This window comes from Candidatus Binatus sp., from assembly GCF_036567905.1.
GTDB lineage: Bacteria > Desulfobacterota > Binatia > Binatales > Binataceae > Binatus.
Window position 1 is genome coordinate 1 of the sequence record NZ_DATCTO010000069.1, and the last position, 112,762, is coordinate 112,762.

115 protein-coding genes, 1 tRNA gene, 1 pseudogene and 1 riboswitch (1 of these 118 cut by a window edge) are annotated in these 112,762 nt (G+C 61.9%); of the genes and pseudogenes, 72 read left to right on the top strand and 45 right to left on the bottom strand.

Going from position 1 to position 112,762, the window contains the following annotated elements:
• Positions 1 to 460, top strand: a pseudogene (locus VIO10_RS10690) (transposase); the annotation flags it as partial.
• Between the two features lie 397 nt (positions 461 to 857).
• On the opposite strand, the gene VIO10_RS10695 reads toward VIO10_RS10690, so the two are convergent.
• Positions 858 to 1,055: a hypothetical protein gene (locus VIO10_RS10695; RefSeq protein ID WP_331963537.1), complete on the bottom strand. Its 198-nt coding sequence runs from the start codon at positions 1,053 to 1,055 to the stop codon at positions 858 to 860.
• A gap of 537 nt (positions 1,056 to 1,592) precedes the next feature.
• Between VIO10_RS10695 and VIO10_RS10700 the strand changes: the two genes are divergently transcribed.
• Positions 1,593 to 1,796, top strand: coding sequence for a CDGSH iron-sulfur domain-containing protein (locus tag VIO10_RS10700; RefSeq protein ID WP_331963540.1), 204 nt, complete (start codon positions 1,593 to 1,595; stop codon positions 1,794 to 1,796).
• Between the two features lie 161 nt (positions 1,797 to 1,957).
• Entirely contained in the window at positions 1,958 to 3,877 is a 1,920-nt protein-coding gene (locus VIO10_RS10705; RefSeq protein ID WP_331963543.1) for a glycosyltransferase family 39 protein, read from the top strand.
• On the opposite strand, the gene VIO10_RS10710 is transcribed toward VIO10_RS10705, so the two are convergent.
• The 4 genes from VIO10_RS10710 to VIO10_RS10725 all read right to left on the bottom strand — a co-directional run bounded on the left by VIO10_RS10710 (position 3,777) and on the right by VIO10_RS10725 (position 7,370).
• On the bottom strand, positions 3,777 to 4,574 hold the full coding sequence (locus VIO10_RS10710) for an SIR2 family NAD-dependent protein deacylase (protein ID WP_331963546.1): 798 nt from the start codon (positions 4,572 to 4,574) through the stop codon (positions 3,777 to 3,779). The two genes, VIO10_RS10705 and VIO10_RS10710, sit on opposite strands and share 101 nt — an antisense overlap.
• 45 nt (positions 4,575 to 4,619) lie before the next feature.
• Positions 4,620 to 5,600: a redoxin domain-containing protein gene (locus VIO10_RS10715; RefSeq protein WP_331963549.1), complete on the bottom strand. Its 981-nt coding sequence runs from the start codon at positions 5,598 to 5,600 to the stop codon at positions 4,620 to 4,622.
• A gap of 130 nt (positions 5,601 to 5,730) precedes the next feature.
• Entirely contained in the window at positions 5,731 to 6,558 is an 828-nt protein-coding gene (locus VIO10_RS10720; protein WP_331963552.1) for an alpha/beta hydrolase, read from the bottom strand.
• Positions 6,555 to 7,370, bottom strand: coding sequence for an alpha/beta hydrolase (locus VIO10_RS10725; RefSeq protein ID WP_331963555.1), 816 nt, complete (start codon positions 7,368 to 7,370; stop codon positions 6,555 to 6,557). The genes VIO10_RS10720 and VIO10_RS10725 overlap by 4 nt, the downstream gene beginning before the upstream one ends.
• A 116-nt stretch (positions 7,371 to 7,486) precedes the next feature.
• Here VIO10_RS10725 and VIO10_RS10730 point away from each other — a divergent pair, with 116 nt between their 5' ends.
• Positions 7,487 to 8,053, top strand: coding sequence for a tetratricopeptide repeat protein (locus VIO10_RS10730; protein ID WP_331963558.1), 567 nt, complete (start codon positions 7,487 to 7,489; stop codon positions 8,051 to 8,053).
• Between the two features lie 93 nt (positions 8,054 to 8,146).
• On the opposite strand, the gene VIO10_RS10735 is transcribed toward VIO10_RS10730, so the two are convergent.
• The 4 genes from VIO10_RS10735 to VIO10_RS10750 all read right to left on the bottom strand — a co-directional run bounded on the left by VIO10_RS10735 (position 8,147) and on the right by VIO10_RS10750 (position 10,749).
• Positions 8,147 to 9,052 carry a haloalkane dehalogenase gene (locus tag VIO10_RS10735; protein WP_331963561.1) on the bottom strand — a complete coding sequence of 302 codons (906 nt, stop codon included), beginning with the start codon at positions 9,050 to 9,052 and terminating at the stop codon, positions 8,147 to 8,149.
• A 200-nt stretch (positions 9,053 to 9,252) separates the two neighbouring features.
• The gene (locus VIO10_RS10740) at positions 9,253 to 9,693 is read right to left on the bottom strand and encodes a hypothetical protein (RefSeq protein WP_331963564.1); all 441 of its coding nucleotides are present in this window, start codon (positions 9,691 to 9,693) and stop codon (positions 9,253 to 9,255) included.
• Positions 9,683 to 10,150: a hypothetical protein gene (locus VIO10_RS10745; protein WP_331963567.1), complete on the bottom strand. Its 468-nt coding sequence runs from the start codon at positions 10,148 to 10,150 to the stop codon at positions 9,683 to 9,685. Before VIO10_RS10745 ends, VIO10_RS10740 begins: the two co-directional genes overlap by 11 nt.
• Positions 10,147 to 10,749 (bottom strand): RNA polymerase sigma factor, encoded by a 603-nt coding sequence (locus VIO10_RS10750; protein ID WP_331963570.1) that lies wholly within the window; start codon positions 10,747 to 10,749, stop codon positions 10,147 to 10,149. The genes VIO10_RS10745 and VIO10_RS10750 overlap by 4 nt, the downstream gene beginning before the upstream one ends.
• Positions 10,750 to 10,960: 211 nt before the next feature.
• On the opposite strand from VIO10_RS10750, the gene VIO10_RS10755 reads away from it, so the two are divergent.
• From VIO10_RS10755 to VIO10_RS10765, 3 genes are all read left to right on the top strand, one after another.
• The gene (locus VIO10_RS10755) at positions 10,961 to 12,118 is read left to right on the top strand and encodes a site-2 protease family protein (protein ID WP_331963573.1); all 1,158 of its coding nucleotides are present in this window, start codon (positions 10,961 to 10,963) and stop codon (positions 12,116 to 12,118) included.
• Positions 12,119 to 12,236: 118 nt separating this feature from the next.
• On the top strand, positions 12,237 to 12,602 hold the full coding sequence (locus VIO10_RS10760) for a type II toxin-antitoxin system RelE/ParE family toxin (protein WP_331963575.1): 366 nt from the start codon (positions 12,237 to 12,239) through the stop codon (positions 12,600 to 12,602).
• A gap of 6 nt (positions 12,603 to 12,608) precedes the next feature.
• Positions 12,609 to 12,944, top strand: a complete 336-nt coding sequence (locus VIO10_RS10765; protein ID WP_331963578.1) for a helix-turn-helix transcriptional regulator — start codon at positions 12,609 to 12,611, stop codon at positions 12,942 to 12,944.
• Between the two features lie 135 nt (positions 12,945 to 13,079).
• On the opposite strand, the gene VIO10_RS10770 is transcribed toward VIO10_RS10765, so the two are convergent.
• The 12 genes from VIO10_RS10770 to VIO10_RS10825 form a co-directional block, all read right to left on the bottom strand.
• Positions 13,080 to 13,685: a nucleotidyltransferase family protein gene (locus VIO10_RS10770; protein ID WP_331963581.1), complete on the bottom strand. Its 606-nt coding sequence runs from the start codon at positions 13,683 to 13,685 to the stop codon at positions 13,080 to 13,082.
• A 39-nt stretch (positions 13,686 to 13,724) separates the two neighbouring features.
• On the bottom strand, positions 13,725 to 14,885 hold the full coding sequence (locus VIO10_RS10775) for an XdhC family protein (RefSeq protein ID WP_331963584.1): 1,161 nt from the start codon (positions 14,883 to 14,885) through the stop codon (positions 13,725 to 13,727).
• Between the two features lie 61 nt (positions 14,886 to 14,946).
• The gene (locus tag VIO10_RS10780; RefSeq protein WP_331963587.1) at positions 14,947 to 15,213 is read right to left on the bottom strand and encodes a hypothetical protein; all 267 of its coding nucleotides are present in this window, start codon (positions 15,211 to 15,213) and stop codon (positions 14,947 to 14,949) included.
• 1,000 nt (positions 15,214 to 16,213) lie between these two features.
• Positions 16,214 to 17,299: a sigma-54 dependent transcriptional regulator gene (locus VIO10_RS10785; protein WP_331963589.1), complete on the bottom strand. Its 1,086-nt coding sequence runs from the start codon at positions 17,297 to 17,299 to the stop codon at positions 16,214 to 16,216.
• A 402-nt stretch (positions 17,300 to 17,701) separates the two neighbouring features.
• A complete protein-coding gene (locus VIO10_RS10790; protein WP_331963592.1) occupies positions 17,702 to 18,187 on the bottom strand; it encodes a tetratricopeptide repeat protein in 486 nt (161 codons plus the stop codon).
• Between the two features lie 93 nt (positions 18,188 to 18,280).
• Positions 18,281 to 19,219 (bottom strand): type II secretion system F family protein, encoded by a 939-nt coding sequence (locus VIO10_RS10795; protein WP_331963595.1) that lies wholly within the window; start codon positions 19,217 to 19,219, stop codon positions 18,281 to 18,283.
• A gap of 10 nt (positions 19,220 to 19,229) precedes the next feature.
• Positions 19,230 to 20,189, bottom strand: a complete 960-nt coding sequence (locus tag VIO10_RS10800; protein WP_331963598.1) for a type II secretion system F family protein — start codon at positions 20,187 to 20,189, stop codon at positions 19,230 to 19,232.
• Complete coding sequence (locus VIO10_RS10805) at positions 20,186 to 21,568, bottom strand: CpaF family protein (protein WP_331963601.1); 1,383 nt, start codon at positions 21,566 to 21,568, stop codon at positions 20,186 to 20,188. The genes VIO10_RS10800 and VIO10_RS10805 overlap by 4 nt, the downstream gene beginning before the upstream one ends.
• A gap of 19 nt (positions 21,569 to 21,587) precedes the next feature.
• Entirely contained in the window at positions 21,588 to 22,766 is a 1,179-nt protein-coding gene (locus tag VIO10_RS10810; RefSeq protein WP_331963604.1) for an AAA family ATPase, read from the bottom strand.
• Positions 22,767 to 22,878: 112 nt separating this feature from the next.
• Positions 22,879 to 23,892, bottom strand: a complete 1,014-nt coding sequence (gene cpaB / locus VIO10_RS10815) for a Flp pilus assembly protein CpaB (protein ID WP_331963607.1) — start codon at positions 23,890 to 23,892, stop codon at positions 22,879 to 22,881.
• A 247-nt stretch (positions 23,893 to 24,139) separates the two neighbouring features.
• Positions 24,140 to 24,262 carry a hypothetical protein gene (locus VIO10_RS10820; RefSeq protein ID WP_331963610.1) on the bottom strand — a complete coding sequence of 41 codons (123 nt, stop codon included), beginning with the start codon at positions 24,260 to 24,262 and terminating at the stop codon, positions 24,140 to 24,142.
• A gap of 121 nt (positions 24,263 to 24,383) precedes the next feature.
• Positions 24,384 to 24,563: a hypothetical protein gene (locus tag VIO10_RS10825; RefSeq protein WP_331963613.1), complete on the bottom strand. Its 180-nt coding sequence runs from the start codon at positions 24,561 to 24,563 to the stop codon at positions 24,384 to 24,386.
• Positions 24,564 to 24,831: 268 nt separating this feature from the next.
• On the opposite strand from VIO10_RS10825, the gene VIO10_RS10830 reads away from it, so the two are divergent.
• From VIO10_RS10830 to VIO10_RS10855, 6 genes are all read left to right on the top strand, one after another.
• Entirely contained in the window at positions 24,832 to 25,770 is a 939-nt protein-coding gene (locus VIO10_RS10830) for a hypothetical protein (RefSeq protein ID WP_331963616.1), read from the top strand.
• Positions 25,771 to 25,811: 41 nt separating this feature from the next.
• Complete coding sequence (pgi, locus tag VIO10_RS10835) at positions 25,812 to 27,446, top strand: glucose-6-phosphate isomerase (RefSeq protein ID WP_331963619.1); 1,635 nt, start codon at positions 25,812 to 25,814, stop codon at positions 27,444 to 27,446.
• A 76-nt stretch (positions 27,447 to 27,522) separates the two neighbouring features.
• Entirely contained in the window at positions 27,523 to 27,960 is a 438-nt protein-coding gene (locus VIO10_RS10840; protein ID WP_331963622.1) for a GNAT family N-acetyltransferase, read from the top strand.
• Between the two features lie 191 nt (positions 27,961 to 28,151).
• Positions 28,152 to 28,550, top strand: coding sequence for a CBS domain-containing protein (locus VIO10_RS10845; protein ID WP_331963625.1), 399 nt, complete (start codon positions 28,152 to 28,154; stop codon positions 28,548 to 28,550).
• Positions 28,551 to 28,724: 174 nt separating this feature from the next.
• A complete protein-coding gene (locus VIO10_RS10850; protein WP_331963628.1) occupies positions 28,725 to 30,797 on the top strand; it encodes a response regulator in 2,073 nt (690 codons plus the stop codon).
• Between the two features lie 76 nt (positions 30,798 to 30,873).
• Positions 30,874 to 31,752: a MaoC/PaaZ C-terminal domain-containing protein gene (locus VIO10_RS10855; RefSeq protein WP_331963631.1), complete on the top strand. Its 879-nt coding sequence runs from the start codon at positions 30,874 to 30,876 to the stop codon at positions 31,750 to 31,752.
• 16 nt (positions 31,753 to 31,768) lie between these two features.
• Here VIO10_RS10855 and VIO10_RS10860 read toward each other — a convergent pair whose 3' ends face one another.
• Positions 31,769 to 33,010 (bottom strand): MFS transporter, encoded by a 1,242-nt coding sequence (locus tag VIO10_RS10860; protein WP_414645327.1) that lies wholly within the window; start codon positions 33,008 to 33,010, stop codon positions 31,769 to 31,771.
• Positions 33,011 to 33,312: 302 nt separating this feature from the next.
• Between VIO10_RS10860 and VIO10_RS10865 the strand changes: the two genes are divergently transcribed.
• From VIO10_RS10865 to VIO10_RS10870, 3 genes are all read left to right on the top strand, one after another.
• Complete coding sequence (locus VIO10_RS10865) at positions 33,313 to 35,262, top strand: asparagine synthase-related protein (RefSeq protein ID WP_331963637.1); 1,950 nt, start codon at positions 33,313 to 33,315, stop codon at positions 35,260 to 35,262.
• A gap of 80 nt (positions 35,263 to 35,342) precedes the next feature.
• Positions 35,343 to 35,507 carry a lasso RiPP family leader peptide-containing protein gene (locus VIO10_RS16320; RefSeq protein WP_414645328.1) on the top strand — a complete coding sequence of 55 codons (165 nt, stop codon included), beginning with the start codon at positions 35,343 to 35,345 and terminating at the stop codon, positions 35,505 to 35,507.
• Between the two features lie 188 nt (positions 35,508 to 35,695).
• On the top strand, positions 35,696 to 36,682 hold the full coding sequence (locus VIO10_RS10870; protein WP_331963639.1) for a hypothetical protein: 987 nt from the start codon (positions 35,696 to 35,698) through the stop codon (positions 36,680 to 36,682).
• A gap of 247 nt (positions 36,683 to 36,929) precedes the next feature.
• Here VIO10_RS10870 and VIO10_RS10875 read toward each other — a convergent pair whose 3' ends face one another.
• The gene (locus tag VIO10_RS10875) at positions 36,930 to 37,928 is read right to left on the bottom strand and encodes a hypothetical protein (RefSeq protein ID WP_331963642.1); all 999 of its coding nucleotides are present in this window, start codon (positions 37,926 to 37,928) and stop codon (positions 36,930 to 36,932) included.
• A 350-nt stretch (positions 37,929 to 38,278) separates the two neighbouring features.
• Between VIO10_RS10875 and VIO10_RS10880 the strand changes: the two genes are divergently transcribed.
• Entirely contained in the window at positions 38,279 to 39,490 is a 1,212-nt protein-coding gene (locus VIO10_RS10880) for a nucleotidyltransferase family protein (protein WP_331963645.1), read from the top strand.
• A 34-nt stretch (positions 39,491 to 39,524) separates the two neighbouring features.
• Here the strand turns inward: VIO10_RS10880 and VIO10_RS10885 are convergent.
• A tRNA-Lys gene (locus VIO10_RS10885) sits at positions 39,525 to 39,600 on the bottom strand.
• Between the two features lie 462 nt (positions 39,601 to 40,062).
• On the opposite strand from VIO10_RS10885, the gene VIO10_RS10890 reads away from it, so the two are divergent.
• Positions 40,063 to 41,286 (top strand): sigma-54 dependent transcriptional regulator, encoded by a 1,224-nt coding sequence (locus VIO10_RS10890; RefSeq protein WP_331963648.1) that lies wholly within the window; start codon positions 40,063 to 40,065, stop codon positions 41,284 to 41,286.
• A gap of 133 nt (positions 41,287 to 41,419) precedes the next feature.
• On the opposite strand, the gene VIO10_RS10895 is transcribed toward VIO10_RS10890, so the two are convergent.
• The 6 genes from VIO10_RS10895 to VIO10_RS10920 form a co-directional block, all read right to left on the bottom strand.
• Complete coding sequence (locus VIO10_RS10895) at positions 41,420 to 42,340, bottom strand: glycosyltransferase (protein ID WP_331963651.1); 921 nt, start codon at positions 42,338 to 42,340, stop codon at positions 41,420 to 41,422.
• A gap of 21 nt (positions 42,341 to 42,361) precedes the next feature.
• On the bottom strand, positions 42,362 to 43,267 hold the full coding sequence (locus VIO10_RS10900) for a sulfotransferase (protein WP_331963654.1): 906 nt from the start codon (positions 43,265 to 43,267) through the stop codon (positions 42,362 to 42,364).
• 229 nt (positions 43,268 to 43,496) lie between these two features.
• Positions 43,497 to 44,627, bottom strand: a complete 1,131-nt coding sequence (locus VIO10_RS10905) for a glycosyltransferase family 4 protein (RefSeq protein WP_331963657.1) — start codon at positions 44,625 to 44,627, stop codon at positions 43,497 to 43,499.
• Positions 44,628 to 44,735: 108 nt separating this feature from the next.
• Positions 44,736 to 45,677, bottom strand: a complete 942-nt coding sequence (locus VIO10_RS10910; RefSeq protein WP_331963660.1) for a sulfotransferase — start codon at positions 45,675 to 45,677, stop codon at positions 44,736 to 44,738.
• The gene (locus VIO10_RS10915; protein ID WP_331963663.1) at positions 45,674 to 46,585 is read right to left on the bottom strand and encodes a sulfotransferase domain-containing protein; all 912 of its coding nucleotides are present in this window, start codon (positions 46,583 to 46,585) and stop codon (positions 45,674 to 45,676) included. The genes VIO10_RS10910 and VIO10_RS10915 overlap by 4 nt, the downstream gene beginning before the upstream one ends.
• Entirely contained in the window at positions 46,582 to 47,526 is a 945-nt protein-coding gene (locus tag VIO10_RS10920) for a sulfotransferase (protein ID WP_331963666.1), read from the bottom strand. Before VIO10_RS10920 ends, VIO10_RS10915 begins: the two co-directional genes overlap by 4 nt.
• A 351-nt stretch (positions 47,527 to 47,877) precedes the next feature.
• Here VIO10_RS10920 and VIO10_RS10925 point away from each other — a divergent pair, with 351 nt between their 5' ends.
• From VIO10_RS10925 to VIO10_RS10935, 3 genes are read left to right on the top strand one after another with little or no spacing between them, the layout of a single operon-like run.
• The gene (locus tag VIO10_RS10925) at positions 47,878 to 48,762 is read left to right on the top strand and encodes a hypothetical protein (protein ID WP_331963669.1); all 885 of its coding nucleotides are present in this window, start codon (positions 47,878 to 47,880) and stop codon (positions 48,760 to 48,762) included.
• On the top strand, positions 48,698 to 49,369 hold the full coding sequence (locus VIO10_RS10930) for a chromate transporter (RefSeq protein ID WP_331963672.1): 672 nt from the start codon (positions 48,698 to 48,700) through the stop codon (positions 49,367 to 49,369). The genes VIO10_RS10925 and VIO10_RS10930 overlap by 65 nt, the downstream gene beginning before the upstream one ends.
• Before the next feature lie 20 nt (positions 49,370 to 49,389).
• A complete protein-coding gene (locus VIO10_RS10935) occupies positions 49,390 to 49,908 on the top strand; it encodes a chromate transporter (RefSeq protein WP_331963675.1) in 519 nt (172 codons plus the stop codon).
• Positions 49,909 to 50,021: 113 nt separating this feature from the next.
• On the opposite strand, the gene VIO10_RS10940 is transcribed toward VIO10_RS10935, so the two are convergent.
• Positions 50,022 to 51,332: a DUF1329 domain-containing protein gene (locus VIO10_RS10940; RefSeq protein WP_331963678.1), complete on the bottom strand. Its 1,311-nt coding sequence runs from the start codon at positions 51,330 to 51,332 to the stop codon at positions 50,022 to 50,024.
• A gap of 435 nt (positions 51,333 to 51,767) precedes the next feature.
• On the opposite strand from VIO10_RS10940, the gene groES reads away from it, so the two are divergent.
• The 3 genes from groES (at position 51,768) to VIO10_RS10955 (ending at position 54,627) form a co-directional block, all read left to right on the top strand.
• Positions 51,768 to 52,055: a co-chaperone GroES gene (gene groES, locus VIO10_RS10945; protein WP_324096028.1), complete on the top strand. Its 288-nt coding sequence runs from the start codon at positions 51,768 to 51,770 to the stop codon at positions 52,053 to 52,055.
• 75 nt (positions 52,056 to 52,130) lie between these two features.
• The gene (gene groL, locus VIO10_RS10950) at positions 52,131 to 53,768 is read left to right on the top strand and encodes a chaperonin GroEL (RefSeq protein WP_331963688.1); all 1,638 of its coding nucleotides are present in this window, start codon (positions 52,131 to 52,133) and stop codon (positions 53,766 to 53,768) included.
• A 442-nt stretch (positions 53,769 to 54,210) separates the two neighbouring features.
• Complete coding sequence (locus tag VIO10_RS10955; protein ID WP_331963691.1) at positions 54,211 to 54,627, top strand: response regulator; 417 nt, start codon at positions 54,211 to 54,213, stop codon at positions 54,625 to 54,627.
• Positions 54,628 to 54,642: 15 nt separating this feature from the next.
• Here the strand turns inward: VIO10_RS10955 and VIO10_RS10960 are convergent, their stop codons facing one another.
• Entirely contained in the window at positions 54,643 to 55,410 is a 768-nt protein-coding gene (locus VIO10_RS10960) for a DNA repair exonuclease (RefSeq protein ID WP_331963694.1), read from the bottom strand.
• A 158-nt stretch (positions 55,411 to 55,568) separates the two neighbouring features.
• Between VIO10_RS10960 and aroF the strand changes: the two genes are divergently transcribed.
• Positions 55,569 to 56,588, top strand: a complete 1,020-nt coding sequence (aroF, locus tag VIO10_RS10965; RefSeq protein WP_349259246.1) for a 3-deoxy-7-phosphoheptulonate synthase — start codon at positions 55,569 to 55,571, stop codon at positions 56,586 to 56,588.
• 37 nt (positions 56,589 to 56,625) lie between these two features.
• Here aroF and VIO10_RS10970 read toward each other — a convergent pair whose 3' ends face one another.
• Positions 56,626 to 57,078 carry a toxin-antitoxin system YwqK family antitoxin gene (locus tag VIO10_RS10970; protein WP_331963700.1) on the bottom strand — a complete coding sequence of 151 codons (453 nt, stop codon included), beginning with the start codon at positions 57,076 to 57,078 and terminating at the stop codon, positions 56,626 to 56,628.
• Positions 57,079 to 58,434: 1,356 nt separating this feature from the next.
• Entirely contained in the window at positions 58,435 to 60,126 is a 1,692-nt protein-coding gene (locus VIO10_RS10975) for a thiamine pyrophosphate-binding protein (RefSeq protein WP_331963703.1), read from the bottom strand.
• A 282-nt stretch (positions 60,127 to 60,408) separates the two neighbouring features.
• Between VIO10_RS10975 and VIO10_RS10980 the strand changes: the two genes are divergently transcribed.
• The 20 genes from VIO10_RS10980 to VIO10_RS11075 all read left to right on the top strand — a co-directional run bounded on the left by VIO10_RS10980 (position 60,409) and on the right by VIO10_RS11075 (position 78,712).
• A complete protein-coding gene (locus VIO10_RS10980; RefSeq protein WP_331963706.1) occupies positions 60,409 to 61,689 on the top strand; it encodes a BamA/TamA family outer membrane protein in 1,281 nt (426 codons plus the stop codon).
• Positions 61,690 to 61,781: 92 nt separating this feature from the next.
• Complete coding sequence (gene queA / locus VIO10_RS10985) at positions 61,782 to 62,816, top strand: tRNA preQ1(34) S-adenosylmethionine ribosyltransferase-isomerase QueA (protein WP_331963709.1); 1,035 nt, start codon at positions 61,782 to 61,784, stop codon at positions 62,814 to 62,816.
• Positions 62,816 to 63,958: a tRNA guanosine(34) transglycosylase Tgt gene (gene tgt / locus VIO10_RS10990; protein ID WP_331963712.1), complete on the top strand. Its 1,143-nt coding sequence runs from the start codon at positions 62,816 to 62,818 to the stop codon at positions 63,956 to 63,958. Before queA ends, tgt begins: the two co-directional genes overlap by 1 nt.
• Positions 63,959 to 64,051: 93 nt before the next feature.
• Positions 64,052 to 64,408 carry a preprotein translocase subunit YajC gene (gene yajC / locus VIO10_RS10995; RefSeq protein ID WP_331963715.1) on the top strand — a complete coding sequence of 119 codons (357 nt, stop codon included), beginning with the start codon at positions 64,052 to 64,054 and terminating at the stop codon, positions 64,406 to 64,408.
• Positions 64,409 to 64,421: 13 nt separating this feature from the next.
• Complete coding sequence (secD, locus tag VIO10_RS11000) at positions 64,422 to 66,086, top strand: protein translocase subunit SecD (protein ID WP_331963718.1); 1,665 nt, start codon at positions 64,422 to 64,424, stop codon at positions 66,084 to 66,086.
• 174 nt (positions 66,087 to 66,260) lie between these two features.
• Positions 66,261 to 66,455 carry a helix-turn-helix domain-containing protein gene (locus VIO10_RS11005; protein ID WP_331963721.1) on the top strand — a complete coding sequence of 65 codons (195 nt, stop codon included), beginning with the start codon at positions 66,261 to 66,263 and terminating at the stop codon, positions 66,453 to 66,455.
• A 118-nt stretch (positions 66,456 to 66,573) separates the two neighbouring features.
• Positions 66,574 to 67,191 carry a class I SAM-dependent methyltransferase gene (locus VIO10_RS11010; protein WP_331963724.1) on the top strand — a complete coding sequence of 206 codons (618 nt, stop codon included), beginning with the start codon at positions 66,574 to 66,576 and terminating at the stop codon, positions 67,189 to 67,191.
• 423 nt (positions 67,192 to 67,614) lie between these two features.
• Positions 67,615 to 67,815 (top strand): DUF3309 family protein, encoded by a 201-nt coding sequence (locus tag VIO10_RS11015; RefSeq protein ID WP_331963726.1) that lies wholly within the window; start codon positions 67,615 to 67,617, stop codon positions 67,813 to 67,815.
• 172 nt (positions 67,816 to 67,987) lie between these two features.
• Positions 67,988 to 68,182 carry a YHS domain-containing protein gene (locus VIO10_RS11020; RefSeq protein WP_331963728.1) on the top strand — a complete coding sequence of 65 codons (195 nt, stop codon included), beginning with the start codon at positions 67,988 to 67,990 and terminating at the stop codon, positions 68,180 to 68,182.
• A gap of 75 nt (positions 68,183 to 68,257) precedes the next feature.
• The gene (locus VIO10_RS11025; protein ID WP_331963731.1) at positions 68,258 to 68,671 is read left to right on the top strand and encodes a DUF302 domain-containing protein; all 414 of its coding nucleotides are present in this window, start codon (positions 68,258 to 68,260) and stop codon (positions 68,669 to 68,671) included.
• A gap of 92 nt (positions 68,672 to 68,763) precedes the next feature.
• Complete coding sequence (locus VIO10_RS11030; protein ID WP_331963734.1) at positions 68,764 to 69,120, top strand: cytochrome c; 357 nt, start codon at positions 68,764 to 68,766, stop codon at positions 69,118 to 69,120.
• 84 nt (positions 69,121 to 69,204) lie between these two features.
• A complete protein-coding gene (locus VIO10_RS11035; protein ID WP_331963737.1) occupies positions 69,205 to 71,526 on the top strand; it encodes a heavy metal translocating P-type ATPase in 2,322 nt (773 codons plus the stop codon).
• A 109-nt stretch (positions 71,527 to 71,635) separates the two neighbouring features.
• Complete coding sequence (locus VIO10_RS11040) at positions 71,636 to 72,025, top strand: hypothetical protein (protein WP_331963740.1); 390 nt, start codon at positions 71,636 to 71,638, stop codon at positions 72,023 to 72,025.
• A 493-nt stretch (positions 72,026 to 72,518) separates the two neighbouring features.
• Positions 72,519 to 73,292, top strand: coding sequence for a cytochrome b N-terminal domain-containing protein (locus VIO10_RS11045; RefSeq protein ID WP_331963743.1), 774 nt, complete (start codon positions 72,519 to 72,521; stop codon positions 73,290 to 73,292).
• Positions 73,293 to 73,311: 19 nt separating this feature from the next.
• Positions 73,312 to 73,446, top strand: coding sequence for a hypothetical protein (locus VIO10_RS11050; protein ID WP_331963746.1), 135 nt, complete (start codon positions 73,312 to 73,314; stop codon positions 73,444 to 73,446).
• A 21-nt stretch (positions 73,447 to 73,467) separates the two neighbouring features.
• Positions 73,468 to 74,370 (top strand): hypothetical protein, encoded by a 903-nt coding sequence (locus tag VIO10_RS11055; RefSeq protein ID WP_331963749.1) that lies wholly within the window; start codon positions 73,468 to 73,470, stop codon positions 74,368 to 74,370.
• Between the two features lies 1 nt (position 74,371).
• Positions 74,372 to 74,566 carry a hypothetical protein gene (locus tag VIO10_RS11060; RefSeq protein WP_331963752.1) on the top strand — a complete coding sequence of 65 codons (195 nt, stop codon included), beginning with the start codon at positions 74,372 to 74,374 and terminating at the stop codon, positions 74,564 to 74,566.
• 73 nt (positions 74,567 to 74,639) lie between these two features.
• Positions 74,640 to 77,429: a c-type cytochrome gene (locus VIO10_RS11065; protein ID WP_331963755.1), complete on the top strand. Its 2,790-nt coding sequence runs from the start codon at positions 74,640 to 74,642 to the stop codon at positions 77,427 to 77,429.
• A gap of 107 nt (positions 77,430 to 77,536) precedes the next feature.
• A complete protein-coding gene (locus VIO10_RS11070) occupies positions 77,537 to 78,241 on the top strand; it encodes a carboxypeptidase regulatory-like domain-containing protein (RefSeq protein WP_331963758.1) in 705 nt (234 codons plus the stop codon).
• 114 nt (positions 78,242 to 78,355) lie between these two features.
• Complete coding sequence (locus VIO10_RS11075; RefSeq protein WP_331963761.1) at positions 78,356 to 78,712, top strand: VOC family protein; 357 nt, start codon at positions 78,356 to 78,358, stop codon at positions 78,710 to 78,712.
• A gap of 32 nt (positions 78,713 to 78,744) precedes the next feature.
• On the opposite strand, the gene VIO10_RS11080 is transcribed toward VIO10_RS11075, so the two are convergent.
• The gene (locus tag VIO10_RS11080) at positions 78,745 to 79,626 is read right to left on the bottom strand and encodes a right-handed parallel beta-helix repeat-containing protein (protein ID WP_331963764.1); all 882 of its coding nucleotides are present in this window, start codon (positions 79,624 to 79,626) and stop codon (positions 78,745 to 78,747) included.
• Positions 79,627 to 79,837: 211 nt separating this feature from the next.
• Entirely contained in the window at positions 79,838 to 80,596 is a 759-nt protein-coding gene (locus VIO10_RS11085) for a lysophospholipid acyltransferase family protein (RefSeq protein WP_331963767.1), read from the bottom strand.
• A gap of 156 nt (positions 80,597 to 80,752) precedes the next feature.
• Between VIO10_RS11085 and VIO10_RS11090 the strand changes: the two genes are divergently transcribed.
• Both VIO10_RS11090 and VIO10_RS11095 read left to right on the top strand, forming a co-directional pair.
• The gene (locus VIO10_RS11090) at positions 80,753 to 80,938 is read left to right on the top strand and encodes a hypothetical protein (RefSeq protein ID WP_331963770.1); all 186 of its coding nucleotides are present in this window, start codon (positions 80,753 to 80,755) and stop codon (positions 80,936 to 80,938) included.
• 26 nt (positions 80,939 to 80,964) lie between these two features.
• A complete protein-coding gene (locus VIO10_RS11095) occupies positions 80,965 to 81,528 on the top strand; it encodes a hypothetical protein (RefSeq protein ID WP_331963773.1) in 564 nt (187 codons plus the stop codon).
• On the opposite strand, the gene VIO10_RS11100 is transcribed toward VIO10_RS11095, so the two are convergent.
• The gene (locus VIO10_RS11100; protein WP_331963776.1) at positions 81,476 to 82,330 is read right to left on the bottom strand and encodes an FTR1 family iron permease; all 855 of its coding nucleotides are present in this window, start codon (positions 82,328 to 82,330) and stop codon (positions 81,476 to 81,478) included. The genes VIO10_RS11095 and VIO10_RS11100 overlap by 53 nt on opposite strands.
• 268 nt (positions 82,331 to 82,598) lie before the next feature.
• Between VIO10_RS11100 and VIO10_RS11105 the strand changes: the two genes are divergently transcribed.
• From VIO10_RS11105 to VIO10_RS11120, 4 genes are all read left to right on the top strand, one after another.
• Complete coding sequence (locus tag VIO10_RS11105) at positions 82,599 to 82,961, top strand: hypothetical protein (RefSeq protein ID WP_331963779.1); 363 nt, start codon at positions 82,599 to 82,601, stop codon at positions 82,959 to 82,961.
• A gap of 85 nt (positions 82,962 to 83,046) precedes the next feature.
• Positions 83,047 to 83,928 carry a 3-hydroxybutyryl-CoA dehydrogenase gene (locus VIO10_RS11110; protein ID WP_331963782.1) on the top strand — a complete coding sequence of 294 codons (882 nt, stop codon included), beginning with the start codon at positions 83,047 to 83,049 and terminating at the stop codon, positions 83,926 to 83,928.
• Between the two features lie 48 nt (positions 83,929 to 83,976).
• Positions 83,977 to 84,210 carry an Lrp/AsnC ligand binding domain-containing protein gene (locus VIO10_RS11115; RefSeq protein ID WP_331963785.1) on the top strand — a complete coding sequence of 78 codons (234 nt, stop codon included), beginning with the start codon at positions 83,977 to 83,979 and terminating at the stop codon, positions 84,208 to 84,210.
• An 88-nt stretch (positions 84,211 to 84,298) separates the two neighbouring features.
• Positions 84,299 to 84,793: a GreA/GreB family elongation factor gene (locus VIO10_RS11120; RefSeq protein WP_331963788.1), complete on the top strand. Its 495-nt coding sequence runs from the start codon at positions 84,299 to 84,301 to the stop codon at positions 84,791 to 84,793.
• Between the two features lie 17 nt (positions 84,794 to 84,810).
• Here VIO10_RS11120 and VIO10_RS11125 read toward each other — a convergent pair whose 3' ends face one another.
• Entirely contained in the window at positions 84,811 to 86,595 is a 1,785-nt protein-coding gene (locus VIO10_RS11125; protein ID WP_331963791.1) for a long-chain fatty acid--CoA ligase, read from the bottom strand.
• A 342-nt stretch (positions 86,596 to 86,937) separates the two neighbouring features.
• On the opposite strand from VIO10_RS11125, the gene coxB reads away from it, so the two are divergent.
• The 10 genes from coxB (at position 86,938) to VIO10_RS11175 (ending at position 94,021) form a co-directional block, all read left to right on the top strand.
• Positions 86,938 to 87,642 carry a cytochrome c oxidase subunit II gene (gene coxB, locus VIO10_RS11130; protein ID WP_331963794.1) on the top strand — a complete coding sequence of 235 codons (705 nt, stop codon included), beginning with the start codon at positions 86,938 to 86,940 and terminating at the stop codon, positions 87,640 to 87,642.
• The gene (locus VIO10_RS11135; protein ID WP_331963797.1) at positions 87,639 to 89,405 is read left to right on the top strand and encodes a cytochrome c oxidase subunit I; all 1,767 of its coding nucleotides are present in this window, start codon (positions 87,639 to 87,641) and stop codon (positions 89,403 to 89,405) included. Before coxB ends, VIO10_RS11135 begins: the two co-directional genes overlap by 4 nt.
• Positions 89,406 to 89,411: 6 nt before the next feature.
• Positions 89,412 to 90,407 carry a COX15/CtaA family protein gene (locus VIO10_RS11140; RefSeq protein WP_331963800.1) on the top strand — a complete coding sequence of 332 codons (996 nt, stop codon included), beginning with the start codon at positions 89,412 to 89,414 and terminating at the stop codon, positions 90,405 to 90,407.
• An 8-nt stretch (positions 90,408 to 90,415) separates the two neighbouring features.
• Positions 90,416 to 91,309, top strand: a complete 894-nt coding sequence (gene cyoE, locus VIO10_RS11145; RefSeq protein WP_331963803.1) for a heme o synthase — start codon at positions 90,416 to 90,418, stop codon at positions 91,307 to 91,309.
• A gap of 8 nt (positions 91,310 to 91,317) precedes the next feature.
• On the top strand, positions 91,318 to 91,440 hold the full coding sequence (locus VIO10_RS11150) for a hypothetical protein (protein WP_331963806.1): 123 nt from the start codon (positions 91,318 to 91,320) through the stop codon (positions 91,438 to 91,440).
• Between the two features lies 1 nt (position 91,441).
• A complete protein-coding gene (locus VIO10_RS11155) occupies positions 91,442 to 92,101 on the top strand; it encodes a cytochrome c oxidase subunit 3 (protein WP_331963809.1) in 660 nt (219 codons plus the stop codon).
• Positions 92,102 to 92,134: 33 nt separating this feature from the next.
• Positions 92,135 to 92,398 (top strand): hypothetical protein, encoded by a 264-nt coding sequence (locus tag VIO10_RS11160; RefSeq protein WP_331963812.1) that lies wholly within the window; start codon positions 92,135 to 92,137, stop codon positions 92,396 to 92,398.
• A 69-nt stretch (positions 92,399 to 92,467) separates the two neighbouring features.
• Positions 92,468 to 93,091, top strand: a complete 624-nt coding sequence (locus VIO10_RS11165) for a heme-copper oxidase subunit III (RefSeq protein ID WP_331963815.1) — start codon at positions 92,468 to 92,470, stop codon at positions 93,089 to 93,091.
• A 47-nt stretch (positions 93,092 to 93,138) separates the two neighbouring features.
• A complete protein-coding gene (locus VIO10_RS11170) occupies positions 93,139 to 93,543 on the top strand; it encodes a cytochrome C oxidase subunit IV family protein (protein WP_331963818.1) in 405 nt (134 codons plus the stop codon).
• 13 nt (positions 93,544 to 93,556) lie between these two features.
• Positions 93,557 to 94,021 (top strand): DUF420 domain-containing protein, encoded by a 465-nt coding sequence (locus VIO10_RS11175; protein ID WP_331963821.1) that lies wholly within the window; start codon positions 93,557 to 93,559, stop codon positions 94,019 to 94,021.
• Between the two features lie 73 nt (positions 94,022 to 94,094).
• Here the strand turns inward: VIO10_RS11175 and VIO10_RS11180 are convergent, their stop codons facing one another.
• The 4 genes from VIO10_RS11180 to VIO10_RS11195 form a co-directional block, all read right to left on the bottom strand.
• Positions 94,095 to 94,703, bottom strand: coding sequence for a glutathione S-transferase (locus VIO10_RS11180; protein ID WP_331963824.1), 609 nt, complete (start codon positions 94,701 to 94,703; stop codon positions 94,095 to 94,097).
• Between the two features lie 70 nt (positions 94,704 to 94,773).
• Positions 94,774 to 95,205, bottom strand: a complete 432-nt coding sequence (locus VIO10_RS11185; protein WP_331963827.1) for a hypothetical protein — start codon at positions 95,203 to 95,205, stop codon at positions 94,774 to 94,776.
• A gap of 6 nt (positions 95,206 to 95,211) precedes the next feature.
• Entirely contained in the window at positions 95,212 to 95,994 is a 783-nt protein-coding gene (locus VIO10_RS11190) for an alpha/beta fold hydrolase (RefSeq protein WP_331963830.1), read from the bottom strand.
• Positions 95,991 to 97,292 (bottom strand): LLM class flavin-dependent oxidoreductase, encoded by a 1,302-nt coding sequence (locus tag VIO10_RS11195; RefSeq protein WP_331963833.1) that lies wholly within the window; start codon positions 97,290 to 97,292, stop codon positions 95,991 to 95,993. The genes VIO10_RS11190 and VIO10_RS11195 overlap by 4 nt, the downstream gene beginning before the upstream one ends.
• A gap of 344 nt (positions 97,293 to 97,636) precedes the next feature.
• A riboswitch (cobalamin riboswitch) is annotated at positions 97,637 to 97,723 on the top strand.
• 156 nt (positions 97,724 to 97,879) lie between these two features.
• Here VIO10_RS11195 and VIO10_RS11200 point away from each other — a divergent pair.
• The 4 genes from VIO10_RS11200 to VIO10_RS11215 all read left to right on the top strand — a co-directional run bounded on the left by VIO10_RS11200 (position 97,880) and on the right by VIO10_RS11215 (position 101,290).
• On the top strand, positions 97,880 to 98,800 hold the full coding sequence (locus tag VIO10_RS11200; RefSeq protein ID WP_331963836.1) for an energy transducer TonB: 921 nt from the start codon (positions 97,880 to 97,882) through the stop codon (positions 98,798 to 98,800).
• Positions 98,801 to 98,908: 108 nt separating this feature from the next.
• A complete protein-coding gene (locus VIO10_RS11205; protein WP_331963839.1) occupies positions 98,909 to 99,430 on the top strand; it encodes a hypothetical protein in 522 nt (173 codons plus the stop codon).
• 201 nt (positions 99,431 to 99,631) lie between these two features.
• Positions 99,632 to 100,063: a GatB/YqeY domain-containing protein gene (locus VIO10_RS11210; RefSeq protein ID WP_331963842.1), complete on the top strand. Its 432-nt coding sequence runs from the start codon at positions 99,632 to 99,634 to the stop codon at positions 100,061 to 100,063.
• Positions 100,064 to 100,132: 69 nt separating this feature from the next.
• Positions 100,133 to 101,290 (top strand): epoxide hydrolase, encoded by a 1,158-nt coding sequence (locus VIO10_RS11215; RefSeq protein ID WP_331963845.1) that lies wholly within the window; start codon positions 100,133 to 100,135, stop codon positions 101,288 to 101,290.
• Positions 101,291 to 101,313: 23 nt separating this feature from the next.
• Here VIO10_RS11215 and abc-f read toward each other — a convergent pair whose 3' ends face one another.
• Positions 101,314 to 103,308: a ribosomal protection-like ABC-F family protein gene (abc-f, locus tag VIO10_RS11220; RefSeq protein WP_331963848.1), complete on the bottom strand. Its 1,995-nt coding sequence runs from the start codon at positions 103,306 to 103,308 to the stop codon at positions 101,314 to 101,316.
• A 112-nt stretch (positions 103,309 to 103,420) separates the two neighbouring features.
• On the opposite strand from abc-f, the gene VIO10_RS11225 reads away from it, so the two are divergent.
• Both VIO10_RS11225 and VIO10_RS11230 read left to right on the top strand, forming a co-directional pair.
• The gene (locus VIO10_RS11225) at positions 103,421 to 107,278 is read left to right on the top strand and encodes a tetratricopeptide repeat protein (protein ID WP_331963851.1); all 3,858 of its coding nucleotides are present in this window, start codon (positions 103,421 to 103,423) and stop codon (positions 107,276 to 107,278) included.
• A 157-nt stretch (positions 107,279 to 107,435) separates the two neighbouring features.
• Positions 107,436 to 107,777 carry a hypothetical protein gene (locus VIO10_RS11230; protein WP_331963854.1) on the top strand — a complete coding sequence of 114 codons (342 nt, stop codon included), beginning with the start codon at positions 107,436 to 107,438 and terminating at the stop codon, positions 107,775 to 107,777.
• A gap of 9 nt (positions 107,778 to 107,786) precedes the next feature.
• Here VIO10_RS11230 and VIO10_RS11235 read toward each other — a convergent pair whose 3' ends face one another.
• Positions 107,787 to 108,656, bottom strand: a complete 870-nt coding sequence (locus VIO10_RS11235; RefSeq protein WP_331963857.1) for an alpha/beta hydrolase — start codon at positions 108,654 to 108,656, stop codon at positions 107,787 to 107,789.
• 143 nt (positions 108,657 to 108,799) lie between these two features.
• Here VIO10_RS11235 and VIO10_RS11240 point away from each other — a divergent pair, with 143 nt between their 5' ends.
• Together VIO10_RS11240 and VIO10_RS11245 are read left to right on the top strand one after the other, a co-directional pair.
• On the top strand, positions 108,800 to 109,585 hold the full coding sequence (locus VIO10_RS11240; RefSeq protein ID WP_331963861.1) for an SDR family NAD(P)-dependent oxidoreductase: 786 nt from the start codon (positions 108,800 to 108,802) through the stop codon (positions 109,583 to 109,585).
• A gap of 30 nt (positions 109,586 to 109,615) precedes the next feature.
• On the top strand, positions 109,616 to 110,029 hold the full coding sequence (locus VIO10_RS11245; RefSeq protein ID WP_331963864.1) for a PKD domain-containing protein: 414 nt from the start codon (positions 109,616 to 109,618) through the stop codon (positions 110,027 to 110,029).
• 32 nt (positions 110,030 to 110,061) lie between these two features.
• Here VIO10_RS11245 and VIO10_RS11250 read toward each other — a convergent pair whose 3' ends face one another.
• On the bottom strand, positions 110,062 to 110,721 hold the full coding sequence (locus tag VIO10_RS11250; RefSeq protein ID WP_331963867.1) for a carbonic anhydrase: 660 nt from the start codon (positions 110,719 to 110,721) through the stop codon (positions 110,062 to 110,064).
• A gap of 108 nt (positions 110,722 to 110,829) precedes the next feature.
• On the opposite strand from VIO10_RS11250, the gene VIO10_RS11255 reads away from it, so the two are divergent.
• From VIO10_RS11255 to pfkA, 3 genes are all read left to right on the top strand, one after another.
• A complete protein-coding gene (locus VIO10_RS11255) occupies positions 110,830 to 111,369 on the top strand; it encodes a hypothetical protein (protein WP_331963870.1) in 540 nt (179 codons plus the stop codon).
• 67 nt (positions 111,370 to 111,436) lie between these two features.
• Positions 111,437 to 112,048, top strand: coding sequence for a cation diffusion facilitator family transporter (locus tag VIO10_RS11260; protein ID WP_331963873.1), 612 nt, complete (start codon positions 111,437 to 111,439; stop codon positions 112,046 to 112,048).
• Positions 112,049 to 112,129: 81 nt separating this feature from the next.
• Positions 112,130 to 112,762: the 5' portion of a 6-phosphofructokinase gene (gene pfkA / locus VIO10_RS11265; protein ID WP_331963876.1), read on the top strand. Its footprint extends 381 nt past the window's final position; the window shows 633 of its 1,014 coding nt (coding positions 1-633); it begins with the start codon at positions 112,130 to 112,132; its stop codon lies beyond the right edge, outside the window.

The window sequence follows — 112,762 nt, forward strand, 5'->3', positions numbered from 1 at the left end:
GAGTTGGAAGCAGGCGCGTCGGGTGGTTGCGAAGGTCGAGTTCCACTTCGGCGAGTTGTTCCCTCGCGTCGGCTTCATCGTGACCAAACTCACTGCGGAGAGCCGGGCGGTGGTGCGGTTCTACAACAAGCGCGGTACGGCAGAGCAGTGGATCAAGGAAGGTAAGCAGGCGGTGAAGATGACGCGGCTTAGCTGCCACCGCTTTCGCGCCAACGAGGTGCGGCTGTAGCTGAGTCTGATCGCCTATAACCTCGGGAACCTGTGGCGGCGGCTGGCGCTGCCCGCGCCGATCGGGAAGTGGTCGCTAACCAGCTTGCAGCAGCGACTGGTGAAACCCGGCGGCCGCTTAATCAAGCATGCACGTTACCACTGGCTGCTGCTGGCGGAGAGCCACCTCACGCGATGGCTGTTCGCCGGCATGCTGCGGAGGATCGCGACGCTGCCGTCGCCATCGGGATAAGTGGAGTGTAAGGCAGAGCCGAACGCCGGGACGTAGGGTATCAGGGGTAGGGAGAAGTGTCTGAGAATTCCGTTGGAAAAATGGCATTCTGGGCGTTGCGTGGCCGCGAGACGCCAAACCGGCCTCTCCCTGCGCCGTGGGAAGCCCTTTGGACTCAAAAACCGGGCTTGAACCTCGCGTTTGCAAACCGCCTGGTATCGGTGCGAGTGTAACTCGCATTCAAAATGGAAATTCCGGTTGAAACATCACGACGGGGTCAAGACCGAGGCGATAAACGGGCACCCGAAGGAGATCAGTTGCCAGCTTTCCCCCGGCTGGGGCCAGCTGGCAGCAGCCCGGGGGAACGACTGGTAGTTCTCGAGCGCATCAGCCTGTCACTGCGCGCTCAGTGCTGCGTTCAGTGAGCGGCTGTCTTGCTCTTGGCATGCGCACCTTTGGAGACCTCGTGCGCGCTCTCTGAAAGCTTCATGGCCTTCTCTGAGTGCTCAAGGCCGGCTTTATGGTCACCCTTTTGGTGACGTTCCGCCGCCGTCCGATGAATTTTGGCCGCCGATTCATGAGCTTCTGCCGCCTTCGTGTGGCTCATCGCTGGCATATTGTTACTCCCTCGTTCTTTGCTGCTTCGTTAAAGACAAGTGTCTCCGGATTGCACCTCTGAAACATACTACTTTGTCCCGCGAGCGAACAACGTCGCGCGGTTCCTTATGGAACGAAACCGGCGTCGTCGCTCTCTGAGGAGCCGGGCGAGCCGTCCTCGTCGACGGGCAACCCGCAGTAGACCCCTCGCATTAAGGAGCAATACTGATGAAATCGATTATATGGGATTAAGCGGGTGCAGGGGGCCGCGCCCGCTCTTCCATCGCGTAGTCGCGAAAAGATGCGCTGCGCAGATTTTCGCGTCTTCTTACTACCGGGTGCAGGGCTCACCCCTGGTCGTTGACACGACAGGCCGGTATTAAGAAACCGCGCGCCCGCGGCAGTGACCGCGCCCGCCAACGGCGGGCGGCCTTAATACCGGGTGCAGGGCTCAGCCCTGCGCATTTGACTCTACGACTCTCCTGGTCTTAAGTGACCTACAGATGCCGCCGCTCGAACGTGCGCGCGAACAGAAATTCAACGCGAGGAATTCTTCATGGCCCGAATTGTCAGACACGAAAAGAACGCGCCCTACGAGGTTGCGGAAGGCACTGAGTTGCCGGTCTATATCTGCGCGTGCGGACTCTCGAAGAACAAGCCTTTTTGCGACGGCTCGCACAAGAAAACACGCGACGAAAATCCCGCCGACGTTTACCTTTACGACGACATCGGCCGCGCTCGCCTCAAGACCGAATACTAGTTTTCAGTTGTTCAGTTGTTCCGGGCCCTTCGACTTCGCTCAGCGTAACTCGATACCGTCAGTCGTTGTGACGACGGCGGCTTTCGGAATGCTCGCGATGCTCTTAATACTGCCCACCGTGGCAACGGTTAATACTGCTCACCGTGGCAACGGTTGAAAAATTGAAACGCCCTGAAGAGATTACGCGCGCCGATTCCGAGTCTGCTTCCATCCCCGCGGGTGAAGCGCCCCGCGATCCCGCCGCCGCGGCGGATTGGCTCCAGCATATCGCCGAGCCCCGCTACGCATGGCCGATACTTTTGATCTTCGGAGTCGCGCTCTATCTGGTAAATCTCGGCGGCTATCCGCTCTACACCAAGGGCGAACCGCGCGAGGCCGTCACCGTCTTCGACATCGTCCACGGCGGCGGCGTGATTCTCCCACAGCGCGCAGGCGTCGAAATTCCCTCCAAGCCGCTGCTGATGCACTGGATGGCCGCGCTGGTCTCTCTCGTCGCCGGCGGCGTAAACGAATTCGCCGTGCGGCTGCCGTCAGCCGCGCTCGCCATCGCCGGCGTGATCGTTTGCTACTTCTATGTGCGCCGCCTGTTCGACAACCTGACCGCGCTCATCGCCGCGCTCATCCTCGCCACCACGTTTCAGTACCTGCAAGCGGGGACCGGCGCCCGCGTTGACATGACGCTGACCTTCTTCATGGAGGTCGCGTTCTTCGAATTCATTCTGATGGCCGAGGGACTGACGCGCCGGCGGATGCTGCTCTACGTCGCAATCGCGCTCGCCATTTTGACCAAGGGCCCCATCGGGTTGATTCTTCCGGGGCTGGTCGCCGTGATTTGGATCGCCGCCGAGAAACGATGGAACCTGTTGCGCGCAATGAGTCTCGTGCGCGGCGCGATCGTGGTGCTGGTGCTTGCCGGAGGATGGTACCTTGCGGCGCTGATCGAAGGCGGCCCGGATTTTTTCCGCAAGCAGATCCTCGCCGAAAATCTGCTCCGCTTCGCCGGCGGCGCCGATTTCCACGAGGGCCACATCCATCCCTTCTACTATATGGAACTCGCGCTGCTCGCCGGATTCCTGCCGTGGACGATTTTGCTGCCGATCGCCGGCGTCCAGGCCGCGCGCGCGCCGCGCGCATTCGACCCGCGCCTGAAATACATCATCGTCTGGGTCGCCGCGGTGCTGATCTTTTACAACCTGCCGCAGAGCAAGCGCGGCGTGTACCTGCTCTGCATGTATCCCGCTTTTGCCACCCTGGTCGCGATCTATGTCCGCCAGGCTGTCGTGCGTCCTGAGCCGGCGCGCGCCTGTGTCCACTGGACCGCGCGATTGTCCGGTCTCGCGATGCTGCTCCTCGGCGGCGGCGGCTTGATTGCGCTGGCGATGCTCGTTGCGAGGCCGCAGGAGTTCGCCGGCCTGCTGCAAGCGGCGGGCATTCGCGCACCCGCTTTCCCGCGCATCTTGACCTCGACTGTCGCCGGGAATCGGGTGCTGGACCTTGCGCTCCCGCTCGCGATCGTCGCACTCGGCGTCCTTATGATCTTCACCCGTCCGCGGATCGAGCAAGTGGTGCTCGCGATTGCGGCCGCGATGGTATTCACCACCGTTGCGGTCAACGTTGTCGTCGTACCGGCCATCGCCAACACGCTCTCGCTGAGGGACTTCACCGATCACGCCATGAAAATCGTGGGCGACAGTCCGCTTGGCTATCTGGGCGCGCTCAACTACGACGTCGCCTTTTACAGCCGCCGCACAATTCCGATCGTCTCGCAAAGAAATCCGCAGATGCCCGAGTACCTGATCGCCTGGCGCACTCTGTTCAACGCGCTTCCCGCGTACAGCCAGCGCCGCTTCGAAATCGTGATCACCAGCAACCCGACCTCGCTCGACGGCACCGACCAGATGCTGCTCCTTCGCCAGCGCACAGGTTCCCCGGATGGGCCGTCCAAAAAACCCTCCGACAGCTACATCGAAGCAGGAATTTCTACGACATGGTCTCTCTTCGAATCTCGTCGACCGCCGCAACCAGCCGCGGCAGCACCTCCGCCGATCCGCCGCGCAAGCTCACCTCGCAATCCTGTGTGATCTCCGACTCGTAGAGGTTCACTTCGATTAGTATTCCGCCGCGCTGCTTCACTTCCAGCGCGAATCCCGCCGCCGGATAAACCGTCGCCGAGGTACCCGCCACGATCACCAGGTCTGCCTTCGCCGAATGCTCCGCGCACAGGTTCAGCACGTCGATCGGAATCGGCTCGCCAAAGGAAACCGTGTCCGATTTCAACAATCCTCCGCATCGCGGACAGGCCGGCGGGAGCTGCTCCAGGCTGATCGCGTCGCCATGAAACCGCGTCGCGCAATCGAGGCATCGAATCAAAGTCCAGTTGCCATGGATTTCCGCGAGCGCTTTCTGCCCGGCCTGCCGGTGCAGGTCATCGACATTCTGCGTGATCACGAAACGCAGCACTTCCAATCGCTCCAGCTCGACCAGCGCGAGGTGGCCCGGATTGGGCCTGGCCACCGCAAGCGGCTTGAAAAGTTCGTCATTGCGTTTGCTCAGCCGCTCTTCCCACGCTTTTTTCGGATCGGCCATGAAGCGCTGAAAGCCGTTCATCGGCGGCTCGCCGTACTTGGTCCACAGCCCGCCCGGCCCGCGAAACGGCGGGATTCCGCTTTCGACGGACATCCCCGCGCCGGTGAGCGCGATCGCATACCGCGCCGCCAGGATCATCCTCGCGCCTTCGCGAATTTCCTCGTCGCTCGCTCTCTCGCTCGGCTTTGCCATCGGGGACCTGCCCTCCACGCGCAATTTTCACATAGTCAGTCGGCCTCAACTGACTACGCATGAAATGAAAGTGAACGCGTACGCCGCCAGCCCTGCGGCCTCGGCTCGAATAGTCAATCCACCTGAAACAACCGACTCATTGGCGACGATACTGTACATCCGCGGCCGGTCCACCGTGATATATCCCCGCTTACCGTCGAACTTCACGTCGTCGCCCGCCCGCTGCGCGCCCTCGAGCGCGATCTCCACGCGCACGCTCGCGCCCGCCGCCGGCGCCATCACCAGGTTCACATCCTTGGCCGTGTACCTGAGCGAAATCGCCGCATCCGGCCCCTCGCTGCGCACGCTCTCCTGCTCGATGCGCCATCTGCCGGCGAGATAACTCATGCCTTCCACGTGCGGCCCGATGTCGCGATAGTCATGCGCCCGGTCGCCAACCACGCCCCCGGGATTCCCGAGCTGGCCGCGCGCGTATCCGAGATACACCTCCGGCGTGACGCGATAGCAGACCGCGCCGGGACGGTCGCTGTCGCGCACCGGCGCCATCGGCGGCGGCAGACTCGCGCCCGGATTCAGTTCGCGGATCAATCCCTGAATAGCTACTTCGGTTTCCTGATACTCTCCCTCGCCGAAATGGCAATAGCGAATCCGCCCCTTCGCATCGATTAGGTATTTGGCCGGCCAGAACCGATTCGAGTACGCCCGCCAGATTGCGTATTCGTTGTCGAGCACGAGCGGGTATTCCAGACCGAATCGCGCCGCCGCTTGCGCCACCTGCGATCCCTCCCGCGCAAAAGAAAACTCCGGCGCATGCGCGCCGACAATTACCAGCCCGCTATCCGCGTACCTCTTATTCCATGCCACTACGTACGGCAGCGTCCGGATGCAATTGATGCAGGTGTAGTCCCAGAAATCGACCAGCACCACGGCCTTGTCGCGCAGCGCCTTGAGGCTCACCGGGCCGTGCTGAATCCATTGCCCGCCCTCCAGTTCAGGCGCCAGGACGGTTTCGGACATTTGTGGCATCTCGATCTCCTGGCAATCTCGCGGCCGGCGTCGCGGTTGCGCCGATAGCCCGGAGCGTACCACAGCCCCGGTTTCAGCTCTAAGTGGATTTGGCGGCGTTACGCAGTGACGCGGTGAAAGGGTGAAAGAGTCAAAGGCTGGCGGCGAACTGTTCGATTACGCGCGCGACCGCTTCGGGCCGCTCGAGGATCACATGATGATGCGCGTCGGCAATCGTCACCAGCCGCGCCTTCGGATTCGACGCGCGCGCGTGCTCGGCGCCCTCCGCGGTCATGATGCGGCTGTGCTCGGCGCGCACCAGCATCATGGGAATCCTGATTTCCCTGATCGTCTCGAGCACCGACATCCGGTCGCCGCCGAGGAAACACTCGCGATCGAACTTTAGCGTCCAGCGGCCTTCATCGGTACGCGCCAGGCTTTTTTCGGCGATCTCATGCAGTACAGCGACCGCGATTCCGCCCTCGCGCGGCATCAGCCGAAAGCGCGCCTTTGCGGTTGCGAGATCGGGATAGGTGACCACCGGGATTGATTTCAGCCGCTGCAGATATCGATCCCGCCCGCGAGTCGAGGTGACCGGGACGTCGATCGCGATCGCGCCGCGCGCGCTGTCCGGATGAGCCCGCGCGAACGCCAGCACGTTCATCCCACCCATGCTGTGACCGGCGACCACCGGCTTTTCCGCATCGGCCGTCGCGTGCGCGACGAACCTCGCGATGTCGTTTGCATAATCGATCGGCGAGTACGCCGCCGGCCGCGTCCACTGGCTGTCGCCATGCCCGCGCTGGTCGAGCGCGAGCAGCCGGTAGTCGGGCGTAATCGCGCGCGCCACCGGTTCCCACCACCACGCATTGGCAGAGTTGCCGTGCAGCAGGATGACCGTACGCGGCGCGTGCGGATTCCACTCCAGGTAATGGAGCCGCGGAGAGCCTTCGAGCAGATGGCTGCGCGGGGCGGTCATTTCAAACCGTCCACGAAATCCCGGATTATTTCGATCAGCGCCGCGGGATTGTCCAGCATGACGTGATGATAGGAATCATCGATCTCCACCAGCCGGCCGTTGGGAAGCTGCGCGACCATTTTTTTTGCGAGTTCGCGATCCAGCAACGGACTCTTGGTGATCTTCACGATCAGCGCGGGGCATGCGATGCGATGCAACGACTTCCACACCCGCGACGGTTCGCGGATCATCGTGCGCCGATCGAGCTTGTGCGTCCATCCGCCGTCGGCGTGCTGCCTGAAGCTGCGGCGTGCGACGTGCTCGAGGATTTCCTTTTTCGCCAGCGTCTCGCGCGGCAGGACCCTGAAATTCCGCGCCGCCTCGTCGAGCGAATCGAATCGGCGCGCCGGCTTTTCCGCGATCGACTGCAGGAATTCGAGCGCCCGCTCCGGGTAGTCGGGCGGAGGATCGATCGCCACCATCGCGCGCAATTTTTCGCTGTGCTCCGCCGCGTATGCGAGCACGTTATGCGCGCCCATCGAGTGGCCGACCAGGATCGGCGCGCCGAATCCCCACCGGTCGATCACCTGATCCAAATCCGACACGTAATGACGCGAGCCATACGCCCATTCATCGGCCCATTGGCTTTCGCCGTGCCCGCGTTGATCGAGCGCCAGCACGTGAAAATCGCCGACGAAGGCCGGCGCGACGAAGTCCCACCAATGCGCGTGCGCGGAACCGCCATGCAGAAACAGGATCGGCGGCTTGCCCTCGCCTCCGTAATCAAGGCAATTCAGCGCGAGCCCGTTGGCAATGAAACGATGCGCCTTCATCGGTCGCCCGGAATTTCTTTCCTCATCTCGAAGCCGCTGCCGCCCGCCCCGACATGATACCTTTGCAGCGTGCGCCTTTCATGCCACCATTTAGCTGCCAGTTCACACCTGAAGCCATGCGAGATCGAACCGCGCTGAAACCATTGACGCTCGTCGCCGCACTGATGCTTGCGCTGGCGTCGTTTCCTTTTCCGGCGCGTGCCCAGGATGCCAACGCGGCCAAGGCCCGCGGGCTCGTCAATGCCGCAATCAAAATGACCGACAGCGACGCCGCCGTAAAGCTGCTCTGGCAGGCCACCGAAATCGATCCCACGCTCGAGGACGCCTACGTTTATCTCGGTGTGTACTATAACTCGCGCTCCGACTTCGCCAATGTCGTCAAGGTTTATCAAAAGCTCATCAAGTATCAGCCCAATCAGGTCAGCGCCTATCTGAATATCGGCGAGGCGTACATGTCGTTTTCCCCGCCCAGGGCCGACGACGCGCTGGTATATTACCGCAAGGGGTACGCGATCAACCCCAAGAACACTTTCGCCGCGCTCAGAATCGGCGAACTACTCGCGCAGACCGGCCAGCGCGACGAAGCGCTCAGGTATCTGAGAATTGCGCTGGGCGACAGCGCCAAAAATCCCACCGTCGCATCGGAAGCTGAAAAAACTCTCAAGCAGATGGGCGCGCTGTGACAAGGGCGGCGACGATTGGGCGCCGATAGTTGAGGCGCCGGATTGCGCGTCCGTCGATGGTTTCGGCGATGTTTCCGCGCGTACGGACGAAGTTCATTTCGTCGATGCGATAAACCCGTGGAGCAAGTCGGCGATTTCGTCCGGCTTATCCTCCTGCAGAAAGTGGCCCGCGTCCGCGACCGTCACGTGCTTCTGCCCCTTGGCCCCTGGAACGCGCTGCTGAAAGATGAGCTCGCCTCCTTTCGTCACCGGGTCCGAATCGCTGAAGGCGGTCAGAAACGGCTTGGTGAACCGCTCCAGGACTTTCCACGCGGCCTGGTTCTCGGCGACCGAGCCGTGCTGCGGCGTAATCGGGACCAGGGCAGGAAAGCGGCGCGCACCCGCCTTGAAGGATTCATCCGGGAACGGCGCTTCATACGCGGCGATTTCGGCCTCGCTCAGGGCGCGGCGGCATCCCATGCTCAAAATCTGGCCGATCGGCAAGACGGGCGCGCTCTGGCTGAATTCGAGCCATTGGTTGAACCCGTCGCTGAAACCCTCGCCGGTCGGCAGCCCGGTATTGGCGACCACCACGCGCGCGAATCTCTCTGGAAACGCAGCCACCAGCCGAAGCCCAATCAGGCCGCCCCAGTCCTGACAGAAGAGCGTAATGGCTGACAGGCGCGTGGCAGCCAGCCAATCGCTCATCCATCGCACGTGCCGTTCGTAGGTGTGATCGGATTGATCGGCGGGTTTGTCCGTACGGCCGAAACCCACCAGGTCCGGCGCGACCACGCGATGGCCGCGCGCGGCGAGACTGGCGACTATCCGGCGATAGAGGAACGACCACGACGGCTCGCCATGCATGAGCAGCACGGGACCGGCGCCGGGCGGACCTTCGTCGAGATAGTGGATGCGCACGGCGGTCCCGTCGGGGTCCGTGACTTCGCAATAGTGCGCGCTGAATGCGAAGTCGGGGAGATGGGCAAATCGCGCGTCGGGAGTTCTCAAGATCTTCAAAGGATGCCTCGCTTGGAATGAGAGTCGGCGATCGTCAATATATTGACACTATGAATGTCATTATATTGCGGCCAGGTCAATCAACGACGCTGCGCCCGCGCTGAGAGAGGAACACCTGTTCGTGTGTGTTGAAGCAGGCGCTTGGCGAGACCTCAGACCCCGCGCGGATCGGATCGGAATCAGGCTGGATGCGCCCGCGGTTAATTCTGCGGTACGAGCGGGGGCTGCGCAGGCGCCGGCGGCGGCGCGCCCTCCTCGGGCGGCATGCGGTCGCCACCATCGCCGCCGCCGCGGCCGCGATGGGTCCACGGGTGCGTGAAGTCGCGATCGAATATCTTCTGCTGCTCGGGCGTCAGCACGCCACGAACCTCGCCGAGTCCATTCCAGAACAGCTCATGGCGCCGATGGTAAAAATCCTGCCGCGCCTGCATCACTTTGATCCGCGTATCGCGCAGGACGGCGCCGATGCGATTGCGTTGGGCCGGCGTCAGGTCGAGCTCGTGATCCATTCGCTCGATCAAGCCGCCTCCCGGCACTCGCAGGTAATGATCCCGATACGCCAGCGTGCTGAGCGCGAAACCCAGCAGAAGGCACGAGACTCCCACCAGCAAGCCGAACAGGATATTCGACTTAGCTGGCAAGGTCGCTCTCTGTCATCGGCATCTCGGGCGCCAATGGATCGCCTGCGGTTTCGGAATTCATACTCGCCTCGGGCGCCGACAGCGCCTCGTCTATCGACTCATTGGGCGTCCGCGTCGAAAGATACGCCGCGCTGCTCGCGAATACGAAAATCGCCGCCGCCGCCGACATCGCCAGCCATCGATTCGGCTGGTGCGACAACGCAACCTCGCGCGATACCGATGCGAATCGCCGGGGCCTGTCTGCCAGCGAGAACTCGCGCTGCGCCGGGCGCGATACGCGAGCCGCATCCCGTCCCACCTCGCCATGCAGCACCGGCGCCGTCAGCGCGAAGACGCGAAACGCATGATCGCACTTCTCGCATCCCTTGAGATGCGCCCGCAACTCGGGCCGCCGCTCGGCCGTCGCGGTCTTGCGCCACAGCGCGGAAAATTCCTGTCGTGCTTCAAAACAATTCATGATTGCAACCTGTTGCGGCCCGCCGCGAGCATCCGCTCCGCCTGCTTGCGCAGCGCCTGCCGGGCGCGGAACGCGCGAATTTTTACCTTGGCCTCACTCCATCCAAGCGTCTGGGCGATTTCGCTGACGCTCATATCTTCGCTCTCCTTGAGCACCATCACCATCCGGTCCTCGGCCTTGAGCGTGTCGAGCAGGCGATGCGCCAAATCGTAAGCTTCGCGCCGCTGTTCAGCCTCACCGACGAGATCCTCCGGCGACGCGACGTTCGCCGTCTGCATCCATTGCACTTCCGGCGCGCTGAAGTCTCCAATCAGTTCCTCGGGACGGCGACGGCGCCGCCGTAGTTCGTCGTAACACAGATTCACCACGATCGCGCGCAGCCATCCGCCAAACGGCATCTCGGCCCGATACGTCGCCAGCGCGGTGAAGGCGCGGATAAAACTTTCCTGCGCGATGTCTCGCGCCATCTCCTCGTCCGAGAAAAAACGCCGGCATAAACGCTCCACTCGCGGCCGATGCCGCTCCGCAAGCTCGGTGAAGGCGCCGCTATCCCCGCCGAGGACTTCGGCTATCAGTTCCTCGTCGGGTTTGGCGCTCAATCTCCACCCTGCCCTGCTACGCGCCAGGAGACCCAACATAACTGTTTATTAATACGCATTATCCCGCCGATGGTTACACGGTTTGCGGCCGAGACTGCAACCCAAACCGGCTCGATGAAACAGCGGCTGTGCGCGTGCCTTTCAATCGCCCAGCGTTTACCATGTCCGTTGGGGTCGCGTAGATTCGCGGTGTCATCGTGCGGAGGTCCTAATGGCGGCGGAGCGCAAGGGTTCAATCGAGATCTTCAAGGTGGCCGGCATCCAGGTCGCCATCGACTATTCCTGGCTGGTGATCTTCGCGCTGATCCTGTGGTCACTGGCCTCGGGATATTTCCCCGGGCAATATCCCGGTTATTCGACCGGGATTTACTGGCTGGTGGGACTGGTTGCGACGATCCTGTTCTTTGGCTCGGTGCTCGCGCATGAGCTGTGCCACGCCGCGATGGGGAACCGGCTCGGCGAGGAGGTGCACCGGATCACGCTGTTCATCTTCGGTGGAATGGCGGAGCTGGAGCACGAGCCCAAAAGCGGGATCGACGAGCTTAAGATCGCCGCGGTGGGTCCGCTCAGCTCGCTGGTGATGGCGGGAATTTTTTGGCTGATCGCGCGCGGGATCGGCGCGGCTCCGGCGACGGTGCTGTGGAAAGCGGTCTTCTCCTATCTCGCCTTTATCAATCTCGCGCTCGCGCTGTTCAACCTGCTGCCCGGATTTCCGCTCGACGGAGGGCGCCTGCTGCGCGCCGCGTTGTGGATGCGATGGGGCGATTTGCGCCGGGCGACGGCAGCGGCGGCCGATTGGGGCAACACGATCGCGTGGGGACTGATCGCGCTGGGCGCGATGGAGATCTTCGCGGGCGCGCTGGTCGGCGGGCTGTGGCTGATATTCATCGGGCTGTTCCTGCGCAGCGCCGCATCCTCGGGCTACCAGAGCATGATCGTCGAGCAGGCGCTCTCCGGCGCGCGCGTGGGCGAGATTATGGTGCGCGATCCGATCGTACTCGGCCCCGATGAAACGGTAGCCGATGCGATCGAGAACTATTTCCTGCGCTACGGTTTCGGCGGCTTTCCGGTCGCCGCGGATGGAAAAGCATTGGGCGTAGTGACGCTTGCGCAGGTGCGCGATTGTCCCGCGTCCGATCGCGTCAGCAGGCGCATCAGCGGGGTTATGCGGCCGGCCGAGGGAACAATCGAGATAGCACCCGGCGCCGGCGTCATCGATGCGATTCGGCAGATGGTGGCGGCGGATATCGGACGGCTGCTGGTCGTCGAGCAGGGCAAGCTGGTCGGGCTCATCACGCGCACCGGCGTAACGCGCTACGTGCACACCAAGACGCAGCTCTCGACGCCCGCCCGCACGCCAGCCGCTTAATGCGTCCGCTGTGTCGGGCTTGCAGGGGCCAGTCCCCGCACCCTTCGCAGGAAAAATGGTGGAAAGCTCGTTCCGTGACCTTTCGCAATTTTGCGAAATTTGCTAAGACAAAAGCAACGTGCCCAAGACCCAGGTCGTCTTTTACCGCGAAGCGGACGGCACAGTGCCGGTTCTGGATTGGTTCGACGGACTGCCGGCCAAGGCGCAGGACAAGTGCAGAGTCAGAATTCAAAGGCTCTCAGAATTGGGGCACGAACTGCGTCGGCCGGAAGCCGATCTTCTGCGCGACGGCATATACGAATTGCGAGTCGGCTTGCAGCACATCAACTATAGAATTCTCTATTTCTTTCACGGCAGAGTCGCGGCAATCCTCGCGCACGGCCTGACCAAAGAGGATCGAGTTCCCAGTGACGCGATCGGCGCAGCGTTGGCGCGAAAGCGAAGATATGAACAAGCGCCCAAGCCCCACACGTTCGAGGAGTGATAATCTGTGAAACTTGAAAAGAAGCGCAAGCCGACCACCGACGCCGTCGAGATCATTCATCGGCGGCACTACGAAGGGCATCCCCAGCGTATGGCTGAACTGGCGGAAGCCGAGGCCAACGATACGGTTGCGCGCAAGATTTACGCGCTTCGCAAGCGCGCAGGCCTCACCCAACAACAACTCGCCAAACTGGTCGGCACCACCACCTCGGTGATCTGCCGACTCGAAGACGCTGACTACCAAGGCCACTCACTGGCGATGCTCCGGCGGGTCGCCGATGCGCTGAACAAACGGGTCGAACTGCGCTTCGTCAACGCCAATCGCAACCCCAAGGTCGCGTAGGTTTCCGGTCCGCAGCATCGGGTCCCCCGGCGCTTTCATATCGAAAACGCGAGTTTACCGATGATAGTTATCTTCGTGTGAGACATGTCTGCGATCTACCAACACCAATAGCGCGACCTCCACGCTCGGAAAAGATTACTCTAGAGGGGGCGGGGGGAGGCCGACGCGGGCCAGATCAGCCGGCGTGTCCAAATCGAGATTGATTCCCGGATCGTCCAGGTCAACGTAGGCGACGCGCGACGGATTGGCATTCACCACGAAACGCGCGCCCTCTTTTTCAGGAGCGGAAAGGATCTCGGCGAATAGCGCGCGATCGAAAATCACCGGATGGCCCCGGCGGCCGTCGTGGCGCGCGATCACAATCGGCTTGCCCGTTCGATTGTACGAATCCACGACCGCTCGGAACGTTTCGACCCGGACCATCGGATGGTCCCCGAGATGCACAATCGCGCCCGCCGAATCCGGTTGAACAGCACCCAGCCCGACCTTCAGCGACGACAGTTGCCCGCGCGAATAGTTCGGATTCTCGGCGATCGCGATCCGCGCGTCGCGCGGAGTCGCGGCCCGCACGCGCTCGCGATGCGCTCCGATCACAATCACGAGCCGCGGCACGACTGCGAGCATCGTCTCCGCTATCTGCTCGATAAAGGTCCGGCCGCCGACCTTGAGGAGCGGCTTCGGATAGCCCATCCGGCGCGACTCGCCCGCCGCCAGGATGATTCCCTCAAGCTGCCGTTTCATCGTGTCGATTTCAGGGGGCGGGGGCCGCATCGATGCGATCTACTTCGAGCGTTTGAGGAGGCCGGAACGCACGCCGAGCGTGAAATCGTCGCGCTCGCCGGTGCGGCGCTCGCGAATAATCTCCGCGATGATCGAGATCGCAATCTCCTCGGGCGTCTCGCCGCCGATCGCGACACCGAGCGGCGCATGAACGTCGCCGAGCCGCTCCATCGGAACCCCGCTCCCGCCAATTCTCTCGAGCGTGGCCTTTACCCGGCGGCGCGAACCGATCATCCCGACGAATCCGCACGGCTGCATCAGCGCCGCGCGCACAACTTCCTCGTCGAAAGAATGACCGCGGGTGACGGAAACCAGATAGCAGTGGCCGTCGAGCGCGAGCGAGTCGATCGCGGCCTTGAACGGTTTGACGATTATTTCGTCGGCATCGGGGAACCGCTCGCGGTTCGCAAACGACGCGCGATCGTCGATCACCGTGACGTGAAACCCGAGCATCGCTCCAAGCACGCACAACGGCGCCGCGATATGGCCCGCGCCGACGATTATCAGCCGCTGCGCACCAACGATCGGATCGACGAACAGGCGCACGCCGCCTTTGGGTTCGAGATGCGTGACAGGATGAAGCCCGCCGGCGCCATCGAGTTCGAGCAAGGTGGGAATCGCGTCATCGGTTCGCTCGGCGATTTGCGCGAATGCCGCCGCGGGCAGATCGATCGGTCCCGCATCTCGCGCGCCCGCATCGCGCCGATCTATAAACGTCCGCGACCCGGCGGGGATTTCGCTTCGCGAACCCGGATCGACCACCGTCAGCAGTGCGCCGGGAGCATTGCGGCCGGCGGCGTCGGCCAGCTTGCGCGCGATCGGCAAGTCGCGGGCCGGGGACCACAGATCGACGAAGACGTCCATCATTCCGCCGCAGGTACCGATCTCGGGCTGGTCGAAATCACCGGTGAGATCGACTTCCGCAAGCCGCGCGCCGCGGTCGCCGCTTTCTTCAAGTAATACACGGGCTTTTCGAAAGACCTCGGCTTCGCCGCATCCGCCGCCGATGGTGCCGAACTGGCCGTCCGCGCGGACGATCATCTTGGCGCCGACTTCACGCGGGGTAGAGCCGCGAACGTTCACCACCGTCGCCAGCGCAAATGGCTGCCCGCGCTTGAGCGTGCGCAACGCCTCAGCCCAGATTTGATCCGAACCACTCATTTGGGAACCCGCGATTAGAACTTACCAGAACCTGCGCTCGCGATGAATGCGGTCGCCGGTGTCAGTCGGAGAGCTCGCGAAGATGGCGGAGGATCTCGCGGGCATGGAGCAGGCTGTCCTCGGCGGATTTGTAATCGCCGGATTTGATTGCCGCCTCGCCCTTCTGTTCCAATTGGTTGGCGTCGAAGAGCTGCTTGCGCTCGACGGGGTCGGTGGGCCCGCTGTCGCGCACGTGCGCAAGCTCGAGTGCTACCTGCCGCTCGAGCTCGACCAAGTCCGGCGGCGGCGAAGCGGCCATCGCCGGGAATACGTCAGCCAAAGATGCCATTGCGGCAATCGCCGCGAAGAGTCGCGCGCCCGTCCTCATCGAGACGGAATTGTTATTGAATCGATCGAGGTTTTCCAGCTCCGGAGAGTTGACGGGAGTTGACGGAGCGCGATGAGAGCAGCCGCCTCAGCATGGAAAGCCTCACAAGCCGGGAGCAACGCGCGCCACAAGTGGCTAAGGGGTCGTATCTTCTGCCACCGTACAGGAAATACTTCCATCCGGACCCGGAGCCTGGGTGCATGTGCACAGACACTCATTGATATCCGGAAGTGGCGGTCCGTCGAGCTGTAGCGCAAGGAATTTCGGGACTCCGGTTGCGGCTCCAACGGAGAGGGTAGTTCCGTTAGCGGTGGGGTTAGGCACACTGCAGGATGCACAGGCGCTTGCGTCACATCTGCTTCCTTTGGGTGCGGTCGGATGGTACCGGCCGAACACCTGATATCCGAAGCTATCCGAGCTGCCTGGCGTCGAGCCAGATGAGATCGGGCAGGAGCAAATGATCTCATCATCGTGGAGCCGGCCAGCGAAGCCCGGGAACCTTTTACCCGTGCTGCTCTTGAAGCAAATGCCACCGTCACATTGGCCATAGGCTACCGGCGCGATCACCCCGCTCCCCGCGTCAGCCGATCCAGGGCAGGTGTAAACGGCCGCGGGACCACCTTTCGTCACATCATCCGGAAGGCTGAAGGTGCTCGCCATATAACCATTCGTCTTGCCCTGCCGGTTCAGATCACAGACATTTTGCTCGGCGACGGGGCTTGAGTAGCTGAGCTGGAGACTGATGCTGTCACCTCGCAAGATATCGCACTTGCAATAAGCGACTCCGTCATAAACGAAGCAACTCGCCGCGGCGCAGAGCGCGTACGGCTGCTTTTTGCAAATCACGAAGGGCGGCTCCGGATCGAGCGACGGATCGAGGTGGAAGCCGAACGCCGATACCGCGGCGAAGAGTTGGACGGCCACCATGACAGACGTAACTTTAAGGAACCAACGCATAATCTTAGATAGTGTGCTGAACGGATAGCCGCTGCGGATTATCGGCGATCCCATAGCGAATGAGCATCCGGTAGAGCGTTGAGCGCGAAACGCCGAGCAGGCCGGCAGCGCGGCGTCGATTTCCCTCGGTCTCTTCGAGCGAACGCATCAGGGTCTTCTTGACCACGTCATCGAGCAGGAATCCCGACGGCTCGCCGTCGAAATCTACGCTGGGCAAGCGGCGCGCGACTGGCGCGTCCGGGTGGTGAGCGTTGGCGGACGATTGCTCGTGCGGGTACAACAACTCGGCGCCGGTTCCGTCGACGATCTGCTCGGGGAGATCGGATACGCCGATGCTGTTGCTCTCGCTTAAAATCACGGCACTTTCGATCGCATTGGAGAGTTCGCGGACATTTCCCGGCCATTGATATGCGCAAAGTATCTCGACGGCGCGGCGCGAGATTTGCGAGACATTTTTGCCGAACAGACGATTGTAGTGTTCGATGAAAAACCCGATGAAGGCCGCGATGGCCTCGCGCCGTTCTCGAAGGGGCGGGATAAAGATCGCCTGAGCGCTCATGCGGTAGTAGAGATCGTCGCGAAACTGGCCCGCTCTGACCATCGCGTGCAAGTCGCGATTCGTCGCGGCGACCAAGCGGAGATCAACCTTGTAGCAATGCGACGATCCGACCGGCTGAACCTCGTGCGTCTCGACCGAGCGCAGCAGCTTGGGCTGGAGCTTGAGCGGCAGTTCGCCGATCTCGTCAAGGAACAGCGTGCCCCCGTTGGCGGATCGGAAGTATCCCTGCGAATCCTCGCGTGCGTCGGTAAAGGCGCCGCGGACGTGGCCGAATAACTGCGACTCGGCCAACGATTCGACCAGGTTGGAGCAGTTCAGCGTCACGAAGGGACCGTTTGGAACCGGACCCAGCGTGTGCAGCGCGCGCGCGACCAATTCCTTTCCGGTTCCGGATTCGCCCGAAATCAGCACCGTCGCTTTGTAGGGACTTAGCTGCGAAACCGACTTCAAGACCTTGCGCAACTGCGCCGATCGTACGACCATGCCGCCGAGCCGGTCCGCACTGTGCACGAGGTGCTCGAGCGACACCATCTCGCTTGCTCCGTCTCCGCCAGGAGCCGCTCCTGATCCGGGATTTCCTGGTGCCGATTGAGGGTCCGCGTGTTGCACAGTGCTTCCTCTTTGAGCTGTATTCACAGGTCAACCACGAGGATTTAGAGCAAGTGACGGGCCATCGTCTCGGAAGCGGGACACTCACTGAACGGTTGTCTCTAATAGGCACAACTGCGCGCCGCGCCGCACACGGCGCTCGATGCGACATTTCAGTGTCATCGAGCAGGTCAGAATGCGACATTGGTTCGCCACTAGAGATCGGCGCGCGGCGGCAGCGCAGGCAAGTCGCGCAGGCCGGCGAGCTGTAAATCGGGGCTGGGATGATGGTACCGGCGTCGCGCGCGGTGAGCGTGAAATCGGGCGCCAGCTCCAGTTAATCGTTCAATTCAACAAGGCGCGGAGCTGCGCCAGCGCGGACACGCAAGTCGGATCGCCAGGCGCGAGTGCGAGTGCGCCTTCGAACTCGTCGATCGCACGTTTCACCATTCCCTTGGCAGCGTAGATTCGGCCCAGGTTCATGAACGGATAATGACGCGGATCGTAACGCGGTGCGGTCTTGGCCTTTTCGAGCCACGGGACGGCCTCGTCGAGCTCGCCCTTGGCGATTAGATATGCGCCGATATCGTTGTATGGATTGCCAAAGGCGGGATCGATTTCGATGGCGCGGCGGCATTGCGCGATCGCGTCGTCGATTCGTCCCATTCCTTCGAACGCCCATCCCCGGAATGTGTAGGCCTCGGCGGTAGGAAAGACTTCAATCGACTTTGTGTAGAGTTCGACCGCGCGCTCGAGATCGTGGTTCAGGTGGAAGCGCATCGCCTCGCTCCATAACTCAAGCGCGCGCATCCGCGGTTGCGAGTCAGCCATGATCGATCGGTTATTGTGCCAATCCGCCCGCGTCAAGAGCGTTACCGGTTGCATTAGGGAGGGCGCGCTATGGGGCGATCGCGGGCGCAAACGCTATGTATGCGAAAGGGCCCGCATGATCTGAATCATGGCGGGGCCGACGATCACGCTCATCATGGCGGGCAAGATGAACAGCACGAGCGGGAAGAGAATCTTGACCGTGGTTTTTGCCGCCGCTTCTTCGGCGCGCAGGCGGCGGGTGGTGCGCATCGAGTCCGAGATCGATCGGAGCGCGGGACCGATTGACGCGCCCAGCTTTTCGCTCTGCACCAGGGTCGCGGCCAGCGGTTTGATGTCGTCGACGGCGGTGCGATCGGCGAAACTTCTCAGCGCCTGGCCAAGCGTGCTGCCGGCGGCGAGCTCGGCTGACACGATCGACAGCTCGGAGCCTATTTCCTGATTTTGGCGCTGGGTTTCGGAGCCGACGATCTTGATGGCTTCGCTCAGGCCGAGGCCGGCTTCGACGCAGACCACCAGCAAATCCAAAACGTCGGAGAGTTGGCCGGCGATCAACTGCTGACGGTTTTTGGCCTTGCGGCCGATATAGTAGCCGGGGGCAAATGCGCCGATGCCCAGGCCCATCAGCATGAACATCAGCGGCTTGACGCCGTGGAAGCCCAGCGCGATGGCGACGACGAGCGCAAGCAGCGCAGCTCCCGCCGTCGATGAGAGGCGGACGAAGTGAAAGGTGCGGACGGCGCGGGGCCCGGGAAAGCCGGCGCGAACCAGGAGCTGTGCGAGCTTCTCGCGCTCGGGAGTATTTGGCGCGGGTTCGGGAAGATGCCTGGCGACCCATCGAAACAGCGAACGCGCAAAGGTACTGGACTCCATGTCGACATTGGCGGGATTTCCATAGGCGACGCGCATCTTGACGCCGATCTCGGTGATGCGCTCGTCGAACGGACGATTAATCCCGTAGATCGCCGCGTAGACCGCCAGAGAGATCGCGCCGAACAGGAAAAACACCGTCAAGCTTGCATAGATGGCCGGCATCGCAGTTATTTCAGTACTTCACCTTCAGCAGCTTGCGAATTGAGAGGAAGGCCAGCACGTCGAGCACGCAGGCAACTTCGAGAATCTTTTGGCCGGTCGGATCGTAAAAGAGCGTGTCGGTGTAGCTTGGCTGGATGACGCTGAATGCAGCCAGCATCACGATCGGCAGGAAGCCGACCAGTATCCCGCTCATCTTGGATTGGGCGGTAAGCGCCTTGATTTGCTGTTGCAGGCGCTGGCGGTTGCGAACGATCTCCGAGAGGCGTCCGATAATTAGCGCCAGCGAGCTGCCGACTTCCGATTGCACCCGCACCGCGACGACCAGCAGGCGCAGATCATCCTGCGGCACGCGCTTGAGCATCTCTTCGAGCGCGCGCGGCAGCGGCAGCCCCAGCCGGCTCTGTTCGATGGCGGAGCGGAATTCGGTGGAGATCGGATCGGCGAACTCCGCGACCACGACTTGCAATCCGCGCAGCAGCGTATGGCCGGCTTCGAGTGACGATTTGATCAAGTCGAGCGCGTACGGCAGTTGCTTGGCGAATGCCTTGAGGCGCCGCTGCCTGCGCACCCGGATATAAGCTATCGGCAGGCTGGCCATCGCCGCGCCCATCGCGATCGACAGGAGTTCCTTCCCCAAAATCGCTTCGCCGGCAAACAGGCCCGCCGCAAACATCAGCAGGATCACGAGCAGGACATCGACAATGCGGGCGTAGATTCCTGCCTGCCAGAGGTTTTCCTCGAGCTTTTGCAGCAGATTGAGCTGATAGAGCCAGCTTAGGAATTCGCGTCCGGTCAGGCGGCGGCGATCGGTCTTGGTGATATCGCCGGTCAAGACAGCGTTGGGCCGCGACATCCGCCGCATCACGGTGCGCGTGACGTGGGGCCGATCGGGCCGCATGAACAGCAACGCGCCGGCAATCAGCACGAAGCCCGCGGCCGCAGCCGGAATCAACAGGTCGCCGAGGTTCATCGCGCGGCCATTTTGATCACCTTCGATTCGGTCTTGTATCCGGCCGTTTCGAGGCGCTGCGCGTAAGCTGAACGAATGCCGGTCGATTGAAAGGCGCCGTTGATTTTTCCCGCCGCGGTGGTGTCGGCGCGGACAAACTCGAACAAGTCCTGCATCATGATCATTTCGCCTTCCATGCCGCTGATCTCGGAAATCCTCATGACTTTGCGCGAACCGTCAGACAGCCGGCTGACGTGAACGATAATGTTGACCGCAGAGGCAATTTGCTGGCGCATCGCGCGCTGCGGGATCGAGACGCCCGACAGCAGCATCATCATCTCGAGCCGGCCCAGGCATTCGCGAGGACTGTTGGCGTGGATGGTGGCGATAGAGCCGTCATGGCCGGTGGACATCGCCTGCAACATGTCGAAGACTTCCGCGCCGCGGACCTCGCCGACGACGATTCTGTCCGGGCGCATTCGCAGACAGTTCTTGACCAGGTCGCGCTGCGTGACCTCGCCGCGGCCTTCGAGATTGGCCGGCCGGGTCTCGAGCCGCACGACGTGAGGCTGTTGCAAGGAAAGCTCGGCAGAATCCTCAATCGTAACGATTCGCTCGTTTTCGGGAACGAACGCCGACAGACAATTGAGCATCGTGGTCTTGCCCGAGCCGGTACCGCCGCAAACGATTACGTTCAGGCGCGCCCGCACAACCGCGAGCAGAAACTCGACCAGGTCCCAGGTGAGAGCCTCCCTTTCGACCAGCGCGCCGATGTCGAAGCGATGCTTGCCGAAACGCCGGATCGACAGCGCCGGCCCGTCGAGCGCCAGCGGCGGGATGATCGCGTTGATACGCGAGCCGTCGGGCAACCGCGCATCGACCATCGGCGACGATTCGTCAACCCGCCGTCCGACGCGAGACACGATCCGATCGATGATCAGCATCAGATGCTGGTCGTCCTGGAACACGATGTCCGTGGCGTACAGCTTGCCGCGCTTTTCGACGTAAACCTGGTCGTGGCCGTTGACCAGGATGTCGGTGATTTCGTCGTCACGGAGCAAGGGCTCGAGCGGACCCAGGCCGAGCAGCTCGTTTTTAAGTTCTTCGATGAGCCGGCCGCGGTCGATGTCGGTTAGGAGGCGGCCGTCTTCATTAAGGATGTCATTGATAGCGGCGGTGACTTTGATGGAGACCATCGCGGGCTCGAGGGTCTCGAGCTTGGAGACGTCGATAGTCTCGAACAATTTGTTGTGAACTTTGACCTTCAAGCGCCGCGAGCTATCCGCGATCGCATCCTTGCGCCGGCGCACGGTCGCGCCGATAAGCGAGCCACCGCCGGTAGTGGCCTCTGGCGGGCGTCCGCCCCTGGTGGCATTCGACAGCCTGTCTGTCAGTCCCATCTTGCATACCTCATCGACTTCAATGCGTAACGAAGGCGGATTTGAGCCGCGACATAAATGTTTCCTGAATTGGAACCGCTTCCGGACGCGGCATTACCAGAGCTGCGAGATCGAGCATCGCGCGCGCGACCGGAGACGACGGCGCGAGCTGGAAAAGGTCCTGCGCCTTCATCTCGATAGATTCGAAAGTCCGATCGTCGGTTGGAATCTTCGCGTAGATGGGCCTGGCAAGAGTTGCTTCGATCGCCTTCTCGGTCAATGGATGCGACGGACTATAGCGATTGAGAATGAAGCGCGGCTCCAGCGTCGTCAGGTCCAGACGCTCGAACAGATCGATGAATCGCCATGCGGATCGCGCTGCCCCGATCGTCTGATTGATCACGTAAAACAGATGCTCCGAGCGCTCCCACGCCGCGACTCCGTTTTCGTCCACGTGGTCTCCGCAATCGACGATCACGTAGTCGAACAACTGACGAATCAGATCGAGCACCGTGCCGACCGTGAGGTCCGAAACCAGTTCGCCTTCTTCGATTCGCTTGGGCGCGGCCAGCAAATAGACCCCCGATTGATGCTTGGTCAAGGCGGATTCGAGCTGGATCGAATCGAGCTTACGGTCCAGCCGCACCAGCGGCATGATGGTCACTTCCGGATCGAGGTTGAGAAAGACCGCCAGGCCTCCGGTCTGAAGATCGAGATCGACCAGCGCTACGCGTTGATGCAACGACGCGAGCGCCAACGCGAGGTCGGCAGCCAGCGAGGTCACACCGACGCCGCCGATCAGGCTGGTGATGGAAATGACCACCCCGCCCTCGCGACGCTCGGTGCGCCAGCGCGTCTCGCTGATTTTCAGCAAGGCGCGGGTAGCCTCTCCCGGGTCCAGCGGCATGAAAAGAATCTCGTCGGCGCCCGAGCGCAGCGCTCGTTTCATCAGCCCGGCCGAGCGCGCGGTAAGCACGGCGAGCAGACTCGGGCGCGGCGAATGGAGCGACTGGCTCTGGAGAAAGCTCAGGGCAGCCTCCTCGTTGCCGTTGACCATCACCAAGGTAGCGTCAGGCGGCGCGGCGACATTCTCGGAAAGATTCGCGGCGGTGGCAGTCTCGCCCTCGATGATCTCGATTTCAGGCTCAGCCAGCGCCGCCAGCACCGTCTTGAGCTGGGTGCGCTGTTCGCCGGGAGCGCCGACCAGCATGACCTTCATCGTGCTGCGACGACCCTCACTCTTTAATCCGACGACTGGCACTCGATCTTGCTCCTGGGTATGGGCGCCTGGAAGCCGGCAATGTTCTTGCGTACCCTCATGGCCTTCACCCCTATTGCCACCTGCGATCACCGGCAAAGCTCGCGGACGAAGCAGGGCTTGCGGCCGAGACGGGAGATTGGGGTGCGCCGGGCAATCCCGCAGCCGCGGGCAACTGCGGCGCCGAAACGGCAGGCGCGTCCTGCCGCACTTGGTCGAAGGAACGCGCTCCCACGCCGGAATTGACAAAGGAAATCGTTTCCGACGATTTGCCATTGCGCAGCACTTCAACTTCGATTCCAAGCGGCGTGGGTCGGTGCAATTGGCGCGCGGCGAGCGCCGGCGCCAGCGGTTGCATCGCGGGCAACACCGGTGCGCCCTCATGCAAAAGCTCGCCGACTCCGATTCCTTTGGTCGCGACAATTTTGCTGTCGCTATAGCTGCGCATCGCCAGATGCAGCATTCCCTCGTGGCTCGCCAGGGTAAGTTTTTCGGCGTCGGTTGGAGTCACCAGCAGGGTCACGACCTTTACTATTTGCGGCTGGTCCTTGACCCGCTCGATTTCCTGGCCGACAGCCAGAACCTCGATGTTCTGGAGAACGATCCGCGAGAAAGACGGCTCGCCCGGGCCGGTGCCCGAGATAGCGACCAAGATGTCCACGCGGGTGTGTGGCTCGATAAAGCCTGCGATGTCTGCGACTTCGTCGACCGGCACCGACATCGCACGCATCCCGGCCGGGATCAGCAGCGGCATCACGCCGGAGCTTTCCTGGCCCATGAACAGCTTGCTGGCGACCACCGGCTCATTGGCGAGGAACTGGCTCTTTGCAAACGAGCCCGCGACCGCCTGCGGATCGGTGAACGCGCCCTGCGGAACGCCGTCGCGCGCCCAGCGAACCAGTTTGACCGCGTCGGGCTCAAGTTTCGCGCCCAGCGGGATATCCTTTGCCGCGACTACGACTTCGACCGTGTGCGCCATCGCGCGCTGCACTTCGGACTCGCGGGTTCTGATCGCGGAAAAAACCACCATCGCGGCCAGCACCGCGCCCATTCCTGCAAGGACTATGAAAACTATGGGTCGTCTCATCTATGCCCCCGTTCTTATGCGAGCCGCCGGCGCGGACCGCTCCCACCAGCACAATTCAATCGCTCACGCTCCCGTTGCGAGCTGCGCCGAAGCGGGCGAAGCCGGAGCTGCCTGAAGTCACTGTTTCTCTCGCATCGACCCGTTACTTCGCCTGCTAAAAAAGCCCTGGATGTGCGCGGCGGGGCACTCGGTCCCCGCCGCCTGTCCCGCGCAGGTGGTTTCGACCGCGCGGGCTTGGGGGCTGTTGCTACGCACCTTGGAGCGTCGCGGTCACGTTAGCGATGATCGTGTTGATCCCGCCTTCGAGGCCCTGGTACGCGATGTAACCGGCTACCGCGATCGCCGCGATAATCAGTACGTACTCAGTCATCGTTTGTCCCGTATGGCTTTCGCGGACCCTAACAATGAGTTTGTTGATGTACCTCAATGTCGATGTCCCTCCTTTGCGCATTGCGTCAGCGCAATCGGCTTGTTTGCGAGAACCACTGGTTTTACGCGCCCGTCAGCGTCGCGGTCACGTTAGCGATGATCGTGTTGATCCCGCCTTCGAGGCCCTTGTACGCGATGTAACCGGCTACCGCGATCGCCGCGATAATCAGCACGTACTCAGTCATCGTCTGGCCCGGCTTGCTCTCGCGAACCCTAACTATCAGTCGGTTGATGTAGTTCATTATTGATTTCCTCCCTTGCGCATTGCGTCAGCGCAATCGATTCGTTTCATGCTCAGCACCTTGTACGAGGTTCAAGTGCACCACTCATGCCAGCGGTAGCTCCGAGAGAAAGTTGACGTAGCCGTCCAAAGAAGACCGGAGGGGGGGCGAATCTGACATCGCCGGTGTCGCATCGTGGTACATCAAATAATTCGGTCGCCGGCGCGACAGTCCATTGCCTCATCTTGGCGGGTAGGCAATCGGCCGGCGCCTTTGCCATAATCAACTCATGCCTCGCTACCCCCGCACTTCGATCCTGCGCTACGCTTTGCCCCGGATTGCCGGCCAAGCGGCAGTCGCGATCGCGCTTGTAGCCGGGCTCTCAGGATGCGCCCCGTCCGCGCTCACCGCGGCACGCAGCCAAATAGCGGCCGGCAATTATCCGGCAGCCCGTCAAGAACTGGCCGCTCTCTCAGCCCACGGCAACGACTTGAGTGCGAGCCAGCGGCGCGAAGTGAAGGACGACGTCTGTCTGTGCGACTTCATGATCGGCCGCCCGACATTCACGCTGGCCGAGCAGCGCAGCGTCTGCGCGGACGCGGCCAAAGAACCGGGCAGCCAGAGCAGTTCGATCATCGCGCAAATCGACGAGGCGGCGCGGCGCAAAGACGCCGCTGAGGTCGAAGCCGCCCTAGCCGACCATGATCTGGCAGACGCCGAGCGCGCCGCGACCGACTATCAGAGTTTGCCCGGCGGCGATCGCGCTGCGGTTGCGCGATGGTCGAAGCAAATCTGGACGCTGGCGGATGCGCAGGTGTTCGCCGATTCCACCGCGAAGAAAGGCTCGCTCGACGGCGCTATCTCCGAGGTACGCAAGAACCATCGCGACGCCGAGCACATGGATAAGGGCCAATTCATTCGATGGGTCGTCAAGACTGCGACCGTCTCCGGCACCGCGGTCGTCACCCGGGTCGAGATGAAAGACTCGACGCTCAAACTTTTCGTCGATGACGCCAACCTGCAACTCGCAGCGCTCAGTCTGGACAAACTCGCCGCGATAAACGACGCGATGGCGGCGCGATGCGGTTGCGACGCGCGCACCAGCGTCGCCGTCACTGAAACCGGCTTCCCCGCCTATTTCATCAGGCTGGATCCGGAGACCCGAATGTCCGAAGTAATGATCCTGCCGCGCGGCGATCGCGCGATCGTATCCACCACCTCGAACTAGACCTCCGCTGCGTCAAGCAAGCAGGCATCATGGCAGGATCAATGAAAACGAATTCCATAGCCGAGCGCCCTGCGTGGAAGGCGCTGCAGGCGCATTACAACCAGATTCACAGCCGCCACCTGAAGGCTCTGTTCGCCGAAGATCCCAGGCGCGGTGAACGGCTGGTGGTCGAGGCCGCCGGCCTGTACTTCGACTATTCCAAGCATCGCGTGACCGACGAGACCCTTCGCCTGCTGCTCGCATTGGCCGAGGAGTCGGGCCTGCGCGGGCGCATCGACGCGATGTTCCGCGGCGACATAATTAACCTGAGCGAAAAGCGCGCCGTGCTGCACGTCGCGCTGCGGGCGCCGCGCGGCGCTTCAATCGGCGTCGATGGCGACGACGTGGTGCCCAAGGTCCACGCGGTACTCGATCGCATGGCGGAATTCTCGGCGCGCATCCGCGACGGCTCGTGGAAAGGTCACACCGGCAAGCGCATCCGCAACGTGATCAATATCGGGATCGGCGGTTCCGACCTCGGCCCGGTCATGGCGTACGAGGCGCTGCGCCATTACAGCGACCGTAATCTGAGCGTGCGCTTCGTCTCCAACGTCGATGGAACCGATTTCGCCGAGGCCACGCGCGATCTCGACGCGGCCGAAACGCTGTTCATCATTTCGTCGAAAACTTTCACCACGCTCGAGACGATGACCAACGCGCACAGCGCGCGGAGCTGGAGTCTGGCCGCGCTGGGCAACGACAAGGCGGTGGCGAGGCATTTCGTCGCGGTCTCGACCAACGCCGCCGAAGTGGCGAAGTTCGGCATCGACACGAAAAATATGTTCGGCTTCTGGGATTGGGTGGGCGGCCGCTACTCGATGGACTCCGCGATCGGCCTGTCCACGATGATCGCCGTCGGCGCCGCGAATTTCCGCGCAATGCTGTCCGGCTTCCACGCCATCGACGAGCATTATCGCACGGCGCCGCTGGCCCGCAACCTGCCGGTGCTGATGGGGCTGCTGGGCGTCTGGTACAACGATTTTTTCGGCGCGCAAACCGTCGCGGTGCTGCCCTACGAGCAATACCTCAAGCGCTTTCCCGCCTATCTGCAGCAACTGACGATGGAATCGAACGGCAAGCACGTCACGCTCGAAGGCGCGCCGGTCGATTATCAGACCGGACCGATTTACTGGGGCGAGCCCGGCACCAACGGCCAGCATTCGTTCTACCAGCTCATCCACCAGGGGACGAAGCTCATCCCGTGCGACTTCATCGGCTTCTGCCGAACGCTGAATCCGCTCGGGCGCCATCATGATCTGCTGCTCTCGAACGTGTTCGCGCAGGCCGAGGCGCTCGCATTCGGGAAAACGCTCGAGCAGGTCAAGGCCGAAGGCACTCCGGATTGGCTGGCGCCGCATCGCGTGTTCGAGGGCAATCGGCCCTCGACGGTGATTCTTGCCGACGAGCTAACTCCCGAAACGCTAGGCAAGCTGGTAGCGCTCTACGAACACAGCGTCTTCACCCAGGGCGCAATCTGGAATATAGACTCATTCGATCAATGGGGCGTGGAACTGGGCAAAGTGCTGGCGCAAAAAATCATCCCGGAGCTGGAATCACCGACAGAACCGCCGCTAGCCCACGACAGCTCGACCAACGCGCTGATTCGCCGCTACCGCGCCCGCCGCAGGAGCCAATGACGATGGCATCCGCCGCGATTGCCGCGGCTCGGCGTTAGTTGCCCGGGGTCATGAGGGGAACATCGGAGGACAACCAATGAATATCAAAATCCAAATCCCGCCCGTCGACGAGAAACCTTCTGACCACGATATCCATTTTCTCGAAGATCGCATCACTGAGTACAACATCGAACGGACTCGTATCAAAGACGGCAAAATCCTCTCTTACTTGGTGCGCGAGGAAGACGGAACGATCATTGCCGGGCTCTACGGTTGGAGCTGGGGTGGATGCTGCGAAGTTCGCTATCTTTGGGTACGGTGGGACTATCGCAATCGCGGATATGGCAAAGGCCTGATGGCGGCCGCGCAGACCGAGGCGATTGCGCGCGGATGCCGCCAGATGATCCTGGACACTCACAGCTTCCAGGCGCCGCGCTTTTACCAAGGTCTCGGGTTTGAGATCATCGCCACTCATGCCGACTATCCGCGTGGCCATCAGAAGCACTACCTGAGAAAAGCTCTTTTGGAATCTTAATCACCTCGATTCAGCAAGCTCGGCGAGAGCAAATTCGCAGCCGGCGGCCAGCGACCCGTGGTCGAAGCCGTCGGGGTTCAAGTCCGCCCTCACGCATGGCATCCACCGGCGCGCCTGCCGTATGATTGTCGCGCAATCCGGCGGTCGTCGCGATCGATGCGCCGGCCGCATCGCGTTTTGGAGGAAGTTAGATGATGCAGCTGGTCGAGGTCCGTATGACGCGAACAGTAGTCACCGTAGGACCGGCCGATACGCTCGCTGCCGCAGCATCCAAAATGGAGGCGGGACCATTTCGCCGGCTCCCGGTCGTCGAGGCAGATCAGCTCGTCGGAATCGTGAGCGAATTTGACTTGAGACGCTACGCGGACGCGCTCGACTCGACGCTGGTCAAAACCGCGATGACGCGCCATCCGATCACCGTGAGGCCCTCGGAATCGCTGGCATATGCGGCCACCCTGATGCGCCAGCACAAAGTCGGCGCGCTCCCCGTTATGTACCTGGGCAAACTCGTCGGCATCGTCGCGGCAAAGGACCTCATGATGCCCGAGCCGCGGCCGCTGCCCGAATGGGATCCGCGCAACCGGGGGTAGAGCCAGTCTCGATATCGAGCGTCCCGAGCGGCGTGTCATTTTTGTGCCGCCGCTGACACCGAATTGCCGCCGCCCGCCCGCTTAGTTCGCTTGCAGCAAGCCCATTCATCCACACCGCGCGGCACAAATCTTGAAACTGCGCTGCCAGGTCAGTGAAGTGAGGAGGGGCAATCTGTGAGCGAAGACAAGCTTGCGAAACTCAGCACCGCGCGATTGGCTCGCGTCACCGAGGCCGCCGATGCAGACGACAGCTTTCGCGCGCTGCTCGAGTCGGCCCCGGACGCAATCGTGATTGCGGGCCCGGACGGCCGTATCACATTGGTCAATGCACAGACCGAAAAGCTCTTCGGATACGCGCGCGCCGAGTTACTCGGCAACACGGTCGAGATGCTGGTGCCGGCGCGTCTTCGCGGCCAGCATTCAGAGCATCGCGGCGCATACTTCACAAGCCCCAGAGAGCGTCCGATGCACTCCGGTCTGGAGCTTCGCGGTCGGCGCAAAGACGGCGCCGAGTTTCCGGTTGAGATCAGTTTGAGTCCGCTTGAAACCGCGCAAGGCACGATCGTCTTCAGCGCGATCCGCGACATCACCGAGCGCAAGCGCGCCGAGGAAGAGGTTAATCGCGCGCGCGGAGTGCGTGACCTTGCGCTGGAAGCGGCCCGTTCACGATCGGATTTCCTGGCCAGCATGAGCCACGAGATTCGCACGCCACTGGCCGGAATCATCGGCGCGGGAGAGCTGCTGTCGCTTTCCGATTTGACTCCCGAGCAGCGCCGGCAAACTGAGATCATTCGGTCAAGCGGCGAGCTGCTGCTGACAACCGTCAACGACATACTCGACTTCTCGAAACTCGCAGCCGGCCGGGTGGTGCTGGAGAAGCTCGACTTCGACCTGGTCGAGCTGACGGAAAGTCTAATCGATTCTTTCGCAGCCGCTGCGCGCGCCAAAGGAATCGAGCTTGCGCTGTATGTGGACGTAAACATGCCGAGCGGTTTGCGCGGGGATCCGAGCAGGCTGCGCCAGATTCTCAACAACCTGCTGTCGAACGCGATCAAGTTCACCCAGCAAGGCGAGGTGATGGTCCGGGCAAACAGGGTAGAAGACACGGCCGGCGATGTGCTGGTGCGCTTCGAGGTGATCGACACGGGGATTGGAATTCCATTGGCGATGCAGGGGTGCCTGTTTCAGCCGTTTGTTCAGGCGGAAAGGTCGACCAGCCGGCGCTTCGGCGGCACCGGACTCGGCCTGGTCATCGCGGCCGGACTGGTTGATCAAATGCGAGGCGAAATCGGATTTGAAAGCACGCCCGCAAAAGGATCGAACTTCCACTTCACCGCGCGACTCGAGAAGGGATTGGAAATTGTCCGTCCGTGGATGACCGCGACCGCCAGCTCATGCCTCAACAGCGTGCGCGCGCTGATCGTCACCGATAGTCCAGCCAGTCGTCAAGTTATTTCCGAGTACCTGTCGTCGTGGGGAATTGAGAACGCGGCGGTCGGCAGCGGGGCCGAAGCCCGGGATATCCTGAAGCCGGCGCGGGCCGGCGACGGGAAACAAATCGTTGTGCTCATCGATGAACAGATTTCCGGCGTGGGCGCGCTCGGCCTCGCGCGTGCAATCAAGCGGCACCCCGATATCAAGCATGGCAAGGTGATCATGTTGAGCGCGCAAAGCGCCGCGAGCAATGCGACCGAAGTGGTGGATGCGTGGATTACCAAGCCGGTGCGTCCGTCGCACCTGTTCAGCTGTCTGCTCGAGCTATGCAGAAATGCCGACAGCGTCAACACCAGTACCATCGCGCCCGCGCCGCCGAGCCCGATTGACAATCATCCGCCGCATTGGCGTAAGGCGGTACGGGTGCTGTTGGTGGACGACAATCTGGTGAATCGAACTATGGGGGCGCAGCAGCTTTCCGTCCTCGGCTACACGGCGGAAATCGCCGACGGCGCGCAACGGGGGTTGGAGGTCATATCGAGCCGGCGCCCCGATATTGTCTTGATGGACTGCGAAATGCCCGAGATGGACGGCTACCAAGCGGTCGCGGAGATTAGGCGGCGCGAAGGAAATACCCGGCACACGGTGGTAATCGCTCTTACTGCTCACGCGGCGCAACGCGATCGCGCCCGATGCCTCGACGCCGGGATGGACGATTATCTGAGCAAACCGGTAAAGCTGAAATCGCTTGCAGAAATGCTGGACACCTGGGCACGCGGCAAGCTCGACCACATCCTCACTTCCAGGCAGTAGATCACCGGACCACGCCTGCGAGGTGCTCGAGAGGCGCGATGGACGGGGCGAGTGACGGCGGGTAGAAGTAGCCGTCATGGCGCTTGAATCGTCGATCGTCGGGAGCGCGGGTGGGCCAATGGTCAGCCGGATCGATTCGCGCTGGACGATGGCCCATGCCGCCGCGCTTGGCGATGCGATGGCCTGCTACATGGACACCAATCGCGCAGTGATTGCGCATCCGATGTTCCCGGTCTGCTTCGAATGGCCGGTGCAGGTCGCGATGCGCGCGCAGTTCGAGAAATCCTCCACGCTCACGCACGACGAGGCGATGCGCGCCGTGCACGCGACGCATGACACGGTGCTATATCGCACGATTCGGCCGCCCGAGCGGCTGACGACCCAGCTCACGGTCGCGGGAGTCCAGCGGCTCAAGCCCGGCGCATACATGGTCACGCGCCTCGATACCGTAGATGGCGCAGGCAAGCCGGTTTGCACGAGCTGGTATGGCACGCTTTATCGCGGAGTCGAGGTCAAGGGGCCTGATCTTCCGCCGACCCATCCGCCCGCGCCGATGCAACCGATCGTCGAGCAAGGCGCGCCGCGTTTGGAGTGCCGGGTCGATGTGCCGGGAGGCATGGCGCACATCTACACGGAGTGCGCGCGAATCTTCAATCCGATACACACCGACGCATCGGTGGCGCGCGCCGCCGGGCTGCCCTCGATCATCCTGCACGGGACCGCGACGCTCGCGATGGCAGTGTCGCGAATAATCGAGAGCGAAGCGGGCAACGATCCTGCGCGAATTGAAAGAGTCGCGGGCCGTTTCGGCGCGATGGTGACGATGCCCTCGACCCTGACCGTGCGCGTGCTGGGGCGTGATGACAGCGCGGCTGGGGTAGCCGTCTTCTTCGAGACGTTGAGCGGCGAAGGCGGGCTTGCGATCCGCGAGGGCGTTGTGGTGCTGCGGGCGTAGCTCGCGACGAGTCCCGCTATTCAAATTGTTCGTCGGAGGGTTTGACGGCGCGGAACTGAATCAGCAGCGCGATGTCGTAAATCGTTTTGAGCACGCCCGCGCAAATCAGCGGCCATCCAAACGACGACTGATTCAGCATCGCGCCCGCCGGCAACGGCGCCATCGCCGCTGCCAGGCTGCGCGGCACATTGGTAACTGTCGCCGCGGCGGCGCGCTCCTCGGGCGGCACCACCGCCATCACATACGACTGGCGCGCGGGCACGTCCATCTGCGAGGTCGAAAAGCGCAGCAGCAGAAATGTCATCGCCAGCCCCGGGGTCGGCATCAGCGCCGCGATGATCAGCATGGCGTTCGACGGCAGATGGCTGAACACCATCGTGTTGATCCGGCCGAACCGCGCCGCAAGCGCCGACGAAATGAACTGTGAGAACGAGCCAAGCAGTCCGGCGGCGAAGAAAAACGTGCCCGCCGCTTGAACCGAGAGGTTGAACCGGCGAAACAGCCACAGCGCCAGAATTGACTGAATTACGAATCCGCCGCCGAGCGAGTCGAGACTGAACAGCGCCGAAAGCCGCAGCACGATTGCCCGCGACTTCGCCAGCGGCGCGGACTTGGCTGGTTGCCGCTCGACTTCGATGGCCGGGGAGAGACGCCGGTAAACCGCGAACGCAATCACCGCGATGATCGAGTACGCGACAAAGCCCGAGCGCAGCGCCGGCGCCAGCGCCCATCCATGGCGCGCCGCGAGTATCGCCGGCACGCCACTGGCGAGCGCGCCAAACGCACCAGCCGTCGCGCCCGCAACGTTGTACAGCGCGAACATCGCGGTCAGATCGCGAGGTTGTGCGGCCTCGGCCAACGCCGCTTGCTCGACCGGCAGAAACAGGCTGACGTCGCCGGCCGATGGATTCAGCGTGCCGACGACTGCCACCACGAACAGCAGCCAGAAACTGGTGGTGGTGGCGAATCCAATTCCCGTCGCCAGCATCAGCGCGCACGCCGCAAGCAGGACTCGGCGCCGGCCCAGCCGATCGGTGGCCAGTCCCACCCATAGCGTCAGCGCCGCCGAGCCGAGCAGCGTGCCGAACACGATTGCGCCGACACGCAGTGGATTGAATCCGATCGCGGTCAGGTAGCTCGGCAACAATATGCTGACTGCCCCGTCGGCAAGGCCGCGGAGCGCGCGTGTCGTCAGCAGCAGCTTGGCATCGGTCGTAGCGCTGCGCGGGAACCATCGATTGATCGGACTCGCCATCATGTTGCAAGGCGCAGGTCTATAAGGCTCGCGCCGCCGAGGAAAGATAGCATAACGCGCTGTCCGCCGATTTGCTCGTTGTGGCATACTCGTGGCCTCTGCGCGCGTTTTGGAGGAGCAACTGTCCCCGGCCATTCGAAAGGAAAGCTTGATGCGCGTCGAAATCAGCGATGGCGTCGTATGGGGCGAGCTCGTGGATCAGCTGGTCGAAAAGAGACTCGTGCAACTGATCGCCAAGCCTAAAGGTGATTTGCGGTGAGGCCAAAGCTGGAGCCATCGGACCGTCACCGCGGCGCTTCGATTAGATGAGCGGCATCGCGGTCCTCTATCAGTGGGACGGGGCTCCAGCCGACCGCTCGACTGTCGAGCGGATGATCGCCATCGTCCCCTACCGCTCGGTTGACGGCTTCGGCGTGTGGGGCAACGGCCCGGTCGCGATTGGCCATGCAAAGCTCCAGACCACGCCCGAAGCTTCGGCCGAGACCAGCCCGTTCGTGGACGAAACCAGCGGACTCGTTCTATCGATGGACGGGCGAGTGGATAATCGCGACGAACTGACGGCGGAGTTGAATTCTCGAGGTCATCGTGTTCGCACCGGCACGGACGCCGAGATCGTGCTTCGCGCCTGGCAGTGTTGGGGTACGGAGGCGCCGGCAAGGCTGATCGGCGATTTCGCGCTCGCCTTATGGGACCCATCGAAGCGGACGCTCTTTTGTGCCCGGGATCCTTTGGGAGTGAAAAGCTTCTATTACTTTAGTGGCCCAGGATTCTTTCTGTGCGCCTCGGAGCTTCATCAACTGTTCCAGGATCCGAGGATCGTACGAAGACCGAACGAGCCTGCTATAGCCGACATTCTGGTAAGAATGCCCGCAAATCGCCAGGAGACTCTCTTCGAGGGCATTGTCCGCCTCGAACCGGCGCATTATCTCAGCGTGAGCGCGCGGGGCGTGGAAAGCCGGCGCTATTACGATCTGGACCCCTCGCGGGAGATCACCTATCGGACCGATGAGGAATACGGTTCGCACTTTCTCTCGCTGTTCAAGGAGGCGGTGCGATGCCGGCTTCGGAGCAACAAAGGAGTGGCGTCGGACCTGAGTGGCGGGCTGGATTCGGGATCGATTGTCTGTTTGACCGAACAACTACGCCGCGACGGCGAGGTCCACGTCCCGAGTTTTGAGACCTTTTCAGTTCGCTTCGAGACCGGACCCGGCGCCGAGGCTGAGTACGTCGAAGAGGTCTTGCGCAAGTACCCTCATCGCCACACCTATCTTCCTTCAGGCGTGGCCCCGCTCACCGAACTTATTCGGCAAGTTGCGCACTACCTGGACCTGCCCGACTATCCCAACTCGGCGCTAGCCGATTACGCGCCACTCCTGGGCAAGCGCAATGACCTGGGAGTCCGGCTGACCGGAGTGGGTGGCGACGAATGGCTTTCCGGAACGTCGCTGGTATATGCAGACTTGATCAGGCAGCTGCGGATTGCGGCGCTGTTGGAGACGCTGCGGATTAATCGAAACTTTTCCGGCGGGTACCCTGCCCATCCGGGCTACGCCAGGACTCTTTGGCGGTATGGAGTCTGGCCGCTCCTGCCCGAGAGCCTCAAGTCCGTGATCGATCGATGGCGGAGTCCTCCGCAGCCGACCGCTACGGTGTCGCGCGCGTTCGCGGCCAGGACGAGGCTATCGGAGCGGCTGTCCACGCGATTGCCGTTGCCCCGATGCCGCAGCTTTGCACAGCAGGCCGTGTACGGGGTTTACTCGTCCGGATTTCTCGCCTACGCGCTGGAGATCGACGCACGCTGGACAGCGCGTTTTCGACTCGAGGGGCGCCAGCCGTTGCTGGACCGCCGCGTGCTGGAGTTTGCCTTCGCCATACCGGATAACCAACGTTTCAGGCCCGGCGTCAGCAAGTTCGTGATGCGCGAAGCGATGCGCGGAATCCTACCGGAGCGGGTGCGACTGCGGCCTGACAAGGCCGACCCGACCGAGGCATACGCAACCGCGCTAATTGCGCTTGGTGGAGAGCGGCTGTTCGATCGCCTCAACGTCGTCGAAAACGGATGGGTGGACGGGGAAGCGGTTCTAAGCCTGTACCGCTCGATGGCTGCCAAGTTTTCGCGCGGCGACCCCTCTTACATGAAGAATGTATGCGATCTATGGATGGTACTTGCGGTCGAACTGTGGCTCGATGTGGTGTTTCTCGGTATCAGCGACCCGCTCAAGCACGTGACCGAAGCCGAGCAAGCGGCTTTGTGACGCATTAGTCACAATACCTGTTTCTTGACATACAATTACGGGTCTTGCTATGTTGATTTCGCTGGATTCGGGAGTGGAAAATGACCAAAAGTAGGGAACAACCGGCGAAAAAGAAAGAAGAGCGAGCAAAGCGACGCTATGCTCGTCCTCGTCTGATAAAATACGGCAGCGTTTCCAAGCTCACCGCCTCCGGCGGTTCCGCACTTCCGGTTGACGGCTCGAGCATCAGGAAGCCCGGGCCCTGACTCCCAGCTCCGTGGAAGTTCAGATCCGTAAAGAGCTTCCGGAGCCCCCGCATCATCAATGATGTGGTGATTCCGAAATGTAGTGAGTCCGACAATTCCGGGAGTAGAGTAGGATTCGCCTTCAAGGGGTACCGCGCCGAGCGAGTCTCCACTGGGAACACGCTGAGCGGGTGCGCTGCGTAGCCGACTTGAGCAAACCGAGGATCCGAAACTTCCATAGCCAAGCCTACGGGCTGCAAATCGTTACCGACATCCCGCTTCCGGAGCTTCCGCCACTTCGGAGGTCGCCGATCAGGTCGGCGGTTCGCGCGACTCTCGGCGGGCGCTTTCAGCGCATCGGGCTCAATCCCCAATGGTACCTGCGTTCGCGGCTTCCAGGCGGCCGGACTTGGCTGCGCTGCGGCAAGACCGCGGGCGGTTATGTACTTTCCTTTGCTGATATCGCCGACTTTGTCGTTGACGGCTCCGGAAGCCAGGTAGTCTGCTGCAACGCCGGCAGCGACGTTAGTCTGGAGACCGTCCGTCATCTGCTGATCGACCAGGTGCTTGCGCTGATTGTAAACCTGCGCGGGCGCGACGCCCTGCACGCTACCGCCGTCGCGACGCACAGGGGAGTTTGCGCATTCACGGGGCCTGCCGGGTCGGGCAAATCGACGCTCGCCGCGAGCTTTGTCCTGTCGGGCTATCCGCTGGTCTGCGATGATTGCCTGGCGGTTGCCGAGCGCAAGACAATTATGGCGCTCCCGGGGTATCCGGGCTTGCGGCTGTGGGACGATTCGATACGGGCGCTTGGCGCAAGTTCACGCAATCTGAAGCCGGTTGCGCACTATACGACGAAATCGCGCTGGCAAGACCATTCTCGACGCGCCGACTTCTGCTCGACGCCGCGCCGGCTCGCGCGCATCTATTTGCTCAAGCGCGCGCGCTCGAGCAAACACTCAGACCGCGTCCTCATCCAGGAACTCGCTCCCGCCGACGCGCTGATGGGCCTGGTCAAGGCGGCCTACCGGCTCGACATCACCGACCGCGCGATGCTGACGCGTCAGTTCCAGTTCCTCTCCCGCGTTGCCGAGCGCGTCGCGGTCAAACGCCTCATCGTGCCCAACGAATTTTCCGCACTCGCCGATGTAAGAGAAGCCGTCCTGCGCGACTTAAGCGAAGGACCGGCCGCTTGACCACGACACCGCGCGGAGTGATTTGTGCGCGTTACCTTGCGCAAGACAGTGGCGCGGCGGACGACACATCCGCCTTAGAATTCACAGTGAACAGAGGATTGCCGCCTTCAATACGGTAATCGCTGGAGCCGAGGCGAGTCTTCGGTGGCGGCGATCAGAACCCTCGCCGGCCCTCCGCGGATTGCGTGAATCCGCGGAGGTCACCGGCAAAACGAGGAAGAACCAAGCTTATACTTCACCGCACTTATCAGGATCCCAGTCCTCCGATGCAGGCAGGACTTGACGCAGCGCCGGCGCTCGAAGTGCCAAAGCTATTGTTGTACCAGAGATTATTGCCGCAGGAAGCGGTCGCGTCGCGGAGATCGAAGGTGGTGGTGCCGTCGCCGTTGCCGGTGGCGTTAACGGTCGAGACCTGGTCCTGAGACGTCGATTCACTGGTATCCAGCAAAACCCCATTTCCGGTGTTGTCAGAGACTCCGTTTGGCGACGCGATAAACGCGTCAAGCACAGACGCACTAGTATTTGCCTTGCCAAACGATGTACCGCCTAAGTGGACTGCGTTGCCCGCGTTATCTGCAGCGATGAATACGGTCGCACTAGGCTGGTCACCGTTTTGAATGAGCAATCCGTCACCGCCATTGTCAGTAGTTGAAAAGTCAAAAATCGTGCATTCATCGCTACATCCATTGAGGAAAATGCCGGTACCGGTGTTTCCCGATACAGAGAAATTACCCCATCTGTCTGTGCCCCCCATCATCAGCAGTCCGGTACCATTGGCCAAAGTAGTAGAAGGAGGAAAGGCTCCGATATTAACATCGTCCCCTACGGTGTTGCCGCCGGAATCCGAGATCCCCGTCCGAAACCCTGTCACGAAGGCATTAAAGCCCTCCACCACGTTGTTGTCACCGGTGATCCTGATACCAGCCCCGGAAGTTACCGTGCTACCCGGACCGCTTATCGTGTAGCCATTGAGGAGCAAGGCGTCCCTGTCGCCCGTCAAATTAATACAGTTGGCGGTGGTGCTCGTCGTCGAGAGGTTACCCGTAAGATAGTAGATCGTGTTGGTCCCACCTAGATTCGACGTCGGGCAGTTGGGGCCGTTAACCGCCGTAGGATCAGGTCCGGCTGCCCCCGCGATTGCACCGGTATGCTTGTGCTTGGCCCATGCAGTCCCCGGTGCCGCTAAGCCAACTCCGACCGCAAAAGCCAAAAGCGCTACGCTCAGGGTCTTGGTTATTCGATTCATCTCATCCATCCTTCTTTCGCTTTTGTTTCGTTGTCCTTACCGATACACAATTAACAGAACTGATTGCGCAACACGTTCGTTTACGACGTGCTGTAGCAGAATTGACAACTTTACGAACGGCCGTGAATCATTCCATTTGGCCTTCTTTGTGTCAAGCGGTTTTATGACGCCCATTGACGGCTTTCTTATTCGATTTTAGCGGTTAGAAGTCGTACATTAGGCTGAGAGACGTATATCTCTACAATTTGTTATCCTAGTTGCCGGCAAGACGGAAGCCGCTGTCGCCGTTTGATACACTTGTAATGCGCAGTTGGTCCACGCTTGCGCTTCGAGCTATTGTTCACAACTCAATGGCATCCGACGCTCTTCTCGACCTTGCCGATTTGTCGATCGAAGCGGCACTCGTGCTCTGCTGCGCGACAACTGCGGCTACGGCTGCGCGCACGGCGCTGGCGTCCGAGGTTGCGCCGCGCATACGCAGTTGGGACCGCGTCGTCGATATCGCCAAACGTCATGCGGTGCTCCCGCTGGTGCATCGCTATCTGAAACTCGAATGTCCGACCGCGGTTGCGCAAGAGGGGCTTGCGAAGCTGCGGACCCAGTGGCAGCTGATCATTCTCTACAACCGTCATCTGACCGCCGAACTTGTGCGCCTGATGGGCCTGCTGGAGGCGGCTGGAGTTGCGGCGGTCACCTTCAAGGGTCCGGTGCTTGCCGCGATGGCATACGGATCAATCGAACTTCGCCAGTTCAGCGATCTGGATATTCTGGTGCGCCAGACTGACCTGCCCCGGGTCGCCGAAATACTCACCGCCGAACGATATTTGTCGCCACATACCAGGCGCGAAGGCCTCGCGACCGGCTACTTTCAGGAGTACGAGGACGCCTTCATCGGACCCGACGGGCTGGGCGCGGTGGACGTTCATTGGAACATCACGCCGCGCTCGTTCCGTTTCGCCCCCGACGAGGAAGCCCTGTGGCGGCGCGCGCGCGGGGTCGATCTGGAGTTCGGCAAAGTGATGGCGATCGCGCCCGACGACCTGCTGCTATACATCTGCGTCCACGCCGCAAAGCATGGATGGATCACGCTCGGATCGATCTGCGACGTCGCCGAGACCATTCGGGCGCGTCCGGGAATCGATCTGATGGGGATGCTCGACGAGGCGACCGCGCTCGGGAGCCGGCGGATGTTCCTGACCGGCATCTGCCTGGCGCACGAGCTGGCCGGCGCGCCGGTCCCCGCCGAGCTTGTCACGATAGCTCGCGGCGACCGCGCCGCCCGGGCGTTAGCGCGACGCGTCGCGGGGCGACTGTTCAAGGGAGCCACGCAGGGACGGGCAGACTTCGATCCGTGGGCGGTTCCGATCCGCTCGATCGAGGGCGCGCGCGCGCGAATGCGGTACATCGTCCGCCGAACGCTGGCGCCGACGATGGGCGACTATGAACTTATCGCGCTGCCGGCGGCGCTCTTTCCGCTCTACTGGGTGATTCGGCCGTTTCGGATGGCGGTGCAATACGGGCCGCGGCTGGTGCGCGGCTCTTCAAACAGTTCGAACGCGTGAGCGTTCTCAATCTTTGATTTTTTAGCGGATTTGCTGGTGAGCCGGCCGGGACTTGAACCCGGGACCCTGTGATTAAAAGTCACATGCTCTACCGCCTGAGCTACCGGCTCACCCGAGAGATTTCAATGCTTACAGGTAATTCGAAGCGTTGGAAACAGTCGCGACTTCACAACTCGGTTGCGCAACTCCGCCGCGCTTTGATTTCAACTGCGCATGTTCTGCGAAAAACTCTATTTTTTCAGCTAGTTAAACCAGCTCGAAGCGTGGCGCGCCGTTGCCGGAAGAGCGACGGAAATGAGGCCGGTGAAGACGCGAGGCTATGTCATTTTCAATCAAATTTTCGATCCAACGCCATCGTGATTGCAGCGCGCTCATCACAGTGAAGGGCGCGATAGCAAAACACAAGGTGAGTGGCCGTTGCTCAAAATCGGCAAATTCCGCCCTGAACAGCTTGACATGCTACCCACTACTCGAATATATCCAAATCCTACAAATTAGTAGAGCGGGTTTAGTAAATTAGTGTGGGCAAATTAGTGTAGGTTGGAAGAATCAGCGCTCGAGAGGAACCAAGCATGCGCCTACAAGAGTACTCGGCGAACGGATCGCCGGTCGCGGCTGCGAGGCATAAGCCTGGCGCCGAGCCGGCGGCCGCGACGTGCGAGTGGTTGAGCCTGGGGGAACTTGCGCATGGGTCGGAGCGGATTGGCGGGGCGGTGGTGCGGTCGGCGCACGCGCGCAAGATACTCAAAACCATTTCGCGCTTGAGTCCGTACAAGTCAACGGTCCTGATTCAGGGCGAATCGGGAACCGGCAAGGAGTTGGTCGCGCGAGCGTTGCATACGCTGGGTGCGGTGCCAAGCGGCCCGTTCGTGACCTTCAACTGCTCCAACCTGGTCGAGTCGCTGGCAGAGTCGCAGCTTTTCGGTCATGTGCGCGGCGCTTTCACCGATGCGCGCGAGGATTCACTCGGCTATTTCCGCTCCGCCAACGGCGGAACTCTGTTTCTGGACGAAGTCGGCGAGCTGCCGCTGCGCCTGCAGCCCAAGTTGCTGCGCGCGCTCGATACCCACGAGATTCAGCCGGTCGGTTCGTCACGCACCTACTCGGTTGATATTCGGCTGGTCGCGGCAAGCAATCGCGACCTGCACGCGATGGTGAAGGCAGGCCAATTCCGCGACGACCTCTACTACCGCCTTAACGCGGCGGCAATCCTGGTTGCGCCGCTGCGCCAGCGGCGCGAGGCAATCCCGGCCTTCGTCGCCCATTTTATCGAGCACTTCAACCGCCTGTTCGGCAAGGACGTAAAGCTCGTTTCGCGGATCGCCGTGGACGCGCTGTGCGCAAATGACTGGCCCGGTAATGTCCGCGAGCTCGGCCATGCAATCGAGAGCGCGGTTCTGATGACCGAAAACGATCGTATCGATCTCGACGACCTGCCTTTGCGCCACGACGATTCGAATGGGGAAGCGCTGGACAAGCCGGTCGAGGCGGCGGTGCAAAACGGCGGGCTCAATCTCGAGGGCGGGCCCGATGGCGCCGGGATTGACTGCGCGAACGCGTCGAAGCGATGCTTCGAAATGGCGGGCTGGCCCTACTCGCTCGACGCGGTAATCCGCGAGGCCTCGAAGCTCGCGCTGATTCGCGCGCTGCAGGCGACCGAGGGCAATTGCCATCGCGCGGCCGAGATGCTGGGCGTATCGCGCTACACGGTTTACCGGATGCTGAACCGGTTTGGCCTGGGCGAAGGACGCACCTACAGGACGCTGCGCAAGTCGATCGTCCGCCACGCGTCTTGAATCTCGCCTGGATGCTGGCGCCGTGGCCAGCGTAACCGGGCAGAGCTTCCGGGATTTCGAAATCATTTGCGTTGACGACGGCTTGACCGATCGAATCCGCGCAATCGTTGCAACGCAGCAAGCCGCTTGTTCGCTAGCGGGCGGCGCGCGAGCGGCCGCTGAGCGCCCGCGCCACGGCGTCCGGCAGCAAAGTCCTGGCGAACCGCAGGTAATTCTTGATTCGTAATGGATCGAAGCGGATTGCGCGCGCGAATGCGCGGCGTGCCAGCGTCCGATCGCCATCGCGGAGCGCGTGAAGCCCGATATAGCCGAGGATGCTGCGCGGCGCGCGACGACGGGCGAGCACGTGGTGATGCGCCGACACGCCGTAGCGCTCGCGCACCATCCGCTCGAAGATTGCGCCCGCCTCCTCCTGCCCTCCGCCGGGCTTGAGCGGCTCCGGGAACAGCGCGAAGCGCCATACCGCGAGCGGCTCCGCCAGATGGTGAAAGTTTCCGTATTCGCGCGCGCGGAGCCAAAGGTAAACGTCCTCGAACGCGATCAGATCCTCCGGGAATCCGCCCGCAAGCTCGAACACGCTTCGGCGCATCACGACTCCACTGGGCAGGATGGGCCACAACCGCTCGAGCATCTCGCCTACGGTTGGCGCGTGACTCGCGCCGGCCAGCGCGGCCATCTGCTCCCGCCCGGTGCTGTCGGCCAGGGCAAGATCCGTGTAAACGAGGCCGCAATCGGGGTCGCAGTCAAGCGTCTGGACCGTGCGCTCGAGCATCGCGGGCAGCCACCAATCGTCGGCGTCGAGGAACGCCAGGTACTCGCCCGACGATGCGCGCACGCCGGTGTTGCGGGCCGCGGAGGGCCCGCGCTTTGGCTCCTCGAGAATCTTTACCCGCCCGGCGAATCGCGCGAGAACCTCGCGGCTGGAATCGATCGACCCATTATCGATCGCGATGATCTCGAAATCGGTGAAGGTCTGCGCGAGCACGCTCTCGATCGCGCCCGCCACCGTAGAGGCGCCATTGTAAACCGGGATGATTACCGAAACCCGCGGCATCCGGCACACCCAATAGGCGGGCTACGCGACCGCCGAACGGCCGGCGCCGGCGCCGTGACGGGTGGGGCCGATTGCGGCGCGCGGGTGCTTCCACGCCGAGAGATCGCGCCCGGTCATCCGCTCCAGCGCCTCGACCTCGGGCCGAAAATGCTCGCGCATCCGCGCTTCGGTCTCAGGGTCGAGACTCGGGAAAGCCTGGCCGCCGCCGAAGCATAAGCGCCATACTCCGGCGCGCTCGAGCGCGCTTAACGCGCGATGCCATCGATGCGTCCGCATCCAGTCGCGGGCGTTGCGCGCACTCTGCGCGAGGCGCCGGCTTCTCGGCGCGTGCGTGACCGCATTGACGCGCTCGGAGGCTCCGACCGTCGCGGCAACCTTGAACGGCGCGATCCCGATGAAGCCGCAGATGCGATCGAGGTAGCCCTGCGGGTCGGCTTCGAGATCGTCGTAGATGCATACCAGCACATGCTCGGCGCCGAACATGCGCTGCCACTGTGCCAGATGATGCGCATAGCGGCTCGACTCGCGGATGATGGGGTTGCGCGCGACGGTCTCCTCGAAGCCCACCCGCGTCCACGCATCGCGGCGCATCACCCGGTACGACGAGTACGCGCGCTCGGTTGGGTCGCGAAACGAACAGATGATCCGGCATTCCGGGACGTGCTGCGCTATCCGCTCGCGCGCCTCGGCCGAGCCGAAATAGTTGGGATCGATCTCTCCAACCGGCAGGCCGCAGCGGCAGTTACGGAAGTAATCGAGGTACCAGTCGATCCCCCTGTCGTAATGGCGAACGAAGAAGTCGGTCTCCTTGGCGCCTTCGGGAAGGCCAACGTGGCCGCGCAGCGCTTGGTCGAGCCAGGTGGTGCCCGTGCGCTGCGGTCCGACCGCGATGAAGTCCGGAAGCCGCGCGGTGCGCGTGGCGCTCATGACGGGTCTCGAAGCGCACGCCGCGCAGCGGGCTCGGCCACTACATCCGCTTTTCCTATTTGAATCTCCAATTGCAACTCCCGGATACGCCCGACGCGCTCGGCTGCGCCGCGCGCCCCCCGGGCGTCCCTTGGCGTCGCCGTGCGGCTCCCGGCGGAAATCGCGTCGGGATGGGACTGCCGTCCTGCGAGGCGGTGGGCCTGCAGCGGCCGATAGTTCGTCACACTAATCACGCGCGTTTCCGCGAACAAATCGCATTTTCGTAAACCGCAAGATAACGCCCGGCGACGCGGGGCCAATCGTACTCGGCGCGCACGGTGGCGAGTCCGCGTTGTCCCATCTGGTTGCACTCGTCGGGGTGCGTGACCATCCAGCGCATCGCGGCGGCGAACTCCGGAGCCTCATTACGCTCCACCAGAAGACCTTCTTCTCCATCATGCACGACTTCCGGCACGCCTCCGCTGCGAGTGGCGATTACCGGTCGCCCGCACGCCATCGATTCCAGGAACACCAGGCCGAGGCCCTCTGGCCGGCGGCTCGCCATGACGAAGAATTGCGCGCCCTTGTACAGCTCCCAGAGCGTGGCGCGCGGGACAGCTCCGGTTAGTTCCACCCGTTTGTCGATTCCCAGCTCGCTCGCCAGTGCTGTCAGGCGCGCGCGATCAGCCCCCTCCCCCGCGATAACCAGGTCAAGCTCCGGGTGCGACGAGCAAATCGCGGCGAAGGCCTCGATCACCACATCCAGCGCCTTGGATGAAAGATCAAGCCGCGACGCCGTCAGTATGTATGGGCGCGCGCGGCGAAAGGGCACACTTTGCGCCGCTCGGGCGCAATCCACTCCGCCGCGGATGACTTGCGCGCTGGCGATCGGCGGGTAAAACCTCGCCAGGCCGTTGCGCACCGATTCGGTCAGCACGCACAGGACGGTCGCCCCCGTGAGCGCTTTGAGCGCAGCCGGATAGGACCAATCGCCGCCATAACAATCCTGAAGAGTCTGCACCAGCGGCACGCACGCGAGTCTGGCCCCATCGGCAATCGCGGCTAATTTGTTCCACTGATTCACGTGCGAATTCACTACGTCGGGCCGCACGCGCCGGAGCAGCTCGGCCAATTCATGCCCGCGCCGCAATCGCAAAAGCCGCTCTGGATGGCGCAATGACGGCCGCTTGGTTGCGGGTATCCGCAAGCTGTGAACCGGCAGCCGGCTCAACGGCTCGCGCTCCGCTCCGGCAACGCCATAGTGGGTGCAGGCCACCTCGACGTGATGCCCTGCCAGCAGCATCTCGCTCGCGAGGTTATCCACGAACTCGGCAATTCCGCCGATGAAACGAAACTGCGTGCACAGAAGGAGGATTCGCATGGCATCAGGCTGCGCGCCCCGACCTCGCTAATCCGTGGAATCGTATCAGAGCGTGGTGACGGCGCAACCTCATGAGCGATGAAATCGGGCAGTCTCGGTTGACGGCCGCTATTTGAAGATTGGGTCGTGAAGATCGTCAAGGCTGGTCGCGCCCGCAACAGACCTCGCTGCCTTGCGCTCATCGCTGTGGCCGGCTGGTGGCGCGCACGGTTTCTTCCATGCGGAAAGATCGATCATAAGCAATTCCTCGAGCGCCTCGACTTCGGGGAGGTAAAGCTCGCGCAGGCGCTCCTCCTGCTTGGGCGTCAGCCGGCCGAACGGCTCGCCGCGGCCGTGGCAGAAATCCCATACGCCGCAGCGGTCCAGAAAATTTATCGCGCCGTATGCCTGGCGGAGCTTGAACCAGTACATCAAGCGCGTCGCGCGGCGCGCGAGTCTGCGATTTTTTGGCGCGCGCTCGAACGAATGCACGTCGTCACCGATTTCGGGCCGCTCGGAAAGTACAATCCGCCCGATGCCCATGAAATCGGTCACCCGATCAAGATACGACTGCGGCTGCGCGCGCAAGTCATCATACATCGTGATAAGTACGTTCTCGCGGCCGAAGGTCTCGAACCATTTGCTCAGGTAGAACGCGTAGCGGTTGCCGCCGCCCAGACTGGGCCGGGCTTTGAGCGCCTCTTCGAACGATCCGCGCGCCCACGCAAAGTGAATCAGCATCTTGTAAACCGAAAACGAGTGCTCGACCGGATCGCGCAGCGTGGTGATTACGCGACAGTTCGGAATGTACGTCTTGATGCGATCGGACGCGAGCGGATGGAACAGGTAGGGACAGACCTCGACGATCGGCCGCTCGCCGGTTGCGTAGCGAAAATGGCGCGCGTACCAGTCGATGCCCTTGTCGTAGTAATGGCTGAAAAACTGGGTCTCCTTGACCCCGTAGGGCAGATCGACGTGGCCTTCGAGGACGCGATGCAACCATGTAGTGCCGGTGCGACCGGGACCGGCGCCGATGATCGAAGGGAGCCGGCGTTTGATGCTTGCGCTCATCCGTTGGCTAATCGCTGCGGCCGGCGCGCCGGGGGAGTTTCGATGGTGCGCGCAGAGCGCGGTTTCTTCCACGCGGAGAGATCGACCATCAGCAATTCCTCGAGCGCTTCCACCTCGGGCATGAAGCGCGCGCGCAGGCGCTCGTCCTGCTCGGGGGTAAGGCCCGGAAATAGCTCGCCGCGTCCGTGGCAGAAATCCCATACGCCCGCGCGTTCGAGCAGGTTGACGAGGCGATATGCCTGATGGCCCTTGAGCCAGAACATGAACTTGGTCGCTTTGCGCGCGAGTTTGCGGTTCTTGGGCGCACGAGCAAAAGAATTCACCTCGCCACTGAGAGCGGGGCGCGGCGAGAGCACCACTCGCTCGGCACTCATAAAGTCGCAAACCCGATTCACATAGGTCTGCGGATCCGCGCGCAATCCATCGTATATCGTGACCAGGACGTTCTCACGGCCGAAACTCTCGAACCATGTCTTGAGATGCGCGGCGTAGCGGTTTGCGCCGCCCAGATCCGGCACCGCTTTGAGGACCTCGTCGAAGGTTCCGCGAGCCGTCCGTCGTCCGTTATGACTCCGGAGCTTGTACGTAGAATAGATTCGATCGACCGGATCGCGCAGCGTCACGACGATCCTGCAGTTGGGGATGTGGGTCTTGATGCGTTCGCACGCCAGCGGATGGAAAAAGTACGGGCTGATTTCGGCAACTGTGCGATCGCCGGTCGCGTAGCGAAAATGACGCGCGTACCAGTCGATACCCTTGTCGTAGAACGTGTTGAAGAACTGGGTCTCCTTGACCCCAAAGGGCATGTCCACCGCGTCGCGCAGCGCATTGTAAAGCCAGGTCGAACCGGTGCGCGTCGGCCCGATTGCGATAACCTCGGGCAGAATCAGTTTCCTCGCTCCGCTCAAGTGAGTTGGCCTGGTAATTGAATCTTGTTGATGGCCTGGATCTGCTTGCCCGGGCGCTCTGATGCGACTGGACCCTTGCCATATTTCCACGCGGACAGATCGCGGCCGATGAGTGCCTCGAACTCCTCGACCTCGGGCCGGTACAGTTCGCGGATGCGCGCTTCGACCTCGGGTGCCAGCGGTTCATACGGCCGGCCGCCTTCGTACACGAAACGGCCCAGCGCACTTTTACGCAGCCACCTGGCCGTCCGATGCATCCGGCGCGAATTCATCCAGGTAGTGATGTTGCGCGCGGTACGCACCAGCCGGCGGCTCGGCGGCGCGGTCTCGACCGTATGCACGCGCTCGAAAGCGCGCGCCGGCGGAATCACGATTTGATCGATCCCGACAAAGGCGGTTACCCGGTCGACGAACGCTTGCGCGTCGGCCTCGAGGTCATCAAGCAGACCGACCAGCACGTGGTCAGCGCTAAATTGGCGCTGCCATCTGGCGAGATGAAACCCGTAGCGGTTCTGTTCGCGGGTTTCGCGATGCTTCGCCGCCGCTTCTTCGAATGAAAGCTTGGTCCACGCGTTGCGGCGCAGCAGCCGGTAGAACGAGTAGGCGCGACTTACCGGATCGCGGAACGTGCAGATGATGCGGCATTCGGGGAGGTGGCGCGCGATTCGCTCGGGAGCCTGGGGCGACGCGAAATAGGTCGCGCACACCTCGGCGATTTTCATCGCGGGCGGACAATGGCGAAAGTAGTCGGCGTACCAGTCGATTCCCTTGTCGTAGTGCTTGGAAAAAAAGTCGGTCTCCTTTTTCTCCAGCGGCAATCCCACGTGGCCCTTCAAGACCTCGTACAGCCAGGTGGTGGCGGTTCGCGGCGGTCCGACCGCGATGAAGTCGGGGAGCCTTGAGGGGCGTGCTCTTTGTATTGCGGGCGATATACGGTTCAAGGATTGTGGCCTGACGATGGTATTTCCGGACGTGCCCCGGCACCGGCATCGCGGCGATCCCGGTCAAGATAACATCGCCAATATTTCATATCAATGAGGGCGTCGGCGCCAGCGCACGCCGGCGAGCGGGAATCGCCGCGCAGGATGCGCTCGGACAGCGGTGTTGCGATGCTCACAGTTGACTGAGTGACAGTTTCTAACCCGCCAGCAAATCGGTAATAATTGACCTCGACGATCCAGACTGATACTTCGAAGGGATCTGGAAAATGCATGGAGATGCGCCGGCGGCGGCCCTGATCCGAACCTGCCGGACTACCGGCGCGACGGTTTCGAATGGATGAAGAAATATAGATGCGTACGCAGGCCGAAAGTTCAAAGTTTTACGAACCGATCGTACCGTCGGACCAGATTCAGTATCGCGAATACAAACTGCTGCTGAAGCCGGAGCGGTTTCCCGACGAGAAGGCATTTCACAAGTTCTGGAAGTTAGCGCATCACGCGGCCAAATCACTCGGTATCAAGCTGGGCAAGATCGACGAATCGGTCAAGCCGCATCAGCGCGAAGTGGTGTTCTACGACACGCCGCACTTCAAGCTCTACAATCACGGCTTCATCCTGAGAAAACGCACCTTCTATCATCATGGTCTGCCCGATGCGAAGCACGAGCTGGTGATCAAATTTCGGCATCCGGAAAAGAAAACGGCGCTGGCGGTGGATCCGCGTCCACTGCTGCCATGCGCGTACACGCTGAAGTTCAAGGAGGAAATCCTCCTGCCCAAGGATGGCGCGCTGGGGATGCGGCTGGTGTATTCGCACAACTGCGAGCTCGACACACCCAACATCATATTGACGCAACGATTCGAAACGACCGCGGAAGCATTTCCGGCGCTCAAGAAGATCGACGCCAATCCGAAGGCGGCGCTGAGCGTAGTCAACGGCGTATCGATCCAGGAATACCAGGTCGATCTCGGGATGCTGGACTTCGGGCACAAGCTCGAGGCGAAGGCGACGCTGGCGGTATGGCGGGTGCGCACGACCAACACGCCAATCGTGGCCGAGTTCGGCTACCAGTTGAAGTTCGATAGTCCCGAAGCGGTGCGGCGCAAGCAGCGCGAGCTTTCCGAATTCTTCTACACGGCCCTGCAGTCGCGGGCCTCAGACTGGGTGCAGCGTGGAACAACCAAAACCGCCCTCATCTACGGATACGGAAACACCAGCCTCAAGCACGACGAATGAACCCGATCTTCATCCGAGCCTGCTAACGCTCTTCCGAATCTTCCTGCTCGCAGGCGGGCTCAGCTTCGGCGGCGGCGCGGTCGCCTATCTGCGCGAGTACCTGGTGCGGGAAGAAGGATGGCTGGACGACGAGGGATTTCTCGGCGCGATGGAGATCAGCGAGACGCTGCCGGGGCTCAACGCCGTCAACATGGCGATCATCATGGGCGACAATCTGCGCGGGCTGGCGGGCGCGGCGGTGTCGGTCATCGGGATGCTGCTGCCGGGGGGAATCGTCGTGATGGTGCTGGGGATACTGTATCAATCGAACCACAGCAATCCCGACGTCAAGCGTTTCCTGCTGGGGATCGCGGCCGCGGCGGTTGGTTTGCTGTCGGCGGTGACGTTGCAGATCGGGCGGCGCCAATTTCGCCAGCTTCCGGATATCGCGATCATCTTGGTGACGTTTCTGGCGGTCAGCTTCATTAAATTGCCGCTGTTCGTGGTGCTGCTGGGTCTCGGGCCGATATCGGTCTGGCTGTACCGGCCGACGGTCTCAAAACCGCGCGCGGCGGACGAGCATTTGCCGTTTCATCGCGGCCCGCGCCATCACCTGTTTCGTCATTAACCATTGAGAACGAAAGCCGCATGACGCGATTGATACATCTGTTCCTGGTTTTCGCGCTGCTGTCGGTGCTGGCGGTCGGCGGCGGCACGGCGGTGCTGCCCGAGATGCAGCACATGACGGTGCATACGTTTCACTGGCTGAGCGACGCGCAGTTCCGCAACATCTACAGCCTCGGCCAGGTTGCGCCGGGACCAAACATGTTGATGGTACTGGTGATCGGCTATCAGCTGGCGGGATGGGCCGGGATGGTGGTGGTGGGAATCGGATTTTTCCTGCCCGACTGCGTGATTACGCTGTTCGTCAATCGATGGTGGGTGCATCTGGGCGGGTGGCCGTGGCGCACGTCGATTCAGCGCGGGCTTGCGCCGGTCGCGATTGGCCTGATGACGTCGGGAACCTTTGCGATCGCGAGGCTCTCGATCGTGAACGTGCAGACGCTGGCGATCGCAATTGCGGTGTTCGGGATTTTGCTCTGGCGCCACGTCAATCCGGGCGTGCTGGTGCTGGTGGGAGGCGCAGTTTACATCTTGTGGAGATAGGCCGCGGGAATCGACGCCCGCGTGCGAGAGAAAAGAAAACGCCGGCAGGAGCGGATGCTCCTGCCGGCGTCGTACAATCCGGATCATAAGGCGACTGGCCTGGCGGCCGCTTACTACATGTGTCCGGTTTCCGCCATCTTCACCAACGCCTCGGTGGTGAAGAACGCTTTATCCACCGCACCCATGTTGATGTACCAGCATTCACGCTCTTGCGTCTCGTGGCCGGGCAGGTAGCACATCGTTGCCTGGCCGGTCTGCACATCGGTGGAGCAGGAGCCGACGACGAATTCGCGCTTGAAAGGATAGATGGCGATTTTCGCGTCGGGCACCGGACGATCGCGATACGCGAGCCAGAAGGTGTTGTTGCGGAACAGCTGGCCGCTGCGATCGTAGGTATCGACGTACGGCTCGAACCACATTTCGGAATCCATGTAGATGACCGTCTTGGAATCGAGCGCCGAAGCGTTAACGCTGTTGCGCGGCTCGGCGCTCACAATGTACATGTGGCGCATCTGCCAACGCTCGGGGCATGCGCTGCCGCCGCCGTCGGTCTCGCATCGCCTTTCCGGTGAATACTCGGCGTCAACCGTCGCCAGCATTTGCTTCTCGCCGAGGAACTTATAGTTGTACTCTTCGATCTTGGCATTGAAACCCGAATAGCGATCGGGGTCAAAGGTCTGCGCGTCGGTCGCGGTCGAATTCATCGCCTCGTTGAGACGGCGCAGGCGCCGCGTGCCGGGCTCCCAGGTCCAGGTGTCGTCGCCATGAGCCGGTTCGCCGTACCGATAACGCAGCAGGCTGCTGCCACGCTGGTTCTCGGGCGCGAGTTCGGGACCGAGCAGGAACAACCACAGGCGGTTGGTAAGCTTGAAGTCGGGATCGACCGGCATCGGCTCGACCTCGGTTCGGCCGACGAGGTCATAACCGGCATAGTGCCCGGTCTGGTAGTACCAGATTGCAAAGTAAGGCTTGTTGCGGCCGGAGTAAACCGTGTCGCAATCGTAATATCGCAGGTCGTAGTCGTCATTGCTGATCGGACGCCACATGGCGTTCCAGACGACCTTGCTTGCGACGTAGGGATCGTTGGCGTCGATCATCGGGAAGGGCTGTCCGGCGACATAGCCAATGACGGTGCGATGATCCTTCGACAGCTGTACCTGCGACGAATATTTTTCGGTCGCGTCCGTGTACGGAGGCGGCCAATCGATGCGCTCGGTGGGGACGATTTTCATCGTCATCCCGCGCTGCACTTTGTAAAACACGCCTGGCGAAACAAGATCCTTCACCTTCGACGCGTTGTCCGGAGTGATGAAGTCGCCTGGCTTCACCTGCGCGGACGCGGGCGATACGCCGACAATAAGGGCGAGCGCAAACGCGCTGACGATCGTGGCGAAGTGCGTCGCTCTGTGGGTAATTTCGATCATGGCCGTTCCTCCGATTTGGTCTCTGCGCCAGGGAGCGCTATAAGCCAAGCTCATATTGGAGACGCACAGACCGTGCCAGAGCTAATCGCTCGAAATTTCCAATAGACATCATTAAAGCCCATTACGTCTCTGGCGCACTCTGACACATAGTGCTTCCGTTTGCGTCATCGCCGTTGTGGCGATGCGTCTAGCGGAGACCTAAATCAGAAGGCTGACGCCGGCGATTTGGGGGCCGCAGGCAGCGCAGGCATCTACCCACCGTCCACAGGCTTATGCACCGGGCTTGCATTTCCTGCGTATCAGGCTAGACTGCGGTTAGCACTCAGGCATCGCGAGTGCCAATTGACAAAACCCGGACAGTAATTAACTTTCCGACGGCTGGAATCGTCCAGCCAAGCAACACTTTTCGCAAGCTAAGGAGGCTGCTGGTCCCCAATGAAAATCAAGCCACTGGGCGATCGAATTCTCGTCAAGCGTATCAAGGAAGAGGAGCGGACCAAGGGTGGAATAATCATCCCGGACACCGCCAAGGAAAAGCCCCAGGAGGGCAAGGTTGTCGCCGTCGGCAAGGGCAAATATGGCGACGACGGCAAGCTCATCCCGATCGAGGTCAGGGCGGGGGACAAGATCCTGTTCGGCAAATACTCGGGCAGCGAGTTCAAGCACGAGGGCGAAGATCTGCTGATCCTGCGCGAGGACGACATCCTGGGAATCATCGAGTAGGCATTTGGGCCTGCTCGCAAGCGAATCCCAATCTGATCCGATGAAACCTTCAATCATAGGAGAGGCAAAAGAACCATGCCTGCAAAGATAGTTCGTTTCGGACAAGAATCGCGCGAGAAGATCCTCAAAGGGGTCAATGTTCTCGCCGATGCCGTCACTGTGACGCTCGGTCCCAAGGGCCGAAACGTCGTGTTGGAGAAGAGCTTCGGCGCTCCGACGGTGACCAAGGACGGGGTGACAGTCGCCAAGGAAATCGAGCTCGAAGACAAGTTCGAGAACATGGGCGCGCAGATGGTCAAAGAGGTCGCGTCGAAGACCTCCGACGTGGCGGGCGACGGCACCACCACGGCGACCGTGCTGGCGCGGCAGATCTTCACCGAGGGGATCAAGATGGTCGCCGCGGGGCACGATCCGATGTCGCTCAAGCGCGGGATCAATCGCGCGGTCGAGGCTATCACCGCCGAGCTCAAGAACCTGTCCAAGCCGACCAAGGATCGCAAGGAAATCGCGCAAGTCGGCACCATCTCGGCCAACAACGACTCGACCATCGGCGACATCATTGCCGAGGCGATGGAGAAGGTCGGCAAGGAAGGCGTCATCACGGTTGAAGAGGCGCGCGGACTGGAGACCCAGCTCGAAGTGGTCGAGGGGATGCAGTTCGACCGCGGCTACCTGTCGCCGTACTTCGTGACCGATCCGGAGCGGATGGAAGCGAAGCTCGAGGACGTGTTCATCCTGATCCACGAGAAGAAGATTTCGTCGATGAAGGATTTGCTTCCGATCCTCGAGACGATTGCCAAGAGCGGCAAGCCGTTCCTGATTATCGCCGAGGATATCGAAGGCGAGGCGCTGGCGACGCTGGTGGTGAACAAGATTCGCGGCACGCTGTCGTGCGTCGCGGTCAAGGCGCCGGGCTTCGGCGATCGGCGCAAGGCGATGCTCGAAGACATCGCGGTTCTGACCGGCGGGCGCGCCATTTCCGAGGAGCTCGGGCTCAAGCTCGAGAACATCACGCTGACCGACCTCGGCCGCGCCAAGCGCCTGGTGGTTGACAAGGACAACTGCACGATCATCGACGGCGCAGGCAAGAAGGCCGACATCGAGGGCCGGATCAAGCAGATTCGCGCGCAGATCGAAGAGACCACCTCGGACTACGATCGCGAGAAGCTGCAGGAACGGCTGGCCAAGCTGGTCGGCGGAGTGGCCGTGATTCGGGTCGGCGCCGCGACCGAAGTCGAGATGAAGGAAAAGAAGGCCCGGGTCGAGGACGCGCTGCATGCAACCCGCGCCGCAGTCGAAGAGGGCGTGGTCCCGGGCGGCGGCGTCGCGCTGATTCGCGCCTCGAGCGTGCTCGATAACATGCGCGCCAGCGAGGCCGAAAAAGTCGGCATCGCGATCATCAAGAAGGCGATCGAAGGCCCGGCTTGGTGGATCGCATCCAACGCCGGATGGGAAGGCTCGGTCGTGGTCGATAAGATCAAGAACAACAAGGGGCCGTTTGGATTCAACGCGGCCAGCGAGGAGTTCGAAGATCTGATGAAGGCCGGAATCATCGACCCGACCAAGGTCGTTCGCAGCGCGCTGCAAAATGCGGCGTCGGTGGCGAGCCTGCTACTGACGACCGAGTGCATGGTGGCGGAGAAGCCCGATGAAAAAGGTGCGGGCTCAGGCGGCGGAATGCCGGGCGGAATGCCTCCGGGCGGCATGATGTAATCGAGAACTCAATTGCGCGCGCCAGGTCAATGCCTGGCGACATGGTTAGCATCAGCGGCGGGGCCATCGAGGCTCCGCCGCTGTTTTTTGGCAGGGGGGGGGCCAGCCCCTGCCCCGGGGGGGGCCGGTGAGCTGCAAAACGCTACAAACCCACACGTAAACGTTCTAGACCGCGCTTGAGTGATGTCACTAGGGTGCAACAAATCGCTCGCGTGCAACGACGATCAAAGATTCGAACCGTACTGTGGGCGGACTGGATGGCCTGGAAATAGTCAATGAACCGGCCCCGAATAAGCCGCGGCCGGTCGGTTGGCAAATCGGGGGTCGCGTTTGTTCGAAGCTCACATTTCTTGGCCCCGACCTTGCTAAATCGTTAACGGGTCGCCGCTGTGAACGCCTTGGGGACTGGGCTGGCGCAGTGCTTGCCGAAGAGGAGCCGCTGATGGCAGTTCGAGCGCTCATTGCGCACAGCTCAGGAACCACGCGCGACATCATGCGCAGTCATTTCGAGTGCGGCGGATGCCAGGTGGTGGCGGAAACCGAGACGGTCGCGCAGACAATCGACATTTTTCGCACAACGCGTCCAGACGTGATCGCGCTCGACATCGGGCTGCGCGGTGCGAAGGGGATCGACGGGTTACAGCTGTTCAGGACGATTCGCCGCGAGTCGCCTGCGGCGTCGATCGTGATCGTCACCGCGTCGCAGTCACCCGACGACCATCGAATCTATCGGCGCGAGGGAGCGCTCGAATGCATCGCGGAGCCGTTCGGCAATTTCGGCCTGGCGCGGGTGTGGCGCCGGCTGTTGGATGTTTATCCCGAGCTCAGACGCACGGACCGGGCCGCCTCCGGGCACTGATTCGCCAGCCCACCGTCAGTCTGATTTTCGCACCATCAAGCGTTCAATTGAGACGGGCTGTCCGGGGACGCAATTGACCCACAGCACCCATCCGGAATTCTCGCTGGAATAGAGCGGCGCCGGCGTTCCGCAATAAAAGGCGCGGGTCGAGCCCTGCGATACGTCGCCTAAGACGTGCACGTGGCCGAGCGCCACGTAGTCGTAGCGCGAGCGTTCGATTTCCGCCGGCGTGATCGGCGACGATCGTTCAATCTCGCCTTCCTCCATGAAAAATCCGTGCGCCAGCGCGATGTTCCAGAGTCCTTCCTCCCGCTCGGGCACGCCGCCGAGCGGCCGGTAGTCCGGCGTATGCTCGACTATCGCGCGGCCCCATACCCGAGCCGCAAGCTCGGGAAAATCGATTGCTCTGCCCTCGGGCTCGAGAATCAGGTGCAGATTTTCCGGGATGGCGCCGGGCGCGAGGCCCGCATAGATCGATCGCTCGTCGTGCGCGTCATGATTGCCGGGAATCATCACGACCGGCATCTGAGCCCGTCCGATCGTTGCCATCGCGAAGGCGAGGCCTTCTTCGCTGACGCGCGCCGAATCGAACAGATCGCCGACTATCAGCAGCATGTCGGCGTTGCGGTCGTTGGCGATGTCGATGACCCGGGCAAATGCGTTGCGCACTACGGCGCGCAAATACGCGCCGCGCTCGCCTGACCCGAACGTATCGCTTTCCAGATGAACGTCGGAAGTGTGAACGATCCTGAGTGGATGATGCGGATGCGGCTTAGCTGGCAAAACTGCTTCCTTCGATGCGCCGATCGGGTCGCGGTCGCTCGGTTCCGGTCGATGATAACATGCGGTAGAGTCAGAATTACCAGGGGTCGAGCGCCCATTCTATCGCTCGAGCCGAAAGGCCGCGAGGCGCACCAGCGTATCGCAGGGGGTTTTCTCACTTGATCGTCGTAATGAAAGCGCACGCCAGCGAAGCGGAAATTCAGGCGGTGGTCAGGATGGTCGAGGATCTCGACTACAACGCTCACATTATCCGCGGCGTCGAGCGCACGGTTGTCGCATGCGTGGGCGACGAGCGTGGCGAGAAGCATCAACTGACGCATCTGGAATCGGTAGCCGGGGTGGAGCGCGTGATGCCGGTGGTGAGGTCGTTCAAGCTGGCGTCGCGCGAGGTGCGGCCCGAAGGCTCGCGAATCAAGGTCGGCAACGCTGAAATCGGAGGCCCGCGAATCACGGTGATCGCGGGACCGTGCGCGGTCGAGAGCGAGGCGCAAATCGAGGCCGCGGCCGACGCGGTCAAAGCCGCGGGCGCTCATGCTCTGCGCGGGGGAGCGTTCAAGCCGCGGACGTCGCCGTACTCGTTTCAGGGAATGGAAGACGAGGGGCTGGTGTTGCTCGAACACGCCGGGCGGCGCGTGGGATTGCCGGTGGTGACCGAAATTATGGATCCGCACGACATCGAGCTGGTCGCCGAGCATTCCGACATGCTGCAAGTCGGGGCGCGCAACGCGCAGAATTTCTCGCTGCTGCGCCGGCTCGGGAGAATCAACAAGCCGGTGCTGCTCAAGCGCGGCATGTCGATGAAGCTCGAAGAGTTCATGATGGCGGCGGAATATATTCTGTCGGAGGGCAATCCCAACGTCGTGCTGTGCGAGCGCGGGATTCGCACCTTCGAGACCGCGACCCGCAACACGCTCGATCTAAACGCGGTGCCGCTGCTCAAGGAGTGGACGCATCTGCCGGTGCTGGTCGATCCGAGCCACGGGACGGGAATCTACTCGCTGGTGGCGCCGATGGCGCTGGCTGCGATCGCGGCCGGCGCCGACGGATTGCTGATCGAGGTGCATCCGCATCCCGAGAGCGCGCTGTCGGACGGCCCGCAGCAGTTGAAGCCGTCGCGGTTTGCCGACCTGATGAAGGCGCTCAAGCCGCTGGCCGAGGCGGTGGGAAGAACGCTGTAAATTTCGCTTTCGCCGGGGGCATTGAAAACTCACGCGGTCATGAGATTTTCTTGTCGTCCTTGTAGGTTTCCTCCCAATTCTTGAAGCCGTTGGGGTCCCATCGCTTCCACACACCCTCGCGCTTGCCGTTCTTGTACATTCCGGTCGCGGATATTTTGCCGCTGGTGTACCAGCCGACGTGCTCGCCCTCCTGCACGCCGTCCTGGTAGTGATCGATCGACTGCTTCTGTCCGTTGTCGTACCACATGGTCCATTCGCCGGTCTGCTTGCCGTCATGATATTCGCCCTGGATCATCTTTGACCCGTCGTCGTGGTAGAGCACGTAGGGTCCTTCTTTGACCTCCTGGCCGCCCACGGTCTTCACGCACGCGGTCTCAGAGCCTTTGGGCGGCGCCTCTCCTACCGGTCGGGTTCCGGGCGGGCATGACGGCACGGTTTTGCAGGCGAAGAGGGTCGTGGCGAGGATTATGAGTGCGATTTTGGCGTTCATTTTGAGGATCAAGTTGGGCTAGAAAAAGGCGATTTATACCATATGTTGCGGTCTAGTGATCGGTGGGCCACCAAGGCTAGCTTTGTTCCGCCAAAATTAATATCTCGTGCGACCGGGGCTCGCCTGACGACTGCAGACGAGCGAGTGCGCGCGGAATGTGTGCGATGAGCGAAGTGCATAAGTGATCATTTAGCACGTCGAGGGAGAAATGATGAGGCTGAAAAGTTCACCCGCGGCGGCGGCAGTACATTGTTGAGGCCGCGCTCCGTTGTCGCGCGCGACCACTGCCAATGGCTTAATACTGCGCTGCCGTCGCCACGGCCAGGGGCTGCGGCCCCTGCACCCGCAGTGAGAAGACGCGAAAATCTGCGCAGCGCATCTTTTCGCGACTATGCGATGGAAGGGGTGACCCCTGGCCGTTGCGACGGCAGCGCAGTGTTTGGCCGTAGCGACGGGTACGGGGCGTTCGCGACGCTCGCTCGGCGTGTGACGGGGTCACCGCGCCGGAGCGGAAGGGGCGGAAGCTGAGTTGACTGTCCGCCATTTGTCGGTCGCGCGGCAGTCTGTTAACTGAATGTCGATGAATCTCCGACACGCCGCCGCGCTGATGCTGCTCGTGCTCGCTATATCGATGGCCGGTTGCGGCAGTAGCAGCCATTCATCGCCGTGCAGGCGATCGAGTCCGGGAATAATAGTCACGTGCCAACACTCCAGTGTGGTGGGCGCAACTTCATTACCGGATAGTCCATACGGGCCGCGACAATAGAACCTTCGCCACGCCGGCGCTGTTTGCGGCCATCATTGCGGGCGCGGCGCGAAACCGCACGCGCACAAAGGGCATCGCGGCGAGAACCTTTTACATGCCGCCGTGTCTGACGCCTCCTGAATCGTGCGCTGAAATCTCCCTCGCCCAGAGGCAGAATCCTGAATCGCGCGCGCCCGTTGGCACGGGAGGCCAGTATTAAGAAAGGAAAACAGGGCGCGCTCTATAAGGACCCTCACCTTCATCCTCTCCCTAACAGGGCGAGGAAGGAACCGGGATTCTTCGCTGCGCAGACTCCGCTCTAGAATGACAGAAAAGGAAGGGACGCCGGGACCGGGATTCTTCCCCTTCGGCTTCGCTCAGGGCTTCGGCTCAATCACAGCAACTTTCGCTCAGAATGACTCCTATGGCCGCTAACTTTTTTTGTGTCATTCTAGAGCGCAGCGAAGAATCTCGCGCGCCAGCGCGTATCGCTTCAGCACCAACATCCGGTTATGCAACGTGGGCGGCGTCGGGCGTCGCACCTCTCCCTAACCCTCTCCTTGGACAAGGAGAGGGTTAGGGAAGAACAAGGAGAGCGTGCGTGATCCCGCTTAGTTCGAGCCGGTCGAGCCCAGCAGGTTGCCGCCCAGGGTCGCGTTGCCGACCCTCACGTCGCCGAGCACGTTGATCATCGCCGGCTTGCCCGACTTGAACGCGCGCTCGAGCGCCGGAATGATCTGGTCGGCGGTCTCGACCTGCTCGCCATGGCATCCCATCTCGGCGAAGATTTTGTCGTAGCGAATGTTCGGCAGCATGTTGAACGGATCGGTGTTGCCCGCGAGCCCCGGCATCTGGTCGAAATTCGGGCCCCATGAGCTGTTGTTCCACAGCACCGTGATGACCGGCAGCTTGTAGCGCGCGGCGGTCTCCATGTCCCAGCCGCCGATTCCCAGTCCGCCGTCTCCGCTGATGACGACTATCTGCTGTCCGGGCCGCGCGAGCTGCGCGCCGATGCCCATTCCGACGCCGTGACCGACGGGCGCAAGCGGGCCCGCGTCAACGACCTGGCCCATGAAGCGGCAGGTGAACGCGCGGCTCATCCATCCCGAGAGGGTGAAACTGTCGATGACGGTGGTCGCGTTTTTGTCGAGCACGGTGATCAGGTCTTCGCACAGCCGCGCCGGATGAATCGGCTGATTTTTGGAGACCTTGGCGTTTTGTTCCTTGATCTGATTGTCGAAGCGCTGGCGCGTTTCCCAGACCTGCTTGACCCAGGGCGACGCCTTGTTCTTCGAGAAGTCGAGCTTGAGTTCCTTGATCCGCTTGATCATCTGTTGCAGCACGAGCTTTGGATCGCCGACCATCGGCAGATCCGCGTTCACCTGCCATCCGATTCGCGTCGGCGTGGGATCGACCTGGATGTACTTGGCCTTGTCGGTCCAGGTCGGCGGCTGCCCGAAATGCTCGCCGCTCCAGAAACGGAAGCCGATTGCGAGCACCACGTCGGCGCCGCCGGTGAACGGCTTCTTGAACGGGCCGCGAATCGCCAGCGGATGCTCTTCCGAGACCGCGCCCTGGCCGGCGCGGCGCGCGTAGATCGGGATGCTGGTCAGCTCGACGAACTCGCGCATCTCAGGCCCCGCCTGCGACCAGAACAATCCGTCGCCGCCGGCAATCAGCGGGCGCTCGGCCGCCAGCAGCATCTCGAGCGCGCGATCGATCTTGGCCGGATCGCCCGCGGAGCGGACGTCATCGACGGTAAACTCGCGCGCGCCCTTGCGCTGCCCCGACTCTTCTTCGTGGTGATAGAGAATGTTCTGCGGAATCTCGAACAAGGCGACGCCCTGCGGCGGCGAAATCGCTTCGCGGAAAGCGGAGCGCAGATCGAACTGAATCGTGGACCAGTCGGTCACGCGCTTGGTGAATTTGGAGAAACTGTCAACGACTTCGGAACCGTAGGCCTCCTGGAACGAGCCGAGATGGTCTTCGGTGTTGGGATGCTGTCCGGAGATGCAAACCACGGCGCTGTTGGTCAATCCCGCGACGCACAGCCCCGTCACCGCGTTGGTCAGGCCGCATCCCGCGGTGACCATGCATACGCCCACCTGTCCGGAGGTGCGGGCGTAGGCGTCGGCCGCATAGGCGGTGGCCTGCTCGTGGCGCATGTGGATGAGCTTGATGTCGTGGTTGCGCAACTGGCCGAGGATCGGAAACAAATGACCGCCGTTGATTGCAAAACAATACTTCACACGGTTCTCGCGCATCACGCGCGCGACTAATTCGCCGCCGTCAGCTTTCGCCATTACTGGACTCCTTCTGTCTGTGAAAATTCTCCCGCTGGTTCCGAATCCTTGCACATTTACGGCGTCGCCGAAAAGCGCGCGCGCATTGGTGACGGTTCAAGCGCAGGATTGCGCCAATGAACGGCGCATCGAGAGGGTTGATCGCCGCCGCCAAGCCTGTCAGTTTTGAGCATCGTTCGGCGGAGCCGGCTTGCGCGGGTCCGAGCACTTGGGTTGCGGGTGGTGGAGTGGCGGAAGAGCAGCCGAATGCCAATAGGCGAAGGTTAATCCCAGGATTCCACGATGCGGCGCGTTCTCGCCTCACTCATCATAATTACGGCGTTGGTTGCTGCGCGATCGACGGCGCATGCCTTCTCGCTGATAGACCCCGGCACCTGGAACTGGCCGCAGTACGACTGGAACTCGTTCAATATCAAGGATCCCAACTCGTGGCCGTTCATCCCGGTGCCCGAAGTTGCCACCGATCCCAACGGCGGAGTCACTTACGGCGTTCTGCCGGTATGGCTGTTCACCGACGACAAGAACCAGATCAGCAGCATCCTGGCCCCCGATATCAACGCCAACAGCACGCTTGGACCGGGTGGGAACTTTCGCTACCTGGGCTATCCGTCGGCGGACACGCAATGGTACACGGTCGCGGGCGCGGAGGAGATCATCGCGCGCAAGGTCGATCTCGATTACCAGACCGGGCGCGAGCATAAGCACTGGTGGTCGTTCGAAGGGCGCTTCTATTTCGAGCGCGATCCGACCGAGCGCTTCTTTGGAACGGGCAACAACTCTCGCTGGGGCAACCAGACCAACTACACGACCGAGCAGCTTTATGGCGAGGCGACATTCGGCTTGAACCTTACCGAGAAGCTGCAGGTGTCACTGATGGAGCGTCCGCGCTACGTGCGAATCCTGGCCGGTGGCTTCACCTCGCTGCCGGACATTCACACCCTGTTTCCGAAGCAGAAAGGCCTCAACGGGGGCACCGAAGTTCTCTCGCAGGCGATGATCCAATACGACTCGCGAGACTCGGTGGATATCCCGCGCTCGGGCACGCTGGGGCGGCTCTATTACGGTAATGCGGATCGCAGATTCGGCAGCTCGGTTTCGTACAACCGCTTCGGCGGGGAAGTGCGTCAGTACTATTCCGTCGGCGATCGCATCACCTTTGCCGGTCATATTTTCAACGAGTACGAGCCGGCGGGTAACGAGATGCCATTTTGGTCGCAGGCGCGCCTGGGCGGCCAGGAAAGCTTGCTCACCGATCAGGAAACGCTGCGCGGTTACGGCGCCGGCCGCTTCATCGATAACAATCTGTTCGTGATGAACGTCGAGATGCGCACTCGGGTGTGGGAGAAAAACATCTTCGGCACCCACGGGGAACTCGAAGTGGCGCCATTCGCCGAAGCGGGACGCGTCAGCCATGATATGGGCTACGACCCATTCTCGGATATGCACCCGGTGGGCGGAATCGGATTTCGCGGCATCGCGGAACCGTTCGTGGTCGGGTTCGTTGACGTCGGATGGGGCGGCGAAGGCGCCGCCATCTTTTCCGGCATCAACTATCCGTTCTAGTCGCGCGCCGATCGTTTTCTCCGGCATTCGAGGGTTGTTGCACAGTAGCGCGACTCGCTTCGCGCGCAAATCACGATTCGGCTTCGCTTCAGATGCGGCTTTCCGAACTAGACTACGACTTGCCCGAAGAATTGATCGCGCAGGCGCCGCTTGCGCGCCGCGACGAAGCGCGCCTGCTGGTGCTCGATCGCAAATCCAAATCGGTCGAGCATTCCCGCTTTTACAAACTCGTCCGTCATCTGCGCGAAGGAGACCTGCTCGTACTCAACGACACCCGCGTGCTGCCGGCCCGACTGTTCGCGCAGAAGGAATCGGGCGGCCGCGTCGAGTTGCTGATGGTGCGGCCGGCCGGCCCACTTGAAGGTCCCGCCGGCGCATGGATCGCGCTGATACGGACGCATCGCGTGCTCAAGGACAACGCGCGGCTGGTCTTGAGCGACGGTCATGCGCTGAGAATCGCCGGCTATGCGCGGCCGGGCCGCCCAATCGTCGTGGCCGAGGGCGAAAGCGGAGTTTCGATCGAACAGATACTCGAGCGCGCCGGCACGCTCGCGCTGCCGCACTATATTCATCGCAGCGCCGGTCCCGCCGATATCGACGACTACCAGACGGTGTATGCCGCGCGGCCCGGCGCGATCGCGGCGCCCACCGCGGGGCTGCATTTCACCGCCGAGGCGTTCAAGGCGCTGGCCGATGCGGGCATCCGCACCGCCACGGTGACGCTGCATATCGGTCCCGGCACTTTCGCTCCGGTGCGCGCGGTCGAGGTCGAGAGTCACACGATGGAGTCCGAGTGGTACACGATTACGCCCGCGACCCAGGCTGCCATCGAACATGCGCGGCGAATCGGCGGGCGCATAATTGCGGTTGGCACCAGCTCGACGCGCGCGCTCGAGTCGTGGGCGATCACCGGCGACGTCGAGGGTTTCACCGGGCTCTTTATTCATCCGGGCTTTCGCTTCAAGCTGACTGACGCGATGCTGACGAATTTCCATATGCCCCGAACCACGGTGCTCGCGCTGGCGATGGCGTTTGCGGGGCGCGATCATATTCTTGGGGCGTACCGCGAAGCGATTCGCCATCGCTACCGCTTTCTCAGCTACGGCGACGCGATGTTGATTCTGTGATGAGCGGGCCAATCGAATTCAGGGTTACGGCGGTGGACGGCGACGCGCGCACCGGGCGGATCGTAACCCCTCACGGCGCGGTCGCGACGCCGGCCTTCATGCCGGTCGGCACGCGCGGCGCGGTCAAGGCGATGGCGCCCGACGAGTTGCGGTCGATGGGCTACACGATGGTGCTCGCCAACGCGTACCATCTGGCGATTCGCCCGGGCGCCGGGTTGATCGGCGAGCTGGGCGGTGTAGCGCGCTTCATGGGATTTCCCGGCGCGGTGCTGACCGATTCGGGCGGGTTCCAGGCGATGAGCCTGGCGAAGATCAGTTCGATCAATGAAGAAGGCATCCGTTTTCGATCTCATCTCGACGGCGCGTCTTTGATGCTCACGCCCGAAAGCGCGATCGAGATTCAGCAACAGCTCGGCGCGGACATCATGATGGCGCTCGACGAGTGCACGCCTTACCCTGCCGAGCATCGTCGCGCGCTCATGTCGCTCGAGCTCACGGCGCGATGGGCCGAGCGCAGCCTGGCGGCGCGAATCAGCACCACGCAGGCGCTATTCGGAATTATCCAGGGCAGCATTTTCGCAGATCTGCGCAAGACCAGTGCGTCGCAGATCACCTCGATTGGGTTCGACGGATACGCGGCGGGCGGACTTTCGGTGGGCGAACCGAAGGCCGCGATGCTGGAAATGGCGGCGCTGTCGGCGTCGATGATGCCGGCGGGCAAGCCGCGCTACCTGATGGGGGTGGGTACGCCGGCGGATTTGCTCGCGGCGATCGCGATGGGCTTCGACCTGTTCGACTGCGTGCTGCCCACGCGAAACGCGCGCAACGGGTGCGCCTTCACCAGCCAGGGGCGCATCTCGATCAAGCAGGCCGCGCATGCGCGCGACTCGATGCCGCTGGATCCGGCCTGCGAGTGCCGCCCGTGCCGGACCCATTCACGCGCCTACCTGCGTCATCTATATTTGTCCGGCGAGATACTCGCGGCGCGTGCGCTGACGGAGCATAATCTTCACTTCTATGCGAGCTTGATGCGCGATTGCCGCGATGCTATCGCATCGGGGAATTTCAAAGCGTATGCGATGGATGCATCGGCCGGCTGGGACAACGACAGCGCCGCCGAACCGGTTGAAGAATCTTTTTAGGAGACTTGCAAGCCCGATCGGTCGAAGTTTTTTTTTCAGGAGACTTGAAATCTTGAACAGTAGTAGTCGCGATCGTCTTAAGGACGTGATCTGATGTTGTTTGAAGGCACCGCATGGGCGCAGGCCGCCGCAGGTCAAGCTGCCAGTCCCTCGTTTTTCGAGCAGTTGATGACGGGTCCGGGGCCGATCATGGCGCTGGTCGTCGCGGTCATGTACTTCCTGGTCTTCCGGCCGCAGAACAAGAAGGCGCAGGAGCTGGGGAAGATGCTGGCCGCGCTCAAGCGCAACGACGAGGTCGTGACGACCGGCGGAATTATCGGGCGGATTCATGAGGCCGGCGACAAAGTGATCACGCTCGAAGTTGCGCCCAACGTCAGATTGCGGGTCGAGCGATCGCAAATCGCGTCGATGTCGAGTCACAAGGCGCCGGCCAAGAAAGACGACAAGTAGGGGCTTTATCATAGTGGAACAGACTCAAAGTTTCGGACCGATCCTGATTCTGCTCGTGCTGGTCGTGTCGTTTCTTTACATGCATTTCACCAACGGCAGCGGGCTCACGCGCATCTACCTGGCCGGCGCCATCGTGGCGGCGGCGATACTTATTCTGCTGCCGAGCCTCAATATCGATCTGCCCGATTGGTTCAAGGCCGGGTTCGGCTCGACCAAAATCCAGCTCGGCCTCGACCTGCAGGGCGGGACGCATCTGCTGATGGCCGTGAAGCTGGACGAGGCGGTGCAAACCCAGTTGCGCCGCCGCGGCGATGATCTGAAGCAGGAGCTCAAGGCCAACAAAATAGATTTCGCAGACGTCTCGGTCAGCGCGGCCGGCAATATGACCGTCAAGCTGAAGTCGAGCGCCGATCGCACGCCGTTCCTCGACCTGGTGCAGAAGTCGTTTTCGGATCTGACCGCAGTGAGCAACAGCGATTCGTCCAGCGCCGGTCCGTCATATTCGCTCGCCTACAAGGCGCGCGAGTTGCAGACGATTCGGTCCAACGCGATGGACCAGGCGCTGGAAACGATTCGCAATCGAATCGACCAGCTCGGGGTGCGCGAAACCACCGTCGCCAAAGAGGGCGACAACGAAATTTTAGTGCAACTGCCCGGAATCCAGGACCCCGAGCGCGCCAAGGAACTGATCGGCAAGACGGCGGTGCTCGAATTCAAACTGGTTGACGACTCGAAAAACGTGCAGGACGCGATCAAGGACGGGCCGCCCCCCGGCGACGAAATCCTCTATGGCACCTCGGAGCGCGGCGGCAGGGAGCCGTACCTGGTCGAGTCCCCGGTGCTGATGACCGGCGACGTCGTTACCGACGCGCGCGTGCGTCCCGGCGCGCGGCTGGAAGGTCCGTACGTGGCGGTCGAGCTCGACGCGCGCGGCGCGGGCATCTTCGATGCGATGACGGCGGAGAACGTCGGGCGGCGTCTGGCGATCGTGCTGGATAACACGGTTTACTCGGCGCCGGTAATCAAGGAACGAATTCCCGGCGGTCACGTCCAGATCACCGGACGCTTCTCGATGGACGAGGCGCACGATCTCGCGATCGTATTGCGCTCGGGCGCGCTGCCGGCGTCGGTCGAAATCGAAGAGGAGCGCACGGTGGGCCCGTCGCTCGGCCGCGATTCGATTCGCCAGGGCGAGATGTCGTTCGTGATCGGCGCGGGCGCCGTGCTGATCTTCATGGCCGTGTACTACAGCGGCGCGGGTCTGCTGGCGGATTTCGGGCTGTCGCTCAATATCCTGCTGCTGATCTGCGTGATGGCGGCGCTGGGCGCGACGCTGACGTTGCCGGGCATCGCCGGCATCGTGCTGACGCTGGGCATGTCGGTCGACGCCAACGTGCTGGTGAACGAACGAATGCGCGAAGAGTTGCGCGCGGGCAAATCGCCGCGCGAGGCGGTCAAGCTCGGCTACGATCGCGCATGGTCGGCGATTCGCGACTCGAATATCTCGACGTTTGCGGCGGGGCTGATCCTTTTCCAATTCGGAACGGGACCGGTCAAAGGCTTCGCCGTCACCCTGTGCGTAGGAGTGCTGACCGGACTATTTTCCTGTATTGTGGTTACGCGCGCGTGGTACGACTACCGGATTTCGATTCGGAAGCTCGCCAGGATTAGTGTTTAATGATTGTTAATAATGCTAAAAGATGCTAAGTGAATTTTGACGACTGCGCTCGGCTGGGACTGTGGGGAAATTTTCAGCTACCGGGCGCCATTTACCTTGACTTGGGCGACGGGCGCATACTACAAAATCGCGTCCTGACAAAATCTCCGAGGAAAGGCGTCTTGTTGGACTCGTATGGCCGATAAGGACGACATACTGCTGAACTCCCGCGAAGTCGCGTTCCTGCTCGACCTGAGTCCGGACACGGTGAACGAGTTTGCCCGGCGCAATATTATTCCGGCCTTCAAGAAAGGCCGCCAGTGGCGATTTCGCAAGCGCGATATAACTTCTGTCAAACGTCAGTTGCGAGGCATCAATGCGGCGGCCTGACGCCACGCGCGCGCGAGTCACGCTGAATTCGCGTCGCATGCGGCCAAAATCGCCGTGCATTAGAAATCCTGGCTCGCACTGATCGCCTGGGCTGCGTCGAACCCAAGGGAGTTTTTCGATGTCTCAACCGCATGAGAGCCGTATCTATTCCGACCTGGCGCGTTTCTATGATTTTTTCTTCGGACGAGTCTTTGTCGGCCGCGAGCATGAGGTTATCGAAAGCCTGAATCTCAGGCCCGGTAACCGCGTGCTCGAGGTCGGCGTCGGCACCGGAATCGCGCTGGACGCATATCCGCCGTACGCGCATATTGTCGCGATCGATCCGTCGGCCGACATGCTCGAGCGCGCAAAAAAGCGCGCGGCGGAAAACGGCTGGGGACATATCGAGTTGCGCCAGGGCGACGCGCTCAACCTCGACTATCCCGACAACAGCTTCGACTTCGTTACCTCGTTTCACGTTCTGACCGTGGTTCCCGATCCGTACCGGATGATGTCGGAGATGGTGCGGGTGTGTAAGCCGGGCGGTCGGATCGCGATCACGACGCATTTCCAGAGCTCGAACCCGGTGGTCGCGGCGCTCAACACCATTGTCAATCCGATCACGCGGCAACTGGGATGGACCACCAGATTGCGCAAGCAGGACGTGCTCAAGGGCCATCCGATTACGCTGGAGCGCAACGAAAAGATCAGCCGGTGGTCGGTGCACTCGTTGATCATCGCGCGCAAAAACGCCTGAGCCGCCGCTGTCTCGAGAAATTCAAAAGCGAGACTGCATCGCGGAGACCCTTTGTGTTATCCGTGTTATCCGCAGCACTAAGTGAGCTCGGATTGCGATGGACTTTGATCGCGTGCTAGCGGAGAGTCGATCTATCGGATCGACTTAGGAATCGAGTCCGAATTGATCGAGCCCAAACGGCGGTATTTCCACTCGCCTTTGACCGCGCTGCGCTCAACCAACCCCAAGTTCGACCAGCAAGGCCCGAGGTGGCTGTATGTATCTTCCTATTTCCCTGGGAAGCGTCGTGGTGATCGTTATCGTACTCTGGTTACTCGGCGTGGTTTGATGAAGCGATGGCGCCACCTGGGTCGCGGTTCGATGCGATCATAGGCTGGCAAGACTGGAAGTTAGACTTACTGAGCAGATGGAAAGAGGATGTGTATGTTGCTTCTGATTATCTTGTTGATTTTGTTGTTAGGCGGAGGCGGGTTCTATGGCTACCGCCGCGGCCATTACGGACCGCGGGGAATGGGCTTGATGAGCATTGTGCTTATCGTCCTGGTTATCTATCTCGTGATGGGCGGCGGGTTCGGCCACGGCATGATGGGCGGCGACTCCGGACACGGGATGTATTTTCGGTGATCCCCGAGGACCTATGGTGCTGAGGCTATCAAGCTGGCGCTGACAGCACCCGAAATAAAATGAAAGCGCAGGGTCGTCTAGGATGCGTCACTTGCAGCCCGGTCCTAAGCGCGGCAGAGCATCCATTTCGGCACCCATCGAGCCAAGATTCACGAATGAAGGAGAGATGACAATGAAGAACGCGACTGCGAAAGATCCCGTATGCGGCATGAACATAGAAACGGCTACCGCCGTTGGACGAACCGAGTACAAAGGGCAGACCTATTACTTCTGCGGCTCCAAGTGCAAAGAGAAGTTCGATCGTAGTTCGGAGCAATACCTGGGCAAGTCTGCAGCAGCGCCGAAGAGCAGCGGCTGCTGCAGTTAAATCGCATTAGCCGGCCGGCGCAGATCCCGCGGTTGGCATACTTTCGCAAGTCGGATCGATATCGAACACTGTGAGATGAACCTTAAGCATGAAGGAGAGCCTATGCTGGTCAAATTATCCACTGACAAAACCGTGAGTGAAACTGCGGTTGCCTTGCAGGCTGCGGTCCAGGCCAATCACTTTGGCGTCATGCAGGTTCACAACCTCAAAGAGACCATGGCGAAGAAGGGCGTGGAGTTCCCCCGTGAATGTCTGATCTTCGAGGTCTGTCAGCCGCAACAAGCGAAGAAAGTCCTCGAGCAAAACATGAGCGTCTCGACCGCACTGCCATGCCGGATATCCATTTACCAGGAGGGCGGCAAAACCATTCTGGTTACTTTGAAGCCAACCACTCTTCTGGCGATGTTCCACGCGCCGGAACTTGAACGAGTAGCGCAGGAAGTGGAAGACACGATTGTTAAAATCATGAAGGAAGCGGCATCAGATTGATTGGCCGGACTTTGGACGCCGATTCGCCGCGACATACCTCAAGAGCCGTTGAATCGGTTTAGGGCCACGCGGCTATTGAAACGGAAGGTGACGTGAATCGACTCATCGCGATCGTTGGTGCGGGCGCAATCATCGCCTGCGCGTTTGCGCCTGCGCGCGCGGCCGACATGGCTGCCGCCAGGCAAAACTACAATACATTTTGCGCTAGCTGTCACGGCAGCAGCGGCGAGGGCGATGGTCCTGCCGCGGCGGCACTTAGTACCCACCCCGCCAATTTCTCGGATTGCGCCATGATGAGCAAGATGTCCGACGATACATTGTTCAACATGATCAAGAACGGCGGCGCCGCCATGGGTCGCAGCAAAGACATGCCGGCGTGGAGGTTGGGCTTCGATGACGGCGAGATTCACGACCTTGCCGCCTTCCTAATGACCTTCTGCAAGAAGTAGGCGCGACCGCGATGAGCGATGGCAATTCGATCCGCCTGCGGAACCTCGGCTTGAGGCGATAACGCTTGAGGTGATTGGTCGGACATGAAAGTCGTCGATCCGGTGTGCGGGATGCAGGTCGATCCGGCCAACAGCGCCGGATCGTTTGAATACAAAGGCACGAAGTACCATTTCTGTAGCATCCGCTGTCTCGAGAAATTCAAAAACGATCCTGACAGCTTTGTAACTCCTGCGGCGCCGAAGCCGGCAGCGGCAAGAAGCAGCGCTCCCATGCCAGTTGCGGCGGGTGCTCCTTTGTATACGTGTCCGATGCATCCGCAGATCGTTCGCTCAGAGCCGGGCAATTGCCCAATCTGCGGAATGACGCTGGAGCCGCGCGTCGTAAGCGCCGGTGAGGAGGCGTCGCCGGAACTGGCCGATATGACGCGGCGCTTTTGGATAAGCGCCGTGCCCGCGGCTGCGCTGATATTGATCGAAATGGCGGACATGATCCCGGGCCGGCCGCTTCAGCGCGTGATGCCCGCATCGCTGCGAACCTGGATCGAATTGGCGCTGGCAACTCCGGTCGTGCTGTGGTCGGGCTCGCCGCTTTTTGTTCGCGGCTGGGATTCGATCGTCAACCGCAGCCTCAACATGTTCACCTTGATCGGGATGGGTATCGGCGTCGCTTACGGTTACAGCTTGTTCGCAGCCGTCTTCCCGAGTCTATTTCCCGATTCATTCCGCGGCGCCGATGGCACCGTCCCGGTTTACTTCGAGGCGGCTGCCGCTATTACCGCGCTGGTGCTGCTCGGCCAGGTCCTTGAGCTTCGGGCTCGAAGCAATACCAGCAGCGCGATCAAAGCGCTGCTTGGATTGGCGCCAAAGACCGCACGCGCGATCAGGCCCGACGGCCGCGAGGAGGACATCGCGCTCGATCGCGTCGTCCCGGGAGATCGCTTGCGCGTGAGGCCGGGCGAAAAAGTCCCTGTCGATGGCGTCGTAGCGGAAGGGACCAGTTCGGTTGACGAATCGATGGTGACCGGCGAGCCAATTCCCGTTGAAAAGAAACCGGGCGACCGCCTGATCGGCGCGACCATCAATGGAACCGGTGGATTCATCATGCGCGCCGAGCGGGTTGGCAGCGACACTCTGCTTGCGCAGATCGTCCGCATGGTGAGTGACGCCCAACGCAGCCGCGCTCCGATTCAGCGGCTCGTCGATATCGTGGCATCGTATTTCGTCCCGGCCGTCGTGCTCTCGGCGGTGATTACTTTCATCGTTTGGGCGATCATCGGCCCGCAGCCGCGGATGGCCTATGCGCTGGTGAACGCGGTCGCGGTTCTGATCATCGCGTGCCCTTGTGCGCTCGGCCTCGCGACTCCCATGTCGATTATGGTTGGCACCGGCCGTGGCGCGACTGCGGGCGTGCTGATCAAGAACGCCGAGGCGCTCGAGATTCTCGAGAAGGTGAACACGCTCGTGGTTGACAAGACGGGGACGCTGACCGAAGGAAAGCCGCGCCTGGTCTCGGTCAGCGCGCTCGACGGGTTCACCGAGGCCGGCGTTTTGCGGCTTGCCGCCAGCCTCGAGCGTGGCAGTGAGCATCCGCTGGCGGTTGCGATTGTCGCAGGCGCTCAAGAGCGCGGGCTGACTCTGGTTTCCTCCGAGGACTTCAAGTCGGTGACCGGCCAGGGCGTGACCGGGCGGATCGAAGGCCGCGCTGTAGCGCTTGGAAATCAGCAGATGATGCGCGCGCTCGGCGTTCCCATCGAGGCTGTTTCTGCTGACGCCGACGCTCAGCGCAACGATGGCCACACCGTGATGTTCGTCGCGATCGACGGCCGTCCTGCCGGACTCATCGGCGTCGCCGATCCAATCAAGGCGTCCACCGCGGAAGCACTTAAGATGTTGCACGATGACGGCGTCAGGATTGTTGTTTTGACCGGCGACAATCGAATCACCGCGTTGGCAGTCGCGAAAAAGCTTGGCATCGATCAGGTCGAGGCAGAGGTGATGCCCGATCAGAAAGCGTCGGTGGTGAAACGATTGCAATCGGAAGGACGCATCGTCGCGATGGCCGGCGACGGTATCAACGACGCACCTGCGCTGGCGCAGGCGCAGGTCGGGATCGCGATGGGGACGGGTACCGACGTCGCGATGGAGAGCGCGGGCGTCACGCTGGTCAGGGGCGATCTGCGCGGCATCGCCAAGGCGCGGCGCTTAAGCCGGGCGACGATGCGAAACATCCGGCAGAATCTGTTCTTTGCGTTTTTCTACAACGTGCTTGGGATACCGATCGCCGCCGGCGTTCTCTATCCCGCGTTCGGCCTGCTGCTCAGTCCTATTATCGCCAGCGCCGCGATGAGTCTGAGCTCGGTGTCAGTAATCACCAACGCGCTCAGGCTCAGGAGAGTGAGTCTTTAGCCCAGGAGATCGACTTTTCATACGCCGGAAAGCTGCTGGCAGTGTCACGTTGACAACTCGATCTCAGGTTCGATAGGTGTTAGGCGCCGAGCGAGAAGACAAACGCAGCGTGGCTGATTCGAACAAACCCGATCCTGATTCCCGGGCCAACGACGAACGGGTTGAGGCGCTCGCCCAAGAGCTCGCCGACCGTCTGCGCGCGATGCCCAATCGCCAGGAACTCACCGACTACGCGGTCAGCCTGCTCAAGGAAAGCAACGAGGATGCGGGCGCGTCCGAGCAGGCGGCGGCGATGGTCGAGCGGGCGGCGCGCAACGATCCCTTCAACCCGATCGCATTTGCAATTCCACTGCTGGTGATCGGCGCGATACTATGCGCGACGGGAATTCTGGCCGGCGTAGGGCTGGGCGTAATCGGGATCGCATTGCTGATGGTGCTGTGGGGATTGATCGTTGCGGTCTTCGGCCGCTTCCGCCGGCAGGGGCAGGGGCAGGGCTGAGCCCTTGTATCTTGCGGTCAGCATCGCAAGATGGATTGAAACTTGGGCGCGGCATGAAGGAAGAATCACCTGCGCGGTGGGCGGCAGGGGCTGCGGGCCCTGCACCCGCAGTGAGAAGACGCGAAAATCTGCGCAGCGCATCTTTTCGCGACTACGCGAGCGGGGGGTGACTCCTGCACCCAGTGAAAAGTGATAAGACGAAGATGCGGGACTTGATCCGCGACGCGAACTCGGTCGCCGGGGCAAAATAATTGCTCCGGCGGTTCAACTTCTTCCGGCCGCTGCACCGCTCGGTTTCGTCCGTTCGAGCGTATAGAAATCCCGACTTAATGGGGCTTCTATGTTGCAGAACATGGGCAAAATTAGGTAGCCTTGCCCAGTATTTCGCGCGCGCTTGCGATCGAGCCTCAAGGACCGGAATCTTTTGCGGTGAATTTGCTCAAATTGTGGCGGGCGCCCCTGGCGGGCAGCTCCTGGGAGTTTAGGGTAGCGGATGGCCAAGTTTGATTGGAAGGAAACGAAACGCCAGATAACCGATTCGCAGGCCTGGCAGTCCATATTCAGACACGGATACGAAGACACGCCGCGCAACCGGATCCTGATGGTCTCCGGCAACGTGTGGCTGCATCTGCATCCGGCGAAAGTGCAAAAACACGCGGTGCGCATGCGCTTCACCTGGTGCATGGGCGGCATCACGTTTTTGCTTTTCCTGGTGACGGTGGTCACCGGCGTGTACCTGATGTTCTACTATCGGCCGACGGCGGAATACGCCTACGCCGACATGAAGTACCTGGAATTCGACATGCCGTTCGGGATGTTGATGCGCAATATGCATCGATGGGCCGCGCACGGAATGGTGATCGCGGTGTGGTTGCACATGTTCCGCGTGTTCATGACCGGCTCGTACAAGCCGCCGCGCGAGTTCAACTGGGTGGTCGGCGTGATCCTGCTGGTGCTGACGCTGCTGCTGTCGTTCACCGGATACCTGTTGCCGTGGGATCAACTTTCCATCTGGGCGGTGACGGTCGGCTCGAACATGGCGCGCGCCACGCCGCTGCTTGGACACGGCGGTCCGTTCCATGAAGTGCTCGGGGTGAATCCGGTTTACGACGCGCGCGCATTTATTTTCGGCGGCGCGGAAATCGGACCGCACACGCTGCTGCGTTTCTACATTTTGCACTGCATCTTTTTTCCCTTGATCGCGGGCATCTTCATGGCGGTGCACTTCTGGCGAATCCGCCGCGACGGCATGTCGGGGCCGCTCTAGCACGGGAGGCGGGCGGTCGATGGGAGGCGTGTTTTCATGGCTGTTGCACGAGGGAATCGTGCGCGTGCTGTCGGTGCCGATCGGGATGTCGATCGTGCTTTATCTAATGTACGTGCTGGCGGCGCCGGCTGCGTGGAGCGACGACGAGGACTGAGCGCCTCGTTAGGGATTAATCATGGCAAGCCGGGAAGGTAACGAAGGCGCCGTCGTGATGCGCGCGGCGGGAGCGGGCGCAGGCGGAGCTGCAGCGAGGACGCCGGCGGCCGGCGGGTCGAAGCGAATCGAAGTTCCGATCAAAAAGGCGGGCGGCGGCGAAGATAAGCTGCACACCTGGCCGTTTTTGGTGCGCAGCGAATTCCTGATGTCGATTCTGGTGATCATCGTTTTGACGGTGTGGTCGCTGTTGCTCAACGCGCCGCTGGAGCAGCCGTCGAACCCGACTCGCACGCCGAATCCGTCGAAGGCGCCGTGGTACTTCCTGGGCTTGCAGGAAATGCTGGTGTTCTTCGACCCATGGTACGCGGGCGTGGTGCTGCCCAGTTTCATTATCGTGGGCCTGATGCTGATTCCGTATCTGGACATCAATCCGAAAGGCAACGGCTACTACACGTTTCGCGAGCGATCGTTCGAGATTCTGACTTTCTTCATCGGGTTCCACATTTTATGGGTCTCATTCATCATCATCGGCACATTTTTCCGCGGTCCCGGATGGAATTGGTTCTGGCCCGGCCAGGTCTGGGATCCGCATCTGGTCGAGGCGCTGACCAACGTCGATTTGCCGTACATGTTCGGCTTCCGCGACTACCTGGCGTCGGCGCTCTTCGGACTGTCGCTGGTAGTCGGCTACTTCGTGGTCGGGTACGCGGCGCTATATTACTGGATACGATCGCGGCCGGCGGGCGATCCATGGTCTGCGTTTCCCGGCGGCGGTCCCGAGATATTGAAGAAATGGGGGCCGGTGCGCTTCGGCATCACGGGATTTCTGCTGATCGCGATGGCCGGGGTGTTTATCAAGATGGTGCTGCGGCACGCGCTCAACATCAAGTACATCCTGGTTACACCCTGGATTAACATCTGAAGTGGCCGCAACCCCGGTGTTTATCCTCGCCAAAGTACTGCAGGCGCTCGGAATCGCCGACGTCGGCTTCGCGCTGTACGTCGGGATGACCCAGCCGCACGGGATGGGGAAAGAATACGAGTTCACCGGGATCGGCGTTTTGGTTTTTCTCGCCGGCTACATCGTCGAGGTCCTGTGGGCTCGCGGGCGTGAATGACTATTGAGTATTTGTGAATATTTGGACGGCGGCCTCGCGGCGGCATTCGTAGCCGAGGACAGGATAAGAGCAGATGGCTGGCAGACCGGGGCTTGATCCCACTGAAGAAGGAAGATCGTACAGCGCGCTGTTCGTGCTGATGGTAGCGGTGTTGCTGGTGACCGCGGTCTGGTCGGTTTGGGACGACAACATCTCGCGCCGTCCGTGGAAGGAATACCAGGTCCAGTGGGATCGGCTGGCGTACGACAAGTACATGAAGGACGCGGCGGACGAGCAGAAGCGCCTCGACGCCGATCCCGAATACCAGAAAGTCTCGAAGCAGCTGGCCCAGGCGCGGATCGATCGCGACTCCGGCGCCACCGCGGCCAGGCTGGCCGCGCTGCGCGGGCAGTTGACCGATCTGAACAACGCTGCCGACGACAAGGATCAACTGGTCCGCTTCACCAAGTCGTATTTGACCGAGCGATGGTACGACTACAACCACGCCGTCCAGGAAAAGGAAGACCCGGGTCCGTACAAAAAGGAAATCGATCGGCTCAACGCCGAACTCGCGCGGGAAAGTATCGTCTCCGATAAAGCCAAGGACCATCTGCAGTCGGTCAAGGATCAGATCGAGGCGCTCAACTCGAAGGTCGAGAGCCTGGCAGATCAGATGAAGAAGCTCACCGCCAAGCTCGACGATTTCTTCGACAAGGCCGACACGTGGATGATCCCGGTCAAGTTCCGCAACACCATCCTGTTCCGTTATCCGAAGATTCCGAAGATCGAGCAGACTGCGATCGACGACTTCGACCGCAACGCCTTCGACGAGGCGATCGCGCGGGTCGATCGATGCCAGAGCTGTCATATGGGCGCCGACAAGAAGGGCTTCGAGAATGCGCCCGAGCCGTTTCGCACGCATAGCAACTTCGATCAGATCATATTGAAGCATCCGCCCGAAAAACTCGGATGCACGCCATGTCACGACGGACAGGGGCCCGCGGTCAGCTCGGTGCGGCTGGCGCATGGCGACGATCCGGATTGGGATTCGCCCATGCTCAGGGGCGACAAGATGCAGTCCCGATGCGTCAAGTGCCATATCGACGTGGGCTCGCTGCACGATGCGGCAGGCAAGCCGATCGCGGCGAACTGGGTCGAAGGGGAACGGATATTCGAGCAGTTGGGATGCGCGGGATGCCATCTGGTGGCGGGCTACGAGGACATGGCGAAGATCGGCCCGTACCTGAAACTCGCGTCGGCGAAGCTCGACCCGTCGTGGACCGTGCGATGGATCGCCACACCGCACGTCTTCCGGCCGCACACGCGCATGCCGGACTTCATGTTCTCGCGCGAGCAGGCGACTGCGCTGGCCGCGTTCATCCTGGACAGTTCGTCGAAGAATTCGAAGGCGTGGCTCGCGGCGCATCCCGAGACTGCGACGCTGGAGGCCGACGTCAAGAATCCGGCATTCATCGAAGAAGGCAAGGGGCTGTTCGAATCGGTCGGCTGCAAAGGATGCCACGCGATCGAGCCTGATCAATACGGAACTCCGGTCGGCGTTGCCGAGGGCTTCAAGCCGGCCCTGGCGCGCACGGCCAAGGACTTCGCGCCCAACCTGGGCAGGATCGCGGAGAAGACTTCGGCGGAGTGGATATATGCGTGGTTGAAGAATCCACGCGACTTCTCGCCGCACACAGCGATGCCGTCGCTGCGCCTGAGCGATCACGACGCCGAAGCGTTGACCGCCTTCCTGATGACCCATGGCGAGAAGAAAGAAGACGCCGGCGTTGAAACCGCACTCAAGGATCACGAAAAGATCAAGCAGGGTGAAGCGCTGGTGCGCAAGTATGGATGCTTCGGATGCCACGAGATCGAAGGGATGGACAAGGAGTCGCGCACCGGCGTCGAGCTGACGACCTTCGGCTCCAAGCATATCGACGAACTATTTTTCGGCAACCAGACTCAGATTCCCGAGACGTGGGATCAGTGGACCTCCCATAAACTCCAATCCCCGCGCATCTACGCGACCAGGGACGTCGAGCAGTCGATGCCGAATTTCGATCTCGACAACGCCGACATCAACAACCTGGTCGTGTTCCTGGCAGGCATGACGCAGGGCACGGTGCAGGAGCGGTACCGGATGCCGGGATCGGAGCATCAGACGCAAATCGTCGCGGGCCGGCGAATGGTCAATTACTACAACTGCGTCGGCTGCCATATCGTCGAGGATCGTGGCGGTTATATCCGCCGCTTCTACCCGGGAGATGAAATCAACTTTGCGCCGCCAATACTCAATGGCGAAGGCTTCAAGGTTCAACCCGAGTGGCTATTCGCATTCCTTCAGGGACCGACCTCGATTCGTCCGTGGCTCAAGATCAGGATGCCGACTTTTCATTTCAACAACGGTGAAGACGACACGATCGTGAATTACTTCACGGCGCTGTCGGACGTGAACGTGGTATATACCTTCATCGACACCAACCTGATTGGGCCGGCTGAGCTGGCGGCCGGCGTGAAGCTGATGACCAAGGACTACTTCAACTGCTTCAGTTGCCATCAGCAGGGCGACAAGAAGCCTGAGGGACCGGCGTCGGGATGGGCGCCCGACCTGGCGCTGGCGTATCAGCGGTTGAATCCGGACTGGATACTGAAGTGGATCGCAAATCCGTCGGCGCTGCAGCCGGGAACCAAGATGCCGTCGTACTATCCGGGCGGCCCCGACGACATCCTGGGCGGCAACCAGGACAAGCAGATCCGCGCGCTAACTGACTATATTTTCTGGCTTGGAACGCATCCGGGGGAGACACCAGCGGGCCAGGTGGCGACCGTTCCGGCAAAAGTGAGTAATGTGGCGGCCGCGGCGGCGAAAGTGAGTAAGAAGTAGGTTGTTATCGTTTAGTCGATTGAGTTGGCAACTGATTATTCGCTAAGCTGAGAGAGCTTGAGGTAACTAGCTAACACATACCAGCGATTTCGCAGGAGGGAATGGTAATGAACAAGTTTGGAGTTGTACTGGCGGCGTGTGCGGGTGTCGCGCTCAGCATGACCGTTGGCGCCAGCCTCGCGAGCGCTGCCGGCGGCACGATCAGCGGAACCATCAAGTACGACGGCACGCCGCCCGTGCCCAGGAAGGTCGAGGTGACCAAGGACAAGGAAGTATGCGCGCTGCATCCGCACTTCGAAGAGGACCTGGTCGTCGGCAGCGGCGGCGGAATCGCGAACGCGGTTGTGATCGTGAAAGGCGCCAAGGGCGAGATGAAGCCCGGCGAAGTACAGTTCGAGCAGAAGGGATGCGACTACGTGCCGCACGTGCTCGCGTTCCCGGCGGGCAGCACCGTGGATATCATCAACGCGGACGGGATTCTGCACAACATCCACACCTATTCGACCAAGAATCCGGCGTTCAACATGGCTCAGCCCAAGTTCAAGAAAGTAATCAAGGAAAAGATCGATCAGCCGGAAGTGATCAAGGTCAGCTGCGATGCGCACGGCTGGATGCATGCCTGGTGGGTCGCGACCGACACTCCGTACTTCGCAGTGACCGACGACAAGGGCAACTATTCGATCGCAGGCGTGCCGCCGGGCAACTACGAAATCGAAGTCTGGCAGGAAAAGCTCGGCACGCAGACTGAGAAAGTCGACGTGAAAGACGGCGCGACGGCGACCAGCGATTTCTCGCTGAAGCCGAAGGGCTGAGCGTTCGGGTGCGACGAAAGGAGTCGCGGGGCTGGAGCAATCCGGCCCCGTTTTCTTTGGAACAATCCCACTTTTCACTTTTCTCTGTTCGCCGGCGCGATATAATCCGCAGCGATGATTAAACGCCTCGATACGCTCGAAGTCGCGACCTCGGATCTCGCGGACGCAGCGTCGATCTATGAGAAGAACTTCGGCTTTGCCGTTGCCAGGCCGGCGGACGGGAGCTCGGCGTTGGTGAAGGTCGGCGGCGCGGAAATTCGCCTGGTCGCGGCGGCCGCAATCGATTCGTCGAGCGAAGGGATGACCGGCCTGTGGCTCGAGGCCGACGACGTCGATCAGGTGATAGCGGACTTTCGCGCCGCCGGTCTCGACGCCGGCGCGATTCGGATCGAATCGGGACGCCGCATCCTGACGATCGATCCCAAGCTGGCCAACCAGGTCCCGCTGTTCATCTTCGATCGCAAAGCCTGACTATCTCTGCGAAGTGCCGCGCGCCTACCCGGTCATGGAATGCAACTTTGGCTGGTCACGCCGAACACGGTAGTGGTCCTTTCCTGTATCCACTGATCGGTGCCACAGCTTGGGTTCTCGTCGATGCTGTCAACGCCTCCCGCATTGCCGGAAATATGCACATCTGTAATCACATTCCCTTCGTTGCCAAGGTCGATCACGATCCCGGCGTCGCCGTTGCTCTCGGCATTGAAATCGTAGATTCGATTCCCCGAACTTGGCTTCACACCCGCGCATTTGGTCCCGTGGGTGTCGTCGTCATGGCAGCCGATATAGACTCCAGTCCCGGTGTTGCTGCCGCTAGCGAAGGCGTTGACCTGGTTGCCCTTGCCGCCCTGTATCCAGACGCCATACACGGAGTTGTCGATGGCATCAAAATTATTGATGTTGGCGCCGGTGGCCCCGTTGAGGAAGATGCCCACCACGTTCCCGTCGGGTTCGACCCAGTCCGAGATCGTGTTCTTGCCCTGCACCTCGAGCCCGTACTTCCAGCCGGATGAAACCGACCCGCCGCCCTCGATGAATGCGCCGCTTGAACTTTTGAGGACATCAATCCCGGCTCCGGTCGAAGTCCCCAGCCCCGGACCCGTGACCGAATATTCGTGCACGTCCAGGATGGCGTTGCTCGCCTTGATGGCGATGCAGTCGCCCGCCGCCGTCAGTCCCTGCCCGCTCGAAAGGTCCGCCGTCACCGTGTAGGTGCCCGCCTTCGTAATCGTGCAGCCGCACACCGCAATCGACGCGCCGCATGCCGTCGTCGATGCTGACGCTTTTTCTTCTTGGGCCCGTGCGGCGCCGTGAAAGAGCAGTAAGGCGACTGCGAGCGCGGCGGCGCTCCGTATCCATTGTCGTGGTTGGAGTTGGTGACGGTTCATATTTTGCTTTCTCCGTTGGCGGATTGTTCGCGGGCGAGCCGCGCCGCGGCGCCGATGCCGCGGCGCAAATTGAAAAGGGCCATTTCCGGAATTTCAATTTTGGGCCACGATTGAAGATGGCTTATATCCGAACGCCCCGCCCGTCACAACCGCCAGCCCGGGTTTCGCTCAGCTGATTACGTAGCTGCGATCTGCAACCGCGTGCGCGCGCTCAGACCTCGGTGGTGAAAGTCGCGCGCACCGCTTCCTCGAGCCTGCGCGTCAGCTCGGTGCGGTCGGCGCTGCGCATTGCTTCGGTCGCGATCGGCTTTCCAATCGTCATGCGCATCGCGCAGCCCGGGGTCACCACCTTCGCGAGGCGCGGGAAAATAAGGCCGGACCCGCTGATCGACATCGGCACCGCCGGCAACTTCGACAGGATCGCGAGCCACGCGGCGCCGTCTTCGAACTCGTGGACCCGGTTGTCGCTGAAGCGATGGCCCTCGGCGAAGACGCAGACGTCGAGGCCGCTGCGGATGATCTGAATCGCCTTGCGAATTGCCTTGCCACCGGCCTCGCGGTCGATGATCACGTGACCGCCGCGCTGCATCGCGTAGCCGACCACCGGGATTTTGAGCAGCTCTTTTTTGGCGACGAAACGAGGCTCGCCCGGTATGAACGCGGCGACGGCGAAGATGTCGAAGAAGCTCTGGTGGTTTGCAACGAGGATGTACGACTTCAGGCCGGCGAGATTTTCAAGACCTTCGATTTGCACCTTGATGCCGCAAAGCCCGATTATTCCGCGGCCCCATGCGCGACTGATCACCGTGACCGCGTGCGGCTTGCCCATCGTGGCCGCGATCGCCGCGGCGATCGCGCAAGGCGCGGTCCATAGCACTGACAGAAGCGTCGCGGCGACCCCCCATGCGAGGTTGAAGATGCCGCGCGGCGCACCGGCGGCGTACGGCGAAGCCTGCGCGTGATTGGCCATGCCCGAATACTCTGCCCGCTGGCGCCGCCGCGCTGCAAGCGCGTCGCGGATGCGCCGATTGGCAGTACCCGTCCGGCGGGGCGCGGAAAGTTGACACTGCCCTGACGGCGTCGGTACGCTGATCATGACAAAGCAAAGCCGAGCGCCGAGGACCCAATGGGACGAATCACCGGGTTTCAGCAGTTTCTCCAAATCCTGACCGTGCCGGATAACATCCCGATCATCGCGATGATGATCCTGGTGATGTTTTTCACGTATATCGCGCTGAAGCAGGGCCGCCGCAACGATCAGCTGATCGAGCACGGCCATCGCGAGCGCATCATCGACGAGATGAGGAAGTAGCCGCGGCGCGGGCGCAAGGGCATCGATTGAGCAGCGTGCGGGGCGGCTTGCCCCGACGATGCGATCATGCCGACAGAAGGTCTTCGGCGCCGACCGCGCGGCCGGCTCTTTTTTCAGTATCTACGCGGATTCTCCTTGCGATTGGCGTCACTCTGTTTGCCACGCTTCAAACGACTCTGGCCGCGGCTTTACCCGCCGCCTCCGACGACAGCGCCGAAGCGGCATGCGCCGAGATCAAAACTGCGCTGCATGCGCTGGCCGGCGCGGAGCACGACGAAGCGTTCGCGCTCGATCTTGCCTCGAGCGGGGGCAATTCGACCGCGATCGTCGCCTCGCGGCTGTCCGTCCTGCTCGATTGCACGCAGGATTTGCGCGTCGCGCTCAGGCACGTGCGTCAGAGTGCCGTCGCGCGCGACTCGATGGCCGATCAATGCGTGCGGATGGGGTTTCGCGCGCTGGTGATATCCGAGAAGCTGAGTTCCGACGTCGAAACCGTTCTGTTCGGCGGTGACGATTCTGTGGCGCAAGCGCCCGAGCTCAAGTCTGACTCCGCTGCACCTGCTGCATCGCCGCCCGCTCTGCAACCCTGACCTGTCGTGCGGCGGCGTTGCGTGGAACCAACACGGCGGCCGCCGCAAGCATCAGCAGAACCGCCTGCGCGCCGAGCGATTGAACGGTCGGGAACAGGCCGAGCATGGGAATCGTTGGCGCGTAATTCACGAAGGTAGCCGATACCCTTGACGCTTCCTGCAAGCTCGCGATCCCCTGGCCGACAAAGACGATCGCCATCGCGTAGAGCAGGATCGAAGTCGTCTGGAAGAAGAGCCTTATCGGGATTCGATCGGCGGCGCGCCGCAGCACCACGAAAGACGCGGCCAGTGCGACCGCGGCGACGACGATGCCGGCCGCCACCGCGTGACGCTCGGCAGCTTCGGTCGCGCCGCTGGTGAGCGCCTGAAAGAACACTATTGTCTCCGCGCCCTCGCGCATCACGGCGAGAAACGCGGTGAGTCCGAGCGCGACGGCGGGAACCGTGCTGCGCTCGGCGCTCTGGAGTTTGTGCGAGATGAACTTCAGCCAGCGATCGGCCTGGCCTTTCGAGGTCATCCACGAGCTGACGTAAAAGAGGGTCGCGGCGGCGAAGAGTTGGAAGACGCCTTCGAGCGTGTCGCTGGCGTCGTCGGTGATGAAGTTGTTCACCACCCACGCCAGCACGACGCTGGCGACGATCGCGGCAATTGCGCCCGCATAGATGTCGCGCGAGCGGCCGATTCGTCCTGCGCCGCGGGTGGCGGCCGCGAGCGCGACGACGACCAGCATCGCTTCCATGCCTTCGCGGAAGAGGATGCCGAGCGAATAGAAGAAGTAAGCGACTGCGGTTTGATTGGTCATATTGTTAATTCTGAGAATGATTCTCAATTCCGACTGTAGCCCTGCCGGTCTGCGATGTCAACGATGAGAATTTGCCCCTCCGCAATGGCGCACCCGGTCATGCTTGCGACCATCTACAGCCGGTAGTAACCTCAAAAATGAAGCGGGTCCGCCGATTTTTCGTGCGCACGGCCGCTTCAAGTCTTTTTCAGGGCTTTTTCGGGGATGCGGGCTCTGCGATGCGTTCGCGGGGCGATGCGATGCTCACTTTGAGGCGGTTAATCTCCTGATGCGATGCGTCTATTGCAGCCAGCGCGCCGGTTTGATCCGCCGCGTCTGCACGCCGTGTGCGAAAGTAGTCGCGATCGTGGACCGCGCCGGCGGCGAAGTCGGATTGGCCGGGCTGGTCGATATTTTCGTGGAAGAGGGTCTCACGCGGGAGCAGGTCGATGTGGTGCTCGACGCGCAGGTCGGCGCCGAGCCAACCATCCGCGACCGGCTCACCTCGAGCATGACGAACTTCTTGATGCGCAACCTCGGGATGCCGGGGCGCCAGTCGCCCGAAGACGTAAGGAAGGTGCGCACCGCGATGCAAAGCGGTGGCGGCGCCGGCACGTGGGTCGGTGGAGAGGAGCCCCCGGAGCATCATTAAGATGCGCTCGCGGGTCACCGAATTGGCGATGGAAAAAGATCGCAGCGACCTCTAGTTCACGGCTGAACGGTTTTCGGAGAGACGAATGAATTTGCAGCAGATCGGCGTCGTCGGGGCAGGGCAGATGGGTGCGGGAATCGCGCAGGTCGCGGCGCAGGCGGAAATCAGGGTCGTGATGCATGATATCGCGCCGGAGCTGTGCCAGCGCGGCGTCGATTCGATCGCGCGCAACCTGGGGCGGATGATCGAGCGCGGGCGCTTCAAGCCCGAGGAGCGCGATCGCGTGATGCGCCGCGTCGAGACCACCACCAGGCTCGAGGACCTGGCCGCGGTCGGCTTCGTGATCGAGGCGGTGATCGAAAACGAAGACGCGAAGATCGCGCTGCTGCAGAAGCTCGACAAGATCTGTCCGCCGGAGACGATTTTTGCCTCGAACACGTCGTCGATTTCGATCACCAGGATGGGGGCGCGGACTTCACGCGCCGACCGCGTGATCGGGATGCACTTTATGAACCCGGTCCCGGCGATGAAGCTGGTCGAAATCATTCGCGGACTGGCCACCTCGGAAGCGACTTTTCAGCAGACCCGCGCGCTCGCCGAGCAGCTCGGCAAGACCACGATGACCGCGCAGGATTTTCCGGGATTCATTGTTAATCGCGTGCTGCTGCCGATGATCAACGAGGCGATCTACACGCTGTACGAAGGCGTCGGCGGGGTAACCGATATCGACATCGCGATGAAGCTCGGCACCAATCAGCCGATGGGTCCGCTGGAGCTGGCGGACCTGATCGGGCTGGACACCTGCCTTGCGATCATGGAGGTGATGCATCGGGTGCTGGGCGACGACAAGTACCGTGCCTGCCCGCTGCTGAAGAAGTACGTCGATGCCGGATACCTGGGCCGCAAATCAGGCCGCGGTTTTTATGTATATGACGAGAAGGGTACTTTGATTCCGCCACCGCGCTGAGCGCGGGTGCGCGCCGGGGCGGCCGGCGCGCGCCGGGAGGCAACGAGCATGTCCGTAAAGGCATTCATCCTGATCGACACGTCGCCGGGAAAGGCGCGCGAGGTCGCGGCCAAGATTCGAGGCGTGAGCGGCGTTTCGGTGGCGCATGCGGTCACCGGGCCGCACGACATCATCGCGATCGCGGAGGCCGCCGACGTGACCTCGCTCGGCGAGCTGGTGGTGCAGAAGATTCAGAGCGTGACCGGCGTCAATCGGAGCCTGACTTCAATCGTCGCGGATTGAAGCAGGCAAAAAAAGATCGCGCCAGCGCCGACCGGCGCGGCGATCGTATAGAGCAGGGGAAAGACCGCATTCAGGAAGTAATCTATCGATGGCTGAATTACCGGTAATCAAACGGCTCAGAAAAGACCTCGAAACGCTCAAGCGCGAACTCACCGTGGACCTGCCCAAGGAACTCGAGCGCGCGCGCGCGCACGGCGACTTGTCCGAAAACGCGGAATGGGCAATGGCCAAGCAGCGTCAGGAGTTCCTGCGCGCGCGGGTGGGCAACCTCGAGGCGCGAATCGTCGAGCTCACGATGATCGATCTCGAGACGATTCCGCGCGACACCGTCGGGCTGGGCAGCCGCGTGCGGCTCGAGGATCTCGATGAGGGCGGCATCGCGGAGTTCGAGATCGTCGTGCCGGAGGAAGTTGACGGCGCGCAGAACCGCATCTCGCTGTCGTCGCCGCTGGGCCGCGCGCTGATCGGCAAGGCGGCGCACGACGATATCGAAGTCGTCACGCCCAAGGGCAAGCGCGCGTACATGGTCAAGCAGCTTACGACGATCCATGCGCTGCTGGTCGTGGACAACGGCACCAAGTAACCGGGCCGCACGCGCGATCAATCGCCGAACATTGCGTCGATCTGTTGCTTGAAGTGCGCCTGAACGATCTTGCGGCGCACCTTGAGCGACGGCGTCAGCTCGCCATTTTCCTGGGTGAACGGCTGCATGATCGTGAACCCGACGATCGCTTCCACGTCCGAGAGCTGCTTGTTGATTTCGCGAATCCGCTGATGCAGCAGCGCCTTCAACGCCGGTGATTTCGCCAGCGCCTCCGGGTTTTTCGGGTCGAGCTGGTTGTCGCTTAAAAACTCCGCCAGATTTTCGTAGTCCGGCACTATCAGCGCGGCGAGATGCTTGCGGCGGTCGCCGAACACGCAGGCTTGCGAGATGAATTTGTCGCCGACGAGCTTGCTCTCGACGTAAGCGGGCGACACGTTCTTGCCGCCCGACAGCACGATGATTTCCTTTTTGCGGTCGGTGATCGAGATGTAACCCTCGACGTCGATCTTCGCGATGTCGCCGGTATGCAGCCATCCATTTTCGTCGATCGCTTCCTTGGTGTCGGCCTCGAGCTTGTAGTAACCCTTCATGATGTTCGGCCCGCGCAGCAGCAACTCACCGTCGGCTGCCGTTTCGACCTGAATGTGCGCCAGCGGCCGGCCCACCGTGCCGATTCGGGTCCTGCCGTTGTGCAGATTGCACGCGACCACGGGCGCCGCCTCGGTCAGCCCATATCCTTCGACGATTGGAACTTCGGCGGCGGACAGGAAGCGGTTGATCTCGGTCGGCAGCGGCGCGCCGCCGGAAATGAGGTAGCGCATTCGATTTCCGAAGATCGCGCGCACTCGCGCGAAGACCAGCCGCCTGAACAGCGCCATCGACAGTGCCAGCATGGGCGGAACCGGTTTGCCGCGATGCCGATACTCAGCCGCTTGCTCGCCCGCCGCCAGCGCCATTTTGAACAGTCGTTGGCGGATCGGAGGCGAGGCCTCCACCGTGCGCATCACGCGGCTATGTATCACTTCGAGCAGGCGCGGCACCGTGAGCACCACGGTCGGCTGGACCTCGGTCAGGTTCGCCGCGATCTGCCCGAGGCTCTCGGCAAACGCGATCGTCCCTCCCGCGATCGCCACGGTGTAGTAACCCGCGGTCCGTTCGAACGAGTGCGCGATCGGCAGATGCGACAGCGTCATGTCGGTGTTGTTGAGCGCAAGTGCGGCAAGCGAGTCGGCGCAGTTGGCAAGGAGGTTGCCGTGCGAGAGCATCACGCCTTTCGGCGTTCCGGTCGTGCCCGAGGTATAGATGATCGTCGCGAGGTCGTCGCGGCTGCCCTCGACGATCGCCGCCGGCGCATCGCCGCTCACCGATTTGAGCGTCATGATGGCGGGCGCTGCGTCCGCGGCGGGTGCGGATTCGGCGCCGCGATGCATGGCGACAATTGTCGCGACGGCGGGAATCGAACTGCCGAGACCGAGAATTTTCTTGATCATCTCGGGCCCGTTGGCCGCGACGATTTTCGCTCCCGAGTCGTTGATGACGTGTGCGGTTTCCTCGAGTCCGCTGGTGGTGTAAAGCGGCACGACGATCGCGCCGAGCCCCATCACGGCCTGATCGACGACGATCCATTCGGGGCAATTGTCGGAGAGGATCGCGACGCGATCGCCGGCGCGCACGCCCAAGCCGAGCAGGCCGGCGCGAAGCTTTCCGGCGGCGTCGGAGATTTCGGTCCACGAGTGGTCGGTCCAGACTTTGCCGGGCTTGTCCTTTAAGAATACGCGCGCACCGTACTTCTGCGCCCGCGCCTCGAAGGCTTGGGAAATGGTCGCCGCACGATCGGGCATAAGATATAGAAACCTCCTCTTCCTCGACTAGCCGTTGTAGCCCAAACATTTGCCGCCGCCAATCTCGCCCCAATCCCTGATTGCCGGACCCGCAGCCGATGCGATCATGGGACCACGAAGCACTTGAATTAACTACCGAAATGCAAATATCATGAACAGCCTTAAGCGGACGTTTTGGTGGGTCAACAAAGTTTTTTCATTCCCCTGATCGTTGCGCTGGCGGGCATAATCACACTCAGTTCATGAATCGCAAGGCGTTGGAACGTTGCATCGGCCGCCTTGATCGGCGCGGCGAGTGCTCGTCCGGAATTTGCACATTGGCAGCGAAGAGGTGACGCTTCGATGCTCGAGTATCTGTATTTTCCGCACGACATCTCGACCTTCGGACCGCAAATCGATTGGCTCTTTGAGCTGATCTTCTGGATCGTGCTGGTGGTTTGGACCGCGGTGATGATCACGATGGTGGTCTTCATGATTCGCTATCGCGCCCGGCCTGGCCGCAAGGCGGAATATATTGAAGGCAATTCGCGGCTCGAGATCATCTGGACCACAGCGACCGCTGCGATCCTGATCGTGCTGGCGTTCATGAGCCGCTCGACGTGGGCTGATATCAAGGAGCATGGCCCTCCGGGGCAGGTGTTCTACGCGGTGACCGGCAAGCAGTTCAACTGGGAATTCACTTATCCGGGGCCCGACGGCAAACTCGGCACCAAGGACGACATCATCGTCGAGAACGAGCTGCACGTGCCGGTCAACAAAGTGGTGCGGGTCGATCTGACCTCGAAAGACGTCATCCACAGTTTTTACATCCCGAACATGCGTCTGAGGCAGGACGCGGTGCCTGGCCGCATCATCCACGTCTGGTTCGAAGCGACCGAAACCGGGCAATACGAAATACCGTGCTCGCAGCTGTGCGGCTTCGGGCATTCGGGGATGAAGGGCAATCTGACGGTCGAGTCGCAAGAGGATTTCGACAAGTGGCTCAAGGACCTGTATGCAAACCCGCCCGCGCCGCCCTCGGCGACCGAAGGAGCTAGCCCAAAATGAGCAGTACGGCAGCGGTTGCGGTACACGGCGCGCACGCGGAGCCTCATGCGCCCGGCTTTTGGCGCACCTATATCTTCTCCGAAGATCACAAGATGATCGGGAAGCAGTTCCTGTTCATGGCCCTGTTCATGATGGCGATCGGCGGCCTGATGGCGATGCTGATGCGCTGGGAGCTGGCGTGGCCGGAGACCCAGGTCCCGGGATTTCACTGGGTGCCCGAACCGTTCATGTACGAGGGCGCGATTCCGCCCAATACCTACAACGCGATGTTCACGATGCACGCCACGATCATGATCTTCTTCGTGGTGATGCCGATCCTGGTCGGATGTTTCGGCAACTTCCTCATCCCGCTGATGATCGGCGCGCGCGACATGGCGTTCCCCAAGCTGAACATGCTGTCGTTCTGGACCGGCGCGGTCGCGGGCGTGATCCTGCTTTCCTCGTTCTTCGTAACCGGCGGTCCTGCGGCCGCGGGATGGACCTCGTACGCGCCGCTGAGCGCGGTGCCAATCTACACCGGCGTCGATTGGGGCCAGAACCTATGGTGCATCAGCATCATCGTGCTTGGCGCGTCGTCGCTGATGGGCTCGATCAACTACATCACCACGATCATCAACATGCGCACCAAGGGCATGTACTTCTTCCGCCTGCCGCTGACGATCTGGTCGCTGTTCATCACGGCGATTCTGCTGCTGCTCGCGCTTCCGGTGCTGACGACGGCGATCGCGCTCCTGCTCTTCGATCGACTGGGCGGCACCCATTTCTTTCTGCCCGCCGGTGGCGGAGAGCCGCTGCTGTGGCAGCATCTGTTCTGGTTTTTCGGCCATCCCGAGGTTTACATCATGATCCTGCCCGCGATGGGGATCGCCTCCGACGTCATCTCGACGTTTTCGCGCAAGCCCATATTCGGATACCGCGCGATGGCGTATGCGATGATCGCGATCGCGGGCCTGTCGTGGATCGTGTGGGGCCATCACATGTTCGTGTCGGGGATGGATCCGGTGCTCGGCAGCGGTTTCATGATCACGACGATGATCATCGGAGTGCCGTCGGCGATTAAGACTTTCAACTGGCTCGGCACGCTCTACAAGGGCAACATCCATTACACCACCGCGATGATGAACGCGCTGGCGTTTGTCGCGATGTTCGTGATCGGCGGACTGTCGGGAATCTGGATGGCGTGCACGCCGGTGGACATGTACATCCACGATACTTACTTCATCGTCGCGCATATTCACTACGTGCTATTTGGCGGCAGCCTGTTCGGCGTCTTCGCGGGAATTACCTATTGGTATCCCAAGATGTTCGGCCGCATGATGAACGAGCGGCTTGGCAAGATTCACTTCTGGATCACCTTCGTGTCGTTCAATTGCACCTTCTTCCCGATGCACATCCTGGGGATGGCGGGACACATGCGCCGGATTTACAATCCGCAGCAGTACGATTTTTTGAAGCCGATCATTCCGATTAACGAATTTATTTCGATCAGCGCTTTCGTGCTCGGCGCCGCGCAGTTCCTGCTGCTGGCCAATATCATCTGGAGCTATTTCAAGGGCGCCAAGGCCACCGAGAATCCGTGGCACGCCAATACTCTGGAGTGGACGACGCCTTCGCCGCCGCCGCACGGCAACTGGCCCGGTACGGTGCCGATCGTTTACCGGGGACCGTACGAGTACAGCTCGCCCGAGGTTGCGGAGGATTATCTGCCGCAATCGCAGTTGATTGAACACCACAGGGACGCGGCGGATAGGCGATCGCGCTAACAGCGAATGAATCAGTTGCAGTTGTCAGCCGGGGATGAGCAGGCGCGCGGACTGCATCGCTTTGCGGTGCTGACCGCGGGCGCCACTTTTTGCCTCATCTTCGTCGGCGGACTTGTCACCTCGACCGGTTCTGCGCTGGCCGTGCCGGACTGGCCGCTGGCGTTCGGCAAACTCATTCCGGCGTGGGAGGGCGGCATCCGTTTCGAATTTGGCCATCGCCTGGCTGCCGGAACAGTCGTAGTTCTTACGCTGGTGCTGATGGCATGGGCATGGCGCGCGGAGCCGCGGCGATGGGTCCGCAAACTTGTCGTGCTCGCGTTCGGACTGATCGTCGTGCAGGCCGTGCTGGGCGGAATCACAGTGCTGTTCGAGTTGCCGCTGGCGATCGCGGTTGCGCACGCCGCCACGGCTCAGGCGCTGTTGTGCCTGATGGTATCGATCGCTATTTTCACCAATCCGCGCTGGAGCACGACCCCGCACGTCGATGATCCGCCGTCGCGAATCCCGCTGCCGACACTTGCCGCCGCGATGACCGCCGTCATTTACCTGCAAATTTTGATCGGCGCGGTGATGCGGCACATGAGCGCCGGGCTGGTGATCCCCGATTTTCCGCTTTCGTTCGGCCGTTTGGCGCCGCCGTACTGGAACGAGTACATCGCGGTTAATTTTGCGCATCGATGCGGTGCCGTGGTTGTCACCGCGATGGTTTTGTGGACGGTCGCGCGCGTGCTGCGGACGCATCGCGAGGTCGGCGCGCTTCGCCGCCCCGCGCTCGGGTTGTTTCTGCTGCTGGTTATCCAGATTTGTCTCGGTGCGATCACAATCTGGAGCGACCGCGCGGTGCTCCCGACCACCAGCCACGTTGCGGTCGGCGCCGCGGTTCTGGCGACCAGCCTGACGCTGACGCTTCGTGCATATCGCATCCTCGGCGCGCCGTCTCGCGCCCACGCGATCGAGTCGCACGCGAGTTCGCGCGTAATCGAACGGCAGGTGACCGCGTGAATGTCAGAGTGGCGACCGCTGAATCTGCGCTTGCGCTGCCACACGGCAGCGTCAGCGATTATTTCGAACTGACCAAGCCGCGCATTGTTCTGATGGTGCTGGTCACGACGCTGGCCGGTTTCTATCTGGGCGGGCGCACGGGATTCGATGTTACCGTCGCGCTGAATCTGCTGGCGGGTACCGCCTTGGCAGCCGGCGGCACGCTGGCGCTCAATCAGTACGTCGAGCGCGACACCGACGCGATGATGGATCGCACGCGCCATCGTCCGCTGCCCGACATGAGGATGCGCCCGGCCGAAGCGCTGGTGTTCGGCGTGAGCGCGACCGCCGCCGGCCTCGTTTACCTGACGCTCGCGACGAACCCGCTCTGCGCCGCGGTGATCGCCGCAATCACAATCATTTATCTCGGCGTGTACACTCCGCTGAAGCGATATACCTGGATGTGCAACGTCGTCGGCGCGGTTTCCGGTGCTCTCCCGCCAGTGGCGGGATGGGTGGCGGCGCGCGGCGGCCTCGGCTTGGAGCCGATCGTGCTGTTCGCGATCATGTTCCTGTGGCAACTGCCGCATACATTTGCGGTCGCGCGGCTCTTCCGCATCGACTACGCACGCGCCGGCATCCGGCTGCTTCCGGATGATACTGCGCGCGGGGGAAATCCTTCGAATCCGGTGGTAATTGCCGGGTGCCTCGGACTCGTCGCGGTCGGAATCGTCCCGACCATGCTTGGCTTCGCTGGAATCCCTTACATGGTAATCGCATCCGCGCTTGGGCTGGGCATGTTGATGTTTGGATTTGCGATGGTCCGTTCGCCCGGTAATTCGCGCGCGGCGCGCCGGGTGTTGCTCGCGTCGCTGGTTTATTTGCCCATCGTGTGGCTGGTGCTCGTGTTGGATCGCGTGTGAGAACCGCCGTGGCTGGCCTGGTGAAGCGCGAGGAGCGCAAAGAGGACATCTGGCGGACGCTGAAGATACTGATCGGCGTGATGATCCTGCTGGTAGCGGTCTCAGTCGTGACGATTCTGATGAAGCATTGATATGGCGCCCGGCGTGACAGCATCGACCGCGAAAGTACTTCCGTTGGTGGCGCCGATCCGGCGCGGCCGATCGTCCGACTCCGGCGCGGGCGGCGATCAAAGCGAGCGCGCCTTCATCAGCAGCGCGATGCTCGCGATCATGATGTTGATCGCGGCGGAGATGATGCTGTTCAGCGGGCTCATCGGCTCATTCCTGATCTTCCGCCTCCAAGCCGCCTTCTGGCCGCCGCCCGCCTTGCCGCGGCTGCCGATTGCGGTCACCTGGGTGAACACCTTGGTGCTGTTGTCGAGCGCGCTCACGATGACGCTCGCGCTGCGCGCGGTGCATCGCAGCCGCCAGCGCCTGCTGCGCCGTTATCTATTGGCAACGCTCGCGCTCGGCGTGACGTTTCTTGCGGTGCAGGGCAGCGAATGGGTGCGGCTGGTCGCGCACGGCCTCAAGCTTTCCAGCGGCACGTACGGGGGCACCTTTTATTTGCTGATCGGATGCCACGGCGCGCACGTGACGGCCGGGGTCATTTGGCTCGCGTGCGTGGCGATGGCTGCGCTCGGCGGCAGGTACAACGCTCGTAACGCCGGCGGGATTGAGGTATGCGCCGTGTACTGGTATTTCGTCTGCGCGGTCTGGCCGCTGCTGTTTGGGCTGGTATATCTGATGTAGCTTTGTCCGTGGGGAAATCGGGGCAGTGAAAAAATGAAAAAAAGAAAGCTCAAGGCCGCGGCCATAACCATCGTGAGCGCGATTGTCGCGGCGGCCCCGCGGCTGGCCAGCGCGTGCGCGACGTGCGGGCTCTCGGAGGGCAGTCACGCGCTCCACGCGTACAAGGCCAGCGCGCTGTTCCTGATGGCGTCGCCGTATGCCTCGTTTGCCGCAATCGGCGGGATTACTTACTTCGTTTATCGGCGGTCGATTCGCCAGGACCGGAACTCCGCTCCTCCCACCATCGCGAAGCGCTGATCGGTGACGAGGGTAGTCATTTCAAGTGAGCACTGGCTATAGCCATTTGCCCCGAAAAGGATGGTTGCGATGAGCGAGGCCGCTGCAGTAAAGACCCACGATCGCGGCGCCGTGCACGCCGATCAGTTGGAACCGTCGCTGACCCCGGGAAACCTCGGCAAGCTCGGGATGTGGACGTTCCTGGTCGGCGACGCAATGACTTTCGGCGCCGGAATCGCGGCCTACGGCGCGCTGCGCATCAACAATCCCAACTGGCCGACGCCTGCCGACTACCTGGGAATCACCACCACCGCGATCATGACCTTCATCCTGATCTGCTCGAGCGTCACGATGGTCGAGGCGCTCGACGGCGTTCAACACGGCAGGCAGTCGAAGTTCCAAACCTTCATGGCGCTGACCGTCCTCGGCGGGATCGTGTTCCTTGGGATGCAGGCGTTCGAGTGGCATCACTTGATCGCCGAAAAAGGGATGTCGATCCAGCGCGACTTGTTCGACGCGACCTTCTTCATCCTGACCGGCTTTCACGGCTGCCACGTTTTCGGCGGCGTGGTGTACAATAGCGTGTTGCTGATTCGCGGAAGGATGGGCAAGTTGCCGCAGGCGAAAGCCGGCCTGGTCGAGATCGCGGGTCTCTACTGGCACTTCGTTGACTTGGTCTGGATCCTGATCTTTACCTTCATCTACCTGATTTAGGACGCCAGTTTTTCCAACGACTACGGTCTGGAGATGAAATTAAAGCCATGACGACGCAAGCGGCGATTTCAAGCTACGAGGTTGATCATAGCGGGCCGAACTACATTGCGGTTTTTATCTACTTGGCGATTTTGACCGGAATCGAGCTGGGCGTGTATGCGACCGGCTTGCCGCACGTCGCCAAAGTCGGCCTGCTGATCGCGCTGGCGTGGGCCAAGGCCGTGCTGGTGGCGATGTACTTCATGCATCTGGCGATGGAAAAAAGGGCGCTCGCGCTCATCGCAATTATTCCGATAGTGCTGGTCACCTTTCTGTGCTTCATGCTGCTGCCCGATCTGACGACGCGGATGTGGACGAAGTTCGATCACAAGATCAAGGTGACGAATCCGGCCGAGATGGGTGCGCACCCGGTCGCGCCGCCTCCAGTGCAGGCGCCGATTCCGCAACTTTGAAAGCTTGGGGAACTTGGATTCTTATCATTCGCTGGCGCCGCTCAACGCGCTCCTCAATGGATGCGCCACGGTTCTGCTGCTGGCCGGATTCATCTTCATCAAGAACGGCTGGGTGCGAGCGCATCGCGCATGCATGATCGGCGCGATGGGTTTCTCCGCCGCTTTCCTGACGTCATATCTCGTCTATCACTACAACGTCGGCAACGTGCACTTCAGCGGCGAAGGCTGGGTCCGCTCGCTATACTTCTCGATTCTGATTCCGCACGTGATCCTGGCCGGTGCGATCGTGCCGCTGGTGTTTGCGACGATTTGGTTCGCGCTCCGCGGCAATTTCAAGCGCCATCGCCGAATCGCGCGATGGACCTGGCCGCTGTGGATGTACGTGTCGGTGACCGGCGTGATTGTTTACCTGATGCTGTACCGGATTTACACGCCGATTTATCCGCCGACGGTCGTCGCCCAGTCCGCCTCGCGCTGAAAAAAAAACGGGGCGGTCCGCTCCCCGCGAACCGCCCCAATCTTCTGTCATGCTTCGATGAGGTGAGTCGGCGCTATGCCTTGGCGCTGGGACGGCTCGATACCGCGTGATGCCATCGCGCGAGGTTCTTCTGATTCTCCTCGACCTTGATCCCAGTCAGCCGGCCGAAATCGATTCCGATCAGCGCCGTGATGTCCGCAATCGTGTAGCGCGGTCCCGCGATGAACTCGCGATCGGCGAGCACCGTGTCGAGCCATTCCAACCGTTTGACTGCCGCGCTTCGGCAGATTTCGCCGTACTCCTTAACTTGCGGGATGCGTCCCTTGAAGAAGTCGCTGGTGTTGCGGAACGCGCCCGCCGTCATCCACAAGATCTCGAACTCCATCCGCCGGTTCCACATCTCGACCACGGCCTTGTCCTTCGCGTCAACGCCCATCAGTCGCGGCTCGGGCTTGGTTTCCTCGAAGTAGCGGCAAATCGCGACCGACTCCGGGATATGAGTACCGTCGTCAAGTTCGAGCACCGGCACCCCGCCCATCGGATTAATTTTCAGGAACGCGGGCTTGCGATTGTCGGCAGTAGCAAGATTGACCTGCTCGTAGGGAACGCTGATGCCTTTTTCCGCGAGAAAGACGCGCACGCGGCGTGGATTCGGAGCTCCGGTAAAATCGTAAATTTTCATAGTTGCAATTTAAAACTGTGCCGCGTCGCCGTCAACTCCCAAAAAATCCCTGGATTCATCGGCGCGACTCTCAACTCAGCCGCCCGCGATGATAGGCGAGATAGATCGCCGTGCCGATCGAACCGATGAGCGCGATCGCCAGATAGCCTACGATGAACCCAATCGGGCGCGGCCCCTCAGGCTGCGTGTACCAGAACAGCACCAGGTTGTAGGGAACGTAGAACGCATAGACGATCGAGAGCGGGATCACCCACGCTCGCATGTTCCAGATGCCGTGGGCGTAGATGAGGAACACGACGCCGAACAGCGGACCGAGCACAAGGTTCTTCGCGACGCCGTGGAACTTGTGACCGAAAACCACCAGGCCGCCCACCGCTGGATTCTGGGCGAATTGCAGCGCCTTGGTGAAATCGGAAAGTGCCAGGACGATAAACAGCACCGTCATCAGGGTGAGGAACCATCCCCGCGACGCGCCAGTGGAATCCGACGTTTCGATTGCCATGCGCGGTCAACCTTTCAGGAATTTTCCGATTGCGCCGACGAGCGCTTCCTGCTGCTCGTACATCACCATGTGGCCTGCATTCTTGATTATTTCGAGCCTGCTGTTTTTGATGCGGCTGGTGAATTCCCTGGCATAGGCCGCCGGAATCAGCTTGTCGTCGTCGCCCCACAAGAGCAGGGTCGGCGCGGCAATGCGATAGGCGCGCTTCTTGAGGCCGCGGTCGGGGATCGGCCACAGAAATTTGCCCGCCACCGCCAGCCGCTTCACCCGCTCGACGTACATCGTTTCGAGCGCTTTGAAGTCCGACGGTATCAAGGTCATCATTTGCGCCGCGGGCGAATTGGGATCGTGGAACAGCAGCCCCGCAATCTCGGTAAGCTGCGCGGCGAACAGGTCGGGTATCGGCACTTCGTCGATCCAGAAACCGGCCGGCGCGATCAGCACCAGCTTTCTGGCGCGATGCACGTCGAACGCCGCGACCTCGGCCGCAATCATCCCGCCCATCGAATGGCCGACGAGGTTGGCGCTCGGGATGCCGAGTTCGTCCATCAACTCGTGATAGAACAGCACCGCGTCCGCGATGTCGTCGATATGCTCGCTGCCCGTGGATTCGCCGTAGCCGGGAAATTGTGGCGCATAGACTTTGAACTGCGCCCCGAGATCCTCAAGGAACGGCTCGACCGGCATCAGTCCACCCGCGCCGTGCAGGTACAGGATCGGCTCGCCGCTCCCATAAACCTGCATCTCGAGCGAGAACTTTCCGTTTAGAAGTTTCTGAGTCGTGTTCATTTCGCGCCCCGGACCTCCGCCGCGCCCGGCGCGGCCGCGCGCGCCTTGCCGTTGACTTCGGTCCTCTGGAAATGGACGGCGGCCGGCATCGCAATCTCATTTTGCGCCATCCGCTTCGGCGACCACTTGTCCTCGAAGCCGCTCCACAGGTCGCGCATGTGCGGCATGACCTCGGTGGCGAACAGAGTGGTGCTCTTGCGCACCAGTTCCGGAGGCATCGAGCCAACCTGCATGATCATCATCAGATGCCCGCAGTTGAGCGACTTCATCGCCTCGCGCAGGCGCTCGCGCACCGTCTTGGGCGAACCCGCAATCACGAAGCCCTGCTCGACGAAGTCCTTCCACTCGAGACCTTCACGCCGCATCGCCGCCTGCTGGCCGACCTGGCCGAGCATTCCGGCCTTGATCGTCTTCACCGTGCGATAGCCCGGAGCGTCGGCGAAGCCGTTATAGACGTGCAGGCAGCGGTTGTAGAAGTAATCCATGTGCGGGGCGTAGTCCTTCTCCGCCTGCTCATCGGTCTCCGAGACCGCAACCACCTGCGCGAAGCCGAGGCTGTAAGGATTCAATTCCTTGTTCTTCTTCGCCATGACTTCCCAGTAGCCGTCGGCGACCTTCTTGCCCGCGATGTACCCGAAGTAGGAAAGGAAGCTGTACTGATAGCCGTGGTCGGCGCAGAAGTCGTAGGTCTCGACCGAGCCTCCCCCCGGAATCCAGACCGGCGGATGCGGCTGCTGGAGCGGTCTTGGCCACAGGTTGACGTAGCGCAGCTTGGTGTACTTGCCGTTGAACGAGAAGACATCCTTCGCCGTCCACGCCTTGATGATCAGGTCGTGGGCCTCGTAGTACTTCTCCCGAATCGTGGCCGGGACCTCGCCGTAACAGAAGTTGGTATCCATCGAGGTGCCGACCGGGAATCCCGCGACCAGGCGCCCGCCCGAGATCACGTCGAGCATCGCGAATTCCTCGGCGACCCGAATCGGCGGATTGTAGAGCGCGATCGAGTTGCCCAGCACGACCAGGCTCGCGTTGCGCGTGCGCCGGCTGAGCGCGGCCGCCATGATATTCGGCGACGGCATCAACCCGTATGCGTTCTGATGATGCTCGTTGACGCCCAGCCCGTCGAAGCCCATCGCGTCGGCGTATTCGAGCTGATCGAGGTAGTCATTATAGAGACGATGCCCGACTTTCGGATCGTACAGGTCGCGCGGGATATCGACCCACACGCTGCGATACTTTTCCTTGAAGTCTGCGGGCAGGAATCGATACGGCATCAGATGGAACCAGGTAAACTTCATAAGCCTTTCTCCCTCGTGGCATTAGGACGGTTCACTCCCGCCGCGACTGCGCGCGGGGATGGACGCCGACCTCCGCCGAGATCGAGTCTTCCGTAATTGTGCGAAAACTGTCAAACGGCCGGGTGAGGAGGGGAAGAGTAAATCACTTGATTGTAATGTGAAACCCATCGTGGGTTTCCCACTTCCTTGGGCAGGGGTAACCCCTGCACCTTAGTGAGGAAAAGATGCGGGCTTCGCCTTGGAGGGCTCGGTAGCGCGCGTCCACGTCTTCGGCTTCGAAATGCATGACTAGCCGGCGGTTGACTTGGCGCTCAAGGCGCGTAGTGTTCTCTGAGATTCGCCCGGGGAAGCCGGTGAGATACCGGCGCTGCCCCGCAACTGTAAGGCTGAGCGTCGCGCGAGAGTCGCGGCGCTCGTCGAGTCAGGCGACCGGGTCGAATCGATGGAGCCGAAAGAACCTTCGCGGGAGAGGGAGGCTTCAGGAGTCTTTTCAGTGACTACTGCCGGCGCCGTACTGCCGCGTAGTCGTTCGTCGCTCCTGGCCGCTTCCATTTCCATCCGCGAAGTTTCAGCCCGGCCGGGCGACGTTGGACGAACAGAACAAATCGCAATTTTCATATGATGCGGTCGGGCGGCGCCCGAGTCGTCATGTGGCGTCGTTTGCAGCTTCGATAGCGGCTCACGTGGCGATTGTCGGTTTGATCGTGTGTTTTGCGTCGCCGATGGCCACCGCGCCCGGCGATTGGGTTGTCGCCTATCTCGTCGAAGGGACAGACGGCGCTGCCGGACGCGGCGGCGCGCGCGATGGCGCGTCCGGGGCCGCGTCGATTCATGCGAACGGCGGGCCGCGCGCGAATCCTGAATCGGTTTCTGTCGATCAGCGAAGGCAACAGAAAAAGCTGGCGGATGCGACGCCGCGGTCGGCACCGCCGCGGTCGGCACCGCCGCGGGCCGCGCGCAAGCCGCGTCACCGCGTTGAAGACCCGGATTCCGAAGTCGCCAGTCTGGCGCCGGTGCGCTCGCTCGCGCCCGCGCGATCGGCAGATTCAGAGCATGACGAGCATTGGCACAATCGCGACGATTCACCGGGCGGCGCGTCCGGTTCTTTTTCGGCGGCCGTTTCCGGCATCGGCGCCGCCGCGGGACCAAGCGGCGGAGCAGCGGCAGCCGCCGGCAACGGCAACGGCGACGGCGGTAGCGGTGGCGATCCAAATTCGATCGCCCACGCCGATTACGCGGCAAATCCTCCCCCCGCTTACCCTGCCGTCGCGCGGCGACGCGCCCAGCAGGGCACCGTGACGGTCAGCGTGCTGGTCGGCGCTGACGGTTCCGTAGAGCGTGCCGAAGTTGCGGATTCGTCGGGTTTCGACACGCTCGACGACGCCGCGCTGGAAACAGTTCGGTCGCGATGGCGCTTTGTGCCGGCCCGCCACGGCGGGATTGCCGTCGAAAGCTGGGTGCTGGTTCCGATACGCTTTGCTTTGATCGAGGCAAACGCTACCCACTGAGATTCCCGCCCTTGACCTGCGCTCCCGCAATCGCCATGCGCTGGTCGTCGCAGTCGTGCTAATCCGGAGAAGCCGTGATATAAGCCAAATTCGAGGAGGGTAGGAAAGATGGCTGCGAAACCGTGTACTACTCTGGTGGTGGCGGGGCTGATTGTCGCGGCGATTCTCGCGCCCAACAGCGCACGCGCGATCGAAGTCAAGAAGGATCTTTACAAGAACAGCGGTCCTGCCGGTCCGAATGCTGCCGGTCCGAGTGCTGCTGGTACCGGCAGGTCGAATCCCATTCCCCCGGCGCAACGCCAGGCGCTGAGCGACACTGTCGCGAACGAATCCGATTCCTATCTGAGTGACGAGAGCGAGAAGAAGGCGTCGGGCAAGGCGTACGTCGATCTCGAGCACGCAAAGTTCTTGTATCTGCCGGCGATGAAGGAGGGACACTGGACCGTGCTCGCGAAACTGCAGGCGGCCGAGTACACGCCGTCCAAAACCGGCGAGGGCAAAGGAAGGCCGACCGGCAAGCAGAAGATATTGGTGTTCAACTACCGTCTCGACGGCAGCAAGTGGACCGAAGTCGAACCTCCGAAATGGGAGGATGTCGAGACCAAGGGCACGGCGGCCGCGCATAAGTAGTTTTTCCGAGATGCTATTGCGGTCTGCGGAAACAGGCGTCGCGGCCACGCCGGCCGCGTTGGGTTTGATCGCGGTGACACAAAGTAAATCCGCGTCACTGAAAAGGTCCGCGTCACTGAATGCGCGAACAGGAATCGCGGCCACGTCGGCCGCGTTGGGTTTGATCGCCGTGGCGCAAAGTAAATCCGCGTCACTGAAAAAATGAAAAGCAAGATTCAGGACGATCTCAAGGCCGCGATGAAGAGCGGCGACAAGCTGCGCATGATGGCGTTGCGCGGCGTGTTGTCCGAGATTTCGCGTCTCGAAAAAGACGTTCGCCGCGACCCCAACGACGCCGAGATTCTGCAAATAATCAAGCGCGAGCGGGCCAAGCGCGAAGAAGCGCTGGAATTTGCGCGCAAAGCGGCCCGCCAGGATCTGATCGAGCAGAACGAGACCGAGGCAAAAATCCTCGAGTCGTATTTGCCCGCCGCGGCCTCGCCCGATGAAGTGCGCGCGGAAATTGCGGCTGCGATTGCGGCGGGCGCGTCGCAGATAGGTGCGATCATGAAGGCGCTGCGCGACAAGTTCGGCGCCGGGCTTGACGGCAAGACTGCCAGCGAACTCGCCAGGCAAGCGCTCGCGAAGAAGTAGTTTTTTCAGTGTCAGTGTCGATCGGCTTGCCAGTTTGGGCGGGCGATTGACCTTGCCGGGGAGGTTCTCATGGGCGGTGGCAAAATCGAGCCGTTGCGCGTCGAGGTGCCCGACGAAGTGCTCACCGACTTGCGCGCGCGGCTCGACAACACGCGTTTTCCCGACGAGGTTATTGATACCGCGTGGGAGTATGGAACCAATCTCGCCTATCTGAAGGAACTGGTCGAGTACTGGCGAACCAAATACGACTGGCGCGCGCATGAGCGCGAAATCAATCGCTTCGCGCATTTCAAGGCGAGCGTTGACGGACTCGGAGTTCACTTCATTCACGAAAAAGGCAGCGGCGCGAATCCCAGGCCGATTCTTTTGATTCATGGATGGCCGGGATCGATTTACGAGTTCATGGAACTAATCCCGATGCTCACCGATCCGGCGGCGCACGGCGGCGACGCAAAAGATTCGTTCACCGTGATCGCGCCGTCGCTGCCCGGCTACGGGTTTTCGGATCGTCCGCGCGCTCGCGCGATGAATATCCAGGCGATGGCGGAGCTGTTTCACCAGCTGATGACCGGGGTGCTCGGCTACCGGCGCTACGCGGTGCAGGGCGGAGACTGGGGCGCCGCGATCGCGTCGCGAATCGGCGAGGTGCACGCCGACAGCGTCTTCGGCATCCATCTCAACATGATTGCGATCGGGCCCGCCGAAGGACGCAGCGCGCCCGAGCTCACGCCCGAAGAGAAGGTGTTTCTCGGCGACATGGAAAGATTCCGCACCGCCGAGACCGGATACCAGTGGATCCAGGGCACCAAGCCGCAGACGCTCGCCTACGGGCTCAACGATTCGCCGGCCGGACTGGCGGCGTGGATCGTCGAGAAATTCCGCACCTGGAGTGATTGTCATGGCGACGTCGAGCAGAGCTTTACCCGCGACCAGCTGCTGACCAACGTGATGATCTACTGGGTCACGCAGACGATTAATTCATCGACCCGGCTGTACTACGAGGCGCGCCATCATCCGTGGCGGCTCCAGCCCGGGACGCGAATCGAGGCGCCCACCGCAGTCGCGATGTTCCCGGCGGAGCTGGTGCGTCCGCCGCGGCATTGGGCCGAGCGCGCGTACAACGTGCGGCGATGGACCGCGATGCCGAAGGGCGGGCATTTCGCCGCGATGGAGGAGCCGCAACTGCTGGCCGCCGACATTCGCGAATTTTACCGAGAGTTGAGCTGAGCGCGCGGGCTTGCGGGGCGCGCTCAGGCGGAGGCGGCTTCGTCGAACTTGACCAGGTCCGCGTATAGCTTTTCGATCTCGCGGCCCAATCGTTCGTAGCGTGCGATCAGATCGTCGGCGTCTTTTCGCGCGAGATAGAAGTTGGGGTCGTTCATCTCGCTGGAGAGCGCCGCGCGTTCGGTTTCCCGCTGCTCGATTCCGGCTTCGATCTGAGTCCGCTGGCGCGCGATACGTTCGCGCCTGCGAAGCGCGTCGCGATCGTCATTTGCCGGATGCCCGGCCTTCACCGGCTGGGCGGCCTTCGGCGGCTGCGCTTTTCTTGGACGCGACGTATTTCCGTTGTTGCCGCGCGTATCGCGCAATTGCACCGGCCCGGACCGCATCGGCTGCGACGAGGGCGGCAGCGCTGCGCCGGACTGCGCCTTCTTCTCGAGGTATTCATCGTAGTTGCCGAGGTAGCGAATCGCATGGCCCTGGCCGACTTCGAGCACCTCGGTCACCAGCTCATTGAGAATGAAACGATCATGGCTGACTATAATAACGGTACCCGGAAATCGCCTGAGCGCGTCGAGCAGCGTGTCCTTGGCGATGATGTCGAGGTTGTTGGTCGGCTCGTCGAGCAACAGGCAATTGCTCGGCCGCGCCAACACCTTCGCCAGCGCCAGGCGCGCGCGCTCGCCGCCCGAGAGCACTTGCACGCGCTTGTACACGTCGTCGCCCGAGAACAGCATCGCGCCGAGAATCGAACGAATCTCCGCCATCGTGCGGCCTTGCGCGCTGTCGCTCAGTTCTTCGAGCACGGTCTTTTCATATGAGAGCGACTCGGCGAGATTCTGCGCGAAGTATCCAGCCTGCACGCTGGCGCCGACGATTCGCTCGCCGCCGGTGATGGCTTCGACGCCCGCCAGCAGCTTCATCATCGTGGATTTTCCCGATCCGTTGGGACCGACCAGCGCGATTCGCGCGCCGCGCTCGATTGTCAGGTCGACGCCATCGTAAACCGTCAGTGCGCCGTAGCGTTTGACCGCGCCCTTGAGTTCGAAAACCCGCCGCGTGCTCCGGTCGCATTTCGGAAACGAAATCGCCGGCGGCTTCTGCGCTCCTTCCGGCGGTTCGAGGCGTTCGAGCTTGTCGAGTTGCTTGATGCGGCTTTGCACCAGGCGCGCCTTGCTCGCCTGGTAGCGGAACCGGCTGATGAAACTCTCCATGTGCCCGATTTCGAGGCGCTGTTTCTCGTACGCCGCCATCTCGGCGGCGAAGCGTTCCTCGCGCGCAACGAGATACCGCGAGTAGCCGCCGAGGTATTCGGTGAGCCGCCCGCGCGACACTTCGACGGTGCGCGTGGTGACGCGGTCCAGAAAGTAGCGATCGTGCGAGACCAGGATGATCCCGCCCTGGTAGGCGCACAGATAATCCTCGAGCCAGTTGCGCGCCTCGATATCCAGGTGATTGGTGGGCTCGTCGAGCATCATGAACTCGGGCGCGTCGAGCAGGAGCTTCGCCAGCGCAATCCGCATCCGGATTCCGCCCGAAAATTCGGCGACGTCGCGGCCGAGGTCTTCATCGGTGAAGCCCAGCCCGAACAGCACCGACGTGGCGCGGCTTTCGGCGCTGTAAAAGTCGTGCCGTTCGAGCTCGGTCAGCACCTCGCCCAATTCCTCGAGCGCGGCGTCGTGCGCCGGCCCGCGATGCTCGTGGACGAGAATCTGCTCGACTTCCTTGCGTCGCAGGTCGAGCGCCTGCATCCGGTCCAGCGCCGCCAGCGTCTCGCGCAGCACGGATCTTCCGCCCATCTCCGGAGCGTCCTGCGCCAGGTATCCGACCCGGGTGCGCTGCGGACGGGTGATTCGGCCCGAATCCAGCGGGATCACTTCGGCGATCATCTTGAGCAGGGTCGATTTGCCCGCGCCGTTGAGTCCGACCAGGCCCACCCGCCCGTCGTCGGCCATCGACCAGCTCACCCGGTCGAGGATCTTGCGGCCCCCGTAAGACTTGGAAAGGTTGTCGAGACTAAGCATGGTGAAAAGGTCATCTTATCAGCGGCATTTGTGTGCCGAAAGTGATTATTGCCCGCCACGACCTTTGAGGGGCTTCCTACGCAGCCGACATTGTGTTAGGCAATGTTACACTATGGCAAAATTCGCCCCCGAATATCCGCTGCCCAGGAGCGCAGACGAGTTCGAAAGACTCTGTCTCAAACTCCTGAGGCGTCATTGGCAGCTTCCTCAGCTCGAGCGCTTCCGCGACCCCAAACGCGCCGAGAAGGGAATCAACCTCATCGAGATCAGCGGACGCCCGCAACTCGCCGCCGTCAAGTGCGAGCTCCGCACTTCGCAAAACGACCTGACGCTCGCCGAGATCAAGGACGCTGTTGACCGGGCCGCGAGCCTGAAGCTCCCAATCGGGCGCTTCGTGATCGCGACTACGGCCGCCAAGCCCGAGGGCTTGCAGCGTTCGTTGTTTGAACTCAACCGTGCGAACCGCAAAGACGGCATCCTGGCGATCGAGGTCCTGACTTGGGACGACATCGAGGAACTGCTCGACGAATATCCTCAGATCCTCACCGATTTCGGGACCGTCGCCAAGCGCCAGGCTCTGACCCGGGCCGATGCGGTGGTTCATCTCGAGGCTCGATGCGAGCCCGCGGCGGCGGGACCTTCCGATGCGCTGGGAGAGGAGATCTCCGCCGCCGCGACGCTTCTCGAGAGCCGCCAATATCAGTTGGCCCGGCTCGCGCTGCTCAGACTGCGCGAGCAGAAGTGGAGCCAGCTGTCGAACATCCACAAGTTCCGCGTGCTCTCGTATCTTGGCGCCGCGTGGCTGAAGGAAGGTGAGCCGCGCAAATCGGCGATGCTTTTCATCGCGGCGAAATCGTTGCAGCCCGACGAGGAGAATGCCTGCACCAACGAGGCGCTCGCCCACGAACTGCTCGGTGAGCACGAACGTGCATTCGCTCTGGCCGACAAGCTGCGCATGCAGTTTCCCTCCAGCGGCCGCGCGGTTGCGCTGTGGCTGAACAATGCGCCCAAGTCGCTCGATGCCCGGGCGCTTGAAGAAAACGTCGCACCCGAACTCGCATCCGATCCGGAAGTCGCGGTCGTAATGGCGCGCCGCGCGCTGCTGGACGCGCACTTCGATCGCGCCGAGCGTTATGCGCGCCTCGCCAGCACCGCGTTGCCGAATAATTCGATCCCGTGGCTGGTCCTGGGACAGGCGATTCTACTCAATGAACTGGAAGCCGGCGGGGCCGGCTCGACCGAGGCGTCAGCGCAAAACGACGGCAGCCGCGTGCGCGAAGCCGAAAGCTGCTTCACTCAGGCGCTCGCGCTGGCGCAGGCCGAACATCTGGCGTCCAGCGAAGTGCAGGCGTTGATGGGACGCGCGCAGGCACGAATCGCGCTGCGCGACACCGACGGCGCCGGCAAGGATATCGAACAGGCGCACGGCTTGCAGCGCGAGGATGCCAACGGCCTGTGCGAGTACGGAATTGTTTTGCGATCGCGCGGCAGCCTGACCGAGGCGGTCGAGGTGCTGCGCCGCGCCGCCTCCGTGGGCGGTCGCGACGACATCGATTACCATCTGGCGGTCACGCTCCGCGAGCGCGACGAACCCGGCGATTTGCAGGAGGCCACCGAGCTGCTGATGCGCTCGATCTCGCGGCCGGAGGCGATTCCCGCCGGCGATCTTCCCTTCGCCGTCGATTCCGCGGTCGAAGCGCTTGCCATGCTCGAGCGTTATCACGACGCCGACGCGCTGTTGGCGTCGATTTCCGAGGAGCGCCTGCCCAAGGTCACGATGCAGACCTTGCGCGCCAATCTTCGTTTGGCCCAGGGCAAGTTCGATCAGGCCTCCAGGTTTGCCGACGAGGCTCTGTCCGAGATCGGGCCCGACACCGCCGCCGACAGCCGGCGCAAGCTGGCCGCGTTGCTCCATGATTTGGGGCGCTATCGCGACGCGCTGCCGCTGTGGCAGACGCTCGCGCCCGCCGGCAGCACCGGCATCGACACGCGTCGGCTGCTGGATTGCGCAAGCCGGCTCGGCCGCGAAGACATCGTGAGCGAGATCTCGCGCCAGTTGCATCCCGAACAAGCTATCGACGCCGGCGCAAGCGCCAATCAACTCGACAAGCTCGAACGCAACGATCCCGAAGCGGCCTTGGCCGGACTCGAGGATCTGCTGCGCGAACATCCCGACGACCGGCTGCTCCGACTGCGGCGCTCGATCGTTGCGGCTCGTCTGGGCAAGACCGATCTGGTCGTTACCGACCCCAATGCGATGCCCTCGGCGCGGGAAATTCCCCCTGCGCTCGGCCGCGCGGCCGTGCAATTCATGCGCGACGGTGGCCGCGCCAACGAGGCTCTTGCCTACGCTTACGAATTGCTGCGCCACCAGGGTGACAGCGTCGATTCGCATCGCGCATACATGGCCGCGCTCGGGCCGGTTGGCCCGATGCCGCACATACCCGACTTCGATACCGCCGGGCCCGGCGCCGCGCTCAGTTTTGTCGAGGAGAATTCCAACACCGAACGCTGGATCCTGCTCGAGGATGCCAACGACGCTGACGAGGCGCTCGATGAGTACGGCCCGCAACATCCGATGACGCGCGCCGTCAAGGGCAAGCGGGCCGGCGAGAAATTTCAGCTGCCCGAAGGCCGCTTCAGCCGCCGCCAAGCGACGGTCAAGCAGATGCTCAGCAAGTACGCCTACCGGTACATGGATTGTCTCGTCAACTGGCAGGCGCGGTTTCCCGGCCAGGCCGAAATCGAAGTCAGCTACGTGCGCGCCGACGCGATTCCGTGGAGCGAAATGAATGACAGCTTCGACTCGATGTTCGAAGCAAGCAATGGCAACGGGACTGGGAAGGGCAATGCCGCCGTCAACGGCAAGCGCGAGGACGTTATCAAACGGGCCGAACTCACCTACGCCAGCAAGCCGGTTCCGATCCACGCGGTCGCGGAGCGGATCAACCTCAACGATCTGCAAACCATGTTCACCCTGGCGCAGCGCCCCGGGGCGCCGCTGAAGTGCTGCACCGGCTCGCCCGAGGAACTCGCGGCCGCTCTGGGAGCCTTCGAGCGCGCCAATGCGGTGGTGCTCGATCTTACCGCGATCGCCACCCTGTGCATGCTCGGACGGCTCAGCCTGCTGCCGAGCTGGCCGCGCCAGTTCGTCATCTCGCAGGCCACCCTGGCCGAACTTCGGCGGCTCGCGTTCGAGGATACCCTGCTGCGCCTGCCGCCCGGATTTTCCGCGTCGCTCACCAGCAACGGCAACGACGGCAAGCGCGCCGACGTTCAGTTGAAGGGGCTCGCGGATGCGTTGCAGTCGGTCTGCCGCGTGCGCGAGGGTGCGGTGCTTGCTTCGATCGATCATGAACGCCGTGAGCGCCTGATCAATTTCTTCGGCCGCCATGGCGCCGAGAGCATCGTGATCGCCTCGATGCCCGGGCACGTGCTGTGGACCGACGACATGATCCTTGCCGATCTCGCCAAGACCGAGTTCGGGGTGCGCCGCGTCTGGACGGAGGCTGCGTTGCAGGCGCGTGCGCAGGCGGGCAATCTCGATCCGGTCGAGCTGGCTACGGCCAGCACCAAGCTGGCGGGATGGGGCTACTCGTTCGCCGCCCCGGGTATCGAGACGCTGATGCGCGCGGGTTCGGTCGCGGTATGGAATCCCGATCAGTTCCCGCTCAAGCAGGCGCTCGATCAGTTTGCGGACAATTCGATGAACATGTCGGATGCGGTGCGGCTGGCGGCCGAGTTGATCGTCAGGATGTACAACGACCAATACCTGCGCGGCCAGCGCCGGACCGTGACCTCGCGCCTGCTCGACCGGCTTGCGGCACGCCCCGGTGGCCGCGAGGCGGTCGAGGCGTTGCCGCGTTCGTTGCCGATTCGCTTCGGGCTCGACCTGATTCGAGCTCGCGAACTGAGCGACGTCGTGCGGGGATGGACTGCCGCCCAGGGCGAGACGCAACTGAGCGCTTGATGGTTGTTCAACGCCGGCGGTTGGGGTCGGATGAAGATAGCTGGGCAATGGGTCAGTGACCCACTGCCCAGCTATAGATCTTGGCGCGTCGTGTTAGCCTTCGCGATCAACTAGAATCCCGCCCGGGCTAATCAGCGGAGCACAGGAGGAACGCACGATGGCGGCAATGGGCGAGGGCGACCGGATCGTCCTCATCGATCGCAGGCTCTTCAAAGACGACAACACCCGGATTTTCGTGGGCGTCGTCGAGCAAACCGATGGTGTCCTGGTGCGCGCCCGCGGCTTCGTATTTCACGTCAGCTCCTACGAGGTCGCCGGACAGGAACGCCGCGGCGAAGAGCGCGTGCGCATATTTTCGATGGGTTCCGGGGACATCGTCTACCTGCTGCCCAAGGAGCAGGACATCTCGCGCCTGATGCTCAAGCGCTCGCCCAAGTCGATGACGCTCAGCGACGGCGAATACGCGATGGACCTGAGCGACTTTCTGCTCCGCGCGTGACGCCGCCGGCTATAGCTTCCCGACGAACTCGATAATCGCTGCCGCGGTATCGCCGGGATTGTCCAGCGGCACGTGATGGAACGCGCGCGGAATTTCCTTCAGCACCGATCCGCGAATCTTCCGATGCATCCGCGCAACGTGCGACCGGCTCACCATACCGCTCTGATCGCCGCGCAGCAGCAGCGTCGGCATCGTGATCTGCTTCAGCTTCGGCCTGGTCATCCGGTTGCCATGCTTGCGCCAGGCCCGCGTCTGCGGATCGAAGCGAAACGCCCACGCGCCACTGGGCAGCTGCTCGGCGCCGAGCAACGCGAGCCGCTCGATTTCCAACCGCGTCAGATTCGTTTCGGGCGGGTGCAGGCGAAACTTGCGGATGATGTCGCGGGCCGAGCGCAGCTCGGGACGAACGCCGCCGTGCGATCGCCGGCGCCATCGCCACATCAGTCGGCGAAACAGCGGCGGCCCTCCGTGCGGCGCATCTACCATGACCAGCGCGTCGAGCAACTCCGGATGCGTGACGGCCACCCACTGCGCGACCACCCCGCCCATCGAATGTCCAACCAGCACCACGCGCGTGCCGAGGCTGTCGATTAGGCCACGGACGTCTTTCAGATACGCCGGCGGCCCGTAGTTCCTTGAATCCGCCCACTGGCTGCGCCCATGACCGCGAAAATCAAGCGCGAGCACGCGCCCGTATGCGGTCAGCATCGGAGCGACGCCGTCCCACCAATGCGCATGCGCCGCGCCGCCGTGGAGCAGAATGAAAGTGCGTTTGTCGGGATCGCCGCCCCAATCCAGATAATGAAGCTTGAGTCCTTCAACCTCGAGGTATCGGTGGGTCGGCTCCGTTAGCACGGTAGCCGCTTGCTCTTGTGCCATAGCCGGCAATTCTATTCGACCCCGAATCGCGAGCATAGATTTTCATGCGCGCGATTGCGCCGGGTTGGTTGCTCGCTTGCTGGAAGCGCGCCGTCCCCTCGTGCTAACAACCGCACGAGAACCGTTGCCAGGGAGTATCTTTGATGGCGCTCAGACTCGAAAACAAAAACGCACTGATCACCGGCGGCGCCAGCGGAATCGGACGCGCGACCGCGATTCGATTCGCCGAAGAGGGCGCCAACGTCTTCGTTGCCGATCGCCATTTCGCCGCCGCCGAGGAAACCGCCGCCGCGGTTAAAAAGCTCGGCCGCAGCTCGACCGCGTATCAGGTCGATACCAGCGACGAGGCGCAGGTCAATGCGATGGTGGCGCAGATGGTCAAGGAGTTCGGCAGCGTGAACATCGTGGTCGCAGCGGCAGGAATTTCACACGCGCACTATGGTGAAGAAGGCCAGCCCGACGTCGCCTTTCTGAGCAACAAGTCCTTTGCCAACTGGCGCAAGGTTCTCAGCGTCAACCTTGACGGCGTGTTCCTGACCGATCGCGCCTGCGCCGACGCGATGATCAAGGCGGGCAACGGCGGACGCATCATAAATATCGCCTCTGCCGCAGCGCGAATCCCGCTCCCGGGCGCCGGCGAATATTCGGTCAGCAAGGCGGGCGTCTGGATGCTGACGCGGGTGCTCGCCACCGAGTTGGCGCCGTTCAATATCACTGCCAACGCGATCGGCCCCGGCTTCATCAAGACTCCGATGACCGCCGAGCTTCAGCAGATGCCCGACCTTTCGCCGCTGATGCAGCGCGTGCCGATGAATCGGATGGGCGAGCCGGTCGATGTCGCCAACACCGCGCTGTTCCTCGCCGGCGAAGACGGCCGCTACTACACCGGATCGATTCTGCATCCCGACGGCGGAATCGTCATGCAGTGACCAGTGATAAAGTGGAAAAGTGAAAAAGGCGTGGGCATCGAATCGCCAACGACATTGACTCGTAACTGCTTGATCGCGGCGTTTGTCGTTGCATCACTGGCTCTGGGCGGATTGAGTTCTTCCGCGCTGGCGCAGGTCCCGACTGCGACGCCGTCGCCCATGATGCTGCCTGCAATTGCGCAGATTCAGCTTTTACCGGTGCCTGGATACGGGCCGGCGCCGCTGACCGTTGGCTTCATCCTGTCGAGCGCCAATCCGGAGACCGTGCTCCAATCCTTCATATGGAATTTCGGCGATGGACAAGTCTCGACGCTGCCGCCGACCGCGATGTTCCACACCTACACCAAGCCCGGCAGCTACGTGGTCACTGTGACTGCGACCACGGCGGACGGCCATTCCGCGTCATCGCTCGCAGGCGTGGTCGTGACGCAGCCCGCGCGCTAGCAGCGCCGCGCGCCGCGGGTGACTGAAAAACGCTAGTCCTTCAGCATCTCGATCGTGCCCGTGTCGAGATCGTAAATGCCGCCGACAATCTTCAGCTCGCCCGATTTGACCATCGCCGACAGCGCCTGCGAAGCGGCAAGATTTTTCATCACCAGCTTCACATTCTCGCGCACCGCATTTTCGACCGGATCGCCCGGCATGCCACGGGTTGCGCGCACCGCCGGGTACAACTCTTTGAGCATCGGGCCGACGTTTTCGTTATCATAACTCTCGACTGCGGCGGTCACCGCGCCGCATCGGCGATGCCCCAGTACCATCACCACCCGCACGCCGAGATGCTTGACCGAGTAGTCGAGGCTTTCGATTACCACCTGGTCGGCGCTGTTGCCCGCCACCCGCGCGGTGAATATATCGCCAAGTCCGCGGTCAAAAATTATCTCGGGCGGCGTCCGCGAATCCGAGCATGCCAGCACCGCGGCGAACGGATGCTGTCCCCTGGCCAGTTCGGCGCGCCGCGCCGGCGTCTGATTGGGATGTTCCAGCTTGCCGGCAACGAAACGCTGATTGCCCTCGAGCAGCAGCTTGAGCGCCTGCTCGGCACTCAGCGTAGGCTCGTGGGCCGCGGCTATTGCCGCGCGTGTCGTAGCGATCGACAGCGCGGCCAAAGCCAGCACCATCGATATTCTCAGCATGATTCTCTTATGTCGAATCACCGTCGCTTCTCCCTGTCTGTTTTACGGTTTCGAACGCTTCGCACTTCGGCATTGACACGGCGCGGCTATTCGCCAGTATTGGTAGCGATGCGACATAAATCCAGCACCAGCGTAGTTTCCATACCCGTGACCAACCCGGCGAGGCGAATCCTGTTTGCGCTCGTGCTCGGCGTCTTCGCTCTCATCGGTGCGGGATGCATGGGCGATCAGATCGACGCCACCAAGCTGTTGGTTCAACAGCAACAGGAGCAGCTCGAGCATCAGCAACAGGAGATCGAAGCCCTCCAGGTGAATCAGAATCAGGGCTACACACCCGGCGCCGCGGCGTCTTCTCCGGGCGGATGCGACAAAGGCGTCGAAACGGCTGCGAGCCAGCGCGGCGGCGACCGCTTTGCCGCCGGCGACTTCTCCAAGGCGCTCGGATATTACCAGGATGCGCTCTCGGCCTGCCGCACTGACCCCCGAGCCGAGGTCAACGTGGCGCGCACCTACGAGGCGCTCGGCAACAAAGTCGCCGCCGTCAACCATTATAGAAAGGCGGCAGACAACAACAGCGCCGTTGTCAGCGACGCCTCGGAAGAGGCCAGGCTTGCGCTCGAACGCATGCAAGCCTCGCGGCTGCCCTGATAGCGGACGGCGCCCGCGAGGGCCGCCGACGCGACGGATCGGCAATCGTCGATTGAAGACTTGAACAATGCCGCAGAACCAACCGCAGGAGTGTCAGTCTAACGACACAGATAGGAGAGTAGGATTGCGAGCCGTCCTGCTCTCGTTGACCGTTCTTGCGACAACCAGCGCCGTCCAAGCCGTCATTTTTTTTCTGACCGGAAGCGTTGCTCTGCTAACCGACTTAATTCACAACACCGGCGACGCGCTGACGGCCGTACCGCTCGCAATATCGTTTGTTCGACCCTCCCGGCGCGCATCGCGCAACGCGGAACTATTTGTTCTTGGTGCAATCCTCGTAAGTGCGGTGGCTGCGGGAATTGAGGCCATAAGGCGCGTCGCAGGCGGCCGCCCCCCAGATCACTTGCTCGTGCTGGCTGCGGGTGGCGTGGTCGGAGCAATCGGTAACTGGACAGCCGCTCAAATCCGCACCCGGACGGGACGCGCGATAAACAACGCAGCTTTGATGGCGGACGGCGACCACGCCCTGATCGATGCGTTCGTGAGCCTTGCCGTGGTGTTGAGCGCGCTGCTGGTTTATCTAGGCTTTTCGATTGCCGATCCGCTCATCGCGCTTGCATCGGTGGTAATCATCGTCCTCATCACGATTCATGCGTGGCGGATCATCGCCTCGAATTAGACACTACCCGCCTGAGGTTGGTTCTGCTCGTCCCGCTCGGTAGTCTCGATAGTGGAGTGACGCGCGTCGCTCCCCATTCCCATGGACGATGGCAACAATGAATCTTCCGACCTGACCGGCTCGCGCCCCCGCCGAATTGCAATTATCACTGCCGGCGGCGACGCTCCCGGGATGAACGCCGCCATTCGCGCCGTGGTCCGCAGTGCGACGGTCGCCGGAATCGAGGTGATTGGTTTCAGACGCGGCTACGAGGGCCTGATCCGCGACCTGGCCGAGCCGCTGGGCAGTCGTTCCGTCGCCAACGTAATCCAGCGCGGCGGGACCTTCCTGGAGACCTCGCGCTCGGTCGAGTTCCGCACTCCCGCTGCCCGAGGGCTGGCAGCCCGCAACTTGAAACGTCACCAAATCGAGGCGCTCATCGTCGTCGGCGGCGAGGGCTCGATGATCGGCGCGACAATCTTCGGCGCCGAAACGGGCATTCCGGTCTTCGTCATCCCGGCCTCGATCGACAACGACATCCCCGGCACCGACTACTCAATCGGCTTCGACACCGCGGTCAACACCGCGCTCGATGCGATCGATCGCATTCGGGACACCGCATTCGCCTACGAACGCGTCTTTTGTGTCGAGGTGATGGGCCGGGACTCGGGTTTTATCGCATTGGCGGTTGCTCTCGGTGCTGGCGCCAAGGCGGTCGTCGTCCCCGAGATTCCG

Coding starts and splice junctions, on each gene's coding strand:
- VIO10_RS10695 (WP_331963537.1), bottom strand. CDS start 1,055: ATGCCAGCGATGAGCCACACGAAGGCGGCAGAAGCTCATGAATCGGCG.
- VIO10_RS10700 (WP_331963540.1), top strand. CDS start 1,593: ATGGCCCGAATTGTCAGACACGAAAAGAACGCGCCCTACGAGGTTGCG.
- VIO10_RS10710 (WP_331963546.1), bottom strand. CDS start 4,574: ATGGCAAAGCCGAGCGAGAGAGCGAGCGACGAGGAAATTCGCGAAGGC.
- VIO10_RS10715 (WP_331963549.1), bottom strand. CDS start 5,600: ATGCCACAAATGTCCGAAACCGTCCTGGCGCCTGAACTGGAGGGCGGG.
- VIO10_RS10720 (WP_331963552.1), bottom strand. CDS start 6,558: ATGACCGCCCCGCGCAGCCATCTGCTCGAAGGCTCTCCGCGGCTCCAT.
- VIO10_RS10725 (WP_331963555.1), bottom strand. CDS start 7,370: ATGAAGGCGCATCGTTTCATTGCCAACGGGCTCGCGCTGAATTGCCTT.
- VIO10_RS10730 (WP_331963558.1), top strand. CDS start 7,487: ATGCGAGATCGAACCGCGCTGAAACCATTGACGCTCGTCGCCGCACTG.
- VIO10_RS10745 (WP_331963567.1), bottom strand. CDS start 10,150: ATGAATTGTTTTGAAGCACGACAGGAATTTTCCGCGCTGTGGCGCAAG.
- VIO10_RS10755 (WP_331963573.1), top strand. CDS start 10,961: ATGGCGGCGGAGCGCAAGGGTTCAATCGAGATCTTCAAGGTGGCCGGC.
- VIO10_RS10770 (WP_331963581.1), bottom strand. CDS start 13,685: ATGAAACGGCAGCTTGAGGGAATCATCCTGGCGGCGGGCGAGTCGCGC.
- VIO10_RS10775 (WP_331963584.1), bottom strand. CDS start 14,885: ATGAGTGGTTCGGATCAAATCTGGGCTGAGGCGTTGCGCACGCTCAAG.
- VIO10_RS10780 (WP_331963587.1), bottom strand. CDS start 15,213: ATGGCATCTTTGGCTGACGTATTCCCGGCGATGGCCGCTTCGCCGCCG.
- VIO10_RS10785 (WP_331963589.1), bottom strand. CDS start 17,299: ATGGTGTCGCTCGAGCACCTCGTGCACAGTGCGGACCGGCTCGGCGGC.
- VIO10_RS10790 (WP_331963592.1), bottom strand. CDS start 18,187: ATGGCTGACTCGCAACCGCGGATGCGCGCGCTTGAGTTATGGAGCGAG.
- VIO10_RS10795 (WP_331963595.1), bottom strand. CDS start 19,219: ATGCCGGCCATCTATGCAAGCTTGACGGTGTTTTTCCTGTTCGGCGCG.
- VIO10_RS10800 (WP_331963598.1), bottom strand. CDS start 20,189: ATGAACCTCGGCGACCTGTTGATTCCGGCTGCGGCCGCGGGCTTCGTG.
- VIO10_RS10805 (WP_331963601.1), bottom strand. CDS start 21,568: ATGGGACTGACAGACAGGCTGTCGAATGCCACCAGGGGCGGACGCCCG.
- VIO10_RS10810 (WP_331963604.1), bottom strand. CDS start 22,766: ATGAAGGTCATGCTGGTCGGCGCTCCCGGCGAACAGCGCACCCAGCTC.
- cpaB (WP_331963607.1), bottom strand. CDS start 23,892: ATGAGACGACCCATAGTTTTCATAGTCCTTGCAGGAATGGGCGCGGTG.
- VIO10_RS10820 (WP_331963610.1), bottom strand. CDS start 24,262: ATGACTGAGTACGTACTGATTATCGCGGCGATCGCGGTAGCCGGTTAC.
- VIO10_RS10825 (WP_331963613.1), bottom strand. CDS start 24,563: ATGAACTACATCAACCGACTGATAGTTAGGGTTCGCGAGAGCAAGCCG.
- VIO10_RS10830 (WP_331963616.1), top strand. CDS start 24,832: ATGCCTCGCTACCCCCGCACTTCGATCCTGCGCTACGCTTTGCCCCGG.
- pgi (WP_331963619.1), top strand. CDS start 25,812: ATGAAAACGAATTCCATAGCCGAGCGCCCTGCGTGGAAGGCGCTGCAG.
- VIO10_RS10840 (WP_331963622.1), top strand. CDS start 27,523: ATGAATATCAAAATCCAAATCCCGCCCGTCGACGAGAAACCTTCTGAC.
- VIO10_RS10845 (WP_331963625.1), top strand. CDS start 28,152: ATGATGCAGCTGGTCGAGGTCCGTATGACGCGAACAGTAGTCACCGTA.
- VIO10_RS10855 (WP_331963631.1), top strand. CDS start 30,874: ATGGCGCTTGAATCGTCGATCGTCGGGAGCGCGGGTGGGCCAATGGTC.
- VIO10_RS10860 (WP_414645327.1), bottom strand. CDS start 33,010: ATGATGGCGAGTCCGATCAATCGATGGTTCCCGCGCAGCGCTACGACC.
- VIO10_RS10865 (WP_331963637.1), top strand. CDS start 33,313: ATGAGCGGCATCGCGGTCCTCTATCAGTGGGACGGGGCTCCAGCCGAC.
- VIO10_RS16320 (WP_414645328.1), top strand. CDS start 35,343: ATGACCAAAAGTAGGGAACAACCGGCGAAAAAGAAAGAAGAGCGAGCA.
- VIO10_RS10875 (WP_331963642.1), bottom strand. CDS start 37,928: ATGAATCGAATAACCAAGACCCTGAGCGTAGCGCTTTTGGCTTTTGCG.
- VIO10_RS10880 (WP_331963645.1), top strand. CDS start 38,279: ATGGCATCCGACGCTCTTCTCGACCTTGCCGATTTGTCGATCGAAGCG.
- VIO10_RS10890 (WP_331963648.1), top strand. CDS start 40,063: ATGCGCCTACAAGAGTACTCGGCGAACGGATCGCCGGTCGCGGCTGCG.
- VIO10_RS10895 (WP_331963651.1), bottom strand. CDS start 42,340: ATGCCGCGGGTTTCGGTAATCATCCCGGTTTACAATGGCGCCTCTACG.
- VIO10_RS10900 (WP_331963654.1), bottom strand. CDS start 43,267: ATGAGCGCCACGCGCACCGCGCGGCTTCCGGACTTCATCGCGGTCGGA.
- VIO10_RS10905 (WP_331963657.1), bottom strand. CDS start 44,627: ATGCGAATCCTCCTTCTGTGCACGCAGTTTCGTTTCATCGGCGGAATT.
- VIO10_RS10910 (WP_331963660.1), bottom strand. CDS start 45,677: ATGAGCGCAAGCATCAAACGCCGGCTCCCTTCGATCATCGGCGCCGGT.
- VIO10_RS10925 (WP_331963669.1), top strand. CDS start 47,878: ATGCGTACGCAGGCCGAAAGTTCAAAGTTTTACGAACCGATCGTACCG.
- VIO10_RS10935 (WP_331963675.1), top strand. CDS start 49,390: ATGACGCGATTGATACATCTGTTCCTGGTTTTCGCGCTGCTGTCGGTG.
- VIO10_RS10940 (WP_331963678.1), bottom strand. CDS start 51,332: ATGATCGAAATTACCCACAGAGCGACGCACTTCGCCACGATCGTCAGC.
- groES (WP_324096028.1), top strand. CDS start 51,768: ATGAAAATCAAGCCACTGGGCGATCGAATTCTCGTCAAGCGTATCAAG.
- groL (WP_331963688.1), top strand. CDS start 52,131: ATGCCTGCAAAGATAGTTCGTTTCGGACAAGAATCGCGCGAGAAGATC.
- VIO10_RS10955 (WP_331963691.1), top strand. CDS start 54,211: ATGGCAGTTCGAGCGCTCATTGCGCACAGCTCAGGAACCACGCGCGAC.
- VIO10_RS10970 (WP_331963700.1), bottom strand. CDS start 57,078: ATGAACGCCAAAATCGCACTCATAATCCTCGCCACGACCCTCTTCGCC.
- VIO10_RS10975 (WP_331963703.1), bottom strand. CDS start 60,126: ATGGCGAAAGCTGACGGCGGCGAATTAGTCGCGCGCGTGATGCGCGAG.
- VIO10_RS10980 (WP_331963706.1), top strand. CDS start 60,409: ATGCGGCGCGTTCTCGCCTCACTCATCATAATTACGGCGTTGGTTGCT.
- queA (WP_331963709.1), top strand. CDS start 61,782: ATGCGGCTTTCCGAACTAGACTACGACTTGCCCGAAGAATTGATCGCG.
- tgt (WP_331963712.1), top strand. CDS start 62,816: ATGAGCGGGCCAATCGAATTCAGGGTTACGGCGGTGGACGGCGACGCG.
- yajC (WP_331963715.1), top strand. CDS start 64,052: ATGTTGTTTGAAGGCACCGCATGGGCGCAGGCCGCCGCAGGTCAAGCT.
- VIO10_RS11005 (WP_331963721.1), top strand. CDS start 66,261: ATGGCCGATAAGGACGACATACTGCTGAACTCCCGCGAAGTCGCGTTC.
- VIO10_RS11010 (WP_331963724.1), top strand. CDS start 66,574: ATGTCTCAACCGCATGAGAGCCGTATCTATTCCGACCTGGCGCGTTTC.
- VIO10_RS11015 (WP_331963726.1), top strand. CDS start 67,615: ATGTTGCTTCTGATTATCTTGTTGATTTTGTTGTTAGGCGGAGGCGGG.
- VIO10_RS11020 (WP_331963728.1), top strand. CDS start 67,988: ATGAAGAACGCGACTGCGAAAGATCCCGTATGCGGCATGAACATAGAA.
- VIO10_RS11025 (WP_331963731.1), top strand. CDS start 68,258: ATGAACCTTAAGCATGAAGGAGAGCCTATGCTGGTCAAATTATCCACT.
- VIO10_RS11035 (WP_331963737.1), top strand. CDS start 69,205: ATGAAAGTCGTCGATCCGGTGTGCGGGATGCAGGTCGATCCGGCCAAC.
- VIO10_RS11045 (WP_331963743.1), top strand. CDS start 72,519: ATGGCCAAGTTTGATTGGAAGGAAACGAAACGCCAGATAACCGATTCG.
- VIO10_RS11050 (WP_331963746.1), top strand. CDS start 73,312: ATGGGAGGCGTGTTTTCATGGCTGTTGCACGAGGGAATCGTGCGCGTG.
- VIO10_RS11055 (WP_331963749.1), top strand. CDS start 73,468: ATGGCAAGCCGGGAAGGTAACGAAGGCGCCGTCGTGATGCGCGCGGCG.
- VIO10_RS11065 (WP_331963755.1), top strand. CDS start 74,640: ATGGCTGGCAGACCGGGGCTTGATCCCACTGAAGAAGGAAGATCGTAC.
- VIO10_RS11070 (WP_331963758.1), top strand. CDS start 77,537: ATGAACAAGTTTGGAGTTGTACTGGCGGCGTGTGCGGGTGTCGCGCTC.
- VIO10_RS11075 (WP_331963761.1), top strand. CDS start 78,356: ATGATTAAACGCCTCGATACGCTCGAAGTCGCGACCTCGGATCTCGCG.
- VIO10_RS11080 (WP_331963764.1), bottom strand. CDS start 79,626: ATGAACCGTCACCAACTCCAACCACGACAATGGATACGGAGCGCCGCC.
- VIO10_RS11085 (WP_331963767.1), bottom strand. CDS start 80,596: ATGGCCAATCACGCGCAGGCTTCGCCGTACGCCGCCGGTGCGCCGCGC.
- VIO10_RS11090 (WP_331963770.1), top strand. CDS start 80,753: ATGGGACGAATCACCGGGTTTCAGCAGTTTCTCCAAATCCTGACCGTG.
- VIO10_RS11100 (WP_331963776.1), bottom strand. CDS start 82,330: ATGACCAATCAAACCGCAGTCGCTTACTTCTTCTATTCGCTCGGCATC.
- VIO10_RS11105 (WP_331963779.1), top strand. CDS start 82,599: ATGCGATGCGTCTATTGCAGCCAGCGCGCCGGTTTGATCCGCCGCGTC.
- VIO10_RS11110 (WP_331963782.1), top strand. CDS start 83,047: ATGAATTTGCAGCAGATCGGCGTCGTCGGGGCAGGGCAGATGGGTGCG.
- VIO10_RS11115 (WP_331963785.1), top strand. CDS start 83,977: ATGTCCGTAAAGGCATTCATCCTGATCGACACGTCGCCGGGAAAGGCG.
- VIO10_RS11120 (WP_331963788.1), top strand. CDS start 84,299: ATGGCTGAATTACCGGTAATCAAACGGCTCAGAAAAGACCTCGAAACG.
- VIO10_RS11125 (WP_331963791.1), bottom strand. CDS start 86,595: ATGCCCGATCGTGCGGCGACCATTTCCCAAGCCTTCGAGGCGCGGGCG.
- coxB (WP_331963794.1), top strand. CDS start 86,938: ATGCTCGAGTATCTGTATTTTCCGCACGACATCTCGACCTTCGGACCG.
- VIO10_RS11135 (WP_331963797.1), top strand. CDS start 87,639: ATGAGCAGTACGGCAGCGGTTGCGGTACACGGCGCGCACGCGGAGCCT.
- VIO10_RS11140 (WP_331963800.1), top strand. CDS start 89,412: ATGAATCAGTTGCAGTTGTCAGCCGGGGATGAGCAGGCGCGCGGACTG.
- VIO10_RS11155 (WP_331963809.1), top strand. CDS start 91,442: ATGGCGCCCGGCGTGACAGCATCGACCGCGAAAGTACTTCCGTTGGTG.
- VIO10_RS11160 (WP_331963812.1), top strand. CDS start 92,135: ATGAAAAAAAGAAAGCTCAAGGCCGCGGCCATAACCATCGTGAGCGCG.
- VIO10_RS11165 (WP_331963815.1), top strand. CDS start 92,468: ATGAGCGAGGCCGCTGCAGTAAAGACCCACGATCGCGGCGCCGTGCAC.
- VIO10_RS11170 (WP_331963818.1), top strand. CDS start 93,139: ATGACGACGCAAGCGGCGATTTCAAGCTACGAGGTTGATCATAGCGGG.
- VIO10_RS11180 (WP_331963824.1), bottom strand. CDS start 94,703: ATGAAAATTTACGATTTTACCGGAGCTCCGAATCCACGCCGCGTGCGC.
- VIO10_RS11185 (WP_331963827.1), bottom strand. CDS start 95,205: ATGGCAATCGAAACGTCGGATTCCACTGGCGCGTCGCGGGGATGGTTC.
- VIO10_RS11190 (WP_331963830.1), bottom strand. CDS start 95,994: ATGAACACGACTCAGAAACTTCTAAACGGAAAGTTCTCGCTCGAGATG.
- VIO10_RS11195 (WP_331963833.1), bottom strand. CDS start 97,292: ATGAAGTTTACCTGGTTCCATCTGATGCCGTATCGATTCCTGCCCGCA.
- VIO10_RS11205 (WP_331963839.1), top strand. CDS start 98,909: ATGGCTGCGAAACCGTGTACTACTCTGGTGGTGGCGGGGCTGATTGTC.
- VIO10_RS11210 (WP_331963842.1), top strand. CDS start 99,632: ATGAAAAGCAAGATTCAGGACGATCTCAAGGCCGCGATGAAGAGCGGC.
- VIO10_RS11215 (WP_331963845.1), top strand. CDS start 100,133: ATGGGCGGTGGCAAAATCGAGCCGTTGCGCGTCGAGGTGCCCGACGAA.
- abc-f (WP_331963848.1), bottom strand. CDS start 103,308: ATGCTTAGTCTCGACAACCTTTCCAAGTCTTACGGGGGCCGCAAGATC.
- VIO10_RS11225 (WP_331963851.1), top strand. CDS start 103,421: ATGGCAAAATTCGCCCCCGAATATCCGCTGCCCAGGAGCGCAGACGAG.
- VIO10_RS11230 (WP_331963854.1), top strand. CDS start 107,436: ATGGCGGCAATGGGCGAGGGCGACCGGATCGTCCTCATCGATCGCAGG.
- VIO10_RS11235 (WP_331963857.1), bottom strand. CDS start 108,656: ATGGCACAAGAGCAAGCGGCTACCGTGCTAACGGAGCCGACCCACCGA.
- VIO10_RS11240 (WP_331963861.1), top strand. CDS start 108,800: ATGGCGCTCAGACTCGAAAACAAAAACGCACTGATCACCGGCGGCGCC.
- VIO10_RS11250 (WP_331963867.1), bottom strand. CDS start 110,721: ATGCTGAGAATATCGATGGTGCTGGCTTTGGCCGCGCTGTCGATCGCT.
- VIO10_RS11255 (WP_331963870.1), top strand. CDS start 110,830: ATGCGACATAAATCCAGCACCAGCGTAGTTTCCATACCCGTGACCAAC.
- VIO10_RS11260 (WP_331963873.1), top strand. CDS start 111,437: ATGCCGCAGAACCAACCGCAGGAGTGTCAGTCTAACGACACAGATAGG.